The 114038-nt window shown below is 71.4% G+C and carries 101 protein-coding genes and 3 pseudogenes (1 of these 104 running past the window's edge); 46 read left to right on the top strand and 58 right to left on the bottom strand.

The window, feature by feature from the left end; all coding sequences use genetic code 11:
* A protein-coding gene (locus ABZZ79_RS04270; protein WP_356686293.1) for a DUF3152 domain-containing protein crosses the window boundary here: on the bottom strand, positions 1–461 show its 5' end (the start). Its footprint begins 1243 nt before the window's first position; only the first 461 of its 1704 coding nucleotides appear in the window; its start codon is at positions 459–461; the stop codon falls past the left edge of the window.
* Between the two features lie 7 nt (positions 462–468).
* Positions 469–1575 (bottom strand): alpha/beta hydrolase, encoded by a 1107-nt coding sequence (locus ABZZ79_RS04265; RefSeq protein ID WP_356686291.1) that lies wholly within the window; start codon positions 1573–1575, stop codon positions 469–471.
* A 208-nt stretch (positions 1576–1783) separates the two neighbouring features.
* Between ABZZ79_RS04265 and ABZZ79_RS04260 the strand changes: the two genes are divergently transcribed.
* The 4 genes from ABZZ79_RS04260 (at position 1784) to ABZZ79_RS04245 (ending at position 3835) form a co-directional block, all read left to right on the top strand.
* Entirely contained in the window at positions 1784–2008 is a 225-nt protein-coding gene (locus tag ABZZ79_RS04260; RefSeq protein ID WP_356686289.1) for a hypothetical protein, read from the top strand.
* Positions 2009–2203: 195 nt separating this feature from the next.
* Positions 2204–2845: a TetR/AcrR family transcriptional regulator gene (locus ABZZ79_RS04255; protein ID WP_356686287.1), complete on the top strand. Its 642-nt coding sequence runs from the start codon at positions 2204–2206 to the stop codon at positions 2843–2845.
* Positions 2846–3066: 221 nt separating this feature from the next.
* The gene (locus ABZZ79_RS04250; RefSeq protein WP_356686285.1) at positions 3067–3294 is read left to right on the top strand and encodes a DUF3107 domain-containing protein; all 228 of its coding nucleotides are present in this window, start codon (positions 3067–3069) and stop codon (positions 3292–3294) included.
* A 271-nt stretch (positions 3295–3565) separates the two neighbouring features.
* The gene (locus tag ABZZ79_RS04245; protein WP_356686283.1) at positions 3566–3835 is read left to right on the top strand and encodes a hypothetical protein; all 270 of its coding nucleotides are present in this window, start codon (positions 3566–3568) and stop codon (positions 3833–3835) included.
* Between the two features lie 127 nt (positions 3836–3962).
* Here the strand turns inward: ABZZ79_RS04245 and ABZZ79_RS04240 are convergent, their stop codons facing one another.
* On the bottom strand, positions 3963–4718 hold the full coding sequence (locus ABZZ79_RS04240) for a ferritin-like fold-containing protein (protein WP_356686281.1): 756 nt from the start codon (positions 4716–4718) through the stop codon (positions 3963–3965).
* A 532-nt stretch (positions 4719–5250) separates the two neighbouring features.
* On the opposite strand from ABZZ79_RS04240, the gene ABZZ79_RS04235 reads away from it, so the two are divergent.
* A complete protein-coding gene (locus ABZZ79_RS04235; RefSeq protein WP_356686279.1) occupies positions 5251–7833 on the top strand; it encodes a DEAD/DEAH box helicase in 2583 nt (860 codons plus the stop codon).
* Between the two features lie 96 nt (positions 7834–7929).
* Positions 7930–8814, top strand: a complete 885-nt coding sequence (locus ABZZ79_RS04230; protein ID WP_356686277.1) for an alpha/beta hydrolase — start codon at positions 7930–7932, stop codon at positions 8812–8814.
* A 55-nt stretch (positions 8815–8869) separates the two neighbouring features.
* Here ABZZ79_RS04230 and ABZZ79_RS04225 read toward each other — a convergent pair whose 3' ends face one another.
* On the bottom strand, positions 8870–9772 hold the full coding sequence (locus tag ABZZ79_RS04225) for an NYN domain-containing protein (protein WP_356686275.1): 903 nt from the start codon (positions 9770–9772) through the stop codon (positions 8870–8872).
* A gap of 196 nt (positions 9773–9968) precedes the next feature.
* On the opposite strand from ABZZ79_RS04225, the gene ABZZ79_RS04220 reads away from it, so the two are divergent.
* Positions 9969–10121 (top strand): hypothetical protein, encoded by a 153-nt coding sequence (locus ABZZ79_RS04220; RefSeq protein ID WP_020136747.1) that lies wholly within the window; start codon positions 9969–9971, stop codon positions 10119–10121.
* A 78-nt stretch (positions 10122–10199) separates the two neighbouring features.
* Here the strand turns inward: ABZZ79_RS04220 and ABZZ79_RS04215 are convergent, their stop codons facing one another.
* The 4 genes from ABZZ79_RS04215 to ABZZ79_RS04200 form a co-directional block, all read right to left on the bottom strand.
* Positions 10200–10805, bottom strand: a complete 606-nt coding sequence (locus ABZZ79_RS04215) for a MarC family protein (RefSeq protein WP_356686273.1) — start codon at positions 10803–10805, stop codon at positions 10200–10202.
* A gap of 56 nt (positions 10806–10861) precedes the next feature.
* Complete coding sequence (locus ABZZ79_RS04210; protein WP_356686271.1) at positions 10862–11719, bottom strand: PHP domain-containing protein; 858 nt, start codon at positions 11717–11719, stop codon at positions 10862–10864.
* Positions 11720–12084: 365 nt separating this feature from the next.
* Entirely contained in the window at positions 12085–12726 is a 642-nt protein-coding gene (locus ABZZ79_RS04205; protein ID WP_356686269.1) for a DUF6758 family protein, read from the bottom strand.
* A 158-nt stretch (positions 12727–12884) separates the two neighbouring features.
* A complete protein-coding gene (locus ABZZ79_RS04200) occupies positions 12885–13469 on the bottom strand; it encodes a suppressor of fused domain protein (protein ID WP_356686267.1) in 585 nt (194 codons plus the stop codon).
* A gap of 453 nt (positions 13470–13922) precedes the next feature.
* On the opposite strand from ABZZ79_RS04200, the gene ABZZ79_RS04195 reads away from it, so the two are divergent.
* A complete protein-coding gene (locus ABZZ79_RS04195) occupies positions 13923–15038 on the top strand; it encodes a magnesium and cobalt transport protein CorA (protein WP_356686265.1) in 1116 nt (371 codons plus the stop codon).
* Between the two features lie 23 nt (positions 15039–15061).
* Positions 15062–15580, top strand: coding sequence for a hypothetical protein (locus ABZZ79_RS04190; protein WP_356686263.1), 519 nt, complete (start codon positions 15062–15064; stop codon positions 15578–15580).
* 228 nt (positions 15581–15808) lie between these two features.
* Here the strand turns inward: ABZZ79_RS04190 and ABZZ79_RS04185 are convergent, their stop codons facing one another.
* The gene (locus ABZZ79_RS04185; RefSeq protein ID WP_356686261.1) at positions 15809–16576 is read right to left on the bottom strand and encodes a hypothetical protein; all 768 of its coding nucleotides are present in this window, start codon (positions 16574–16576) and stop codon (positions 15809–15811) included.
* Positions 16577–16776: 200 nt separating this feature from the next.
* On the opposite strand from ABZZ79_RS04185, the gene ABZZ79_RS04180 reads away from it, so the two are divergent.
* Entirely contained in the window at positions 16777–17910 is a 1134-nt protein-coding gene (locus tag ABZZ79_RS04180) for an Mrp/NBP35 family ATP-binding protein (RefSeq protein WP_356686259.1), read from the top strand.
* 172 nt (positions 17911–18082) lie between these two features.
* Here ABZZ79_RS04180 and ABZZ79_RS04175 read toward each other — a convergent pair whose 3' ends face one another.
* The 5 genes from ABZZ79_RS04175 to sigE all read right to left on the bottom strand — a co-directional run bounded on the left by ABZZ79_RS04175 (position 18083) and on the right by sigE (position 23344).
* The gene (locus ABZZ79_RS04175; RefSeq protein WP_356686257.1) at positions 18083–18736 is read right to left on the bottom strand and encodes a hypothetical protein; all 654 of its coding nucleotides are present in this window, start codon (positions 18734–18736) and stop codon (positions 18083–18085) included.
* A 186-nt stretch (positions 18737–18922) separates the two neighbouring features.
* On the bottom strand, positions 18923–19366 hold the full coding sequence (locus tag ABZZ79_RS04170; RefSeq protein ID WP_356686255.1) for a sec-independent translocase: 444 nt from the start codon (positions 19364–19366) through the stop codon (positions 18923–18925).
* 184 nt (positions 19367–19550) lie between these two features.
* A complete protein-coding gene (locus ABZZ79_RS04165; protein WP_356686253.1) occupies positions 19551–21545 on the bottom strand; it encodes a trypsin-like peptidase domain-containing protein in 1995 nt (664 codons plus the stop codon).
* 141 nt (positions 21546–21686) lie between these two features.
* Positions 21687–22646 (bottom strand): zf-HC2 domain-containing protein, encoded by a 960-nt coding sequence (locus tag ABZZ79_RS04160; protein ID WP_356686251.1) that lies wholly within the window; start codon positions 22644–22646, stop codon positions 21687–21689.
* Positions 22643–23344, bottom strand: a complete 702-nt coding sequence (gene sigE, locus ABZZ79_RS04155) for an RNA polymerase sigma factor SigE (RefSeq protein ID WP_356686665.1) — start codon at positions 23342–23344, stop codon at positions 22643–22645. Before sigE ends, ABZZ79_RS04160 begins: the two co-directional genes overlap by 4 nt.
* A 180-nt stretch (positions 23345–23524) precedes the next feature.
* Between sigE and ABZZ79_RS04150 the strand changes: the two genes are divergently transcribed.
* Positions 23525–24277, top strand: coding sequence for an O-methyltransferase (locus ABZZ79_RS04150; RefSeq protein WP_356686663.1), 753 nt, complete (start codon positions 23525–23527; stop codon positions 24275–24277).
* A gap of 168 nt (positions 24278–24445) precedes the next feature.
* On the opposite strand, the gene ABZZ79_RS04145 is transcribed toward ABZZ79_RS04150, so the two are convergent.
* Positions 24446–24613, bottom strand: a complete 168-nt coding sequence (locus tag ABZZ79_RS04145; RefSeq protein ID WP_003966491.1) for a DUF3117 domain-containing protein — start codon at positions 24611–24613, stop codon at positions 24446–24448.
* 386 nt (positions 24614–24999) lie between these two features.
* On the opposite strand from ABZZ79_RS04145, the gene ABZZ79_RS04140 reads away from it, so the two are divergent.
* Positions 25000–25803, top strand: coding sequence for an enoyl-CoA hydratase-related protein (locus ABZZ79_RS04140; protein WP_356686249.1), 804 nt, complete (start codon positions 25000–25002; stop codon positions 25801–25803).
* Positions 25804–26298: 495 nt separating this feature from the next.
* Here the strand turns inward: ABZZ79_RS04140 and ABZZ79_RS04135 are convergent, their stop codons facing one another.
* Positions 26299–26886: a DNA-3-methyladenine glycosylase I gene (locus ABZZ79_RS04135; protein WP_356686248.1), complete on the bottom strand. Its 588-nt coding sequence runs from the start codon at positions 26884–26886 to the stop codon at positions 26299–26301.
* Entirely contained in the window at positions 26883–27236 is a 354-nt protein-coding gene (locus ABZZ79_RS04130) for a DivIVA domain-containing protein (RefSeq protein ID WP_356686246.1), read from the bottom strand. The genes ABZZ79_RS04135 and ABZZ79_RS04130 overlap by 4 nt, the downstream gene beginning before the upstream one ends.
* A 117-nt stretch (positions 27237–27353) precedes the next feature.
* Here ABZZ79_RS04130 and folP point away from each other — a divergent pair, with 117 nt between their 5' ends.
* Positions 27354–28214, top strand: coding sequence for a dihydropteroate synthase (folP, locus tag ABZZ79_RS04125; RefSeq protein ID WP_356686244.1), 861 nt, complete (start codon positions 27354–27356; stop codon positions 28212–28214).
* Between the two features lie 6 nt (positions 28215–28220).
* On the opposite strand, the gene ABZZ79_RS04120 is transcribed toward folP, so the two are convergent.
* Together ABZZ79_RS04120 and dapE are read right to left on the bottom strand one after the other, a co-directional pair.
* Positions 28221–28997, bottom strand: coding sequence for a TIGR00730 family Rossman fold protein (locus tag ABZZ79_RS04120; RefSeq protein WP_356686242.1), 777 nt, complete (start codon positions 28995–28997; stop codon positions 28221–28223).
* Between the two features lie 146 nt (positions 28998–29143).
* On the bottom strand, positions 29144–30223 hold the full coding sequence (gene dapE / locus ABZZ79_RS04115) for a succinyl-diaminopimelate desuccinylase (RefSeq protein WP_356686240.1): 1080 nt from the start codon (positions 30221–30223) through the stop codon (positions 29144–29146).
* Between the two features lie 238 nt (positions 30224–30461).
* Here dapE and ABZZ79_RS04110 point away from each other — a divergent pair, with 238 nt between their 5' ends.
* Both ABZZ79_RS04110 and ABZZ79_RS04105 read left to right on the top strand, forming a co-directional pair.
* Positions 30462–31376 (top strand): heavy metal transporter, encoded by a 915-nt coding sequence (locus ABZZ79_RS04110; protein ID WP_356686238.1) that lies wholly within the window; start codon positions 30462–30464, stop codon positions 31374–31376.
* 307 nt (positions 31377–31683) lie between these two features.
* Positions 31684–32133 (top strand): ATP-binding protein, encoded by a 450-nt coding sequence (locus ABZZ79_RS04105; protein ID WP_356686236.1) that lies wholly within the window; start codon positions 31684–31686, stop codon positions 32131–32133.
* Positions 32134–32209: 76 nt separating this feature from the next.
* On the opposite strand, the gene ABZZ79_RS04100 is transcribed toward ABZZ79_RS04105, so the two are convergent.
* The gene (locus ABZZ79_RS04100; RefSeq protein WP_356686234.1) at positions 32210–33307 is read right to left on the bottom strand and encodes a bifunctional succinyldiaminopimelate transaminase/glutamate-prephenate aminotransferase; all 1098 of its coding nucleotides are present in this window, start codon (positions 33305–33307) and stop codon (positions 32210–32212) included.
* Positions 33308–33452: 145 nt separating this feature from the next.
* The gene (gene fdxA / locus ABZZ79_RS04095) at positions 33453–33773 is read right to left on the bottom strand and encodes a ferredoxin (RefSeq protein ID WP_010474859.1); all 321 of its coding nucleotides are present in this window, start codon (positions 33771–33773) and stop codon (positions 33453–33455) included.
* A gap of 140 nt (positions 33774–33913) precedes the next feature.
* Between fdxA and ABZZ79_RS04090 the strand changes: the two genes are divergently transcribed.
* Positions 33914–34975 (top strand): GNAT family N-acetyltransferase, encoded by a 1062-nt coding sequence (locus ABZZ79_RS04090; protein ID WP_356686232.1) that lies wholly within the window; start codon positions 33914–33916, stop codon positions 34973–34975.
* A gap of 79 nt (positions 34976–35054) precedes the next feature.
* The gene (locus tag ABZZ79_RS04085) at positions 35055–35906 is read left to right on the top strand and encodes a transglutaminase-like domain-containing protein (protein WP_356686230.1); all 852 of its coding nucleotides are present in this window, start codon (positions 35055–35057) and stop codon (positions 35904–35906) included.
* 406 nt (positions 35907–36312) lie between these two features.
* Here the strand turns inward: ABZZ79_RS04085 and ABZZ79_RS04080 are convergent, their stop codons facing one another.
* The 4 genes from ABZZ79_RS04080 to ABZZ79_RS04065 all read right to left on the bottom strand — a co-directional run bounded on the left by ABZZ79_RS04080 (position 36313) and on the right by ABZZ79_RS04065 (position 40385).
* Positions 36313–38556: a hypothetical protein gene (locus tag ABZZ79_RS04080; RefSeq protein WP_356686228.1), complete on the bottom strand. Its 2244-nt coding sequence runs from the start codon at positions 38554–38556 to the stop codon at positions 36313–36315.
* Between the two features lie 197 nt (positions 38557–38753).
* Positions 38754–39164 carry a DUF6113 family protein gene (locus ABZZ79_RS04075; protein ID WP_356686226.1) on the bottom strand — a complete coding sequence of 137 codons (411 nt, stop codon included), beginning with the start codon at positions 39162–39164 and terminating at the stop codon, positions 38754–38756.
* On the bottom strand, positions 39161–40018 hold the full coding sequence (mshB, locus tag ABZZ79_RS04070; RefSeq protein ID WP_356686224.1) for an N-acetyl-1-D-myo-inositol-2-amino-2-deoxy-alpha-D-glucopyranoside deacetylase: 858 nt from the start codon (positions 40016–40018) through the stop codon (positions 39161–39163). Before mshB ends, ABZZ79_RS04075 begins: the two co-directional genes overlap by 4 nt.
* A gap of 172 nt (positions 40019–40190) precedes the next feature.
* Positions 40191–40385, bottom strand: a complete 195-nt coding sequence (locus tag ABZZ79_RS04065; protein WP_356686222.1) for a hypothetical protein — start codon at positions 40383–40385, stop codon at positions 40191–40193.
* 180 nt (positions 40386–40565) lie between these two features.
* Between ABZZ79_RS04065 and ABZZ79_RS04060 the strand changes: the two genes are divergently transcribed.
* Complete coding sequence (locus tag ABZZ79_RS04060) at positions 40566–42686, top strand: prolyl oligopeptidase family serine peptidase (protein ID WP_356686220.1); 2121 nt, start codon at positions 40566–40568, stop codon at positions 42684–42686.
* A gap of 123 nt (positions 42687–42809) precedes the next feature.
* Here the strand turns inward: ABZZ79_RS04060 and ABZZ79_RS04055 are convergent, their stop codons facing one another.
* The 5 genes from ABZZ79_RS04055 to ABZZ79_RS04035 are packed head-to-tail and all read right to left on the bottom strand — an operon-like array spanning position 42810 to position 48541.
* Positions 42810–44030 (bottom strand): dipeptide ABC transporter ATP-binding protein, encoded by a 1221-nt coding sequence (locus ABZZ79_RS04055; RefSeq protein WP_356686218.1) that lies wholly within the window; start codon positions 44028–44030, stop codon positions 42810–42812.
* Positions 44023–44997 (bottom strand): ABC transporter ATP-binding protein, encoded by a 975-nt coding sequence (locus tag ABZZ79_RS04050; RefSeq protein ID WP_356686216.1) that lies wholly within the window; start codon positions 44995–44997, stop codon positions 44023–44025. Before ABZZ79_RS04050 ends, ABZZ79_RS04055 begins: the two co-directional genes overlap by 8 nt.
* Before the next feature lie 6 nt (positions 44998–45003).
* Positions 45004–45981 (bottom strand): ABC transporter permease, encoded by a 978-nt coding sequence (locus tag ABZZ79_RS04045; protein ID WP_356686214.1) that lies wholly within the window; start codon positions 45979–45981, stop codon positions 45004–45006.
* Complete coding sequence (locus tag ABZZ79_RS04040) at positions 45974–46897, bottom strand: ABC transporter permease (RefSeq protein ID WP_356686212.1); 924 nt, start codon at positions 46895–46897, stop codon at positions 45974–45976. Before ABZZ79_RS04040 ends, ABZZ79_RS04045 begins: the two co-directional genes overlap by 8 nt.
* A gap of 6 nt (positions 46898–46903) precedes the next feature.
* On the bottom strand, positions 46904–48541 hold the full coding sequence (locus ABZZ79_RS04035) for an ABC transporter substrate-binding protein (RefSeq protein WP_356686210.1): 1638 nt from the start codon (positions 48539–48541) through the stop codon (positions 46904–46906).
* A 214-nt stretch (positions 48542–48755) separates the two neighbouring features.
* Here ABZZ79_RS04035 and ABZZ79_RS04030 point away from each other — a divergent pair, with 214 nt between their 5' ends.
* Complete coding sequence (locus ABZZ79_RS04030; RefSeq protein ID WP_356686208.1) at positions 48756–49526, top strand: methyltransferase domain-containing protein; 771 nt, start codon at positions 48756–48758, stop codon at positions 49524–49526.
* Positions 49527–50088: 562 nt separating this feature from the next.
* Here ABZZ79_RS04030 and ABZZ79_RS04025 read toward each other — a convergent pair.
* The 7 genes from ABZZ79_RS04025 to ABZZ79_RS03995 all read right to left on the bottom strand — a co-directional run bounded on the left by ABZZ79_RS04025 (position 50089) and on the right by ABZZ79_RS03995 (position 61065).
* Positions 50089–51207, bottom strand: a complete 1119-nt coding sequence (locus ABZZ79_RS04025) for a dipeptide ABC transporter ATP-binding protein (protein WP_356686206.1) — start codon at positions 51205–51207, stop codon at positions 50089–50091.
* A 14-nt stretch (positions 51208–51221) separates the two neighbouring features.
* Positions 51222–52283, bottom strand: a complete 1062-nt coding sequence (locus ABZZ79_RS04020; RefSeq protein WP_356686204.1) for an ABC transporter ATP-binding protein — start codon at positions 52281–52283, stop codon at positions 51222–51224.
* Positions 52284–52298: 15 nt separating this feature from the next.
* On the bottom strand, positions 52299–53276 hold the full coding sequence (locus tag ABZZ79_RS04015) for an ABC transporter permease (protein WP_356686202.1): 978 nt from the start codon (positions 53274–53276) through the stop codon (positions 52299–52301).
* A gap of 99 nt (positions 53277–53375) precedes the next feature.
* Positions 53376–55166: an ABC transporter substrate-binding protein gene (locus ABZZ79_RS04010; RefSeq protein WP_356686200.1), complete on the bottom strand. Its 1791-nt coding sequence runs from the start codon at positions 55164–55166 to the stop codon at positions 53376–53378.
* 102 nt (positions 55167–55268) lie between these two features.
* Positions 55269–56315, bottom strand: coding sequence for an ABC transporter permease (locus ABZZ79_RS04005; protein ID WP_356686198.1), 1047 nt, complete (start codon positions 56313–56315; stop codon positions 55269–55271).
* Between the two features lie 455 nt (positions 56316–56770).
* Positions 56771–58678: a translational GTPase TypA gene (gene typA / locus ABZZ79_RS04000; RefSeq protein WP_356686196.1), complete on the bottom strand. Its 1908-nt coding sequence runs from the start codon at positions 58676–58678 to the stop codon at positions 56771–56773.
* Positions 58679–58839: 161 nt separating this feature from the next.
* Positions 58840–61065, bottom strand: coding sequence for an ABC transporter substrate-binding protein (locus tag ABZZ79_RS03995; RefSeq protein ID WP_356686194.1), 2226 nt, complete (start codon positions 61063–61065; stop codon positions 58840–58842).
* A gap of 306 nt (positions 61066–61371) precedes the next feature.
* Here ABZZ79_RS03995 and ABZZ79_RS03990 point away from each other — a divergent pair, with 306 nt between their 5' ends.
* From ABZZ79_RS03990 to ABZZ79_RS03975, 4 genes are read left to right on the top strand one after another with little or no spacing between them, the layout of a single operon-like run.
* Positions 61372–61677 (top strand): hypothetical protein, encoded by a 306-nt coding sequence (locus ABZZ79_RS03990; RefSeq protein ID WP_356686193.1) that lies wholly within the window; start codon positions 61372–61374, stop codon positions 61675–61677.
* Positions 61678–61734: 57 nt separating this feature from the next.
* Positions 61735–62556 (top strand): hypothetical protein, encoded by an 822-nt coding sequence (locus ABZZ79_RS03985; protein ID WP_356686191.1) that lies wholly within the window; start codon positions 61735–61737, stop codon positions 62554–62556.
* A gap of 20 nt (positions 62557–62576) precedes the next feature.
* Entirely contained in the window at positions 62577–64532 is a 1956-nt protein-coding gene (locus tag ABZZ79_RS03980) for a fumarate reductase/succinate dehydrogenase flavoprotein subunit (RefSeq protein ID WP_356686189.1), read from the top strand.
* Positions 64529–65305 carry a succinate dehydrogenase/fumarate reductase iron-sulfur subunit gene (locus ABZZ79_RS03975; RefSeq protein ID WP_356686187.1) on the top strand — a complete coding sequence of 259 codons (777 nt, stop codon included), beginning with the start codon at positions 64529–64531 and terminating at the stop codon, positions 65303–65305. The genes ABZZ79_RS03980 and ABZZ79_RS03975 overlap by 4 nt, the downstream gene beginning before the upstream one ends.
* A 237-nt stretch (positions 65306–65542) precedes the next feature.
* Here the strand turns inward: ABZZ79_RS03975 and ABZZ79_RS03970 are convergent, their stop codons facing one another.
* Positions 65543–66730: a glycoside hydrolase family 18 protein gene (locus tag ABZZ79_RS03970; RefSeq protein WP_356686185.1), complete on the bottom strand. Its 1188-nt coding sequence runs from the start codon at positions 66728–66730 to the stop codon at positions 65543–65545.
* A 90-nt stretch (positions 66731–66820) separates the two neighbouring features.
* Here ABZZ79_RS03970 and ABZZ79_RS03965 point away from each other — a divergent pair, with 90 nt between their 5' ends.
* The gene (locus ABZZ79_RS03965) at positions 66821–68446 is read left to right on the top strand and encodes a hypothetical protein (RefSeq protein WP_356686183.1); all 1626 of its coding nucleotides are present in this window, start codon (positions 66821–66823) and stop codon (positions 68444–68446) included.
* Between the two features lies 1 nt (position 68447).
* Here ABZZ79_RS03965 and ABZZ79_RS03960 read toward each other — a convergent pair whose 3' ends face one another.
* From ABZZ79_RS03960 to ABZZ79_RS03925, 8 genes are all read right to left on the bottom strand, one after another.
* A complete protein-coding gene (locus ABZZ79_RS03960; RefSeq protein WP_356686181.1) occupies positions 68448–71054 on the bottom strand; it encodes a SpoIIE family protein phosphatase in 2607 nt (868 codons plus the stop codon).
* Between the two features lie 318 nt (positions 71055–71372).
* Positions 71373–71801, bottom strand: a complete 429-nt coding sequence (locus ABZZ79_RS03955; protein WP_356686179.1) for an ATP-binding protein — start codon at positions 71799–71801, stop codon at positions 71373–71375.
* A gap of 173 nt (positions 71802–71974) precedes the next feature.
* On the bottom strand, positions 71975–72376 hold the full coding sequence (locus ABZZ79_RS03950; RefSeq protein WP_356686177.1) for a (deoxy)nucleoside triphosphate pyrophosphohydrolase: 402 nt from the start codon (positions 72374–72376) through the stop codon (positions 71975–71977).
* Positions 72377–72430: 54 nt separating this feature from the next.
* Positions 72431–72625, bottom strand: coding sequence for an SPOR domain-containing protein (locus tag ABZZ79_RS03945; protein WP_356686173.1), 195 nt, complete (start codon positions 72623–72625; stop codon positions 72431–72433).
* Between the two features lie 335 nt (positions 72626–72960).
* Complete coding sequence (locus ABZZ79_RS03940; protein ID WP_356686171.1) at positions 72961–73713, bottom strand: GntR family transcriptional regulator; 753 nt, start codon at positions 73711–73713, stop codon at positions 72961–72963.
* A 190-nt stretch (positions 73714–73903) separates the two neighbouring features.
* Positions 73904–75088: a DUF4190 domain-containing protein gene (locus tag ABZZ79_RS03935; RefSeq protein ID WP_356686169.1), complete on the bottom strand. Its 1185-nt coding sequence runs from the start codon at positions 75086–75088 to the stop codon at positions 73904–73906.
* Between the two features lie 744 nt (positions 75089–75832).
* On the bottom strand, positions 75833–77431 hold the full coding sequence (locus ABZZ79_RS03930; RefSeq protein ID WP_356686167.1) for a S8 family serine peptidase: 1599 nt from the start codon (positions 77429–77431) through the stop codon (positions 75833–75835).
* 264 nt (positions 77432–77695) lie between these two features.
* Positions 77696–78526 carry an SDR family NAD(P)-dependent oxidoreductase gene (locus tag ABZZ79_RS03925; protein ID WP_356686165.1) on the bottom strand — a complete coding sequence of 277 codons (831 nt, stop codon included), beginning with the start codon at positions 78524–78526 and terminating at the stop codon, positions 77696–77698.
* Positions 78527–78625: 99 nt separating this feature from the next.
* Between ABZZ79_RS03925 and ABZZ79_RS03920 the strand changes: the two genes are divergently transcribed.
* Positions 78626–79531 (top strand): LysR family transcriptional regulator, encoded by a 906-nt coding sequence (locus tag ABZZ79_RS03920; protein WP_356686163.1) that lies wholly within the window; start codon positions 78626–78628, stop codon positions 79529–79531.
* An 88-nt stretch (positions 79532–79619) separates the two neighbouring features.
* Here ABZZ79_RS03920 and ABZZ79_RS03915 read toward each other — a convergent pair whose 3' ends face one another.
* Together ABZZ79_RS03915 and ABZZ79_RS03910 are read right to left on the bottom strand one after the other, a co-directional pair.
* A complete protein-coding gene (locus ABZZ79_RS03915) occupies positions 79620–82115 on the bottom strand; it encodes a DUF4132 domain-containing protein (RefSeq protein ID WP_356686161.1) in 2496 nt (831 codons plus the stop codon).
* Between the two features lie 65 nt (positions 82116–82180).
* Positions 82181–83620, bottom strand: coding sequence for an ATP-binding protein (locus ABZZ79_RS03910; protein ID WP_356686159.1), 1440 nt, complete (start codon positions 83618–83620; stop codon positions 82181–82183).
* Positions 83621–84013: 393 nt separating this feature from the next.
* Here ABZZ79_RS03910 and ABZZ79_RS03905 point away from each other — a divergent pair, with 393 nt between their 5' ends.
* A complete protein-coding gene (locus tag ABZZ79_RS03905) occupies positions 84014–84289 on the top strand; it encodes a hypothetical protein (protein WP_356686157.1) in 276 nt (91 codons plus the stop codon).
* Positions 84286–84693, top strand: coding sequence for a PIN domain-containing protein (locus tag ABZZ79_RS03900; RefSeq protein WP_121787123.1), 408 nt, complete (start codon positions 84286–84288; stop codon positions 84691–84693). The genes ABZZ79_RS03905 and ABZZ79_RS03900 overlap by 4 nt, the downstream gene beginning before the upstream one ends.
* 13 nt (positions 84694–84706) lie before the next feature.
* Here ABZZ79_RS03900 and ABZZ79_RS03895 read toward each other — a convergent pair whose 3' ends face one another.
* On the bottom strand, positions 84707–84859 hold the full coding sequence (locus ABZZ79_RS03895; protein WP_356686688.1) for a hypothetical protein: 153 nt from the start codon (positions 84857–84859) through the stop codon (positions 84707–84709).
* Positions 84860–85208: 349 nt separating this feature from the next.
* Between ABZZ79_RS03895 and ABZZ79_RS03890 the strand changes: the two genes are divergently transcribed.
* Positions 85209–85742: an ImmA/IrrE family metallo-endopeptidase gene (locus ABZZ79_RS03890; RefSeq protein ID WP_356686661.1), complete on the top strand. Its 534-nt coding sequence runs from the start codon at positions 85209–85211 to the stop codon at positions 85740–85742.
* 27 nt (positions 85743–85769) lie between these two features.
* Here the strand turns inward: ABZZ79_RS03890 and ABZZ79_RS03885 are convergent, their stop codons facing one another.
* Positions 85770–86297 (bottom strand): NUDIX domain-containing protein, encoded by a 528-nt coding sequence (locus ABZZ79_RS03885; protein WP_356686155.1) that lies wholly within the window; start codon positions 86295–86297, stop codon positions 85770–85772.
* Position 86298: 1 nt separating this feature from the next.
* Positions 86299–87654, bottom strand: coding sequence for a tetratricopeptide repeat protein (locus ABZZ79_RS03880; protein ID WP_356686153.1), 1356 nt, complete (start codon positions 87652–87654; stop codon positions 86299–86301).
* Between the two features lie 252 nt (positions 87655–87906).
* On the opposite strand from ABZZ79_RS03880, the pseudogene ABZZ79_RS03875 reads away from it, so the two are divergent.
* The 5 genes and pseudogenes from ABZZ79_RS03875 to ABZZ79_RS03855 all read left to right on the top strand — a co-directional run.
* Positions 87907–88242, top strand: a pseudogene (locus ABZZ79_RS03875) (hypothetical protein); the annotation flags it as partial.
* Between the two features lie 76 nt (positions 88243–88318).
* A complete protein-coding gene (locus tag ABZZ79_RS03870; protein WP_356686152.1) occupies positions 88319–89230 on the top strand; it encodes an aminoglycoside phosphotransferase family protein in 912 nt (303 codons plus the stop codon).
* Between the two features lies 1 nt (position 89231).
* A complete protein-coding gene (locus tag ABZZ79_RS03865) occupies positions 89232–89924 on the top strand; it encodes a class I SAM-dependent methyltransferase (protein WP_356686151.1) in 693 nt (230 codons plus the stop codon).
* 35 nt (positions 89925–89959) lie between these two features.
* A complete protein-coding gene (locus ABZZ79_RS03860; protein WP_356686149.1) occupies positions 89960–90511 on the top strand; it encodes an HAD domain-containing protein in 552 nt (183 codons plus the stop codon).
* Positions 90512–90518: 7 nt separating this feature from the next.
* A complete protein-coding gene (locus tag ABZZ79_RS03855) occupies positions 90519–90641 on the top strand; it encodes a hypothetical protein (RefSeq protein ID WP_356686147.1) in 123 nt (40 codons plus the stop codon).
* A gap of 108 nt (positions 90642–90749) precedes the next feature.
* On the opposite strand, the gene ychF is transcribed toward ABZZ79_RS03855, so the two are convergent.
* Positions 90750–91838, bottom strand: coding sequence for a redox-regulated ATPase YchF (gene ychF, locus ABZZ79_RS03850; RefSeq protein WP_356686145.1), 1089 nt, complete (start codon positions 91836–91838; stop codon positions 90750–90752).
* Between the two features lie 470 nt (positions 91839–92308).
* On the opposite strand from ychF, the gene ABZZ79_RS03845 reads away from it, so the two are divergent.
* Entirely contained in the window at positions 92309–92779 is a 471-nt protein-coding gene (locus ABZZ79_RS03845) for a DUF6542 domain-containing protein (protein ID WP_356686144.1), read from the top strand.
* A gap of 47 nt (positions 92780–92826) precedes the next feature.
* Here the strand turns inward: ABZZ79_RS03845 and ppgK are convergent, their stop codons facing one another.
* Together ppgK and ABZZ79_RS03835 are read right to left on the bottom strand one after the other, a co-directional pair.
* Complete coding sequence (gene ppgK, locus ABZZ79_RS03840; RefSeq protein ID WP_356686142.1) at positions 92827–93579, bottom strand: polyphosphate--glucose phosphotransferase; 753 nt, start codon at positions 93577–93579, stop codon at positions 92827–92829.
* A gap of 29 nt (positions 93580–93608) precedes the next feature.
* Positions 93609–94646 carry a 4-hydroxy-3-methylbut-2-enyl diphosphate reductase gene (locus ABZZ79_RS03835; RefSeq protein ID WP_356686140.1) on the bottom strand — a complete coding sequence of 346 codons (1038 nt, stop codon included), beginning with the start codon at positions 94644–94646 and terminating at the stop codon, positions 93609–93611.
* A 262-nt stretch (positions 94647–94908) separates the two neighbouring features.
* Between ABZZ79_RS03835 and xseA the strand changes: the two genes are divergently transcribed.
* Entirely contained in the window at positions 94909–96129 is a 1221-nt protein-coding gene (gene xseA, locus ABZZ79_RS03830; RefSeq protein WP_356686138.1) for an exodeoxyribonuclease VII large subunit, read from the top strand.
* Between the two features lie 250 nt (positions 96130–96379).
* Positions 96380–96619 carry an exodeoxyribonuclease VII small subunit gene (locus tag ABZZ79_RS03825; protein WP_356686136.1) on the top strand — a complete coding sequence of 80 codons (240 nt, stop codon included), beginning with the start codon at positions 96380–96382 and terminating at the stop codon, positions 96617–96619.
* Between the two features lie 173 nt (positions 96620–96792).
* On the opposite strand, the gene ABZZ79_RS03820 is transcribed toward ABZZ79_RS03825, so the two are convergent.
* Positions 96793–97317 carry a DUF4245 domain-containing protein gene (locus tag ABZZ79_RS03820; RefSeq protein WP_356686134.1) on the bottom strand — a complete coding sequence of 175 codons (525 nt, stop codon included), beginning with the start codon at positions 97315–97317 and terminating at the stop codon, positions 96793–96795.
* A 127-nt stretch (positions 97318–97444) separates the two neighbouring features.
* Between ABZZ79_RS03820 and glpX the strand changes: the two genes are divergently transcribed.
* Entirely contained in the window at positions 97445–98479 is a 1035-nt protein-coding gene (gene glpX, locus ABZZ79_RS03815; RefSeq protein ID WP_356686132.1) for a class II fructose-bisphosphatase, read from the top strand.
* 343 nt (positions 98480–98822) lie between these two features.
* Here glpX and ABZZ79_RS03810 read toward each other — a convergent pair whose 3' ends face one another.
* A complete protein-coding gene (locus ABZZ79_RS03810; RefSeq protein ID WP_356686130.1) occupies positions 98823–99200 on the bottom strand; it encodes a WhiB family transcriptional regulator in 378 nt (125 codons plus the stop codon).
* Between the two features lie 114 nt (positions 99201–99314).
* A complete protein-coding gene (locus ABZZ79_RS03805; protein ID WP_356686128.1) occupies positions 99315–100025 on the bottom strand; it encodes a DUF1707 domain-containing protein in 711 nt (236 codons plus the stop codon).
* A gap of 145 nt (positions 100026–100170) precedes the next feature.
* On the opposite strand from ABZZ79_RS03805, the gene ABZZ79_RS03800 reads away from it, so the two are divergent.
* From ABZZ79_RS03800 to ABZZ79_RS03785, 4 genes and pseudogenes are all read left to right on the top strand, one after another.
* Entirely contained in the window at positions 100171–101835 is a 1665-nt protein-coding gene (locus tag ABZZ79_RS03800; RefSeq protein ID WP_356686126.1) for a fumarate hydratase, read from the top strand.
* A 454-nt stretch (positions 101836–102289) separates the two neighbouring features.
* On the top strand, positions 102290–103687 hold the full coding sequence (locus tag ABZZ79_RS03795) for a class II fumarate hydratase (protein ID WP_356686124.1): 1398 nt from the start codon (positions 102290–102292) through the stop codon (positions 103685–103687).
* Between the two features lie 82 nt (positions 103688–103769).
* Positions 103770–104462 (top strand): DUF402 domain-containing protein, encoded by a 693-nt coding sequence (locus tag ABZZ79_RS03790; RefSeq protein WP_356686122.1) that lies wholly within the window; start codon positions 103770–103772, stop codon positions 104460–104462.
* A 275-nt stretch (positions 104463–104737) separates the two neighbouring features.
* Positions 104738–106818 (top strand): annotated as a pseudogene (locus ABZZ79_RS03785) (SpoIIE family protein phosphatase).
* A 336-nt stretch (positions 106819–107154) separates the two neighbouring features.
* Here the strand turns inward: ABZZ79_RS03785 and ABZZ79_RS03780 are convergent.
* Positions 107155–109452, bottom strand: a complete 2298-nt coding sequence (locus ABZZ79_RS03780; protein WP_356686120.1) for a transglycosylase domain-containing protein — start codon at positions 109450–109452, stop codon at positions 107155–107157.
* A 266-nt stretch (positions 109453–109718) separates the two neighbouring features.
* Here ABZZ79_RS03780 and ABZZ79_RS03775 point away from each other — a divergent pair.
* The 5 genes and pseudogenes from ABZZ79_RS03775 to ABZZ79_RS03755 form a co-directional block, all read left to right on the top strand.
* Positions 109719–109838, top strand: a pseudogene (locus ABZZ79_RS03775) (SPFH domain-containing protein); the annotation flags it as partial.
* A complete protein-coding gene (locus ABZZ79_RS03770) occupies positions 109835–109993 on the top strand; it encodes a hypothetical protein (protein WP_356686686.1) in 159 nt (52 codons plus the stop codon). The pseudogene ABZZ79_RS03775 and the gene ABZZ79_RS03770, both read left to right, overlap by 4 nt.
* A gap of 105 nt (positions 109994–110098) precedes the next feature.
* Entirely contained in the window at positions 110099–110623 is a 525-nt protein-coding gene (locus ABZZ79_RS03765) for a PadR family transcriptional regulator (RefSeq protein ID WP_356686118.1), read from the top strand.
* Entirely contained in the window at positions 110620–111309 is a 690-nt protein-coding gene (locus tag ABZZ79_RS03760) for an ABC transporter ATP-binding protein (protein WP_356686116.1), read from the top strand. The genes ABZZ79_RS03765 and ABZZ79_RS03760 overlap by 4 nt, the downstream gene beginning before the upstream one ends.
* Positions 111306–113672, top strand: a complete 2367-nt coding sequence (locus ABZZ79_RS03755; RefSeq protein WP_356686114.1) for an FtsX-like permease family protein — start codon at positions 111306–111308, stop codon at positions 113670–113672. Before ABZZ79_RS03760 ends, ABZZ79_RS03755 begins: the two co-directional genes overlap by 4 nt.
* Positions 113673–114038: the final 366 nt, after the last annotated feature.

The raw sequence follows: 114038 nt of genomic DNA, 5'->3' as shown, positions 1-114038 counted from the left end.
GCAGGCGTGCCATCCGGGAAGCGGGGAACCCCGTGGGCGGGAGTGCCGTCAGGCAAACGAGGTACGCCACGTGCAGGCGTGCCGTCAGGCAAACGAGGTACCCCGTGCGCGGGAGTGCCATCAGGAGCACGCGGCATCCCACGCGCAGGCGTGCCATCGGCGAACCGCGGCACTCCATGCGCAGGCGTCCCGTCGAAGCGAGGCGCCCCCTGCACAGGCCCCTGCCCCCCGAAGCCGGGCGGGCGCCCGGCCGACTGCCAGGCCCGGACCTGCTCGGGCGACGGCACCCCGGGAACGCGCGGGTCGCCCGAAGGCAGCCGTGGATCGCCCGCAGCACGCGGTCCTTCGGCAGGCCGCGCCTCTTGAGGCGCGCCCGGGCCCTCAGCGGAGCGCGAGCCCCCCAGGATCCGCCGAGCCCCGTCGCCCTTCGGCGCGGGTCCCCGGCGGCTGTGGCGTCCCACCCGCGCCTCAGCTCCTCTTGTTCTCGGTCGTACTCGCCGTGTCCCGTGCACCGGACGCACCCGTGGACCCGGACGAGCCCGGAAGTCCGGACGCACCCGTTGTACCGGACGAGCCCGCGGTATGGGGCGCACCCTTGGTACCGGCCGTGTGCCCGGCACCCCCGCAGGCGTCCGCCACCAGTTCGCGGAAGGCGGTGGCCACCGCCTCGGGGTACTCCATCATCGCCACATGTCCGGCGTCCGGAAGCGTCAGCAGACGCGAGTCGCGAAAGGAGCGGGCCGCCTTCTGGGCCATGCGGTAGCCGACGAGCTGGTCGCGGCCGCCGTAGACAAGCAGGGTCGGGGCGAGGACGCGTTCCGCCTGGCGCCACAGTCCGTGCTGGCCACCGAGGGTGTACGCGTCGACGATCCCGCGCGCGGAGCGCGCCATCGCGTCCCAGAAGTAGGGCAGCCGGAGCCGCCGTTCCATCTCCTCGACCGCGTGCCGGAGCCCGTCCGGAGTCACCCGTCCGGGGTCCCCGTAACAGAGCCCGAGTACTCCGCGGACCCGCTGTTCCGCCGTCCAGTCCTTGGTGATGCGGGTGAACAGGGCCGCCACTCCGGGCAGCGCCAGCAGTGCGGTCGGCACGGCGCTGCGCTGGACGCGGAGCTCGGGCAGCGCGGGCGAGACCAGAGTGAGGGTGCGTACGAGGTCGGGCCGTACGGCGGCGACGCGGGTGGAGACCGCGCCGCCGAGGGAGTTGCCGAAGAGATGTACGGGTCCGCGTCCGCACGCGTCGAGATAGCGGATGACCGCGCGCGCGTGTCCGGTGACCGAGTAGTCGCCGTCGTCAGGCGGCGGGGAGTCGCCGAAGCCCGGCAGATCGAGCGCCTCGCAGTCGACGACGTCGTCCAACAATTCCATCAGAGCCGACCAGTTCTGCGAGGAACCGCCGAGGCCGTGGACGTACAGCGCGGGTTCGAGCCCCTCGCGCGCGGGCGGCCGCGACCGGACCGTCAGCGTGATGCCCGGAAATCCGACCGACCTGAGCTGCTCGCCTTCCGCGACTCGGACCGGCGTCGTCTTCGGGAGCACGCTGGCGGTCGGCACGGAAGGCAGCTCGGTCGAAGACATGCGGCAATGTTACGAGACGATCACGCACTGACTCATGTGTTCGCCTGTGTCGGCCGTCACAACACCCGCACGCACGCGGTGACGCCCCGAACGCGCATCGCATAGCGTCCGGATCGCAGGTCTCCTAGGCTCATACAGAGGGCACCCGCGTGTGACCCCTGGCTTTCCCCGGGGCCGATCGCAGGCGTGCGCAGGAAGGGAGCCCATCATGACCGTCGATCCCACCGACCCCGACACGTTCGAGGTGGAGGAGACACGGGAGAGCGAGGAGGCCGACGTCGAGGCGCCCGAGGCCGACGCGGCCGAGCAGCAGGCCGACGTCGCTCCGGAGCACGACGACCCGATGACCGGCGAAGACCGGGACCGGGCCAACGAGGCCGACCTCATCGAACAGGCCAGGGTCGTCTCGCTCGACGAGGACGACTATCGCTGACGGTCGACTGACATGGAGCCGTGACCAGGAAAGAGGCGACATTCTGCCCCCTCCGTACCGATTCGAAACCGTCTGCACGGCTTTCGCCGCCGTCCGGTCCGTGAAATTCTGCGCTCGCACCGCGCACACCACGGTTACCCAAAAGTACGATGGCGGCGCGGCGCTCACCGCATGTGGACGAAATTGGGAGGCGGCGTGACAGCCATCGAGCAGACAGAGGCGGCACGCCCGAGGGGCACGCGCCTGCCGCGCCGTGCCCGACGGAACCAGCTGCTGGGCGCCGCCCAGGAAGTCTTCGTGGCACAGGGCTACCACGCCGCCGCGATGGACGATATCGCCGAGCGTGCCGGAGTCAGCAAGCCGGTGCTCTACCAGCACTTCCCGGGCAAGCTCGACCTCTATCTCGCACTGCTGGACCAGCACTGCGAGTCCCTGATCCAGGCCGTGCACGGCGCGCTGGCGTCGACGACCGACAACAAGCAGCGCGTACGGGCGACCATGGACGCCTACTTCGCCTACGTCGAGGACGACGGCGGCGCCTTCCGTCTGGTCTTCGAGTCGGACCTGACGAACGAGCCCGCGGTGCGCGAGCGCGTCGACAAGGTCACCAACGACTGCGCCGAGGCGATCTGCGACGTCATCGCGGAGGACACCGGGCTGTCGCGGGACGAGTCCATGCTGCTCGCCTCCGGCCTCGGCGGCCTCGCCCAGGTGGTCGCCCGTTCCTGGCTGCACAGCGACCGCAGCGTCCCGCGCGACGAGGCGGTCCAGCTGCTGACCTCGCTGGCCTGGCGCGGCATCGCCGGCTTCCCGCTGCACGGCATCGACCAGCACTGACAGCCGTACGGCTCCGGCCGAGGCATTCACGCCGTACCGGAGAAGCCGTACCGGTGAGCCGCACACACAGGACGCGGACAACAGCCGCCGGGATCTGTTCCCGGCGGCTGTTCGCTCCTGGCGTGGCCGGGCGGTCCGTGTCCGTCCCCTCACCGGGCTAATGTGTGCTGGGTACGGCGCGGATGGCCGCGCACTCACTGACCGTTCGGAGGGACATAGCCGTGGAGGTCAAGATCGGCGTGCAGCACGCGCCGCGCGAGATCGTTCTGGAGAGCGGTCAGACGGCCGAGGAGGTCGAGGCCATCGTGGCCGACGCGCTGTCCGGAAAGTCGCAGCTGCTGAGCCTCGTGGACGAGCACGGCCGCAAGGTTCTGGTCCCGGCCGACCGCCTCGCCTACGTCGAGCTCGGCGAGGCGGCCCCGCGCAAGGTGGGCTTCGGCGCGCTGTAAGAACACACGCCGCAAGGCGTAGGACGCCACGAGGGGCCTGGTGACTTCGGTCGCAGGGCCCCTCGTTCGCAGGTTTCCGCACGGCCCCGCAGGTTTCCGCCCACGGTCCCCGCAGGTTTCGCACGGCCCGCCCGGCGCTTCCCGATCGGCCTGTCTCCACCCTTGCCGGACGGCTCACATACGCCGCACAGGGGAGGATTGGATTCCGCAGGTCACGGGTAAGACGGACGACGACCGCAAGCACCGTGCCGGCCGCTGGGAGGGACTCTTCATGATCTTGGAAGCGCTCGGTTCCGCACTGCTCGGTCTCGCACTGGCGTGGACCGCGGCGAACCGCCTGTCCCACCGTCTCCCGGCCCGTCCCCTGGTCTACTCGACCGGCGTGGCCGGCGCCCTCTTCGGTGACTTCATCACCCACACCGCGCTGGACGCGGCCGCGGTCCCCCTGAGCCTGCTGGGCGCCCTGATCGTCTCGACGGCCTCGCTGTCCCTGCTGCTGCGCCCGAACGGAAGACTCCGCCGACGATCAGTGACGGTGTGAGGGACCGGGCGACAGAAGCGGTGTGACGGACCGAGGGGCAGAAAGCGACAGAGGCGGTGTGAGGCACTGAGCGGCAGAAAGGGGCGCGGCAAACCGCGCCCCTCGCCGTGACGCACCGGTGGGGTCGTCAGGCGGCCAGCCCCAGCGCGGCCATCCGCTTGGTGTGGGCCTCGGTGATCCGCGAGAACATCCGGCCGACCTCCGCGAGGTCGAACCCGTCGGCCACGCCGCCCACGAGCATCGTCGACAGGGCGTCCCGATCGGCGACCACCCGCTGCGACTGCGACAGCGCCTCGCCCATCAGCCGCCGCGCCCACAGGGCGAGCCGCCCGCCCACGCGGGGGTCGGCCTCGATGGCTGCGCGCACCCGTTCCACGGCGAAGCCCGCGTGCCCCGTGTCGTCGAGCACGGCCAGCACCAGCGAGCGCGTGTCCGAGTCGAGCCGGGCGGCGACCTCCCGGTAGAAGTCACTGGCGATCGAGTCGCCGACGTAGGCCTTGACCAGGCCCTCCAGCCAGTCCGACGGGGCCGTCTGCTTGTGGAAGCCGTCCAGTGCGGCGACGAACGGCTGCATGGCGTCCGTCGGCTCCTCGCCGATCTCCGTCAGCCGGTCCCGCAGCCGCTGGAAATGGCCGAACTCCGCCGAGGCCATCTTCGCCAGCTCCGCCTTGTCCGCCAGCGTCGGCGCCAGCTTGGCGTCCTCCGCCAGCCGCTCGAACGCCGCGAGCTCGCCGTACGCGAGCGCGCCGAGCAGGTCCACGACCGCGGCGCGGTACTGCGGTTCGGCGGAGGCCTGCGCCCAGTCCTGGGCGGCGACACCGGTGGGCGCGGCGGCGGTTTCGGGGGCGTTCTCAGGCTTGTCAGAGCTCGTCATGAAGCGCACAATAGCCCGCTCTCCGCACGAGGGAAGTCCCTGGTCAGTCACAGTGGCCAGGACACCGCACCGGACCCTGTCCGCAAGTGTGACGACGACAACGTGACCGAATCGGCCATCGCGTGTGCGCCAATCCGGGGTATGGTGGTAATGCGCCTGCTGGTACGAAGGCACGTCCGAACGCATGGGACGCGCCGTATCCCGACAGGCCGCACGCATGAGGATGCCCGGTCGGTGGCCCGATCGGCTCCGACCCGACAGCCCTCCCTGACCGTACGGCACTGTGCGTACGACGATCGGAGGGGGACACCCTCAGCGGTACGAGCGCTAGAGCGTCGGAATTTGTCCCGTGCCCCACGGCCAGCCCGTGAGGCGGCCGACGTCCCCGGCACGGTCAGACACGACTGCCGCGCTCGCCTCGCACCGCGCACACAGAAGAGGCAGCACCCTGACTACGACGTTCCGAGAGCTCGGGATCCTCCCCGAGACCGCCGAGGCCCTGGAAGCCGTCGGCATCGTCACCCCCTTCCCCATCCAGGAGATGACACTCCCCGTCGCCCTCTCCGGCACGGACATCATCGGCCAGGCCAAGACCGGCACCGGCAAGACGCTGGGCTTCGGCCTTCCGCTCCTGGATCGCGTCACCGTCCCCGCCGATGTCGAGGCCGGGCGCGCCCGCCCCGAGGACCTGACCGACGCTCCGCAGGCGCTCGTCGTCGTCCCCACCCGCGAGCTGTGCCAGCAGGTCACCAACGACCTGCTGACCGCGGGCAAGGTGCGCAATGTGCGCGTCACCGCGATCTACGGCGGCCGGGCCTACGAGCCCCAGGTCGAGGCCCTGAAGAAGGGCGTCGACGTCGTCGTCGGCACCCCGGGCCGACTGCTCGACCTCGCGGGCCAGAAGAAGCTGGACCTGAGCAGTGTGAAGTCCCTCGTCCTCGACGAGGCCGACGAGATGCTCGACCTGGGCTTCCTGCCCGACGTCGAGAAGATCATCGCCATGCTCCCGGCCAAGCGCCAGACCATGCTGTTCTCGGCCACCATGCCGGGCGCGGTCATCGGACTGGCCCGTCGCTACATGTCGCAGCCCACGCACATCCGCGCCTCCGACCCCGGCGACGAGGGCATCACGCAGGCGAACATCAAGCAGTTCGTGTACCGCGCACACTCCCTCGACAAGCCGGAGATGGTCGCCCGCATACTGCAGGCCGATGGCCGCGCCCTGGCGATGATCTTCTGCCGGACCAAGCGCACCGCCGCCGACATCGCCGAGCAGCTCCAGCGCCGCGGCTTCGCCTCCGGCGCGGTCCACGGCGACCTCGGCCAGGGCGCCCGTGAGCAGGCGCTGCGCGCCTTCCGCAACGGCAAGGTCGACGTCCTCGTCTGCACCGACGTCGCGGCACGCGGCATCGACGTCGAGAACGTCACCCACGTCATCAACTACCAGTCCCCCGAGGACGAGAAGACCTACCTGCACCGCATCGGCCGCACCGGCCGCGCGGGCGCCTCGGGTACGGCGATCACGTTCATCGACTGGGACGACATCCCGCGCTGGCAGCTGATCAACAAGGCGCTGGAGCTGAACTTCAACGACCCGTTGGAGACGTACTCCTCCTCGCCGCACCTCTTCGAGGACCTCGGCATCCCGGCGGGCACCAAGGGTGTTCTGCCGCGCTCGGAGCGCACGCGCGCCGGGCTGGAGGCGGAGGAGCTGGAGGACCTGGGCGAGCCCGGCGGTCGCGGTCCGCGCGGTCGTGGTGCCCGGGGCGGCCGGGACGAGTCCCGCTCCGCCGACCAGGAGCGTTCGGCCCGTACGCCGCGCCGCCGCCGCCGTACCCGCGGCGGGATGGAGGGCGAGGCCGCTGCCGCCACACCCGTCGCCGAGACGTCCGAGTCCGCCGCCGAGGGCGTGACCGCGCGTACCCCGCGCCGTCGTCGCCGCACCCGTGGCGGTGCCGCCGCGCCGTCGGTGACCGCAGCCGCTGCAGCGCCGGTCGAGGCCGAGTCCGCCGTGGCCGCCGTGGAGGGTCCGGCTGTGCTGGACGCCCCCGAGGCCGAGGCCGGCAAGCCGCGCCGCCGCCGTACGCGCCGGTCGGCCGAGGCCGCGTCGGTGGCTCCTGAGGTCGAGGCCGCCGCGGTGACCGCTGTCGTGGAGGCCCAGGCCGTCGCGACGCCGGTCGAGGCGACCGAGCCGGAGGCGCCCGTCGCCAGGCCGCGCCGGACCCGCAAGACCGCTGCCGCTGCCCCCGCCGAGACGGCGGTGGACACGGCCGAGGGGACCGAGGCCAAGCCGCGCCGCCGCACCCGTAAGACCGCGGAGCCGGAGGCGCCCGTCGCCGAGATCCCGGCCCAGGCCACGCAGGAGCCGGAGGCGCCCGTCGCCAGGCCGCGCCGCACCCGCAAGACCGCCGCGGCCGCACCCGCCGAGACGGCGGTGGACACGGCGGAGGCCGCGGAGGCCAAGCCGCACCGCACCCGTAAGACGGCCGCCGCCACGGCCACCGACGCGGACACGGCCGAGGCCAAGCCGAAGCGCACCCGCAAGACCACCGCCACGGCCGCCGCGACCGAAGCCGTCGACACAGCCGAGGGCGTGGAGACCAAGCCGCGCCGGACTCGCAAGACCGCCGCCGCCAAGCCGGTCACGGAGACGGCGGTGGACACGGTGGTGGTGGACACGGCGGAGGCCGCGGAGGCCAAGCCGCGCCGCACCCGCAAGACCGCGGCCGCCACGGCCGTGGACACCGCCGAGGCCACCGAGGCGCAGCCCCGCCGCACCCGCAAGGCGGCCGCCACGGCCACCGACGCGGACACCGCCGAGGCCAAGCCGAAGCGCACCCGCAAGACCACCGCCACGGCCGCCGCGACCGAAGCCGTCGACACGGCCGAGGGCGTGGAGGCCAAGCCGAGGGCCCGCCGTACCCGCAAGACCGCGGAGCCGGAGGCGCCCCTCGCCGAGATCCCGGCCCAGGCCACGCAGGAGCCGGAGGCGCCCGCCGCCAAGCCGCGCCGCACCCGCAAGACGGCTGTCGCCAAGCCGGTCGCGGAGACGGCGACGGAGACGGCCGAGACCGCTCCGGGGGCGCGCCGCACCCGCAAGGCGGCCGAGCCCGCCGAGGGCTGATCACCAGCCCGGCCGAACGCCCTACGGGCCGGTTCCCGCACTCGCGGGAACCGGCCCGTCGGTGTCTGCGCCGACGACGCCGACTACCCTCACCCCGTGAGCAAGCCCCCGACCCTGACCCCTCCCCCCGGCGCCCGCTCCTACCACCTCGCCACGGCCCGCGGCGACTTCGCGGTGGTCGACCACGACGTGGCCCCCGGCGTCGCCCCGAAGGGCGTCGCACTGCTGCTGCCCGGGTTCACGGGGAGCAAGGAGGACTTCCACCTGCTGCACGAGCCGCTCGCGGCCCGCGGCTACCGCACGGTCGCGGTGGACGGCCGGGGGCAGTTCGAGTCCGGGGGCCCCGACGACGAGTCGGCGTACGCCCAGCGGGAGCTGGCCCTGGATGTGCTCGCCCAGGCCGCGGCCCTGGACGGCCGCGGTCACCTGCATCTGCTCGGGCACTCCCTCGGCGGTCAGATCGCCCGCGCGGCCGTGCTGCTCGACCACTCCCCCTTCGCCTCGCTCACCCTCATGGCCTCGGGTCCGGCGCGGATCTCCCCGTCGCAGCAGGAGCGCGTGCGGCTGCTGCACGACGCGCTCGCGGTGATGACGATGGCCGAGGTGTGGGAGGCGATCCTGGCGATGGGCGCGCCGGAGGACGTCGGAGGACCGGCCCGCGGAGTCGGTGACACGGACCATCTGCGCCGCCGCTGGCTCGGCCACCGGCCCGCTCAACTCCTCGCCACAGGGAGGCAGTTGTGCGTAGAGCCGGACCGAGTCGCCGAACTCACCGCTGTCCCGCTGCCGTTCCACGTCCTGTCCGGCGACGTCGACGACACCTGGCCGGTGCCGCTGCTGGACGAGATGGCCGTACGGCTCGCCGCGCGCCGCACGGTCGTGGCGGACGCCGAGCACTCCCCCAACGTGGAACGGCCCCTTCCGACGGCGGAGGCCCTCGCCGCGTTCTGGGACGACGGACGGGAATTCGCGGGACGCTGACCCGCGGGGCGCTGATTCGCGGAGGTTGGTTCGCAGGGCGCTGATTCGCGGGGCGCTAGTAAAGCGTCCGCAGGTGGTCCCAGAAGCCGTCGCGCAGCGCGCGTCGCAGGTCGGCCTGGCCGCGCAGGGAGTACTGGAGCACGCCCTCCGCCTCCACCAACAGGTCCTGGTCGACCGAGCCGGGCAGATACGGGTGTCCGGGCAGCAGCTCGATCAGTGCTTCCCGGCCGCGCTCGGCCAGCCATTTCGCGGCGATCTGGGCGCCGACGAAGCGCACGTCCTCCCGGCCGGGCCGGCCGGCGGGCGCGGCGCCGGGGTCGTATACCGGGGAGGTGCGGCGGCTGACGTACGGCTTGAAGAACTCGAGGTCGAGCGTGCGCTGACTGTCGACCTCCCACAACAGCGGCTCGGCCTGGTTGCGGCCCTCCGGCGCCTCGATGCCCCACAGGTGCACCCGGGCCCCGTAGCCCTGGGCCGCCTCGACGGCGGAGACCAGGTCCTCGTCGCCGCCGAGGAGGGCCGCGTCGCTGATGGCGCGGTGCCGGGCGAGGGACTCCAGGTCGGTCCTGATGAGGGAGTCGACGCCCTTCTGCTGGTTGTTGGCGTTGAGGTTGCCCAGGCGGACCTTGACGTCGGGCAGTTCCGCGATGGACTGCTGCTCGGCGGTGTGGATGCGCCGCCGGGCGCCGTCGTACCAGTAGACCCGCAGCAGCCTGCTGTCCGCGAAGGCGGTCCGGGCGCGGTCGATGAGCGCCTCGATCAGTCCCTCGGCGTCCAGGTCGAAGGCCCGCCGGTCCTCCGTTCCGGCGATCAGCCGTCCCGCGGCCGCGTAGAGGTATCCCGCGTCGACGAAGATCGCGTGGGTCGAGGGGGTCTTCGCCACCTCGACCAGCATGCGCTGGAGGAGCTCGTTGGTGCGTTCGATGCGGGCTGCGAGGGCGGCGAGGTCGTCGTTCATCGCCTCCATTGTCCCGGCCGTCACGCAGCGAACACAACCGGCGCCGCTCGGTTCCGCGCAGACCCCTTACTCGATAGTATTTAGTCGTTCGAAAAATTTCTTTAGCGTAGGGAATGTTTGTAACACGCATGCCGTTGACTGCCTACGTACGCAAGTAATTCTCCGCAGGAGGATGACCAGACGAAGGGAGAAGCCAGTGCGCTTCGAAATCATGCGACTCGACGATGTCGACGGCACGCCCGTGGACAGCACCGTCGTGGACGCCGCCTCCGTCAACCGGATCGTTCAGCAGGCCGCCGCCATCGGACAGCGCCTGTGGATCCGCCCGGCCGACACCACGGCCTCGTAACAGCGGATCACGACCACAAGCTCCGGAGCCCCGTACGGCGATCAGGCCGTACGGGGCTCCGTTCGTGAGCGGGGCGGGTCAGCTGCCCCGGATGACCTGCGTGACCCCGTTGATGATCTGCTGCACGGCGATGGCGGAGAGCATCATGCCCGCGAGCCGGGTGACGAGCACGACGCCGCCGTCCTTGATCACACGGATGATCAGCAGCGAGTAGCGCATCACCACCCACAGCACGACGTGGATGGCGACGATCGCCGTCCACACCGACACCTGCGTGGCCACGCTGTCGGCCTTCTGCACGGCCAGGATCACGGACACGATCGCGCCCGGCCCGGCCAGCAGCGGCATGCCCAGCGGCACGAGCGCGACATTGACGTCCTTGGTCGCCTGCGGCTCGTCGGTCTTGCCGGTGAGCAGGTCGAGGGCGATCAGCAGGAGCAGCAGCCCGCCCGCGATCATCAGGGCGGGGACGGAGACATGCAGATAGTTCAGGATCTGGTGGCCGAGGAGCCCGAAGACGGCGATCACTCCGCCGGCGACACAGACGGCCTGGAAGGCCATCCGCTTCTGCACCTTCGCCGGGCGGCCGGAGGTCAGCGCGAGGAAGATCGGGGTGATCCCGGGGGGATCCATGATGACGAACAGGGTCAAAAAGAGAGAGCCGAAGACAGCGACGTCGAACATGGGTGAAGACAGACCTTGGTGAAGTGAAAGGACGGGCGGGAGCGTGAGGCCGGACCTCAGACTCCGCCGGCGCCCGGAACCGGGAACGCGCCCGTGGCGCGCCGGGTGATCTCCCCGTAGACCTCGGGGTCGGTGGTGAACTCGCCGAGCGCGACCGTCTTGCGGCTGCCGTGGTAGTCGCTGGAGCCGGTGACCAGCAGACCCAGGTCGGCGGCCAGCCCGCGCAGCCTGGCGCGGGTGTCCGGGTCGTGGTCCATGTGGTCGACCTCGATCCCGTCGAGCCCGGCCTCGGCCATCGCCGCGATCGCGGACTCGGGGACCGTGCGTCCGCGCTTGACGGCCGCCGGGTGCGCGAACACCGCGACTCCACCGGCCGCCTTGACCAACCGGATCGCTTCGAACGGGTCGGTCTCGTGCTTCTCCACGTACGCCCGCCCGCCGTCGGCCAGCCACTGCTGGGTGAAGGCGTCGCTCACGGTGGGTACGACGCCCTGCTCGACCAGCGCGGTGGCGATGTGCGGCCGGCCGACCGAACCGTCACCGGCGATCCGCGCGACCTGCTCCCAGGTCACCGGCACGCCCAGCTCGTTCAGCCTGGCGATCACGGCCTTCGCCCGCGGCACCCGGTCGTCCCTGACCAGCTCCCGCTCGGCGAGCAGCGTCGGCTCCTCGGCGTCGAACAGGTAGGCCAGCATGTGCATGCTCACGCCGTCGAGACGGCAGGACAGCTCGGCCCCGGTCACCAGCGTGAGCCCCGCGGGCAGTGCGGCGAGTGCCTCGGCGTGGCCGCGGGTGGTGTCGTGGTCGGTCAGCCCGATGACGTCCAGCCCTGCGGCACCGGCACGCCGTACCAGCTCGGCGGGGGTGTCCGTACCGTCGGACGCGGTGGAGTGGGTGTGCAGGTCGACACGCACGACACGAACTCCAAGCGGTCACGGACGAAAAGGGGCCACCCAAGGATAACCGCCCCCGGGAGTACCCATGTCACACCCACACAGCCCGAGCGACCTTTACACCCACACCCCCAGGGTTCGCGAGACCCCACACGACAGACACACACGACAGGGCCGCGAGGACCAGCGCGAAACAACCCGCACCCACCCAACGATGCAAGCGACCCTCACCCCCAAGGGGCGCGGGGAACTGCGCAACAACCCACAAACAACCCCCACCCACCCACCGGCGAAAGCACCCCCCACCCAGGGGCGCGGGGAACTGCGCAAACAAACCACGAACGACCCGCACCCACCCACCGGTGCAAGCGCCCCCCACCCAGGCCCTACGGCTCAAGCAAGCGCGGCGACAACGCTCCGCACGGCACCAGCTCCAGCTCCGCCCCCGCCTCCCGCAGATCCGCCAGCACCATCTCCTCGTACATCAGCAGCCCGGACTGCTCGGGCCACACCACGGCCCAGACCCACATCCCGAGCGCCTCACCGGCGAAGACGGCCCGGTCCTCGGGCGTCCCGGCGACATGCCACAGCGGCGTCGGCCGCCCCGCGGCGAGCACCTTCGCCTGCGGCGGCTTCTCCACGTTCAGATAAGGGCCGGGATCGGGCCCGTCGATGCCGGCGTAGCGCGCGCCGAGCCCCACGCCGAGTTCCTCGGCGACCAGGATCAGCTCGCCCATCCCGCCGAGCGGACCGGGCCCGGAACAGGCCACCGCCGTCGCACGACCGCCGCTGCGGTCGTCACCCGCACTGGCCACGCCCGTGAACAGCCAGCCGACCGGCAGCGGCCACGGCATCCACACGGGCACCTTCGTGCGGTGCACCACCACACCGAGACCCTCGACGCTCGGCGGAATCACGGGCTGCACCGGATGCACCGTGCCGTGGACGTCGCACTGCCAGGAATCGGCGAAGAGACCGGGAGCCCTGACCCGGCCACCGCACTTCGGGCAACTGGGTTCGCCCCTCATAGGGCCCCACGGTCCTACCAGGACACCGTCCCGTCAAGGACGATCACCCGTCCGGGGCCGACGATCACCTGGACTCGGTGGGTGGGGGTCCACCAACCGGCCCAACGCACTCGGACGCCGTCGACGGGCCCGACGCACCCGGACACCGGTGAGATGGCTCACCCCAGCGGCACGGAGGGACGCGCCGGATCGCGCAGGTCGGTGCCGTGGTCGAGCCAGCGCTCCTGGAGGGCCTGCGCTCCGTGCACCCGCTTCCAGGCGGCCTCGTTCGGCGTCATCGGCAGCAGGGGCAGGAAGCGGACCGGGTCCAGCGGCTCGTCCAGCTCCAGGTCCTCCACCAGACCGCCCGGCTCGGCGACCAGGACGGAGGTGAAGGGCGCGCCGGGCCACAGCGGCTCGCCCACGTCCAGTGAGGCGCCGGGCGCCACGATCAGGCCCTCGACCTGCGGGGAAGCGCCCAGCACGGCGAGCGGGCGGAGCACCTTGTCGGTGTCTGCGCGGCCCGCGCGCACGGTCAGGATCAGCTCGGCGCGCGGCCCCTTGACGGGGTCGGCGACCATCGCCGTGGGATCGGCCATGGGCTGCGCGGACATCCCCAGGGTGGCGTAACGGACGATGCCGTCCCCCTGGAAGCGGAGTACCTCGATGCGGTCGGTGCCGAGGAAGGTGACCGCCGCACGGGCGTCCGGTTCGCCCAGCGCCATGCGCAACCTGGCCTCGACCAGAGGAAGAACATCAACCATGCGGCGAGCATAGAACTCGTCAGTACAAGGCAAAGCGGCGCCTTGACACTTCAGTCGGCTGATACTCTTGGCCGGTCGGGCAGCACGCAGAAGCGTCGCGGATCGAGTCCCGACGCCGATGGACCTCCCTTACGAGGGACCGACCGGAGGAGGTGGGGCTGCGATGGACCGAAGTCGACCGTGCAGTACCACCCGCTCTTCCGGCCGCTGAAGTAGCTGTCTTCTCCCGGCTCTAGCCTTTCCGGTGCCGCTCCCGCGCGTCCTCACGGAAGAGCACTTCGTTCGTTCCGCCTGATCTGTCTGATCTGACCGGCAGCGAAGCCAGCCACCGCGACGGTGCGGTGCTCCCCGCTTTGTGGACGTGCCAAACATCTCCACGCCAGGACGTCCTCATTCCGGGCAGTTCCACCCGTCGTTGGCCGCCTTGCGCTGTCCGTAGCGAAGGAGCCCGCCATGTCGATGATCCGCGACCTGCGTTCCGTTGTGCGTCCCGCCCGCCCGTCCCTGCGCAAGGACACCACCGGCTACGACACGACGCGCGATCCCGGCACCCCCTCGGCCGTCGTCGACTGCGCCGTGTACCGCGACGGCGCCCGCGTGGAGTTCGGCAAGCCGCTGAGCCCGCACGAGGCGATGCGTCAGGTCCGCCGCGACGGCGGGTTCGTCTGGATCGGCCTGCACGAGCCCACCGAGGCCGAATTCGCCGGTATCGCGAGTGAGTTCGGGCTGCACCCGCTGGCCGTCGAGGACGCCGTGCAGGCCCACCAGCGGCCCAAGCTGGAGCGCTACGACGACTCGCTGTTCACCGTCTTCAAGACCATCCACTACGTCGAGCACGACGAGCTGACGGCCACCAGCGAGATCGTCGAGGCCGGCGAGGTCATGTGCTTCACCGGCCGGGACTTCTTCATCACCGTCCGGCACGGCGGCCAGGGTTCGCTGCGCGCGCTGCGCCACCGCCTGCAGGACGAGCCGGAGTTGCTCGCCAAGGGCCCCTCGGCGGTGCTGCACGCCATCGCCGACCATGTCGTGGACGGCTACATCGCGGTCGCCGACGCGGTCCAGGACGACATCGACGAGGTCGAGACCGAGGTGTTCTCGCCGGGCCGCAAGGGCAGCCCGCGCGGCACCGACGCCGGGCGGATCTACCAACTCAAGCGTGAGGTGCTGGAGTTCAAGCGGGCCGTGTCCCCGCTGCTGCGGCCCATGCAGCTGCTCAGCGAGCGGCCCATGCGGCTGATCGACCCGGACATCCAGAAGTACTTCCGGGACGTCGCCGACCACCTCGCCCGGGTGCAGGAGCAGGTCATGGGCTTCGACGAGCTCCTGAACTCCATCCTCCAGGCCAACCTGGCGCAGGCGTCCGTCGCGCAGAACGAGGACATGCGCAAGATCACGTCCTGGGCGGCGATCATCGCGGTACCGACGATGGTGTGTGGCGTATACGGGATGAACTTCGAGCACATGCCGGAACTGCGCTGGAAGTTCGGCTACCCGATGGTGCTCGGCATCACCGCGGTGATCTGTATCGGCATCCACCGCACGCTGAAGCGCAACGGCTGGCTCTGACGGCGCCCCGATAGGCTGGGCGCATGACAAGCGAGCTGCTCGACCGGGCCCTCGTCGAGGAAGCGACGAAGAAGTCCGGGCTCATCTGGGTGCGGGGCGCCGACGCCCCGGCCGCCCGCGCGCTCTGGCACGTGTGGCACGAGGGCGCGGCCTGCCTGGTCGGCGACGGCCCCGGGGAGCAGCCGCTGCCGGGGCTGACCGACGGGGGCGCCGCCGAGGTCACCGTGCGCAGCAAGGACAAGGGCGGACGGCTCATCGCCTGGTCCGCCCGGACCGTGGAGCTCGCGCCCGGCTCCGAGGCATGGGAGGCCGTGGTCGCCGAGCTGAAGGGCAAGCGGCTGAACGCCCCCGACGGCGAGGCCATGACCGAGCGCTGGGCGCGTGAGTGCCGGGTGCTGAGGCTGGAGCCCACAGGGGCCACCACACCCCCGCCGGACGGCTCCCTCGCCGAGGTCCCGCTGCCGACCCCGGCGACGACCCGTCAGCCCATCCCGGCGGGCCTTCCCCGGCTGCTGTTCAAGGGCCGCAAGCGGCGGGGCTGAGGCCACCGCCGCCGCAGGGGCAGCGGGCCGCCAAGAGCTTTGGGCGCCCGCTGGACAGGCCGCACGCCACCAGAGGCTCCGGGCCCCGACCGGACAGGCCGCGCGCCGCCGAGGGGCGCCTCCGGGCCCCGGGCCGGTGCCTCCGGGCCACGGGCCCCGACGGGACAGCCCGCACGCCGCCAAAGGCTCCGGCCCCCGACGGGACAGACCGGACGCGCCGCCGGGAGGTCAGGACGTGGGCAACTGCTGCCCGTAGTCCACGGTCTCGCCCTTCGGGGGCTGCTTCAGCGCGAAGTCCTTGCCCCAGTCCGAGAAGCTCAGCGTGCCGGCGCCACCGGCGCGCACCAGACGCAGCGGATACGGCTTGCCCTCCAGGGAGACGTCCAGGGTGCCGCCGGAGCCCTTGTCGCCGGTGATGCGGATGGTGCGCACACCGCTCTGCTCGTGGTGGCCGTCGGTGGCCAGCGCGCCGTGCAGGGTGAGCAGGCTCTCCAACAGGACGTCCTTGTCGGTGAACCCGCTGAACCGCTTGTACGAGGGGTCGCCCTGCGGCACCTTCACATACTTGCCGCCCAGCTTGCCGGCCGCGGCCGAGTCGTCGTCGCCCTTCTCGTGCTCGCCCTTGCCGTCCTCGTGGTTCCAGAACCCGGCGTCCGCCTTGAGGAACAGCTCGTCCCCGATCCGCAGGAGCTCGAAGGCCGCCCCCTGCGCGGTCAGCGAGCCGCTGCCGCCGTCCTCCTTCAGGCGCATGTCCAGCTGGTACGTGCGACCGCCCGCGACGACCGTCCCCGACAGCCGTACCGCGTCCACGGAACCGGCCGCCGCCCGGGTCTCCGACTGGATCTTGGCCGGGGGCAGCTTGCCCACCCCGTTGGTGCCCGCGTCCGGGTCCTCGCTGCCGCACCCGGTCAGCCCCGTGCCGGTCACGGCCAGGGCGCACACCGCGGCGATCTGCGCGATCCTGCGGCGGATACGGCCCGGGGGAATCGCAGTCACAGGTGCGGTGCCTTTCGACGTGTCTACAGCGGCCTACCGCAGAGTACCGGGAGGAGATGTTCCGCTCGGAGTCAGTCCCGGGCAGCGCCCGCCGCCCCGGCGTCTCACGTATTCCCGCGGTGCCCATTCACCCGGAGTGATGTAAACGACCGTGTACGGCCCTTCACGCGGCATGGCTACCGCGCCGTACCATCGTCCTTATGGTTACGGAAGACGCGGTGCGCGAGTCACTGGCGACAGTCAACGACCCCGAGATCAACCGGCCCATCACGGAACTCGGGATGGTCAAGTCGGTGGAGATCGGCGCCGATGGAGCGGTCGCGGTCACCGTGTACCTGACGGTCTCCGGCTGCCCGATGCGCGACACGATCACGCAGCGCGTCACCGACGCCGTCTCCGGGGTCGAGGGCGTCACCGGTGTCGATGTCACGCTCGACGTGATGAGCGACGAGCAGCGCAAGGAGCTGGCGACCGCGCTGCGCGGCGGCCAGACCGAGCGCGAGGTCCCCTTCGCCAAGCCCGGATCGCTGACCCGCGTGTACGCGGTCGCCTCCGGCAAGGGCGGCGTCGGCAAGTCCTCGGTGACGGTGAACCTGGCCGCCGCGATGGCCGCCGACGGCCTCAAGGTGGGTGTCGTCGACGCCGACATCTACGGCCACTCCGTGCCGCGCATGCTGGGCGCCGACGGCCGTCCCACCCAGGTCGAGAACATGATCATGCCGCCGTCGGCGAACGGCGTGAAGGTCATCTCGATCGGCATGTTCACCCCGGGCAACGCCCCGGTCGTCTGGCGCGGCCCGATGCTCCACCGCGCCCTCCAGCAGTTCCTGGCGGACGTGTACTGGGGCGACCTGGACGTCCTGCTCCTGGACCTCCCGCCGGGCACCGGCGACATCGCGATCTCCGTGGCCCAGCTGGTGCCGAACGCCGAGATCCTCGTCGTGACGACCCCGCAGCAGGCCGCTGCCGAGGTCGCCGAGCGCGCGGGCTCCATCGCCGTCCAGACCCACCAGAAGATCGTCGGCGTGGTCGAGAACATGTCCGGCCTGCCCTGCCCGCACTGCGATGAGATGGTCGACGTCTTCGGCACGGGCGGCGGCCAGGTCGTCGCCGACGGCCTGACCCGTACGACGGGCACGACCGTGCCGGTCCTCGGCTCCATCCCCATCGACGTCCGCCTCCGCGAGGGCGGCGACGAGGGCAAGCCGGTCGTCCTCACCGACCCGGACTCGCCCGCGGGCTCCGCGCTGCGCGCCATCGCCGGCAAGCTGGGCGGCCGCCAGCGAGGCCTGTCGGGCCTGTCCCTCGGCATCACCCCGAAGAACAAGTTCTGATCTTCTTACCCGGTACGAGGGCGCTGGAGACAGCGCCCTGATGCCCTGAGGGGCGCGGGGAACCGCGCGACAAGCCACGACGCGCCCGCGGCCGTCGGCAGTGCTCAGGGCCCGCCCGCAGTGCTCAGGCCGTACGACGAAGGGGCGCCAGGATCATCCTGGCGCCCCTCAGTCACGCGTAGGCGGAAATGTCCTTGATCATGGCGAACCCGAGCCCGTACGCGCTCATGCCCCTGCCGTACGCCCCCACGTGCACGCCCTCCTGCGTCGACCCGGCCAGCACCCAGCCGAACTCGGACTCGCGGTAGTGGAACGGCGTCGGCACCCCGTCCACCGGCAGCGACAGCGTGGACCACTCGGACCCGGCCAGATCGTCGGCCAGCGCCCACGCGGTCTCCGTCTGCTGCTCCAGCCAGTCGTCCCGCAGCGAGTGGTCCATCTGGCCGGGCCAGGTGAAGGACAGCAGCCCCACCCCGGCCAGCCACGCCGCCGAGGACACCGACGTGGCCTCCAGCAGCCCCGTACCGTCCGCGCTGTGCCGGGACGGACTCGCCGCGACGGTCACCACGACCGCGAACTTCTCCCGGTCCTCTGAGTCGGCCCGCACCGAGGGCTCCTCACCGTGCCCGATCGACCCGTGCTCGACGGCGCCGTCCGCCGCCGTCCCGACCTGCATCAGCCAGCGCGGCCCGGTGAACGCCTCGTCGAGGCCGTACCAGGGGAAGGGCGCGCGCAGGTAGCCGTCGACCGTGCGCCGCGCGGAGGGAACCTGCTGTCCGCCCTCCGCGGCCGGCGCCTGCGCGACCGCCTGACTCGTCGTCTCCATGTGCCCGCCGCCTCCTCGCTCTCGTCGGATCGGGCGGGCCCGCCCCCCTTCGGGCGTACGCGTCCGGTCCGCACAACAACTCGGCAGCATATCGACACCATCGGGAGTGGCTGGGAAAGCGCAGGATGCGCGGCCTGTTCCCACCGTGCGGAGCTGCCTCGCGGCGCCGCTACGGACCCCCGAGGCTCAGGTGGCGTCGGCGTCGAAGGGCGGGCGGTCGTCGCGGTCGGTGCCGGAGTTCTTGGACATGTCGACGCGGCCACCGGAGGGGCCGGACGTACCTGAGGGGCCGGAGGAGGTCTCGCCGTCACGGCTGTGCACGGCGTCCGTGACGTCGGCCATCTCCTTCTTGAAGTCGAAGCCGTTACGGATCTCCTTCAGCCCCAGGTCGTCGTTGTCCAACTGCTTGCGGATGAACGTCTTGGGGTTGAGGTCCTCGAACTCGAAGTCCTTGAACTCCGGGCCGAGCTCGTCGCGAATGTCCCGCTTGGCGCTGTCGGAGAACTCGCGGATCTTGCGGATCGTGCGCGTGATGTCCTGGATGACCTTCGGGAGCTTGTCCGGACCGAAGACGAGCACGGCAAGCACGACGAGCGTCACCAGCTCTAGCGGTCCTATGTCATTGAACACCTGAAGCTCCTTGCGATGTCCCGGGCCGGGTCCACGGTACCCGTCGATACTGTCCGACCGGTACCGTCCCGTGACCTCTGAGAGCGTGTAAACGACCGGTTTTCCAGATGTTTGCCGTGCGTGACGGGGTTTCGTGCCCGACCTGTGAGATTTGCAGCAGTCTTCTGTGCGATACGGCGGCGGGTCAGCCGTCGTCCGAGGAACCGAGTACGAGGGTGATCGCGCGTTCCTCGCCGTCGCGCTCGACCGTGAGTTCGAGGCGGTCGCCGGGGCGGTGGGCGCGGGTCTTGACGATCAGCTCCTCACCGGAGTGGACGCGCTGTCCGTCGACCTCGGTGATGACGTCACCGGCCTCGATGCCGGCCCGGGCGCCGGGGCCGCCGACCGTCACCGGGGCGCGTCCGTCGCTCGTCTTCGTGCCGACCCGGGCTCCGTCGCCCGTGTAGTCCATGTCGAGGGTGACGCCGATGACCGGGTGGGTGGCCCTGCCGGTGTTGATCAGTTCCTCGGCGACGCGTTTGCCCTGGTTGACGGGGATCGCGAAGCCGAGGCCGATCGAACCGGCCTGGCCCTCGCCGGAGTCGGAGCCGCTGTCGGCGGAGCGGATCGCGGAGTTGATGCCGATGACCCGGCCGCGGGAGTCGAGCAGGGGTCCGCCGGAGTTGCCGGGGTTGATGGGCGCGTCGGTCTGCAGGGCGTCGACGTAGGAGATGTCGCTGCCGTCGCCCTTCTCGCCGCCCGCGGTGATGGGGCGCTGCTTGGCGCTGATGATGCCGGAGGTGACGGTGCCGGCCAGGTCGAAAGGAGCGCCGATGGCGACGACCGGATCACCGACCTGGACGTTGTCGGAGTTGCCGAGGGGGGCGGGCTGCAGTCCGCGGACGCCGCTGACCTTGACGACGGCGAGGTCGTAGCCGGAGTCGCCGCCGACGACCTCGGCCTCGGCGGTGTCACCGCTGTGGAAGGTCACGGTGATCCTGCCGCTCTTGCCCGCGGGCTCGACGACGTGGTTGTTGGTCAGGATGTGGCCGCGGTCGTCCAGCACGAAGCCGGTGCCGGTGCCCGACTGCTCGCTGCCGCGCACATGCAGCGTCACCACGCTGGGCAGGGTCCGCGCGGCGATCCCGGCGACGCTGTCCGGGTCCCGCCCGGCGGGTTCCTCTCCGGCCTGCGGAAGCTCCACGGCGCCGACCCCGCCGTTGCGTTCCAGGTACGTCCCCACGACGCCGCCGCCGATGCCGGAGACCAGCGCCAGCAGCAGGGCGCCGAGCACCAGCGTCTTGCGGCCCCGTCGCTTTCGCTGCGCCGCGGTCGCCATCGCCTCCCCGGTCTGCTGCAGGGGCGCGGCGGCCCAGGGGTCATAGCGCCGCCAGGGGTCGCCGGCGGTCGCGGTGGGCGGGGGCGTGAGTGGGCCGCCGAGTGGCCCGGCCATGGGGGCGCCAGCCAGGGGAGCCCCGGCCACGGGGGTCCCGGGCGCGGGGGCGTGCAGCGTGGTGCAGGGTCCGCCAGGGGCGCCGGGCGCGGGTATCTCGCCGCCGTGACTCACCGGCGGCGCGGGTATCGCCGTGCCGTGCGGCGGGGTCGTGGCCGGGTGCTGCACCGGCGGCGCGGGCGCCCAGGGGCCGGGTTCGCCGTAGGGCGGGGTGCTGTACGGGTCGGGGTCGTGCAGGGGCCTGACGCGCTCGGCGGCCTGCGGGGGCGGCGCCGGGGCGTCCTGGGCGCCTGCCGCGGACACCATGGCGTCCTCGGTGGGCGCCGGGTCCTTCGCGGGCACCTCGTGCGTGCCGGCCGCCGAGGCCCTCACGCCGTCCTCGGCGGGCACGGCGTCCGCCACGGGCGCCGAACCCTCTTCGGCGCGGCGCAGCTCGAAGTCGCCGTCGTGAGAAGGCAGGGCGTTGTCCCCGGTCACCGCGCGCACGCCGCTGTCGCCGGTCACGACGTCATCGGCGGAACCCCGCTCGGCCGCGCCCGAAGCCCCGGCATCCGAAGCCCCGGCATCCGAAGCCCCGGCATCCGAGGCCCCGGCCGCGGAGGCCGCAGCATATTCGGCGGCGGAGGCACCGGTGGTTCCGGCACCGGCCGCCGTATCCGGCTGCTCAGGGCGCTCCAGTTCGTAGTCGCCGTCCGACAGGGCGGTCGGCCGGGCCGAAGGGTCCTGCGTGGGCTTGCCCTCGTTCATGCTCTCCCCACAGCTGGCCGCGGCACCATGAACGCAGGCGCCGGCCGCGGGCTCGTCGATCTCCGCCGCCGCGCCCGGTCGCCTGCCGCGGGCACGGCTCCTGGATTCAACCAGGTTCGCGCGTCGACGCGCAGGGGACGGTCAGCGGTCCTGGGCCGTGGACTCGTCGGGGACCGGCGTCTTGAACAGGCCGGGCACCTCACCGCCGTGGGCCGTGGACCAACTGCTCAGACCGAGCAACGGGGTCGACGCGAAGGGACGTATGAGCGGGGACATGACGGCCGCGCCCGCCACCACGGGCGTGGTGATGGGGTGCTGCGCGGTCGACTCGTGGGCGGCGGTCATGCCCGGCAGCAGCGGCGCGGACACATCCGTCGCGGCGACCGCGGCATCCCCGACGGACTGACGACCGCCCTGCTCCTGGGCGAGCAGCGCACCGCCCGCGCGGCGGCGCTGGTTCTCGGGGGTGGTGGTGGCACCCGTGCCGCCGGAACGGGCCGGGGTGACATTGGAGCCGTTGCCCGAGCCGCCACGGGCCTCGGCGGTGTCGGCGGGCATGCCCGTGGTCACCCCGCCGAGCGCGATCGCGGCGAGGGACACCGCGCCGGCGGCCGCGAGCCCGAAGCGGCGACCGCGGGAGGAGCGGTCGGCGTCGGGGCGCCCGACGTCATGGATGCGGAAGCCACGTCCGGCGGCCGGGCCGGACGGCAGGACGGCGGCGTGCGAGTCCGCGGGGACGAAGTCGAACTCGAAGCGCTCGCCGCGCCTCACTCCGAACACCCCGGCGGGCCTGCCGCCGAGTCCGGCGAATCCTCCCCCGGGCGACAGCGGACCGCCGCCGGAGTCACCTCCTGCGGGCAGCCCTTGGAGGCGGGCCAGGAAACTCTCGGACAGGGGCGGCGGGGCGGCCTCCGCGAACACGTTCTTCAGCCGACGCTGGGCGTCGACCTCGGCCTTGCACTTCGGACAGGTCGCCAGATGCGACAGCACGCGCTCACGCGTGTCATGACCGAGCTCACCGTCGACCAAGGCGGCGAGTCGGTCTCCCAGATGCTGCTCTGCGAGTTGTTCCTCCGCAGGTTTCGGCCAAGATCCGCTCACGCTGTCGCGCCCCCTCCCCCCAGAGCGGGGATACGGGCGGCGAAGGAGCGGCGCTCGGCACGCGCCTCCGGCGACCGGTGGGCGAGAGCCTTGCGCAGCTGGGACCGGCCGCGGTGGATACGGGAGCGCACGGTGCCGAGCTTGACACCCAGGGTCGCGGCGATCTCCTCGTAGGACAGCCCCTCGATGTCGCACAGGACGACGGCGGCGCGGAACTCGGGCGCCAGGGTGTCCAGGGCCTGCTGGACGTCGGCGTCGAAGTGCGCGTCGTTGAAGACCTGCTGGGGGGACGGCTCACGGCTGGCCAGCCGCTCGGCCGCGTCCTCGCCCAGGGTGTCGAAGCGGATGCGCTGCTTGCGGCGGACCATGTCCAGGAAGAGGTTCGTGGTGATGCGGTGCAGCCAGCCCTCGAACGTGCCCGGCGAGTAGGTCGACAGGGAACGGAAGACGCGGACGAAGACCTCTTGTGTCAGGTCCTCGGCGTCGTGCTGGTTGCCCGTGAGGCGGTAGGCGAGCCGGTAGACGCGGCCGCTGTGCGTGCTGACGATCTCCTCCCACGTGGGCGGAGTCCACGCCTGCCCGTCCGCGTCGGTGGAGAAGGTCGCGGTGCGGTCGAGGCCAGCGGCGTGGCTGTGGTCAGCAGCGGTGTCGGTCACGGATTTCGGCCTACCCGCCGATCCGAGAAAGCGCCGCAGCACTCCTCCCCGATCCACAGGCGCAGCCGCACCTCCCCTGTCAGCTCTGGTGGTGTCCAGCGGAGCCCCTACCATAGCCACCTCGTCCGTTAGCTCCGGATAAGCGGTTTTACGAGAAATTGATCTGTGCTGGTACGGCTCATGCGGCTGCGTCAGCACTTGCTCGTCACCCCGCCCGTCATCGTGATCCAACCGTGTCCCCCCGTGTGCGTTCACACCCTTCTAAACGCCTGGTCCCATCTGCGGGTTCCCGTCCCCAACGGATACAGTCACGCCGAGGCAACCAGGGGACAGGAGAGGGTCATCACCGGCAACCGGCAGACGAGCTGGGCGTTCGCCGACGCCTATGTCGCCGAGGACGAAGCACTGCGCTGGGCCCGGGAGCGGGCCCGGGAGGCGGGGCTGCGCTCGGTGACGCCCGGCACGGGCGCCGCGCTGGGGTTGCTGGCCGCTTCCGTGGACGCCAAGGCGGTCGCGGAGATCGGCACCGGTACCGGAGTCTCCGGAATCCACCTGCTGCACGGCATGCGCCCCGACGGCGTTCTGACCACGGTCGATCCCGAACCCGAGCACCAGCAGTTCGCCCGCGAGGCCTTCCGCGCCTCCGGCTTCGCCAGCAACCGGGCCCGGTTCATCCCCGGCCGCGCGCTCGACGTCCTCCCCCGCCTCGCCGACGCCGGCTACGACCTCGTCTTCTGCGACGGTGACCGCCAGGAGGTCCTGGAGTACCTCGCTGAATCGTTGCGTCTGCTGCGTCCCGGCGGCCTGGTGGTCTTCGAGGGCGTCTTCGCCAACGGCCGCACGGTCGACTCCGGGCCGCAGCCCACCGAGGTGGTCCGGCTGCGGGAGCTGCTGAGGGCCGTGCGGGAGAGCCAGGAGCTGGTGACCTCGCTGCTGCCGGTCGGCGACGGACTGCTGTGCGCGGTCAAGAGGTGAACCCGGCCGGGTGCGGCTCGCCCGCTCCGAACCCGCCCCGGTGCGCCTCGCCCGGCCGCTGACCGGGCAAGCCGTCCTTCCTCCCAGCGGGCGCCCCGGCCCGGAAATACGGGCGCCCCGGCACCTGGTGCGGTGCCGGGGCGGCCGAAAGGTACGGTCGCTTGCGCGTCAGCCCACAACCTTCTTGAGGGCATCGCCGAGCGCGTCGGCCTCATCAGGGGTCAGCTCGACGACAAGCCGACCGCCGCCTTCGAGCGGAACGCGCATGACGATGCCCCGCCCCTCCTTGGTCACCTCGAGCGGGCCGTCGCCCGTCCGCGGCTTCATGGCCGCCATGCTCGTTCCCCTTCCTGAAACCAGCTCATCGTCAAAGCCGACGGCCCGCTGAAGGGGCACGCCCCTAGGGAGGGCACGCGCGGTCCTTTCGCAGGACACGCGACACCGGCATCGAACACATTGCTTCCAAGCCATTATCCCGCATCTCACGACCCGATGACCAACATCAGTCGGCATCGCTTGGGCAACGCGCGCGAGCAAAACCACCCAATTCGGCGATGTGGCTGCGATACTGCGCCGCCGCACGGCCACGGGGCGGCCGGGAAGCGTCTCTTTTTCTTTGACGCAGGTCACACCTCCGTCGATGGTCGGGTCCGCCATGCTGTCCTTCGGACACAAAGGCGTACCGGCCGGTACGCCTTGCCGCGACACCGGAGGGGTGCCCCATGGCCGACACCGTGCTCTACGAGGTGAGCGACGGGCTGGCGACGATCACGCTGAACCGCCCCGAGGCGATGAACGCGCTGAACGTGGCGACGAAGGTCGCGCTGCGGGACGCGGCGCAGGAAGCCGCCGCCGACACCGCCGTTCGGGCGATCCTGCTGACCGCCGCGGGGGAGCGGGCCTTCTGTGTGGGCCAGGACCTCAAGGAGCACATCGGGCTGCTCGTCGCCGACCGGGAGGCGGGCGGGGGGCAGACGATGAGCACGGTGCGGGAGCACTACAACCCGATCGCGCGGGCGCTGATGGAGGCGCCCAAGCCGGTGGTCGCCGCGGTGAACGGGGTGGCCGCCGGGGCCGGGTTCGGGTTCGCCCTGGCCGCGGACTACCGGGTGGTCGCCGACACCGCCTCCTTCAACACGTCCTTCGCGGGTGTCGCCCTCACCGCGGACTCCGGGATCTCCTGGACGCTGCCGCGCGTGATCGGGCCCGGCCGGGCCACCGACCTGCTGCTCTTCCCACGCAACATCTCGGCGCAGGAGGCTCTGGAGCTGGGGATCGCGAATCGGGTCGTCTCCGCGGGGGCGCTCCGCGCGGAGGCGGAGGCGGTGGCGCGGGGGTTGGCCGAGGGGCCGACGGTGGCGTACGCCGCGCTGAAGGAGTCCGTGGCGTACGGGCTCACCCACTCCTTCTCCGAGACGCTGGAGAAGGAGGACGAGCTGCAGGGGCGGGCCGGGGCGTCCGAGGATCACGCCATCGCCGTGCAGGCGTTCGTGAACAAGGAGAAGCCGAAGTATCTGGGGCGGTAGGGGTTCGGCTGCTTCCGTGCGGCTTGGGAGTGCGGGGCGTTGTTGCCTTCGCCGCCCGGGCGGCGGAGCGGCGTCTCGGCGCAGCCCTGCGGGCCTTTGGGGGCCTTCGCGGCGCTTCCGGGTGCGGGTGCGTCGTGGGGTTCGCGCAGTTCCCCGCGCCCCTCTCCGGGGACTCCGCGCCGCTGTCCGGGTGCAGGTGCGTCCTGGGGTTCGCGCAGTTCCCCGCGCCCCTCTCCGGGGGCTCCGCGCCGCTGTCCGGGTGCGGGTGCGTCCTGGGGTTCGCGCAGTTCCCCGCGCCCCTCTCCGGGGGCTCCGCGCCGCTGTCCGGGTGCGGGTGCGTCGTGGGGTTCGCGCAGTTCCTCGCGCCCCTCTCCGGGGCTTCCCGCCGCTGTCCGGGTGCGGGTGTGGGTGCGTTGTGGGTTTGCGCAGTTCCTCGCGCCCCTTTGGGGACTCCGTGCTCGTGGGGTGGGAGGCGTTTCGGTGTGCCCTTGCCGCTCAGTCGGCGTTTCTGCTCACGCAGGTGTCCAAGTGGTCGTCGACCAGGCCGCACGCCTGCATCAGGGCGTACGCCGTCGTGGGGCCCACGAAGCGGAGGCCCTGCTTCTTTAGGGCCTTGGACAGGGCCGTCGACTCCGGGGTGACCGCCGGGACGTCGGAGAGGGTTCTGGGGGCCGGGCGGGTGGTGGGGTCCGGGGCGTGGGACCAGATCAGGGTGTCCAGGTCGCCCGGGGCCCAGTCCGCGAGGACCTTGGCGTTGGCCATCGTCGCGTCGATCTTGGCGCGGTTGCGGATGATGCCGGGGTCGGCCAGGAGTCGCTCACGGTCGGCGTCGGTGAAGGCGGCGACCTCGGCGATCTCGAAGCCCGCGAACGCGGACCGGAAGCCGGGGCGGCGGCGCAGGATCGTGATCCAGGACAGGCCCGACTGGAAGGCCTCCAGGCTGAGGCGTTCGAAGAGGGCGTCGTCGCCGTGGACGGGGCGGCCCCACTCCTCGTCGTGGTAGCCGACGTAGTCCTCGGTGGACAGGGCCCAGGGGCAGCGCAGGGCGCCGTCCGGGCCCGGGATGGCCGTGCCGTCGCTCACCGCTGGTCCTCCGGTCCGGGCTTGTCCATCCGCACCGGACCGGCCGCGCGGGCGCCGGCCAGGGCGGACTCAAGGTCTGCGATGCGGGAGTCACGCTCGGCGAGCTCGACACCGAGGCGGTTGAGTGCGTCGTCGACGTCGGACATCCGGTAGCCGCGGGCGGCCAGCGGGAAGCGCAGCGCGTCCACGTCGGCGCGCCGCACCGGGCGGTCGGACGGCAACGGGTCCCGCAGGCGCTCGGGCGGCGCCTCGGGCAGGGGTCCGCTGCCCTCGCCGCCGCCGACCACGGCGAGGGTGACCGCCGCGACGACGATGGCGAGCGCGAGAACCAGGAACAAGAACATAACCATCGCTGACGTCCCCAGGATCGGCGCCGAATGTGTCAGGGTCCGATCGTGCCATGCGACGCTGACAGTTAGGGTCGCAGACGGCCGAAGACCAGCGCGAACGAGGAGAGGTCACAGGGGATGCTCAGGCTGGGCAGGCGGGAGTTCGACCCGCGCGAGCCGGTGATCATGGCGATCGTGAACCGGACCCCGGACTCCTTCTACGACCAGGGGGCCACCTTCCGGGACGAGCCCGCCCTCGCGCGCGTGGAGCAGGCCGTGGCCGACGGAGCCGCGATCATCGACATCGGCGGTGTCAAGGCGGGCCCCGGCGAGGAGGTGTCGGCCGAGGAGGAGGCGCGGCGCACGGTCGGCTTCGTCGCCGAGGTGCGGCGGCGCTTCCCGGACGTGGTGATCAGTGTCGACACCTGGCGGCACGAGGTCGGCGAGGCCGTGTGCGAGGCGGGCGCGGACCTGCTCAACGACGCCTGGGGCGGGGTCGACCCCAAGCTCGCGGAGGTCGCCGCGCGCCACCGGGTGGGGCTGGTGTGCACGCACGCGGGCGGCGCGCAGCCGCGGACCCGCCCGCACCGGGTGACGTACGACGACGTCATGGCGGACATCCTGCGCGTGACGGTGGGGCTCGCCGAGCGGGCGGTGGCCCTAGGGGTGCCGCGCGAGTCCGTGCTGATCGACCCCGGGCACGACTTCGGCAAGAACACCCGGCACAGCCTGGAGGCCACCCGGCGGCTGCCGGAGATGGTGGAGACCGGGTGGCCCGTGCTGGTGTCGCTGTCGAACAAGGACTTCGTCGGCGAGTCCCTGGACCGTCCGGTCAAGGAGCGGGTGCTGGGCACCCTCGCGACGACCGCGGTGTCCGCGTGGCTGGGCGCGCAGGTGTACCGGGTGCACGAGGTGGCCGAGACCCGTCAGGTGCTGGACATGGTCGCGGCCATAGCGGGCCACCGGCAGCCGGCGGTGGCCCGCAGAGGCCTGGCCTGACGTCCGTCAGGCCGGAGGGAGCTGGTCCCGTCCGGCTTCCTTGGACACCAGCGCGACGGCCTCGTCCACGTCGTCCGTGACGTGGAACAGCAGCAGGTCCTTCCCGGCGGCCTTGCCCTCGGCGATCACCGTGTCCTTCAGCCAGTCGACCAGGCCGCCCCAGTACGCGCTGCCGAACAGCACGATCGGGAAGCGGGTGACCTTCTGGGTCTGGACGAGGGTGAGGGCCTCGAAGAGTTCGTCGAGGGTGCCGAGGCCGCCGGGCAGGACCACGAAGCCTTGGGCATACTTCACGAACATCATTTTCCGGACGAAGAAGTACCGGAAGTTCAGGCCGATGTCGACGTACGGGTTCAGCCCCTGCTCGAAGGGCAGCTCGATGCCCAGGCCGACGGAGATGCCGTCGGCCTCGCAGGCCCCCTTGTTCGCGGCCTCCATCGCGCCCGGACCGCCGCCGGTGATGACCGCCCAGCCGGCCTCGACCAGGCCGCGGCCGAGGCGGACCCCGGCCTCGTACTCCGGGGAGTCCGGGCGGGTGCGGGCCGAGCCGAACACGCTGATCGCGGGCGGGAGCTCGGCGAGCGTGCCGAAGCCCTCGATGAACTCCGACTGGATGCGCAGGACCCGCCAGGGGTCGGTGTGCACCCAGTCCGAGGGTCCGCCCGCGTCCAGCAGCCGCTGGTCGGTGGTGCTGGCCGTGACCTGGCCGCGCCGCCGGAGGACCGGGCCCAGGCGCTGTTCCTCCGGGGGCTGCTTCTTCCCCTCGGGGTTTCCGGTAGCCATGTGCGCTCCCTCCGCTCGGGTCTTTCCGTCTCAGCGTAGATCTACGCGGGTTACGCGCGGGGGACGTCAGCATGTCTGCCATGCAGCCGGCGGTTCCGAGTCGGGCAGCCGGCGCGTCCGGCCGCCCTTCGATCACCGGGACGCGGTCAGGCCGTGAGCCAGTTCCGCAGGCGCTCCTCGCCCGCGAGGATCTTCGCCGTCTCGACGCGTTCGTCGCGCTTGTGGGCCAGGTGCGGATTGCCCGGACCGTAGTTCACGGCCGGGACGCCGAGGGCGCTGAAGCGGGACACGTCCGTCCAGCCGTACTTGGGCTGCGGGGTGCCGCCCACGGCCTTGATGAACTCGACGGCGGCCGGGTGGGACAGGCCGGGCAGGGCGGCGCCGCTGTGGTCGTCGACGACGAACTCCTCGACACCGCAGTCCGCGAACACCTCCCGCACGTGCGCGACGGCCTCCTCGGGCGTGCGGTCGGGCGCGTAGCGGAAGTTGACGGCGACCACGCACTCGTCGGGGATGACGTTGCCGGCCACGCCGCCCTCGATGCGCACGGCGTTCAGGCCCTCGCGGTACTCCAGGCCGTCGATGACAGGGTGGCGCGGCTCGTAGGCGGCGAGGCGGGCCAGGATCGGGGCGGCGGCGTGGATGGCGTTGGAGCCCATCCAGCTGCGCGCGGAGTGGGCACGCTCGCCCTTGGTCCTCAGCAGCACCCGCAGCGTGCCCTGACAGCCGCCCTCGACCTCGCCGTCGGACGGCTCCAGCAGCACCGCGAAGTCGCCGGCCAGCCAGTCCGGGTGCCTGTCGGCGACATGCTTGAGGCCGTTGAGGTCGGCGGCGACCTCCTCGTTGTCGTAGAAGACGAACGTCAGGTCGCGGTTGGGCTCCGGGACGGTGGCCGCGATGCGCAGCTGGACCGCGACGCCCGCCTTCATGTCGCAGGTGCCGCAGCCCCACAGCACGCCGTTCTCGTCCAGGCGCGAGGGGACGTTGTCCGCGATGGGGACGGTGTCGATGTGCCCGGCAAGGATCACGCGCTCGGACCGGCCGAGGTTCGTGCGGGCGACGACGTTGTTGCCGTAGCGGTCGACCCTGAGGTGCGGCAGGGAGCGCAGGGCGCTCTCGACGGCGTCCGCGAGGGGCTTCTCGGTGCCGCTCTCGGAGGGGAAGTCCACGAGCTGCGCGGTCAGCAGGGCGGCGTCCAGAGTGAGGTCAAGCGGGGTATCGGCCATGGCCTCGACCCTAACCCTCCACGGCCCCCCACACCCCTGCCCGAGCCTCGGTCCCGTCCCCCGCACACTCCGGCCCGAGCGCCCTGTCCCGTCCCCCACGCACCCGTGCCCGAGCGCCCTGTCCCGTCCCCCGCACACCTCTGCCCGAACCCGCCCGCCCGTCCTCCGCACACCCGTTCCGGGTGTTTTGTCCAACCGGCACGCCGCAGGTCGGACAGGCTCCGCTACCTTGTACGGCGTGTCCGAGCAGTTCCCCACCACCCCGAGGCGTCGCAGCCGTTCCGGCGCGGCGCTGCTCGTGCTGCTCGCGCTCGCGGGCTATCTCGTCGTGCAGTACGTCAGCGGCGGCGCCGGTGCGCCGGACTGCCGGGTCGTCGCGGCCGACGGGGACGGCACCGCGTACGAGTTCACGCCGGAGCAGGCGGTGAACGCGGCGACGATCACGGCCGTGGGCGTGAACCGGGGGCTGCCGGAGCGGGCGGTGACGATCGCGCTGGCCACCGCCCTGCAGGAGTCGGCGCTGCGCAACATCGAGCACGGCGACCGCGACTCGCTGGGCCTGTTCCAGCAGCGGCCCTCGCAGGGCTGGGGCACACCGCGGCAGATCATGGACCCGGCGTACGCGGCGGGCGTGTTCTACGAGCACCTGGAGAAGGTGCCCGACTACGAGAAGCTGCGGCTCACCGACGCCGCTCAGCGGGTGCAGCGCAGCGGCTATCCGCTGGCGTACGCCAAGCACGAGCGGGACGCCACGCTGCTCGCGGCCGCGTTGACCGGGCGCGCGGCGGCCACGCTGACCTGCGAGGGCCGTGCGGTGGGCGATGGCGGCGGCACGGGCCCGGACGCGGTGCGCTCGGCGCTGGTGCGGGACTTCGGGCGCGACGCGATGGCCCAGGCGGGCGCGGAGGTCGGCGCGACCGGCGCGACCGGCGCCGCCGGTGCGGCCAGGACCAGCGGGCGGACGGTGACCGTGCCGGTGGAGGGCCGCGAGCACGGCTGGCAGGTCGCGCACTGGGCGGTGGCCAACGCCTCGGCCCTGCGCGTCGAACGGGTGTCGTACGGCGGCCGGGAGTGGACCGCGGGCACCACCGACAGCGAATGGCGTCCGTCGGCGGCCGCGTCGGACGCCGTACGAATCGTCACCGTGCACTAGTACGACACCTCACCCGCAGGGGTCATGCGGTGCGCCGGGGCCGGAGATGTGCGCAGGTTTTCGCGACGTCACTCCCGCGAACGCCGAAACCCTTGGAGAGCAAGGGCCGTAAGGATTCCGCAAACCTGAGCCACAGACTCCCTTTGCCCGTTTTTATCCACAGCAGATAATGCGACGCACTACCAACTCTTTACGTTATCCCGCCGCAACCTCGGCGGACTTCGAGCGGTAGTCACGGTGTCCGCGCCCCGTCAACAGCCTGGCGCGGCCGGACACATTCCACGTTCTCTCCCGTCGAAGGAGCATCATGACCCTCCCCCTCTCCCGCCGGATCGCCCGTGCCGCGCTGCTCGTCGCTGCGGGGGCGGCGGCCGGGGTCGGTGCGGCCGGCTCCGCGAGCGCGGCCCCCGAACTGCCCCAGACCCCGAACCTGACCGGCCTCGCCACCCCTGACACGGCGAGCCTCGGCACCACCGCCGACGGGGCGGCCCGCAACGTCACCGGCCTCGCGGGCGCGACCGGCGGCCAGACCGTCGAGAAGTCCGTCCCGGCCGTGGGCAAGACCGGCGGCAAGGCCGCGAAGACGGCCACTCCCGCCGTGCAGAAGACCGCCGGGGAGGCGGCCGGCACCACCGGTGACCTCGTCGGTGACGCGGCCGGCGGCGCCACCAAGGGCGGACTGCCCACCGACTCCCTCACCCCGGGCGGCGGCCTGCCCACCGGCTCCCTGCCGGTCAGCAGCCTGCCGCTGGGCTGAGCCCGGACCGGCAGACGGCGGCGGGGCCCGGGGAACGACTCCCCGGGCCCCGCCGCCGTGTGCCAGGTATGGCCCGTCAGGCGGTCAGCCGCTTCACGGCCGCGGCCACCCGCTCGTCCGACGCCGTCATCGCCACGCGCACGAACCGCTCGCCGGCCGTGCCGTAGAAGTCGCCGGGGGCGACCAGGATGCCGCGCTCGGCGAGGTGGGCGACGGTGTCCCAGCAGGACTCGTCACGGGTCGCCCACAGGTAGAGGCTGGCCTCGCTGTGCTCGATCCGGAAACCGTGCGCGAGCAGGGCCTCCCGCAGGGCCGCGCGACGGGCGGCGTAGCGCTCGCGCTGCTCCGCCACATGCGTGTCGTCGCCGAGCGCGGCCACCACGGCCGCCTGGGTCGGCGCGGACGTCATCATGCCGCCGTGCTTGCGGATCTCCAGCAGCGGGCCGAGCACCGCCGGGTCACCGGCCAGGAACGCGGCCCGGTAGCCCGCCAGGTTGGAGCGCTTGGACAGCGAGTGCACCGAGACGAGGCCGTCGTACGAGCCGCCGTTGACGTCCGGGTGCAGCACCGAGACCGGGTCGGCCTCCCAGCCCAGCTCCAGGTAGCACTCGTCGGAGAAGACCAGCACGCCGTGCTCGCGGGCCCACGCGACGATCCGGGTCAGCTCCTCCTTGGAGAGCACCTGGCCGGTCGGGTTGGACGGCGAGTTGAGCCAGAGCAGCTTCAGCCCGGCCGGGTCCAGCTCGGTCGGGTCGTCGTAGACCTCGTACTCCGCGCGCGCCAGCCGGGCGCCGACCTCGTACGTCGGGTAGGCGAGGCGCGGATACGCGACCCTGTCGCCGGGGCCGAGGCCGAGCTGGGTCGGCAGCCAGGCCACCAGCTCCTTGGAGCCGACGATCGGCAGCACATGGCGGTGCGTGACGTCACGGGCGCCCAGCCGGCGCGTCACCCAGCCGGTGAGCGCGTCCCGCAGCTCGGGCGTGCCCCAGACCGTCGGATAGCCCGGGGAGTCGGCCGCGCCGATCAGCGCCTTCTGGATCAGCTCGGGGACCGGGTCGACCGGGGTGCCGACCGACAGGTCGACGATGCCGTCCGGGTGCGCGGCGGCCGTCTTCTTGTACGGCTCCAGCTTGTCCCAGGGAAACGTGGGAAGTCGGTCGGAGGGAGCGGACACGAGTGCTTGGCTCACTTTCTGGTACGCCGGGGACGCCTGCTGCGACGGGGACGCCCGGCACGGCAAACGCCTCGGTCCCGTACGGCGATCAGGACGGTGATCAGGACGTACGGGACCGAGGCCACGCCGGTGCGACGGGCCGCCGTCAGCCGTTCTGCGGCGGGAGCGCGGCGATGAAGGGGTGGTCGCGCTCGATCAGACCCAGCTTGCTGGCGCCGCCCGGGGAGCCCAGCTCGTCGAAGAACTCGACGTTCGCCTTGTAGTAGTCCTTCCACTCCTCCGGAGTGTCGTCCTCGTAGAAGATCGCCTCGACCGGGCAGACCGGCTCACAGGCACCACAGTCGACGCATTCGTCCGGGTGGATGTACAAGGACCGCTGGCCCTCGTAGATGCAGTCGACCGGGCACTCCTCGATGCACGCCTTGTCCTTCACGTCGACACAAGGCTGCGCGATGACGTAGGTCACGCTGTCGTTCCTCCTCGATAGGGCGCTGGCGGGCCTCCTCAGGCTCCGCCGCCTGGCGCGCGGGAGCGCGGCGTCGTCGATGCCCGCCCCTAGTATCTCCGTTCTTGGGCACGATCCGAACAGGAGGGGTGAACCGACCTGTGGAATTCTCTGCGGCAGGCCGCCTTGAGGTCCGCGTCACCGCTGCTGACGTGGGTAAACGCGTCTCGGTACGGCGGTTGAGGGACACCGACGACTCGGCAGGGAAATTCACCGACACGGTGGGTGTTCTCACATCATGGGACGACGGTGTGCTGGTGATCACAAAGCGGGACGGCGAACGCGTCCGGATCAAGGCATCCTCCCTGGTCGCGGGCAAGGTCGTGCCCGCCCGCCGGCCGACCACCGCCCCTGGAGGAGGCGCCGCGCGCCATGTGCCGACTGCCCCCGCCCGCCACAGGGGCCCCGCCGCCTCCTACGAAGAGCTCGCCCGGGTGTCCTCGCGGGCCTGGCGGCCGGTGGAGAGCGAGCGGCTCGGCGCGTGGGAGCTGCGCGCCGCCGCCGGATTCACCCGGCGCGCCAACTCGGTGCTGCCGCTCGGCGACCCGGGCCTGCCGCTGGACGACGCCCTGACGGCCGTACGGCGCTGGTACGGCGACCGCGGCCTGCCCGCCTATGTACAGACCGCCACCGGAGCCGAGGGCACCCAGGAGCTGCTGAGCGCGGAGCTGGCGGAGCGCGGCTGGGTGAACGAGGTGAGCGCCGAACTGTGGATCGGGCCCCTGGCGCCGGTCGCCGACGTGGGCGAGCCCGGCGGTGTGTCGCTGGCGCGGACCGCCGACGAGGCCTGGCTCACGCGCTACCAGCGCAAGGGGCTGGGCGAGGTGGCACTGCGGGTGCTGGGCGGCGGACCCTCCGTGTGGTTCGCGTCCGTGCCGGGCGAGGGCGGCGTCCCCGCCGCGATCGGGCGGCTGGTGGTGGACGGTCGCTGGGCCGGGTTCGCCGCCGTCGAGGTCGACCCCGCGCGGCGGCGCGAGGGCCTGGGCACGGCCGTGATGGCCGCGCTGGCCCGCCAGGCACTCGACGAGGGCGCCTTTGCCGCGTGGCTCCAGGTCGAGACCGACAACGCCCCGGCCCGCGCCCTGTACGCCGGCATGGGCTTCGCCGCGCACCACACCTACCACCACTACCGCGCGCCCGGAACATCCGGCGCGGGCCGGTAGAGCCTGTCCGACGCCGCGCACCGAGCGGGAATTCCCCGGACAGGCCCTATCGATCACTCTGAGAGGGCACCAGCCACATATGCGTCCCCCCACTCCGCCGACCCCCGAGCGATCCGCCGAGCTGCGCCGCCGCTTCACCGAGGAGGCCCGCTCCGAGCGGCCCGACCTGACGCTGCTGTGCCTGCTGGTCGCCGCGCAGGCGGACCGGACGCTGGACGAGGCGGGCATGGACGCGGTGCAGGTCGAGCTGGACGAGCTCGCCGGGCGGCTGCCGTACCGGCCTGGGTCGCCGCACGCGTGGGCGGTGGCCGTGCGGGAGCTGCTCGGCGAGCGGCTCGGGTTCCACGGGACGCCCGCGGACTACCAGCGGCTGGAGTCGTCCCTGCTGCACGAGGTCCTGCGGCGGCGCAGGGGGCTGCCGATCCTGCTGTCCGTGGTGTGGATCGAGGTGGCGCGGCGGGCCGGGGCGCCGGTGTACGGGGTCGCGCTGCCGGGGCACTTCGTGGTCGGCTTCGGCCCCACGGGGTCGCAGGTGCTCGCGGATCCGTTCGACGGGGGGCGGGTACTGACGGGGCCCGACGCTGAGCTGCTGGTCGTGGGGGCGACGGGGGCTCCGCTGGAGCCGTCCATGCTCGTGCCCAGCACGCCGCTGGAGGTGGTCTCCCGCATCCTCAACAACATCCGGGTCTGGGCCGCCGCCCGGCCGGAGCGGTCCGATGTGGCGTTGTGGGCCGTGGAGTTGGCCCTGCTGCTGCCCTCGCATCCCGCGCGGTTGCGGTACGAACGGGGGCAGGTCTTGGTGAAACGGGGCGAATTCGTGGCCGGGGCCGAGGAGATGGAGACCTATGCGGAGTTGGTCGCCGTGGTGGACGAGTCCCTGGCCGAGCGGGTGCGCGGTGAGGCGCTGTCGGCCCGGGCCCTGCTGAACTGACGGTTTCGCCTGCTTGGTGATTCTGTGTGTGCGGGTCGTGGGTGGTTCGCGGGTGCCTGCGGGTCGCGGGTGGCTGCGGGTCGTGGGCGCCTGCGGGTCGCGGGTGGTTCTCGCGCAGTTCCCCGCGCCCCCCGGGACGGCACCCGCCGATCCCTTGCCTGCGGGTCGTGGGTGGCTCTCGCGTGCGTGCGGGTCGTGCGTGGCTCTCGCGCAGTTCCCCGCGCCCCCCGCGGCGGCACCCGCCGATCCTTTGCCTGCGGGTCGCGGGTGGCTCTCGCGTGCCTGCGGGTCGTGGGTGCTTGCGGGTCGTGGGTGGTTCTCGCGCAGTTCCCCGCGCCCCCCGGGGCGGCGGAAGGGGGCAGCGGCTGTGTTGCCGGTGCCCCCTCCTGTGCCTCTTCGGCCTGGGTCAGCTCGGGTTCGTCTCGATGATTCCCGTGCGTTCCGCCCCGGTCTTGCCCCGCAGGGCCGGCCGCAGGGCGTTCACGACATCCTGCGGGAGGACGTCGCGCTTGCCGGTGGCCGTTTCGATCTGGACGCCCTCGAAAGTGCTGCCGTAGGCCGCCTGGAGTGCCTCAAGGTCGTACGTGTCGACGAGCTTGCCGTCGACGGCCTTCACTCCGAGGATCTTCGGCAGCGAGACGGGGCCGAAGTCGATCCTGTGCGCGTCGTCGACCTTGATGGTGACGAGGGCGGAGAGGGCGGGCTCCGCGAACTCCTTCATCATGCGGTCGACCTCGGCGTCGCTGATGCTCGGCTGCCGCGTGGTGGTGGGGACCTTCACGGGCGTGGCCGCGCCGGTCTCGACCTGGGTGCGGAAGGCGTCCTCGACGGCCTGGCCGGCCTGGTCGACGGCGATGCCCTGGCCGGGCTTGCCGTAGACGGCGACGGCCTTGCCCGAGGCGAAGCTGATCGTGCCCTCGGTCACCGCGCCGGAGCCGCCGGAGGCCGCCTCCAGGGCGGAGTGCAGCTTCTCCTCGTCGACCGGCATGACCGGCTCGACCACGCGCTCGTTGCCGAACAGCGAGCCGATCACCGAGATCGGGTTGTAGTCACTGGTCGCGGCCTCGCGAACGGTGGCCTGGGTGTCGAACTGCAGCCCCGCCTGGTCCGGCTTCAGCGCGACCGTGCCCGTGCCGACCGAGAGCTTGAGCGGGTTGCCGACCCGCTCGCCGAAGGCCCCTTCGAGCTTCTGGACGGCCTCGTCGCGGGTGCCGCCGCCGATGTCCACGCCGAGCACGGTGGTGCCCTTGGGCACGTCGGAGTGGTTCATCAGCAGTCCGGCGCCGTAGGCCACGCCCGCGACGGCGATCAGGCAGCCGGCGAGCAGCACCAGCTTGTTTCGGCCCTTCTTCTTCGGCCGGGCCGGCGACGCGGCGGGCGCGCTGCGCACCGGTTCGGGCAGCTTCGGCGGGGTGTGCGCCAGGGGCGCGTCGGTGGCCGGACCGGCGAAGTTCTGCGCGGCCGGGGGCACGACGGGGATACCGCTGGTGACGGTGTGGCCGGAGACGTTGTCGACCGGGCCGGCGAAGCCGCCGGGCGGTTCGGGGGCCGGCTTCTGCGGGGTGAGGATCGCGGTGTCGTCGCTGAGGCCGCCGCCGGGGCCGTGGCCGGGGTAGGCCGCGCCGGGGACGGGGGCGCCGGGCGGAGCCGCCTGGACCGGCCGCGGGGCGCCCGGGGCGCCGTGGACCGGCGGGACGACCGGGCCGTCGCCGGTCACCGGGCCGCTGGTGGGACCCGCGGGGCCCTGGGGGTCGCCCGGACCGCCACGGCCGTCGGGGCCGTTGAAGCCGCTCGCGCCACCGGGACCGGCGGGACCCTGCGGACCGCCGGGTGCGTCGGGGCCGCCGTAGCCGGGGCGGGCGCCCTGGGCGTTCTGCGGGGCGTGCCCGTGCTCGGGGGCCTGGGCGTTCTGCGCGTTCTCCGAGAAGTACGGCAGGTCGTCGCGGCGCGGCTCCTCGGCGCCGGGGCGGGCGGCGCCGGCCGCCAGTGCCTCGGTGACGTCGAAGGAGCCCGTCCCGCCGCCGTGACCGGGGGCCACCGGGCCGCCGGTCGCGCCGGGCAGGCCGGCGCCGTTGGTGCCGCCGGGGCGGGAGCCGGTCGGCATGCTCACCGAGCCGACCACACCGCCGGGACGGCCCGCGGCGGGGCGCTGGCCACCGGCGACGCGGCGCGGGGGCAGCGGCGGTGCCGCAGCGGGCGCGGCCGAAGCGGCGGGCGCGGGGGTGCCGTTGGCGGGGGTGGCGCCCTGACCCGGCTTGCCCGCACCGGACTTGCGCGGCGCGAACCAGTCGCTGGTCTTCTCCTCCGCGTCCGGCCCGGGCTCGGTGGGAGCCTCGGCGGCAGCGGGGGCGGGGGCGGTACGGGCCGGCTTCGCGGGAGCCTCGGGCTCCCCGGCGGCGGCGCCGCTCTCGGTCTCGCCGACGGGCTTGCGCACCACGACCGGCGGGATGGGCCGGGATCCGGGGATGTTGATCCGGATACGGGTGGTCAGCGTGGTCTCGGTCTTACGTTCCTCCGGCGCGGGCGAACGGCCCGCGTCCGCGCCTGCGCCGGCGACCACGGGGGTGCCGTACGGCGGCGTACCCGAGGGGTATGCGGCTCCGCCGCGCCCGCTGGGCCCAGAGGACGGACTGTCAGTTTCACGACTCAAGGCAGGTTCTCCCGGTTGGCTCCGCCGCCCGTTGCGACCTCACTCTGCTTGGGGGCTTCCCCCCGCCCGAGCCAAGTCGAGCGCCGGGGGACGTTCGGCGGCGCGCACCACCATACTGGCCGCTTGTGACGCTTATCCCGCGACCGCAGGGAAACCCACACGGGACTGACACGCACACGCGACGGCGAAGCGGTACGTCACTTCCCAAGTCGGGCAGCGGAGCCGCCCGGTTGCCGCCCCTGGGCAAGCGTGGCGCAGATCACAGCCACGGCCATGCCGCCGAGGAGGAAGAGGTAGGAGCCGCCGCCGGCGGCGAACATGAAGTCCCCTTCCGGGCGGCTGGTGGTGAGCAGGATGACGGCGATCATCCACCCGGCGCCGCTCGCCAAGGCACCGCCGCGGCCTCCGGTGGCCCGGGACGCGCCGAGGAACAGTCCGGCCGCGCCCGCGAGCGCGAGCAGCAGCCCGCCGGGGAACCAGCCGCCCTGCACCAGTGCCCCGGCCACGCCGACGACGGCGCCCAGCGCGAAGAGCAGTACATGGACGGCGATCCGAGCGACGGAGGGCATGCGCAGCGGCTGCGCGAGTGTGGAGGGACGGTCGTTCACGGTGCCTCCCCGATCCCGGCGAACAGGTCCTGGTCGTCGCCCTCGGCCCGCTCGCCGCGCACCAACTCGTAGTACTCGTCGGCGAACAGCGGCTGGGCGAGCTCGTTGGACAGCACGAAGTAGGGCTCGGCGACCTCGATCTGGGTCGCGTGCGCGCGCATCGCGGCGGCCTTGGCGGCGACCTGGCCGGAGCCGTCGAAGCGGGTGGTCACCCGCTGGTCGTCGACCACGCCCGGTACGTCCGTGACGGCGGCGCTCTTCTCCCAGGGGAGTCCGGGCAGATCCTCCTGGAGGCGGGCGAATGCCGCGTCGGCGATGCCGCGCGGCACCCGGTTCCAGTACACGCGCCGCACGGGCAGGCCCTCGGCCGCGGCCAGTTCGACCGCCCGCATGGCGACGCGGTGAGCCTGGATGTGGTCGGGGTGGCCGTAGCCGCCGTCGGGGTCGTAGGTGACGAGGACCTGTGGCCGCACCTCGCGGACGACATCGAGCAGATGCCCGGCGGCCTCGTCCACGTCGGCCCGCCAGAAGGCGGCGGGGTGCTCGTTGTCGGGCAGCCCCATCATCCCGGAGTCGCGGTAGCGCCCGGCCCCGCCGAGCTGGCGGAAGTCGGTGACACCGAGCGCCGCCATGGCGGCCCGGAGCTCCTGAAGCCGGTACTCCCCGAGAGCGTCTCCGCTCAGATGCCGCAGGTCCGCCGGAATGACCTCACCCAGCTCGCCCAGGGTGCAGGTCACCAGAGTCACCCGCACACCCCGGGCGGCATACGCGGCCATGGTCGCGCCGTTGTTGATCGACTCGTCGTCCGGGTGCGCGTGCACCAGCAGCAGACGACGCTCGGGCAGTTCCGTCATGGGGCCACCCTACGAGGCGGGCGACGCCACCGGATCGCCCGCCGCCCGGCTGACGCCCTCACCCGGCGCCTTCAGAAGGCGCCTCCTGAGGCTCGCCCCGTCCCACCCCGCACTCGCCCGGGAGCCCTCAAGCCGCGCGACTCATGCGCCGGGCAGGTGCGGAGCAGGCGCGTCAGAAGTTGATGCTCCCGATCATCCCGGCGATGTTGGTCGTCAGCTCGCTGATCGTGGGGGCGATCGTCGAGGAGGCCAGGTAGAAGCCCAGGAGCATGCAGATGACTGCGTGCCCGGCCTTCAGTCCCGACTTCTTGATCAGGATGAAGACGATGATCGCCAGCAGCACCACCGCCGAAATCGAGAGTGCCACGGCGGTTCACCTCCAGTCAGAAGCAGGTCGACAGAGCGGGCCAACGCATAAATCCATACAGGAGCCGGCGGGTTCATACCCACACAGCGTTAGTGATCATAGCTATGAGTACGTGCGCATCGCTGGGCGCACAGGTGCGCAAGGGAGCGCATGGCCAATCATCGCCAATAGGGTCGGGGCATGACGACCGAGCCTGCTGACTCCTTCCCCCGACGGCACGCCCGCACCCAGCGGTTCACGCTCGGCGCGCCGCGTTCCTTCACCGTGGCGCCCGACGGTTCCCGTGTCGCGTTCCTGCGGTCGGCCTCCGGCACCGACCGGGCCAACTCCCTGTGGGTGCTGGACCTGGCGGACGGCCGGGAACACCTCGCCGCCGACCCCCGCGCCCTGCTGGGCGGCGGCGAGGAGCGCCTGTCGCCCGAGGAGCGGGCGCGGCGCGAGCGCAGCCGGGAGGGCGGCGCCGGGATCGTCGGCTACGCCACCGACAGGGCGCTGGAGTTGGCGGCCTTCACCCTGTCGGGCCGGCTCTTCGCGGCCGAGCTGCGGGCGGGCACGACGCGCGAACTGCCCGTCGCCGGGCCGGTGATCGACCCTCGACCCGCCCCCGACGGGCGTCTGGTGGCCTATGTCGCGGGCGGTGACCTGCGGGTCGTGGGCGCGGAGGGGGCCGAGGACCGGGCGCTGGCCTCCGCCGAGGCGGACGGCGTGTCGTACGGGCTCGCCGAGTTCATCGCGGCGGAGGAAATGGGGCGTTCGCGCGGTTTCTGGTGGTCTCCGGAATCGGACCGGCTGCTGGTCGCGCGGGTGGACGACACGCCGGTGCGGCGGTGGTGGATCTCCGATCCGGCCCAGCCGGAACGTGACCCACAACACGTGCCCTACCCGGCGGCCGGGACCGCCAACGCGGAGGTGCGGCTGTTCGTGTTCGGCCTCGACGGGGCCCGCACCGAGGTCGTCTGGGACCGGGCCCGGTACCCGTATCTCGCGCATGTGCACTGGTCAGATGCCGGTGCGCCCTTGCTCCTGGTACAGGCCAGGGATCAGCGCAGCGAGCTGTATCTGGCCGTGGACCCGGACACCGGCGCGACCCGGATGGTGCACGCCGACGAGGACTCGATTTGGCTTGATCTTTTCGCCGGGGTGCCCTGCTGGTCGCCCTCCGGGCAGCTCGTGCGGATCGCCGACGAGGGCGGCGCGCGGGTGCTGGCGGTCGGCGAACGTCCCCTTACCGGGGCGCAGTTGCATGTGCGGGCGGTTCTCGACGTGGGGGACGACGACGTGCTGGTCTCGGCCTCGGCCGGGGAGGACGCGACGAGCCCCGAGATCGGCGAGGTCCATGTCTACCGGGTCAACGAGCTCGGTGTGGAGCGTGTTTCCGAGGAGCCCGGCGTGCACTCGGCCGTGCGTGCCGCGGGCGTGACCGTGCTGGTGTCGGCGACGCCGGACCGGCCGGGCTCCCAGGTGCGGGTGCTGCGGGACGGGAAGCAGTGCGCGACGGTCACCTCGTACGCGGAAGATCCTGGTCTGTCCCCGCGCATGCTGTTCACCCAGGGGGGCGCACGGCGCATCCCGTGCGCCCTGCTTATGCCTACGGACTACGACGGGGTCACTCCCCTGCCGGTCCTGCTCGACCCCTACGGCGGTCCGCACGGGCCCCGGGTGGTCGCCGCGCACAACGCGCATCTGACCTCCCAGTGGTTCGCCGATCAGGGCTTCGCGGTGCTCGTCGCCGACGGACGGGGGACGCCCGGGCGCTCGCCCGCCTGGGAGAAGGGCATCCACCACGCCTTCACGGCCTCCCTGGACGACCAGGTCGAGGCGCTGCACGACCTCGCCCGCTCCCACCCGCTGGATTTGTCCCGGGTGGCCATCCGCGGCTGGTCGTACGGCGGCTGGCTCGCGGCGCTGGCCGTGCTGCGGCGCCCCGACGTCTTCCACGCGGGCATCGCCGGGGCCCCGGTGACGGACTGGCGGCTCTACGACACCCACTACACCGAGCGCTACCTCGGCGACCCCGCCGCCGAACCCGCGGTCTACGCCGCCAACTCGCTCATCACCGACGAGGGCCTGTCCGCCCCGGCCGAGCCGCACCGGCCGCTGATGATCGTGCACGGGATCGCCGACGACAACGTGGTCGTCGCCCACGCCCTGCGGCTGTCCTCGGCCCTGCTCTCGGCCGGCCGCCCGCACGAGGTGCTGCCCCTGTCCGGGGTGACCCACATGACCCCGCAGGAACAGGTCGCCGAGAACCTCCTGCTGCTCCAGGTCGACTTCCTCAGGCGCTCCCTCGGCCTCGCCTGACACGCCGACGGGCCGGGATGACATGGCGCACCCCGGCCCGTTTTTACGGCACCCGCACGGCCGTACGCTGTTCAGCCTCGCGCGTCCGTATATCGGAATCGGGTCAGACGAGTTGCCTGCGTGTTACTCCGGCTCGCCCGGTTCCCGGGGCGGCTCGGCCCGTCCGCCTTCCGGCTCCACCGGCGGCGGCGCCCACCCGCTCCCCGGCTCCCCCGGCGGCGCCACCTGCCCCTTCTCCGGCTCCGCCCACCCGCTCCCCGGCTCCCCCGGCGGCGCCACCTGCCCCTTCTCCGGCTCCGCCCGCCCGCTGTCCGGCTCCTCCGGTGGCACCACCTGCTTCTCCTCCGCGAACAGACAGGCCGAGTCGTGGGCGGCCGGGCCGCCGGGGGCGGTCAGGTGGGGCGGGATCGCCAGGAGGGGGACCTCCTCGGCGCAGCGGGGCTGGGCCTTGAAACAGCGGGTGCGGAAGCGGCAGCCCGAGGGGATGTGGGTGGGCGACGGGACGTCTCCCACGAGGATGATGCGCTCCCGGTGCTCGCGGGCCTCCGGGTCGGGGACCGGGACCGCGGAGAGCAGGGCCTGGGTGTAGGGATGGGTGGGGTGCTCGTAGATCTCGGCGTCCCGGCCGATCTCGACGATGCGGCCCAGGTACATCACCCCGACCCGGTCGGAGATGTGGCGGACGATCGAGAGGTCGTGCGCGATGAAGACGTAGCTGAGCTCGAACTCCGCCTGGAGACGGTCCAGAAGGTTGATGACCTGGGCCTGGACGGAGACGTCGAGCGCGGAGACCGGCTCGTCGGCGACGATCACCTCGGGGCGCAGGGCCAGCCCGCGCGCGATGCCGATGCGCTGGCGCTGGCCGCCGGAGAACTGGTGGGGGTAGCGGTTGATGTACTCGGGGTTGAGGCCGACCACGTCCAGCAGGTCCTGGACCCGCTTGCGCCGGTCGCCCTTGGGAGCCACCTCGGGGTGGATCTCGTACGGCTCCCCGATGATGTCGCCCACCGTCATACGGGGGTTGAGCGAGGTGTACGGGTCCTGGAAGACCATCTGGATGTTGCGCCGGACCGCCTTGAGGGCCTTGCCGGACAGCCTGGAGATGTTCTCGCCCTTGTAGCGGATCTCGCCCGCGGTCGGCTCCTCCAGGTGGACCAGCATCTTGGCGACCGTGGACTTGCCGCAGCCCGACTCCCCCACGATGCCCAGGGTCTCGCCCTTGTACAGGGTGAAGTCGACCCCGTCGACGGCCTTGACCGAGCCGATCTGCTTCTTGAACAGGATGCCCCGGGTGAGCGGGTAGTGCTTGACGAGCCCGCTCACCTCGATGATCGGCTCAGCCATTGAGGCACTCCCTCCAGAAGTGGCAGGCGCTCTCCCGTTCCTCGTTCACCTCGTACAGCGGCGGCACGTCCGTGCGGCACACGTCCTGGGCCATCGGGCAGCGCGGGTGGAAGGCGCAACCGGGCGGGATGTGCAGCAGGCTGGGCGGCAGGCCCTTGATGGCGTACAGCGCCTGGCCCTTCTGGTCCAGGCGCGGGATGGATTCGAGCAGGCCCTTGGTGTAGGGGTGGGCGGGGGCCTTGTAGATGTCGTGGACGGGCGCCTGTTCGACGATCCGGCCCGCGTACATCACCGCGATGCGGTCGGCCACGTCCGCGACGACTCCGAGGTCGTGGGTGATCAGGATGAGCCCCATGTTGAGCTCCCGCTGGAGCTCGGCGAGCAGCTCCATCACCTGGGCCTGCACGGTGACGTCCAGCGCGGTGGTGGGCTCGTCGGCGATGATCAGGGCCGGTTCCAGGGCCAGCGCCATCGCGATCATGATGCGCTGGCGCATACCGCCGGAGAACTGGTGGGGGTACTGGCGCACCCGCTCCTTGGCGCCCGGGATGCGCACCCGGTCCATCAGCTCCACGGCCTTGGCGCGGGCGTCCTTCTTCGACATGCCCCGGTGCACCGTGAACATCTCGCCGAGCTGGTCCCCCACGGAGAGCACGGGGTTCAGCGAGGACAGCGCGTCCTGGAAGATCATCGCCATCTCCGCGCCGCGGATCCTTCGCCGCTCCTCCTCCTTCAGCTTGAGCAGGCTCTTGCCCTGGAAGAGGATCTCGCCGCCGCTGATCCTGCCCGGCGGCATGTCGAGGATGCCCATGATGGCCTGGGCGGTGACGGACTTGCCGGATCCGGACTCGCCGAGCACGGCGAGGGTCTCCCCGGCGTCGACGGAGTAGGTGACACCGTTGACGGCCTTGGCGATGCCCTCGCGGGTCTTGAACTCCACGTGCAGATCCCGGACTTCGAGCAGCATGCGGCGTCACCTCAGCTTCGGGTCGAGGGCGTCGCGCACCGCGTCGCCGAGCATGATGAAGGCCAGGACGGTGAGGGCGAGCGCGCCGGAGGGCCACAGCAGCGCGTGCGGGGCGTTGCGCACGTAGGGCGAGGCGGCGGAGATGTCGATGCCCCAGGACACACTCGGCGGCTTCAGACCGACACCGAGGTAGGACAGGGTCGCCTCCAGCGAGATGTAGGTGCCCAGCGCGATGGTCGCCACGACGATGACCGGCGCGACCGCGTTGGGTGTGATGTGCCGCAGCAGCATGCGCGAGCTGGAGGCGCCGAGGGCACGGGCGGCCTGGACGTAGTCGTTCTGTTTGGCGGTGATCACGGAGCCGCGGGCGATGCGGGAGATCTGCGGCCAGCCGAGCAGCACCATGAAGCCGATGACCGGCCAGATGGTGTTGCTGGTGACCACCGACAGCAGGACCAGACCGCCGAGGACGACCGGGATGGCGAAGAAGATGTCGGTGACCCGGGACAGGATCGAGTCCCAGCCGCCACCGAAGAAGCCGGCGAGACCGCCGAGCACCGAGCCGAGGATCGCGACCCCGAGCGAGGCGCAGACGCCGACCGAGACGGACGTACGGGCGCCGTAGACGGTACGGGTGTACACGTCGCAGCCCTGGCCGTCGAAGCCGAAGGGGTGACCGGGCTGGGAGCCCTGCTGCGCCTTGGCGAGGTCGCACTGCAGGGGGCTCATCCAGGTGATGGCGCCCGGCCACAGGGAGATGAAGACCAGGAAGACGATGACCAGGCCGGCGATGATGAAGACGGGGTTGCGGCGCAGGTCGTGCCAGGCGTCGGACCACAGACTGCGCGGCTTGCCGGCGGGGCCGGTGCCCTGCGGGCCGCCGGGAATCTTCTCCAAGGTCTCGGCCTCTTCCGCGGCGAGATCCATTCCGCCTCCCGCTCCCGCGCCGGAGATGGCCCGGCCGCCGTCGTAGGGCTCAGGCATATCGGATCCTCGGGTCGAGTACGGCGTACAGGAGGTCGACCAGCAGGTTGGCGATCAGGAAGACCAGGACGAGGATGGTCACGAAGCCGACGACGGTCTGCGTGTTGTGCCGGACGATGCCCTGGTAGAGCTGGTAACCGACGCCGTGGATGTTGAAGATCCGCTCGGTGACGATCGCGCCGCCCATCAGGGCGCCGATGTCGGCGCCGATGAAGGTGACGACCGGGATCAGGGAGTTGCGCAGCAGGTGCCGGGAGATGACCCGGCGTCGGGGCAGGCCCTTGGCGACGGCGGTGCGGACGTAGTCGGAGCGCCGGTTCTCCGCGATGGAGGTGCGGGTGAGCCGGGTGACGTACGCCAGCGAGACGGAGGCCAGCACGAGGCCGGGCACGATGAGTTCGTCGAACGGGGCGTCCGAGGAGACGGACGGGCTGATCCAGCCCCACTCGACGCCGAGCAGCAGCTGGAGCAGCAGGCCGGTGACGAAGGTGGGGATCGAAATGACGACGAGGGTGCCGACGAGGACCAGGGTGTCCTCGGGCCGTCCCCGGCGCAGTCCGGTCAGCACGCCGAGGGAGATGCCGATGACGATCTCGAAGAGGATGGCGACGATCGTCAGCCGGATGGTCACCGGGAAGGCCGTCGCCATCAGCTCGGTGACCTCCTGGCCGTTGAAGGCCGTGCCGAAGTCGCCGGTGAAGATGTTGCCCAGGTACGTCAGGTATTGCTGCCACAGGGGCTTGTCGAGACCGAACTCCTTCTCCAGCTGTGCCGCGGTGGCGGGATCGCACTGCCGCTCACCGCACAGGCCCGCGATGGGGTCGCCCATCACGTTCACCATCACGAAGATCAGCAGCGTGGCCCCGATGAACACCGGGATCATCTGGAGCAGTCGCCGCAGGACGTAGCGCCCCATGACGGGTCAGCTCACCTTGATCTCGTCGTAGACGGGAACGGAGAACGGGTTGAGTTTGACGTTCGACAGCCGCTCCGAGAAACCGGCCGAGCCGTTCTGGTACCACAGCGGGATGGCGGCCATGTTGTCGCGGACGACCCCCTCCGCCTGCTGGAAGATCTGGATGGCCTTGCCCTGGTCGGTCTCGGCGTTGGCCTGGTTCACCAGGCTGTCGAATTCCTTGTTGCTCCACTTGCCGTCGTTGGAGGAGGCGTTGGTGTAGTAGAGCGGCTGGAGGAAGTTCTGGATCAGCGGGTAGTCCATCTGCCAGCCGGCCCGGAACGGTCCGCTCATCTTCTGGTCGGTGATCTGGGTGCGGAAGTCGGCGAATGTGCCGACCGGGTTGCCCACGCACGCTTCGGTGTTGCCGAGGGCGTTGTTGATGGAGTTGCAGACCGCGTCCACCCACTGCTTGTGGGAGCCGGTGTCGGCGTTGTAGGTGATCTTCACCTGGCCGCCGGGCAGACCGCCGCCCTCCTGGATGAGCTTCTTCGCCTCGTCGGGGTTGTACTTGCAGGCGTCCCCGCACAGGCCGTCCTGGAAGCCGCCGTCCGTGCCGAGGACGGGCGAGGTCCAGTCGGTGGCGGGGGTACGGGTGTTCTGGAAGATCGTCTTGGTGATCTGGTCGCGGTTGATCGCCATGGACAGTCCGGTGCGGACCTTCTGCGAGCCCGAGGTGTTCCACTCGGGGTCGTAGAACGGGAAGGCCAGGGTCTGGATGATGCCGGCCGGGGTGTTGAGGTAGCGGTCGCCCAGGTCGTTCTGGACGTTCGCCAGCTGGCTGGCGGGCACGTCGTCGACCAGGTCCAGGTTGCCCGCGAGCAGGTCGGTGTAGGCGGTGTTGTTGTCCGTGTAGACCTTCAGGTCCACCCCGCCGTTCTCCGCCTTGTCGTCGCCCGGGTACGCGTCCCACTTGCGCAGGGACATCTGCGAGCCCTTCTGGTACGAGTCGATGGTGTACGGCCCGTTGCCGACGGGCTTGCTCAGCCAGCCCGCGTGATCGTCGAAGAACGCCTGCGGCAGCGGGGCGAAGGCCGGGTAGCCGAGGGTGTCGGGGAAGGTGGAGAACTTCTGGGTGAGCTTGACGGTGAAGGTCTGCCCGTTCACCACCTTCAGGCCGGACAGGGTGTCGGCGCTCTGCTTGCTGCCGTCCTCGGGGTGGACCTTGTCGTAGCCCTCGATGTACCCGAAGAAGTAGGCGTTCCTCTGGTTGTTCTTCAGGCTGGCGCCGTAGTTCCAGGCGTCGACGAAGGACTGGGCGGTGACCTTCTCGCCGTTGGAGAAGGTCCAGCCGCTCTTGACGGTGATGGTGAAGGTCTGCGAGTCGGACGTGTCGATCTTCTCCGCCAGCATGTCCTCGGCGGCGCCCGTCTCCGGGTTGTACCGCTTCAGGCTGCGGAAGATCATGTCGAGGACCTTGCCGCCCTGCACCTCGTTGGTGTTGGCCGGCTCCAGCGGGTTCTGCGGGTCACCCCAGGAGGCGCTGAGCACCGCGCCGGTGTCGCCGCTGCCCCCGCCGCCGTCCCCGCCTCCCCCGCAGGCCGTTGCCGCCAGGACCATCGCCGCCGCGCTCGCGGCCCATTTGGCGTGCGTGGCTCCGCGCATGGAGTGCCTCCTCATGAATGCGCTGTGTGCGCTGTGCCGCCAGCACCGAAGCACTGACCCGTCATCGGCCAATATCGGACGAATCAGTATATAGCGCACACGCACGGAGCCCTTTGGGCGACGCCCCTCCCCCTGATGCCATACACGCGTCATTCACCGGCCATAAACCCGGGATTTCTGTACTGAACGACGGGACAGCAGGCAGACTGCCCGGATGGTTGATCGTTCCTTCGCCGATCTGGAGCTCGCACGGCTGTACGACGCCCTGAATCCGTGGGGGCCCAGCGACGACTTCTATCTGGGCCTGGTGATGTCCGCGCCGGCCGTGCTGGACATCGGCTGCGGGACCGGGAGGCTGCTGCGCGGGGCCCGCGCGGCCGGGCACACCGGCCGGCTGACCGGGCTCGACCCGGCGGCGGCGATGCTGGTGCAGGCCCGGACGGCCGCGCCGGACGTGGAGTGGGTGCTCGGCGACTTCGAGTCGAGCCGGTGGTCGGCGGAGTTCGGCCTGGCCGTGATGACCGGGCACGCCTTCCAGGAACTGCTCGGGGACGAGGACGTGCGGCGGCTGCTGGCGGGTGTGCGGCAGGCGCTGGCGCCCCGGGGCCGCTTCGTCTTCGAGACCCGCAACCCGGCCGCGCGGGCGTGGCAGGAGTGGACGCCGGACCGGGTCCATGAGATCGCCGACCCGGACGGCGGGGAGATCGAGGTCCGGCACGAGGTCGTCGGGCCGGTCCGCGGGGACCGGGTGACCTTCACCGAGACCTTCGCGGGTGCCCGGTTTGAGCGGGCCCGCGTCAGCCGAAGCACGCTGCGGTTCCTGACCGCGAGTGCGGTGGACGCGCTGCTGGGTGACGCGGGGTTTCGTGTCGTGGCCCGGTACGGCGACTGGGGGCGGGGGGCCTACGACCCTGGCGTCAGCCGGGAGATCGTCACCGTGGCGGTGGCCGAGGTCGACGTCGAGGCCGACGTCGGGGTCGGGTGAGCGGGTCGTGGTGCCGTGTGATGCCGTGGGGCGGCTGCGGGTGGCGTCGTGGCCGGGGGCGCAGTTCCCCGCAGCCCTGAACGTCGTCGGGCGACCGCGGCCACCGTCGTGGCCCGGGGGCGCAGTTCCCCGCGCCCCTAAAAGCCCTCGCGCGATCGCGGCCACCGTAGTGGCCCGGGTGCGCAGTTCCCCGCGCCCCTGAACGCCGTCCCGCGACCGCGGCCGCCGTCGTGGCCGGGGGCGCAGTTCCCCGCGCCCCCAAAGCCCTCGCGCGATCGCCGCCACCGTCGTGGCCCGGGTGCGCAGTTCCCCGCGCCCCTGAACGCCGTCCCGCGACCGCGGCCGCCGTCGTGGCCGGGGGCGCAGTTCCCCGCGCCCCTAAAAAGCCCTCGCCGCGTGGCCCGGGTGCGCAGATCCCCGCGCCCCCAAAAGCCCTCGCGGCGTGGCCCGGCGCGTAGTTCCCGTGCCCCTGGAAGCCCTCGTTGCGGGGCTGAGAGCCGTCGGGCGACTGCGCCACCAGCTTGGCTGGTCGCGTAGTCGCCCCTGTGGACGGCGTGGCTGGTTACTCGCTCTCGGAGTCCTGCTCCAGCGCCTTCAGTGCCGGGTCCAGGACGATGTCCTCGCCCTGCGACGCCGTGTTCGGGTCCTCCGGGAAGTGGCAGGCCGTGAGGTGGCCGGCGCGGTTGCCGGAGAGCTGGACCAGCGGGGGCTCCTCCGTGGCGCACTTGTCCTGCGCCTTCCAGCAGCGGGTGCGGAAGCGGCAGCCGGACGGCGGGTGGATCGGCGAGGGCACGTCACCGGAGAGGCGGATGCGCTCGCGGTGCTCGGCGTCGTCCGACACGTCCACCTCGGGCACCGCCGACAGCAGGGCGTGGGTGTACGGGTGACGCGGCTGGTTGTAGATGGAGTCCCGGTCGCCGACCTCGACCACCTTGCCGAGGTACATCACCGCGACGCGGTGCGAGAAGTGCCGCACGATCGCCAGGTCGTGGGCGATGAAGACGAACGCGATACCGAGCTCGTCCTGCACCTTCTTCAGCAGGTTGACGACCTGCGCCTGGATCGACACGTCGAGCGCGGAGACCGGCTCGTCGGCGACGATCAGCCTCGGGTTCAGGGCGAGCGCGCGGGCGACGCCGATGCGCTGGCGCTGACCGCCGGAGAACTCGTGCGGGAAGCGGTTGTAGTGCTCGGGGTTGAGACCGACCAGCTCCAGCAGCTCGCGGACCTTGTTCTCGCGGCCGCCCGCGGGGTTGATCCCGTTGACCTCCATCGGCGACTTGATGATCGTGCCGACGGTTTGCCGCGGGTTCAGCGAGGAGTACGGGTCCTGGAAGATCATCTGGATCTCGGACCGCACCGGCGCGATCTGCCGACGCGAGGCGCGGGTGATGTCCTGCCCGGCGTAGGTGATCTGTCCGGCCGTCGGCTCCAGCAGACGGGTGATCAGCCGGCCCGTGGTCGACTTGCCGCAGCCGGACTCGCCGACCAGGCCGAGGCTCTCGCCGACGCCGACGCTGAGGTCGACCCCGTCGACGGCCTGGACCGCGCCGACCTTCCGCTTGATCGGGAAGCCACCGTAGATCGGGAAGTGCTTCGTGAGGCCCTTGACCTCAAGGAGCGGCTCCGGGGCGGTGTCGACCGGGCCCTGCTGTGCGGGGAGTGTGAGGTTCTCGCTCATGATCTCGTATCTCCCTAGCGCAGCCGGGGCTTGATCTCGTCGATGAAGATGGCCTGCTTCTGCTCGGCCGTCAGGTGGCACGCGGCGGCACGGCCGTCGGCCAGCGGCGGCCGGGACTCGGTGCACAGGCTGCCCGCGACCTTGTCCGTGAAGGAGCAGCGCGGGTTGAAGCGGCAGCCCGACGGCGGGTTGAGCAGGGACGGCGGGGTGCCCGGGATCGGCGTCAGCTCCGCGTGGATGTCGCCGTCGAGACGCGGCATCGAGCTGAGCAGGCCCCAGGTGTAGGGGTGCTGTGGCGTGCCGAGCACCTCCTTGACGCTGCCACGCTCCACGGCGCGGCCGGCGTACATCACGAGCAGGTCGTCGGCCATGTTGGCGATGACGCCCAGGTCGTGGGTGATGAAGACGATCGCGGAGCCGAACTCCTGCTGGAGGTCCTTGAGCAGGTCCAGGATCTGGGCCTGCACGGTCACGTCGAGCGCGGTGGTCGGCTCGTCGGCGATCAGCAGGTCGGGGTCGCACATCAGGGCCATGGCGATCATGGCGCGCTGGCGCATACCGCCGGAGAACTGGTGCGGGTAGTCGTCGAAGCGCACCTTGGGCTGCGGGATGCCGACCTTCTCCAGCATCTGGATGGCGCGGTCCTTGGCCTCCTTCTTGGAGGCGCCCATGTGCTTCATGTACGGCTCGGACAGCTGGCGGCCGACCGTGTAGTACGGCGACAGCGCGGTCAGCGGGTCCTGGAAGATCATCGCCATCTTGTTGCCGCGGAGCTTCTCCAGCTCCTTGTCGCTGGCGGTGACGAGCTCCTGGCCGTCGAGGACGATCTCGCCGTCGACGGTGCTGGTGCGGGGGTTGTGCAGGCCGAGGATCGTCAGGTTGGTGACGGACTTGCCGGAGCCGGACTCGCCGACGATGCCCAGGGTCTTACCGCGCTCGACGTCGAAGGACAGGCCGTCGACCGCCTTGACGATGCCGTCCTCGGTGGAGAACTGCACCCGCAGGTCACGGACCGAGAGGAAGCTCTCGGGCCCGGTCGGGGCCGGTGCGTCCTCGGTCTTGGTCAGTGTGGTCACGGTGGTTGGTTCTTCCTAGGAGAGCCGGACGCGCGGGTCGATCCAGGCGTACGCGATGTCGGTGAGGATGTTCAGGAGCAGGATGAAGAAGGCTCCGACGAGCATCACGCCCATGGTGAGCGGGAGGTCCTTGTTGGTCGCGCCGTCCACCGCGAGGCGTCCGATGCCCTGCAGGGAGAACGTCAGCTCGGTGACCACGCCGCCGCCGAGCAGGGCGCTGATGTCGATGCCGAGCACGGTGACGATCGGGATGAGCGAGCCGCGCCAGGCGTAGCGGTAGAAGACGTACTTGCTCGACATGCCCTTGGCGCGGGCGGTGCGCACGTGCTCCTCGGCGAGCTGCTCGATGAGGGAGGCACGCGCCATACGCGTGTACTGCGCGGTGAAGATGGTGGCCATCACGATCATGGGGATCCACAGGCCGGCCAGCCAGCCGATGGGGTCTTCCGTGAACGGCACGTACTTGGGGAACTCCGCCCAGCCGGTGCTGTACACGAAGATCAGCATCACGATCGGGCCGAGGAAGTAGATCTGGAACGAGCTGAGCACCATGGAGGTGCCGGTGGCGATCTTGTCCAGCGCCGATCCACGCTTGTACGCGGAGATCATGCCCGCGCCGATACCGATGGTCAGGAAGACCACGATCGAGCCGGCGGTCAGCGACAGAGTCAGCGGGAAGCGGTCCATGATCGTGTCCCAGACCATGTCGCCCGAGTAGAACGACTGGCCGAGGCAGGGCGCGTCGCAGTGACCGGTGGGGAAGTCACGGCCCGTCACGATGCCGGACATGAAGTCCCAGAACTGCTGCGCGATGGGCAGGTTGAGGCCGAGGGCCTCGCGGATGTCCTCGAGTCTCGCCGGGGAGCAGTCCTTGCCACAGGCCAATGAGGCGTAGTCGGACGGCGCGGCGACGAAGAGGAAGAAGGTGGCGGCACCGATGAGAAACAGGGTGACGGCGGCACCGACGAAGCGCCTGATGATGAACTGAAGCATGGCGGGGTGGCTGCTCTCTGCGACAGACGGTGGACGGATTCACGGATCCGCGGGAGTGCGCTCCGCCTGGTGCGCACTCCCGCGATCAGCCGTAGAGAGTTACGACTTCAGGAACAGTCGGGTGACGTCGATGTAGCTCGACTCGGTGCTGTAGCGGGCACCGCCGACGTTCGAACCGAACAGCTGGAACTGCTTGGTGTACCAGAGCGGAGCGGCCGGGTTGACCTTCTCCATGATGTAGTGGTGCGCCTCTTCCCAGGTCTTGGCGGCCTCGGTGGGCTCCTGGGTCAGGGCCTTGTTGATCAGCTCCTGGACCTTCGGGTCCTTGATGTGCGAGTAGTTCGAGGAACCGTCGGCGACCTGGTCACCGTCGTAGATCGGGGTGACGACCGTACCGGCGGACGGCCAGTCCTGGCCCCAGCCCGAGATGTAGATGTCGTACGGGTTGTCGAGCTTGCCGATCTGCTCGTAGTAGCTCGCCGCGTCGACCTCCTTGGCGACGACGTCGATGCCGACCTTCTTCAGGGCGTCCTCGACGGCGATCTTGCGCTTCTGGCCGGCCTCGGAGTTGGAGTAGGCGAAGACGAGCTTCTTCTCGGCGGCCGGGACGGTCTTGAGGAGCTCCTGGGCCTTGGCGATGTTGCCCTGCGGCGTCTTCAGACGGCCGAACGGGTCGTAGGTGGCCTGGTAGCCCGGCAGAGTCGGGGCGAACAGGTTCGGAGCCACGTCGCCACCGTAGGCGCCGCCCTCACCGGCGATCAGCGACTTGGAGTTCATCGCGTAGGCGACCGCGTCGCGGACGACCTTGTTCTTCACGCGGTCGAGGTTGAACGTCAGCTGCATGACGTAGGGCTGGTAGCCCTTGATCGTGCGCTTGTTGACCGCGGGGTCGGAGATGACGTCCTGGATCTGGGTGGAGTCGACCGAGCCGGTGAACTGGATGGCGCTCTTGGCGTCGCCCTGGTCGGAGATCAGACGCTTGGTCTGGGTCGACTCGGTGACACCGAACTGGAAGTCCCAGCCGTCCACGTACTGGTGGCGGACGGAGTCGGTCTTCGGGTCCCAGTTCTCGTTCTTGACGAGCTTGAGGGCCTTGCCGACCTTGTACTCGGCGATCTTGTACGGGCCGGTCGCGACCGGGGCCTTGTCGTACCGCTCCTTGGTGTCGGCCTTCTCCGGGACGACGGCGTAGCCCGGCATGGCCAGCGTCTGCGGCAGGTCGGGGCGCGCCTTGTCGAAGTGGAAGACGACCGTCTTCTCGTCCGGGGTCTCCAGGACGGTGTCCGGCAGGTGCTTCTTGCCGAAGCCGCCGTCCGGCAGCGCCGTGCGGTACTCGGCACCGCTCAGCCAGTTCTGGAGGTAGGTCGGGCCGTCGAAGATGAACTTGGCGTAGGTGCGCTCGACCGTGTGACGGATGTCGGCCGAGGTGATCGCGTTGCCGTTCTGGTCCTTGACGCCGTCCTTCAGCGTGTAGGTCCAGGTCTTGCCGCCGTCGGAGGACTTGCCCGCGTCGGTGGCGAGGTCACCGACGACCGAGACGTTGCCCTTGCCGTCCTCGGAGAAGTTCGTCAGCCCGCGGAAGAGCAGGTTGCCGACCTGGCCGGCGTCGGAGACGTAGATCTGGCCCGGGTCGAGGTGGGACAGGCCCGCCTCCTGGTAGGCCGTGATCGTGCCGCCGGGCTTGGCACCGGGGACTTCCTCGGCCGGACCGGTGGAGGCCGCGGCGTCCGCGTAGACGACCGCCTTGGACTGGGTCGCCGCCTCCTTCTGGTCCTTCTTGGAGTCCTTGTTGGAGCTCGTGCCCTTGTTCTCCGAGCAGCCGGTGAGCGCGAGGGAGCCGGCCGCGATGGCGACGACTATGGCACGCGCTCTGCGCGAGGTGAGCTTCATAGCGGTGAATGCACCTACCTGTCGGTTGTTATCCATGAGTACTGCCTGACGCGGCTGGTAGGCCGACGCGGGGGCGGCAGCCACCCCCCACCAAAGGACGCTTTACCGCCCGGACTTGGGGTCGAAGGCATCCCGGACCGAGTCTCCGAGGAGGTTGAAGGCCAGGATGAAGATCACCAGCGCGATGCCCGGGAAGAACATGAACGCCGGGTCCTGCTCGGCGTGCTTGGCGCCGGCCGCGAACAGCCGTCCCCAGTCCGGGGTCGGCTCGACGAAGCCGACGCCCGCGAAGGACAGGAACGCGATGGTGAGGATCGTGCTGGGCAGCTGGTACGTGAACTGCACCAGGATCGGGGAGACGATGTTCGGCAGGATCTCCTTGCGGACGATCCGCCCGGGGGAGGCTCCCGCGACCTTGGCCGCCTCCACGAACTCGCGCTCGCGCAGGGACAGTACGGTCGACCGGACGAGTCGGGCCATGCCCATCCAGCCCAGCACCCACAGCACGACCAGGATCGCCAGCGCCCGGAAGTAGGTGGGCGTCTCCTCCTGCGGGTCCACGAAGAACGCGGTCACCACGGGCATGAAGGCGATGAAGAACAGCTGCGAGGGGAAGGACAGGAAGAAGTCCGTGATCCGGCCGAGCCAGTAGTCGACCCTGCCGCCGAAGTAACCGCCGACGAGGCCGATGATGACGCCGGTGACCATGAGCAGCACGGTCACACCGAGGGCCATGAACAGCGAGGTACGCATGCCGTACATCAGCATCGCGAACAGGTCACGGCCGTACTGGGGCTCGACGCCGAACCAGTGGGAGCCGGAGACACCGCCGAAGTAGCCGAGCGGCAGACCGAATTCGTCCAGCACCGGCTCGTCCGCGTACGTCGGGTCCTGGCCGTACAGCGTGTACGGGTCGGCGCCGCTGAGCTTGACCAGCAGCGGCGCGGCGAGCGCGGCGACGAAGAAGAAAATCACTATGGCCGCGCAGACCACGCCTGTACGGTCACGCTTGAAGCGCTGCCACATCAACTGGCCGGGGGAACGACCCTCAAGCTTCTGCTCACCCTTGGCGACTGCGGAGGTCGCCTCGAGCTCAGGGTCCAAGGCGACCGCGGACCCGGAGCCCTCGGCCTTCGTCGGACTGGTCATGTGTGTTCTTCCCCCGGGGGGTTGGAGAGTCGAGCGCAGCACAGATACCGGCAGGTTCTGTGGTTTGGGGGAACTTTCGCCAAGTGCATCAACGCGCGTCAAGGGCGGAAGACATAGGGATCTCCCTAAGAGTAAATTTTTGAGCAAAAATTGCGAAGATTGACACCTGGTTGCGCTTGACAGGTGAGATCACGGTCGGACATTTCGGACATAAAGGTAGGGATTTTTGTTTACATGTCCGAAACTTGATCGTCGGATCACCGATATCCGAACAGGCCGCGACGAGGTTCCGACGATGGCTTGAACACGCCCCTTGAAACATCCCGCGCGTTGCCTCCCTGTCCGCCCTGTCGGCGCCTCCCCCGTCTCTGCCCCGATCTGCCCGCAGACATGCCGAGGACCCGGCTCCCCCTCATGGGGAAACCGGGTCCAGGGCTACGGCCTCTGAGGTGGCGTCAGCCGTGCTTGGCGCGGCTGGCGGCGCGGGCGCGCTCGCGGGCGTCCAGGTTCACCTTGCGGATGCGAACGGCCTCCGGGGTGACCTCGACGCACTCGTCGTCGCGGCAGAACTCCAGGGACTGCTCCAGCGACAGCTTGCGCGGCGGGACGATCGCCTCGAACGAGTCGGCCGACGACGACCGCATGTTCGTGAGCTTCTTCTCCTTGGTGATGTTCACGTCCATGTCGTCGGAGCGCGAGTTCTCACCGACGATCATGCCCTCGTACACCTCGGTGCCCGGGTCCGTGAAGAGCACACCGCGCTCCTGGAGGTTCGTCATCGCGAAGGCGGTGACGGCACCGGCGCGGTCGGCGACCAGGGAGCCGTTGTTGCGGGTCTGGAGGGTGCCGAACCAGGGCTCGAAGCCCTCGTGGATGGAGTGGCCGATACCGGTGCCGCGGGTCTGGGTGAGGAACTCCGTCCGGAATCCGATCAGACCGCGGGAGGGCACGACGAACTCCATGCGGACCCAGCCGGAGCCGTGGTTGGACATGTTGTCCATCCGGCCCTTGCGGACGCCCATGAGCTGCGTGACGGCGCCCATGTGCTCCTCGGGCACGTCGATCGTCATGCGCTCGACGGGCTCGTACGTCTTGCCGTCGACCTCCTTGGTGACGACCTGCGGCTTGCCGATGGTCAGCTCGAAGCCCTCGCGGCGCATCTGCTCGACCAGGATGGCGAGCGCCAGCTCACCACGGCCCTGCACCTCCCAGGCGTCCGGGCGCTCGGTGTCCAGGACACGGAGGCTGACGTTACCGATCAGCTCGCGGTCCAGGCGGTCCTTGACCTGGCGGGCGGTGACCTTGCGGTCCTTGACGGCCGACTTGGCGTCGGCGCCCTTGCCGGTGCCGCCGCGGCCCACCAGCGGGGAGGTGTTCGTGCCGATGACCATGGAGATGGCCGGCTCGTCGACCGTGATCAGCGGCAGCGGGATCGGGTTCTCGGTGTCGGCGAGGGTCTCGCCGATCATGATGTCCGGGATGCCGGCGACGGCACAGATGTCACCGGGGCCGGCCACCTCCGCCGGCTTCCGGGTGAGCGCCTCGGTCATCATCAGCTCGGTGATCCGGACGTTGCTGATCGAACCGTCACGCTTGATCCACGCGACGGTCTGACCCTTCCGCAGCTCGCCCTGCTCGACACGGAGCAGCGCGATACGGCCGAGGAAGTTGTCGGCGTCCAGGTTCGTGACGTGCGCCTGGAGCGGGGCGGCCTCGTCGAAGGTCGGGGCCGGGATGTGCTCCAGGATCGTCGAGAAGAACGGCTCCAGGTTGCTGGAGTCCGCGGGAACCGTGCCGTTCTCCGGCTTGGTCAGCGAGGCGATGCCGTCACGGCCGCAGGCGTAGACGATCGGGAACTCGATCTGCTCCTCGTCCGCGTCCAGGTCCAGGAACAGGTCGTAGGTCTCGTTGACGACCTCGTCGATCCGGGAGTCCGGGCGGTCCGTCTTGTTGATGCACAGGATGACGGGCAGACGCTGCTGGAGCGCCTTGCGCAGCACGAAGCGGGTCTGCGGCAGCGGGCCCTCGGAGGCGTCGACGAGCAGGACGACACCGTCGACCATCGACAGACCGCGCTCGACCTCGCCGCCGAAGTCGGCGTGGCCGGGGGTGTCGATGATGTTGATGGTGATCGGCTCCCCCCCGTCCTTGGGGTGGTACTTGACCGCCGTGTTCTTGGCGAGGATCGTGATGCCCTTCTCACGCTCCAGGTCGTTCGAGTCCATCATGCGGTCGTCGACCGAGTCGAGCTGGTGGGCGGCGAAGGCACCGGCCTGCTTCAGCATGCCGTCGACGATGGTCGTCTTGCCGTGGTCGACGTGGGCGACGATGGCGACGTTACGGATGTCGTGGCGCGTGGCCATAGTGCGGCTTACTCCCGGAGTGTGAGGAAGGCCTGCGCGTACATCCTTGGTACGCGGACCCTGCCGGGCTTGACATGCCACGGCCTCACCCCATGTTACGTGGCCCTGCGGGAGGCGGCCTCCGCAGGGCCACGTGGCCCGGTCACCGGGGGCGGACGGCCTCAGTCGCCGGAAGGGCTCGCGGAGGAGTGCGCGCCCTTCCTCAGGTAGCCCATGTCCTCGTAGACGGGCGTCTGGAACCCGAATGCGCCCGCGTTGGCCACGGTCCTGCGCACGGCCACCAGTTGGGGCCGCTGGTACAGCGGGATCGATCCGGCGGCCGCCCAGATCCTGGAGTCGGCCTTGCGGATCAGGCCCCGCATCTCGCCCTCGTCGAGGGTCGTCATGGCCTGGTCGAACAGCTGGTCCACCTGGTCGGTGCCGACCCGCGTGTAGTTCTGCTCCACGTTCAGGGAGCCGTCCGCCGCGGGCACGGGCTTGGCGTAGATGGGCCGCGCGTCGGTGGCCGGGAACGCGGAGGCGGGCCACGAGTACAGCGCGAGGTCGTACTCCCCGGAGGCCACGTGGTCCTTGAAGTAGCTCTCGTCGGAGACCTTCGTCACCTCCGTGCGGATGCCCACCCGGTCCAGCATCCGCCGGATGCGCTCGGCGACCGTCCGCAGCGACTGCGACCCCGTCCCGGAGGGCACCACGAACTTCAGGGTCAGCGCCTTGCCGTCCTTGGCCAGGGGCCCGTTCTTCGCCCCGGCGGGCGCGGCCGTGCCCTTGGGCGCGTACGCCCCCGGCGCCCCGCCCCGCTTCAGCCGGGCGCCGTCGAACTGCTTGTCCTTGAGCTGACCGTCGGCGTAGTGCCGCTCGTCGCCCTCGCGCTCGGCCTCGCGGTAGGCCTCGCGGTAGGCCTTGTTGTCCTCGCCGCCGACGATGTACATGCCTTCGTCGCCGCCCTCGGACTTGTCGTCCTCGGACTCCTCGCCGCCGTCGCTCCCGCTCTCGGCCTTCTCGCTCTCCGACTCCTCGTCCCCGGCCCTGTCGCCCTTGGCCTTCTCGCTCTCGGACTCGTCGTCGCCGGCCTCGTCACCCTTGGCCTTCCTGCCCTCGGCCTCCTCGTCACCGGCCTGCTCGCCCTTGGAGCCCGCGGCCTTCTCGCCCTTCTCCGGCTTCTCGACCGGCCCGCCGCGCTCCCAGCCGGCGTCCGCGAGCAGTGCCTGGGCCTCCTCGGTGTCCTGGCCGCCGAGGGCCCCGCTGTTGTCGGCGTAGGCGGCCTGGCCGGACAGGGCCAGATGGCTGCCGACCGGCACGGCGGGCAGTCCGAGCGGCTTGAGCACGACCCGGGCCAGCTCCTTGCGGTCCAGGGCGCGGGCCACCGCGCGGCGCACGCGCTCGTCGGCGAGCGGGCCGCCGGAGCCGTTGAGGGCGAGCTGGGTGAAGGCGGGCTCCAGGGACCTGCGGACCTCGAAGCCGCGCAGTGCCCTGGCGGCGGTACGGCCGGTGGGCGGGCCCGCGGCGCCCTTGGCGGATCCGCCGACGCGGGCGGCGGCCTCCGGGTCGATCTCGGCGACGTCCACCTTCCCGGCGGCCAGCGCGGAGGCCCGGTCGGCGCGCGGCACGGCCGTCAGGACGAGCTTGTCGAGCTTGGCGGGCGAGCCCCACCAGCGCGGGTTGCGGGTCAGGGTGACCTCGTCGCCCTTGCGGTCGACCTTCTTCACGGCGAAGGGTCCGGCGCTGACCTTCAGCTTGCGCCGGGCGCCGTCGTTGAAGGAGTCCGGGGTGCCCATGACCTCCTTCGGGTACAGCGGCGAGAACAGCGACCGCCAGTCGGCGTAGGGCCGGGCGAAGGTGACCTTGACCTCCAGGTCGTTGGCACCGCGCTCGATCCGCTCGATGCGGTCGTAGCCGGCGTTGCGGGCCGTCCAGTAGGCGCTGTCCTTGCCGGACAGGGCGCGCCACTGGGCGGCGAAGTCGGCGGCGCCGATCTCTCGGCCGTCGCTCCAGACGGCCTGCTGGTTGAGCTTGTACAGCACGACCTGGCGGGGCTCGGTGTCGACGACCTTGGCGGACTCCAGGAAGTCCGCGTTGCGCCGGGGGCGTCCGCTCGCGTCGAGCCGGTACATCGAGGGCAGGACGGCCTGCGCGACGCGGGTGGTGGCGGCGTCGGCGTCGGACTGAAAGGTGTTGAGGGTCTCGGGGACGGCGTCCACGGCCCAGCGCAGGGTGCCGCCGTCGTCGATCTGTGCCCGGCCGGCCCGGCCGATGTCGGCTCCGGCCAGCGGCTTGCCGGCCTTGTCGGGCGCACCGCACCCGGCCAGAAGGGTCACCGCGAGCGCGCCCGCGGAGAGGAAGGCGACCGAGCGCATGACCGCGCGTGGGCCGACGCCGTCGTGGGACATCGTGTTACCTCCGGAAGCCGCGGGGGTTATGATCACTTTTGGCGGTATTTGGAGCTGATCAGATGTATGGGAATTTCCGGAGCCACTGAAGAGGAAAGCTCTGGTGGACTGCGGGCGACACGGCGGCAACGCGCGGGAAGCCCACTCGTGCGGCGCAACGCTCCCGGGAGCGCACCCACATGCCTCGGCCAATCGGTGCACATCCCTTCCCACGGGCGGTGTGACGCGCAACACTCGCTGGCGCACGCACGTCGCCATCGAGGGCCGGGCCTCCGGCCGCACAGCCGATGGAAAAGAGGTCTCGTCATGTCCGTGCACGACGAAATGACGTCGGTCCAGCGCTGCCTGGACGATCTGACCCGGTCGGTGGGCCGCCTGGAGCAGCAGCTCGGCAGCGGCGGCCTGGACATGCGCCGGGTCCGCGCCGATGCCGATCATCTGCGCGAGAGCGTCGCCCTCCTGCGCGAGGCGACCGCCACCCAGGCGACCGCCACGCAGAGCACCCAGCGCAAACCGGAACTGCTCACGATCCCCGACACCCCGTACGACGGCAGCCTGTGGGTCGACACCGACGACGAGGGACTCGGCGCCCGCGACCGGCACGCGCCCTGACCCCACCGCCGACCCACCCGCTCCCCGAGCCCACCGCCGAACCGAGGGAGTCACGCATTGGCCACCGATACGGAGCCCCCACAGCACAGCGGCGGCGTCCGGTCCGCGACGCGCGCCGCTGTCGCGGCCGGACACCTGCGGACCGACCGGTGGTGGCTGGCGCCCGCCGCCACCGCCGCCGGGCTGCTCGCCTTCGTCGTCTACTCCACCTGGCGCGCCTTCGCGAACGCCGACTACTACGCGGCGCCGTACGTCTCGCCGTTCTACTCCCCGTGCCTGGCGGAGAACTGCGTACCGATGAAGGGCGGCCCCAACTGGGAGATCTTCGGGAGCTGGTGGGGGCTGTCCCCCGCGATCCTCATCCTGGTCTTCCCCCTGGGCTTCCGGCTGACCTGCTACTACTACCGCAAGGCCTACTACCGGGGGTTCTGGGCGTCCCCGCCGGCCTGCGCGGTCGCCGAGCCGCACGCCAGGTACACCGGTGAGACCCGCTTCCCGCTGATCCTGCAGAACGCCCACCGCTACTTCTTCTACGCGGCGCTGCCCGTCGCCGGGATCCTCACCTACGACACCGCCCTCGCCTTCCGCGACGAGCACTACGAGTGGGGCCACATGGGCCTCGGCACGCTCGTCTTCCTGGTCAACATCACGCTGATCTGGGCCTACACGGTGTCCTGCCATTCCTGCCGGCACATCGTCGGCGGCAAGCTCAGACACTTCTCCAGGCACCCCGTGCGCTACCGCATGTGGCAGTGGGTCGGCCGGCTCAACGACCATCACATGCTGCTGGCCTGGGCCTCCCTGGTGAGCGTGGCGCTCGCCGACTTCTACGTGTATCTCGTCGCGTCCGGTGTCTTCGAGGATCCGGCCATCTTCTAGCAGGAAACAGGTGCCTTCTGATGCCCGTGGTGGACCGCCAGCAGTGGGACGTCGTCGTGGTCGGTGCGGGCGGCGCCGGGCTGCGGGCCGCGATCGAGGCCCGCGAGCGCGGCGCCCGTACGGCCGTGATCTGCAAGTCCCTGTTCGGCAAGGCGCACACGGTGATGGCCGAGGGCGGCATCGCGGCGGCCATGGCCAACGCCAACGAGCACGACAACTGGCAGGTCCACTTCCGCGACACCCTGCGCGGCGGCAAGTTCCTCAACCAGTGGCGGATGGCCGAACTGCACGCCCAGGAGGCCCCGGACCGGGTGTGGGAACTGGAGACCTGGGGCGCGCTGTTCGACCGCACGAAGGACGGCAGGATCTCCCAGCGCAACTTCGGCGGCCACGAGTACCCGCGCCTCGCGCACGTCGGCGACCGCACCGGCCTGGAGCTGATCCGCACGCTCCAGCAGAAGATCGTCGCGCTCCAGCAGGAGGACCACCGCGAGACCGGCGACTACGAGTCACGGCTGAAGGTGTTCCAGGAGTGCACGGTCACCCGGGTGCTCAAGACCGGGCCCGGCGGCGGCTCCGCCGAGGGCAGCCGGGTCAGCGGGGTGTTCGCCTACGAGCGGGAGTCCGGCCGCTTCTTCGTGCTGGAGGCACCGGCGGTGGTGATCTCCACCGGAGGCATCGGCAAGTCCTTCAAGGTGACGTCCAACTCCTGGGAGTACACCGGCGACGGGCACGCGCTCGCCCTGCTCGCCGGGGCACCGCTGCTGAACATGGAGTTCGTGCAGTTCCACCCGACCGGGATGGTCTGGCCGCCCTCGGTGAAGGGCATCCTCGTCACCGAGTCGGTGCGCGGCGACGGCGGGGTGCTGCGCAACTCCGACGGCAAGCGGTTCATGTTCGACTACATCCCCGACGTGTTCAAGGAGAAGTACGCGCAGAGCGAGGAGGAGGCCGACCGCTGGTACGAGGACCCGGAGCACAACCGGCGGCCTCCTGAGCTGCTCCCCCGCGACGAGGTGGCCCGCGCGATCAACTCCGAGGTCAAGGAGGGCCGCGGCTCCCCGCACGGCGGGGTGTTCCTGGACGTGTCCACGCGGATGCCGGCCGAGGTGATCAGGCGCCGACTGCCGTCGATGTACCACCAGTTCAAGGAACTGGCGGACGTGGACATCACCGCCGAGGCGATGGAGGTCGGGCCCACCTGCCACTACGTGATGGGCGGGGTCGCGGTCGACTCCGAGACGGCGGCGGCCCGCGGTGTGCCGGGGCTGTTCGCGGCCGGCGAGGTGGCCGGCGGCATGCACGGCTCCAACCGCCTGGGCGGCAACTCCCTGTCCGATCTGCTGGTGTTCGGGCGCCGGGCGGGTCTGCACGCCGCCGATTACGCGGCGGGGCTGCCGGGCGCGCGGCCCGAGGTGGACGCCGGGCAGGTGGACGCGGCCGCGGCGGAGGCGCTGCGGCCCTTCTCCGCGCAGGCCGTGGAACCGGACGGACCTCCGGAGAACCCGTACACCCTGCACCAGGAGCTCCAGCAGGCGATGAACGACCTGGTGGGCATCATCCGCCGCGAGGCGGAGATGCGGCAGGCCCTGCGGAAACTGGCCGAGCTGCGGGTACGGGCGCGGCGGGCCGGGGTGGAGGGCCACCGCCAGTTCAATCCGGGCTGGCACCTCGCCCTGGACCTCAGGAACATGCTGCTGGTCAGCGAGTGCGTGGCACGGGCCGCGCTGGAGCGCACCGAGTCGCGCGGCGGGCACACCCGCGAGGACCATCCCGCGATGGACCGCGGGTGGCGCCCGGTCAATCTGCTGTGCCGGCTGGCCGAGCCCGCGGGCGGACCGGCCGCCGCGGACCCGGAGCGCGGCCAGATCGACCTCGTGCGGGAGACCACCGAACCCATCCGCCCGGACCTGCTCGCCCTGTTCGAGAAGGAGGAGCTGGTCAAGTACCTCGCCGAAGAGGAGCTGTACGAGTGAGCGGCTACCAGGCCCGGTTCAAGGTGTGGCGGGGCGACCAGGACGGCGGGGATCTCACGGACTTCACGGTCGAGGTCCATGACGGCGAGGTGGTGCTGGACATCATCCACCGCATCCAGGCCACCCAGGCGCCCGATCTCGCGGTGCGCTGGAACTGCAAGGCGGGCAAGTGCGGTTCGTGCTCGGCGGAGATCAACGGCCGTCCGCGGCTGCTGTGCATGACCCGTATGTCGGTCTTCGACCGCGCCGAGACGATCACGGTGACCCCGCTGCGGGCCTTCCCGGTGCTGCGCGACCTCGTCACGGACGTCGGCTTCAACTACGCCAAGGCGCGCGAGATCCCGGCCTTCGTGCCGCCCGACGGCCTCGGGCCGGGCGAGTACCGGATGATGCAGGAGGACGTGGACCGCTCGCAGGAGTTCCGCAAGTGCATCGAGTGCTTCCTGTGCCAGGACACCTGCCATGTGGTCCGTGACCACGAGGAGAACAAGGCGGCCTTCGCGGGCCCCCGCTTCCTGATGCGCGTGGCGGAGCTGGACATGCACCCGTTGGACTCGGCCGCCGCGAGCGGCCTCGACCGCCAGGTCAGCGCCCAGGACGAACACGGCCTCGGCTACTGCAACATCACCAAGTGCTGCACGGAGGTCTGCCCCGAGGACATCCACATCACCGACAACGCCCTGATCCCGCTCAAGGAGCGGGCGGTGGACCGCAAGTACGACCCGCTGGTGTGGCTGGGCTCGAAGATCAGAAGGCGCCGGGAGGAAGGCTAGTGCCCCGGCAGGCAGCGTTTGCCCGTCAAGGAGCGGCGTCCGGCGCGTGCTCCCGGTGTGCCGGGTGCAGGCCCTCGTACTGGATGTACTTGGGTCTGTGCCCGGTGCGGCGAGAGGGCGTGCCGGGCGTCGCGACGGGGCGAACGTTGCCTGTCGGGGCACTAGAGCGGCCGCACGCGCCGTCGGCTCCCACCGGGAAGACGTGCGTACGGCGAAGTGCCGCGGGAGCGGTCCGGGTCAGCGCACCCAGTCCTCCCGGTACGCCGTCCAGTCGCCCTCCTCGGCGGCGAAGTCGACGTAGAGGGCGACACCGAAGCGTTCGCGGTCGCGGTCCGTGCGGGTCAGGCCGAGCCGGGTGCCGCGCACCGCCGCGGTCACCGTCTCGGCGGACTCGTGGTGGCCGAGGTCGCTCTCGTGGAAGAAGGGCAGGCCCATCAGCAGGTCCGTGGCGGGCGGGGTGACCTCCAGGGCGAGCGAGGTCTGCTGGGCGACATAGCCGCCGTACAGGCTCTCCAGGGGCATCGCCGTGTCGTACGACATCACGGCGATCTGGTCGACCCGGCGGGCCACCTGGCCGAAGAACTCCTGCGACCACCACTTGGGATGCCCGGTGAGCGTGCCCGCCGCCGAGTGCAGCGCGGGCAGCGGGTCGATCTGGTGGGCGGCGACGGAGAGCGGGACGCCCTCGGCGCGGGTGACCGCGCGCAGCGCGTCGAGCAGGGTGAGGTAGTCCTGGTCGCCCGAGTGCAGGGGTTCCAGGTCGAAGTGGGCTCCGTCGAAACCGGCGGCGAGCACCTGCCGCGTGGACCGTACGACGGCGGCCCTGGTCGCGGCGCTCTCCAGCCGCAGCCCGACCGGCCCCTCACTGGCCAGCTTGTCCCCCAGCCAGGCCTGCACCCGCACCCCGGGCAGTTCCCGGTGGACGGCCGCGGTCAGCCAGCGCGCGCGGGGGTGGGCCGAGGCGGGGAGCGTGCCGTCGTGCTCCAGCGGGCCGGCGTGGACGTAGAGGTCGCGGATTCCGGTACCCGCCAGCCGCCGGGCCAGCGCCCGCACGTCCGCGTCCTTCTTGCGCCCGTCGACCCAGGCGTGCCCCAGCCAGACGGCGTCACGGTTCCTGGTGCGGGTGCCCGGGGCCGGGTCGCCGGTGTAGTTAAGCCAGAGGGCGGCGGCCGCGGCGAGGGGCGGGAGGAGCAGGGCGAGCAGCAGTGCCAGGGCGATCCGGCGGAGCCGCCTTGAGCGGGTGGGCGCCGGGGCGGAGGGGGCGGGGCCGGTGGTGTCCGGGCCGGGATCGACGGGGGCGGTGGTGTGGGGGCCGGTGGGGTCGGGCTCGGAGTCGGGGTCGACGGGGCCGGGGCCGGCGGGATCGGGGCCGCCGGGATCGGGGCCGTCCGTGTGGTTCTCCGCCGGGTCCGTGCCTGTCTCCATGCCTGGGTGTCCCCTCCCTGTGCTTCTGTGCCCCGTCGGCTCGGCGCACCCCGGTAGCGGGGCCTCAATCCCGGCCATACGCTCCGAAATGTGACGTCATCCATGACCCCGGGCCGGCCCAGGCGAGCGAAGGGCCATATATCCGTGCGCGTGGCCCACACCGTGCTGGGCGGGGCCGCCGGATTGGTGTGGCTCGTGCTGCCGATGATGACGACGGGCACCGAGGCGGCGGTTCCGGCCGTCGGGTCGGGATCCGTCGCCGTGGCCCAGGAGCCCCGGGAGAACGAGACCTCGACGGCCGACCTGGTGCTTCCGCTGATCGCCGTCGGCGCGGCGAGCGCACTCGCGGCGTACGCGTACGTCAGGCGGACCAGGCGCAGGCGCACCCCCGCCACGCCCGGCCGGGGCCCGGCCGGGCCCACCGCCGCTCCGCCGGGCTCAGACGCGGAGGAGCGGTGCACACGGTCGCTGGTGACGGCGGACGACTGCGTACGGACGAGCCGGGAGGAACTGGGCTTCGCGCGGGGCCGCCTGGAGGGGGCTCGGGAGGCTGAGGGGGCGCGGCCCGGGGCGGCTTCGGCGGATGGGGAGGGGGTCGAGCCGTTCGCGCGGGCGGTGCGGGAGGCCGAGGCCGAGCTGGCGGCAGCGTTCCGGATGCGGCAGCGGTACGACGACGGCGTACCCGGGGAACCCGCGGCGCGGCGGCAGGCGCTCTCCGGGATCGTCGGGCGGTGCGTGGAGGCCGGGCGGCGACTTGACGCGCGGGCGGACGCGTTCGACGCGCTGCGGGACCTGGAGGGCGAAGGGCTGGGCCCCGCGCTGGAGTTCGCCGAGACCAGGTTCCGCGAGCTGGCGGGCCGTACGGGGGCGGCTGAGTCCACCCTCGTCGATCTGGCCGTACGGTTCCCGCCGAGCGCCCACGCCCCGGTCACCGGATACGCCGAACAGGCCAAGGACCGGCTGGTGTTCGCCACCACCCGCCTCAACCAGGCCCGGCAGTCGGCCGACCTGGGAGCCCCCGGCCGCGCCGCCGCGCATCTGCGCGCCGCCGAGACGGCGATCGCCCAGGCCGGTGTCTTCCTGGACGCCGTCCATCGGCTCGCCGAGCGGCTGGCCGAGGCGCAGGCCCTGCTGCCGGACGGGCTCGCGGGAGCGGAGGCGGCGGGGGCGGACGGCGGGGCCGCAGTTGCCGGTGGTCTGCCCGCCGGGGAGCTGCGGGCGAGTGTCACCCGGCTGGACCGCGTGCTGAAGGGCGTACGGGATCAGCAGGCCGCCGGACCGTACGACCCGGTGGACGCGCTGCGCCGGATCGTACGGGCGGCGGAGCCCTTGGCGGCCGGTCGGGACGGGGCGCTGGACCGGGCCGCGCTGCTGCTGGCGCGCGGGGCGGTCGCGGACGCGGAGGCGTTCGTGGCGACGCACCGGGGCGCGGTGGGGGCGGAGGCCCGCACCCGGCTCGCGGAGGCCCGGCGACTGCTCGGCGCGCAGCCGCCCGGCTGGGTCTCGGCCGACGAACTCGCCCGGCGGGCACGGGACCTGGCCGAGCAGGACGTGCTGCTGCACGGCAACCCGGCGGGTGAGTCGGACGTGCCCGGCAGCGGGTCCGCGGGCGCGCTGCTCGGCGGCATCCTGCTGCCGGACCCCCCGGACACCCCGGCGGCCTTCGGCGGCCCGGACAGCCGGGGGCGCCGCGCGCCGGGCATCCCCCCGGGGTGACTCAGAACAGGCTCAGCAGGGCCTCCGCCGGGTCCACCGGGCCGTTCTCGCCGTCGGGGAGCGGGAGTTCGAACCAGACCGTCTTGCCGCGGGGCGTGCGGCGGGAGCCCCAGGCCGCGCTGAGCAGGCCGACGAGCTGGAGGCCGCGGCCGCCCTCGTCGGTGTCGCGGGCGCGCCTGCGGCGGGGCTGGACCAGGCCGGAGTCCCAGACCTCGCAGACCAGGGTCCGGTCCAGCAGCAGCCGCAGTCTGATGTCGCCCTCGCCGTACCGGAGCGCGTTGGTGACCAGCTCGCTGACCAGCAGTTCGGTGGTGTCGACCAGCGGCTCCAGGTCCCAGGAGAGCAGCTGCCCGCGGGCGTACTCCCGGGCGCGGCCCACGCTGCGGGGTTCGCGCGGCAGCGTCCAGTCGCCGACGGACTCGGCGGGCAGGCCCTGCACCCGGGCCATCAGCAGGGCGATGTCGTCCTCGCCGTGATGGGTGTCGAGGGTGTTGAGGACGTGGTCGCAGACGTCCTCCAGGGGGCGGGACGGGTCGGTCAGCGCTCCGACGAACGCCTGGAGCCCCTCGTCCAGGGGGTGGTCGCGGGACTCGACCAGGCCGTCGGTGTAGAGCGCGAGCAGGGCGCCCTCGGGGAGTTCGACCTCGACCTCCTCGAAGGGCTCTCCGCCGACGCCGAGGGGCATGCCCGGCGGCACGTCCAGCATCAGCGCGGCCTCACCTGGTTCCACCAGCACGGGCGGCAGATGGCCGGCGTTGGCGAACGTACAGCGCCGGGTCACCGAGTCGTACACGGCGTACACGCAGGTCGCCAGGTACACCTCGGACAGGTCCGCCTCGCGGGGGCGGCGGGCCGCCCTGGTGGCCTGCTGCACACCGCCCGGCGCGCCGAGGCCGCGGGCGATCTCGTCCAACTGGGAGAGGACTTCCGCCGGTTCCAGGTCCAGCAGGGCCAGCGTGCGCACCGCGGTACGCAGTTCGCCCATCGCGACGGCGGCGCGCAGTCCGCGTCCCATCACGTCGCCGACGACCAGGGCCGTGCGGTGGCCGGGCAGTTCGATGACGTCGAACCAGTCGCCGCCGACCTCGCTTGGGCGTCCCGTGGAGGCGTTGCCGGGCAGATAGCGGCAGGCGATGTCCAGGCCGGAGGCGATGGGGTCGCCGGGCGGGAGCAGGGACCGTTGCAGTATCAGCGCCCGCTCGTGCTCGCGCCGGTACAGGCGGGCGTTGTCGATACAGACCGCCGCGCGGGCCGCGAGCTCCACCGCGAGGTCGCGGTCCCGGTCGCCGAACGGCTCGCTGCCCTTCGTACGGGAGAACTGCACGAGTCCCACGACGGTGTCGTGGGCGACCATCGGGACGGCCAGCGTGGACTGCACGAGGCCGCCCTCCTCGGGCGGGACGGAGCGCGGACGGGCGGTGCGCAGGGCCTGTGCGCCGTGCGAGTTGAACGGGTAGTGGTGGACCGCGCCGACGGGTACGGACGTGGTGGCGCCCGCGAGGGGGACGTCGGCGACGGCGCTGGCGAAGGCGACCCGGCGCAGTTCGGCGCTGCCGTCGGCGAGGCCGGGCGGGGTCTCGTCGCCGGCCAGCAGGCCCTGGTAGAGGTCGACGGTGGCGAGGTCGCAGAAGCCGGGGACGACGACGTCCAGCAGTTCGCGCGCGGTGGTCTCCAGGTCGAGGGAGTTGCCGATGCGCGCTCCGGCCTCGTTCAGCAGGGCGAGGTTGCGCCGCGCGGCGGCGGCCTCGCGGGCGGCGGCGCGGCGGGCGGTGATGTCGGTGCCGAGCCAGGCGATGCCGATCGGGCGGCCGCTGCCGCTGTGCACGCGATAGAGGTTGATGGACCAGTGCCGGCGTTCGTCGGAGCCGGGCACATAGCCGGTGACGTGCATGTCGGTGATGGAGTCGCCGGTCTCCAGGACGCGCCGCAGGGTCGCCGAGACCCGTTCGGCCTCGGCGCGCGGCAGATAGTCGCAGACGCCCTTGCCGCGGTGGTCGTCGGGTGTGCCGCCGAAGGTGGAGGCGAAGCGCTGGTTGGCGCGGCGGACCTTGAACTCCCTGTCGATCAGCAGGAATCCGAACGGAGATTGGCCGAAAATAGCCTGCGAAGCGGCTAGATCGGTCTCGATGGTGCGCAACACCCGTACGTCGACGACGATGCAGACCGCGGCCTTGGCGCCGTCCTCGGTGCGGGTCGGCATCACATAGACCTCGGCGAGCGCGTCGCCACCGAGGGTGCCGTCGGCGTCCGGAGTCCGGAACGGGATCACCCCGGTCCACTCCCGGCCGTCCAGGATCTCGGCCATCTTGCGCTGGCCGCGCTCGCGCCGGTCGGGGTGGACGAAGGTCGCGATCGGGTCCATGCCGACGGCCTGTTCGGCCGCGATGCCGAAGACCTGTTCGGCGCGCAGGCTCCACTGGTCGACCAGTCCGTCGGGGCCGATGGAGAAGGAGGCGACCTTGATGTAGTCGTACATCGAGCCGGGCGGGCTGCTCTGCCACATCGGATCAGCGGCCGGCGCCCCGGCACCGAGGATGCCCCCGGACCCGGGCCTCGCTCCGCCCGACGGGTCCTCGGACTCCGCGCCCTTCGCTGGTATCTCGCTCACGCGAACCGTCCCCTCCAGCTCACCGCGTCCGGCACCGGTCACCGGCGGCGGCTGCCCGCAGTATCCAGTACAACGGGGCCGCACAACACGGTGTTCACGATCACAGCACGGTCCGAGTGTTTTCGGTGCCTGCTGCGAGAACACTTCCAGACTTCTAACCAGCGCACACGCCGTCGAACCACACCGGGCGCGACCTCTCGGCAGCCGGTTGGTGACGCTCGACGGGAGTGCTCCGGCTGTACACCCGTGCCACCCCCGTGGGGCCGTGTCCGGGTGACCGGTCCGGGCCGTCCTGGGAGCTCGGCCCGGCGGGGCAGTTCAGCCCGGTACGGCGAGCTCGAACCACACCGTCTTGCCCGTTCCCCCGGGGCGCGTACCCCAGCGGCGCGAGCTCGACGCCACCAACTGAAGACCGCGTCCGCTCTCGTCCTCGGGACGGGCGGCGCGCTCGCGGGGCGGGTCGGGCAGCGGGTCGGAGACCTCGACCAGAAGGGTCCGGGGCAGTCCGGCGGGGCGCACCAAGCGGACCCCTATCGGGCCCGTGGCGTGCCGCAGGGCGTTGGTCACCAGCTCGCTGACCAGCAGGGCGGCGATGTCGCCGACGCTGTCGAGGTCCCAGATGTGGAGTTGCCGGCGAACGTGGGCGCGGGCGGTGCGCACGGCTCCGGGGTCCGCCGGGAAAGTCCACTCGGCGCGGTCGCCTTCGGTGTCGATCAAGCCGATCACTTCCCAGGCCAGCGAGCCCACCCATGTCCGATTTCATGGGGTTAATGGGCACATACCCGGTATCGGAGGGACGCTACCGTCCAGGGCAGCGCACTGTGGCACGAACGGCGCACACAGCGTCAGCCCCTGCCGCCCGTACGCGCCTCACGCGCCCCGCTTCGAGGGGTGCCGGGTACCCGCGCGGCGGCCTCCCGTTACGACGCGAGCTCTTTGGCCGCCTCTCGCACGGCGGGCACGTCCTGGTCCAGCCAGTCGACGTCCCACAGCTCGTCGGGGCCGAGCCAGCGCAACTCGTCATGGTCCTGGAGCGGCTTGGGCTCGCCGGAGCCGGGCCGCAGCCGGGCCGTCCACACCTGGAGCACGTACGGCGGCCGCAGCGGCCACTCCCCCGGCACACGCGCCAGCACATCCGTGTCGACGCCGAGTTCCTCGCGCAACTCCCGTACCAGCGCGGCCTCGGGCGTCTCCCCCGGCTCCACCTTGCCGCCCGGCAGCTCCCAGCGCCCGGCCAGCTCGGGGGGCGCGCTGCGACGCGCCGCGAGCAGCCGCCCGCCGTCGACGAGCGCGGCGCCGACGACCACGGTGTGTTCCTTCATGTCCCGGAGCCTACGGGAGCGCGCCCACCGGCCGGACCGGCCGCCCGGCCCAGGTCAGTTGCGTACGCCGCTGCCGTTCTGGCTGATGCGCTCGACCAGGTAGAGCTGCTTGTGGCCGCGGGCGTCGAGGCTGTCGGCGATCTTCTGCGCCTCGGCACGGGTGGCGTACCGGCCCACGCGGTAGCGATTGCCGTTGTCGTCCTGGCGTATGACGAGCCAGGGAAGGGGGATGGTGCCGCCGTCGTTCATCGCACCCCTCCACATCCCGCCCGCGGTACGCACCGCGCCTCTCCCGCTGAGGAAACCCCACTGCGCATATGCCTGAGCCTACGCCCTACCTTCACGGAGCGAATACGCCTTTTCACAAAGAGGTACGCGACAGGTGGGCAACCGGCCAGTAGCCCACGGGCGCACAACGGCGAGCAGGTCGCCCGCGCGCTGCGGCGTACGCCTGGGGTGGCGCACCGCGGACACCTGTGGCGACCTGCGAGGACGGCCGAAACTCAACGGGGCGCGCCACAGCGCTTGTCGAGCGCGCCGGAGGGCGTCTTCCGCACCTGTGTGCTGGGTGTCACCGGTGCGCGCTATTTCACCGGCAGGTGGTACGAAACCCGGTAGCGGTCGGCGGGGATGACGACGTCGGCGGTCTCCACCGGGCGGCCGGACGCGTAGAAGGTGCGCTGCACGACGAGGACGACATGGCCGGGGACACCGCCGAGGGCTTGCAGTTCCTCGGCGAGGCCGGGGCGGGCCCCGACCTCCTCGGTGACGTTGTCCACGATCACGTCGATGGCCCGCATGCGCTCGACCACGCCCATGCCGCCCAGCGGGCCCTCCTCGGGGAGCATCACGGGGGTCCGGCCGGTGACGGCCAGGGGTTCCCAGGAGGTCGAGAGCATCATCGGCTCGCCCGCCTCCCGGTAGACGTACCGCGTGCACATCACGCGGTCGCCCGGCTCGATGGCGAGCCGCTCGGCGACGGCCCTGCTCGCCGCGGCCTGCTCACTGCCGGACTCCCAGGTGCCGCGCGCCCCCGCGTCGGCCTGCTCCTGGCGGAACGGGGTGGCCCCGTGCGCCGGGCGGTAGCCGGAGCGGGCGACGCGGCGGGGCACGGGGCGCTCGCGCACATACGTCCCGGAGCCGGAGCGGCCCTCGACCAGGCCCTCCGCCATGAGCACCTTGCGCGCCTCCAGCGCGACCGTGTCCGAGACGCCGTACTCCTCGCGGATCCTCGCCTGGGACGGCAGCCGGGTGTGCGGTGGCAGCGAGCCGTCGACGATCTTCTTGCGGAGATCACCCGCGACACGCAGGTACGCCGGCTGCTCACCGAATGTCACTGGCCGCTCCCATCAGGTTGTACAGACAGCAACAGACTGGCAACCGTGGGTTGAGCCGTGCAAGCAAAGGCCAGAGAATCACTCGATGTGATGACAAGTGCCCCCGAGGGGCTTTACGCAGGCACTTTCTCCCCGCTATAGCCGCGCTCACACCTCCGGGCGCGCGCCGTCGCTCGAGTCCGGCTCAAGCTCACACGTCGAGGCCGCCGCCCTCGCCGCCGCCCCCGCCACCGTCGCCGCCGTCCCCGTCGTCGTAGTCGTACGCCGGAGGAGTCGTCGACAGGTCCAGCGCCTCGCGGGCGTCGATGGTCGCCTCGCCGTCGACGAAGCCGTAGCCGTCGTCGTAGTGGTCGAAGAAGACGTCCGGGTCGGTGCTGTCGGCCGCCTTGCCGAAGTCGTCGGCCGAGGCCTCCAGTTCGGCGGCCAGGGCCTCCATCGGGGCCTTCGCGGCGGCCGGCCAGGCGTGCTTGCGCAGGGCCGCGGCCTGCTCGTCGAGGGCGCCCTCCATCTCGCGCGCCCAGCCGGTGTTCGCCGGGAGGTCCTCGTCGGGGTACTCCTCCGGCTCCTCCAGCGTGACCTCGTCCAGCGCGATGACCGACTTGAGGTAGGCGAGCTGGTGGGCGTCCAGGGTGGTCTCGTCGGTGCGCAGCGAGCCGGTCAGGCTGCCCTCGGCGTCGGTGTTGCCGAGGACGCAGGTGATCTCGCGGTCGCCGAGACGCCAGCTCTCGGGGGTGGGGGTGAGGTAGTAGACGTCGACGTTCTCGGGCAGGGCCCAGATGTCCATGACGTAGTCGCCCTGGAGCTCGTAGCACTTGTCGTCGGCGAGGTCGGTGACACGGGAGTCGCCGGGGTAGGTGCTGCCGGGGACGGTGACCGTGGCGAAGACCTCGCCGTCGTGCTCACCGGAGCAGGGGACTTCGTCGACGTCGTAGGTGAAGCCCTCCAGGGAGCCGGTGGTGGTGTTGAAGCACTTGCCCTTGTCGACCCGCAGGATCATGTCGTCCTTCGCGGCTTCCTTGACGCCCTGCCAGGCGTCGGACGCGGTGCCCGTGGCGAAGAACAGCACCCACAGCACGATGCCGACCGAGGACAGGACGCTGCCCGCGACCGCCATGCCTCGTCCGCGCTGACTCGTCCGCTTGATCTGCCGCAGCGCCACCAGGCCCAGGATCAGGCCGAGGGCGGGCACGAAGCACAGGATGCCCAGCACCAGCGCGGCGATCGCCAGCCCGTTGACCGTCGACCGCTGCGGGCTGTACGGCGGCCAGGGCTGCTGGTACGGCTGCGGACCGTACGGGCCTTGCGGGCCGTACGGGCCGTACGGGCCCGGTGGCGGGTACTGGCCCTGGGGGCCGGGCGGCGGGGGTATGGACACGGTTACCGTGCTCCTGATTCGACGACAGAACAGATGTGCGGCTGGGCGCATGGTACGGCTGCCGTCGCCGGGCGCGGTATGCGGGTGACGAACCGGACAAGTCGGGGCTGAAGTAGCGCGCTGTGTGGGTGGTTGTTTGATGTAGCGCGTTGTGGGGGTGGTTGTTGTGGCGCGTTGTGCGGGTGGGTGGTGTGGCAGCCCGCCGTGTGGGTGGGGGTTGTTGCGGCGTGTTGTGCGGGTGGGTGGTGTGGCAGCCCGCCGTGTGGGTGGGGGTTGTTGCGGCGCGCCGTGTGGGTGGGTGGTGTTGCGGCGCGTTGTGTGGGTGGGGGTTGTTGCGGCGCGCCGTGTGGGTGGGGGCTGTGCAGCGCGCCGTGCGGGTGGGGGCTGTGCAGCGCGCCGTGTGGGTGGGTGGTGCGGGGCCGCGCCGGGGGGTGTCCGTCCTCGGTCCGCCGAACTGGCCTCCTACGGGGGCAGAGGGCGGTTGCCGCCGTCCGCTGCGGGCGGACACCCCCCGACACGTCCCCTCCTCGCCGTACGCGGCTTTCCGCCGCCCCCAGCCGCGGGCATGCGTGCCGCCAAGGGCGGCACGGGTGGGCGCGGCGGCACCTCGTCGCGCCGAGTTGCGCAACGCCCAGGCTTTTGGGTCTGCCCCGCCGAGCGCGACTCCCCGACGCGTGGACGCGGCTCGTCCTCGCGGGAGTGGTCTTCCGCGAGGACGAGTACGGCTGGATCAGCGGTGGAAGGTCAGAACTGGAGTGCCCAGGCGTCGATGCGCCCGGTGTCGAGGTTCGCGTTGTCGGTGACGCGCAGCTTCCACGTGCCGTTGGCCACCTCGGAGGAGGCGTTCACCGAGTACGTGGTGTTGATGTTGTCCGAGCTGCCGCCGGTACCGAACGCCTTGAGGGTGTAGGCGCTGCCGTCGGGAGCGATCAGCTGGACCTGGAGGTCGCCGATGTAGGTGTGGACGATGTTGACCTCGACGGCGAGGGTCGCGGGCGCGTTGCCGCTGACGCCGGAGACGGTGACGGGCGACTCGACGGTGGCGTTGTCGTTGATCGCGTAGTCACCGGTGTTCTCGAAGCGCGGGCCGGGCGGGTTCGGGGTACCGCCGCCGACGTAGAGGAGGCGGTTGGGCGAACCGGTGCCGGGGCTGGTGACCACGTTGGGCGTGGCCGCGTTCACCAGGGCCGTGCTCACCTGCGCCGGCGTCGCGGTCGGGTTGTCGGCGAGGTACAGCGCCGCCGCTCCCGCGACGTGCGGGGTCGCCATCGACGTACCGGAGATGGTGTTGGTGGCGGTGTCGCTGGTGTTCCACGCCGAGGTGATCGACGAGCCCGGCGCGAACAGGTCCAGCACCGTGCCGTAGTTGGAGTAGCTGGCCTTGGCGTCCGTGCTGGTGGTGGCGCCCACCGTGATCGCCTCGGTGACGCGTGCGGGCGAGCGGGTGGAGGCGTTGGTCGTCTCGTTGCCCGCCGCCACGGCGAAGGTGACGCCGGAGGTGATCGCGTTGCGTACGGCGTTGTCGAGCGCGGTGTCGGCGCCGCCGCCCAGGGACATGTTGGCGACGGCCGGCTTGACCGCGTTCTGGGCGACCCAGTCGATGCCCGCGACGACCTGCGCGGTGGTGCCGGAGCCGGAGTTGTTCAGGACGCGGACGCCGACGACACGGGCCTTCTTGGCGACACCGTAGGCGTTGCCCGCGACCGTGCCGGCGACATGGGTGCCGTGGCCGTGGCCGTCCTGGGCGACGTTGTCGTTGTCGATGGCGTCGTAGCCGTTGAAGGCCCGGCCGCCGAAGTCGCCGTGACTGATGCGGACACCGGTGTCGATGATGTACGCGGTGACGCCCTGCCCGGCCGAGTCCGGGTAGGTGTAGGAGTTGTTCAGCGGGAGGCTGCGCTGGTCGATGCGGTCCAGGCCCCAGGACGGCGGGCTGGGCTGGGTCCCGTCGACGTGGAAGGTGCGGTTCTGCACCACGGAGGCGACGGACGGGTCGGCGGCGAGCCGCTTGGCCTCGGCCGAACTGGCCTGGATCGCGAAGCCGTTGAGCGCCTTCTTGTACGTTCGCTCGATCGTGGCCCCGTACTTGGCCGGCACGGCGCGTCCCGCGGTGGTGGTGGAGCGGGCCCGGTCGGCCTTCAGGGTCACGATGTAGCTGTCGGCGACGGCGTTGGCCGCCCCCTCGTACTGGATGCGGCCTTCGGGGGCGGCGGGTGCCGCGCCCGCGGGCAGGGCGGAAACGAGACCCGCGACGAGCGCGGCACCGGCCGCCACACCGATCGCGGCCACCTTTCGCCTCTGGGTCCGTCTGGGGGTTCCGCCTGAGGTACGCATCGCTGCCATCTGAGGGATCCTCCTCAATCGGTGGTGCGCTGCTGGTGGGGATGGTGCGTCGAGCAGACACCGCGGGCACGACAGGGACATGTCAATCCACTGTGGCGCTCCTGTGCGTCAGCCGAAAGATTGAGGGTTCCGCAGGAATTGCACAAGGGCCTGCAAGGACGTAACAGGCTTGCCATGCCATTGACATGACTTGACTTCAGCTTTACGTCAGACCTTCAGGGGTGCGCCCCGCGGGCGCACCCCTGAAGGTCTCGTAGGTCCTGGTCAGGCGTCGAACGCCGTGTCCCTCGCGCGCTTCTCCCATGCCAGGACGTCGGCGCGGACCTGGTCGAGGTGACCGAGAACGGCCGAGACCGCGTCGTCGCCGACCGGCAGGCGCAGCGGGGTCTCGGGGGCCTCCAGAGCGGCCAGCACCAGGGCCGCGAGCTTCGCCGGGTCGCCGGGCTGGGTGCCGTGGCCGCCGGAGACGAACGCCCGCGTCTCGCTCACCTTGCCGTAGGCGCCGCTGTCCTCGCTCGCGCCCGCCCGGCCGCCCTCGAACAGCGAGGTGCGGAACGCGCCCGGCTCGACGATCAGCACCTTGACGCCGAACTCCCGCACCTCGTCCGCGAGCGCCTCGGACATGCCCTCCAGCGCGAACTTCGTACCGCTGTACGCCCCGAAGCCCGCGAAGGACATCTGCCCGCCCATGCTGCTCATCTGCACGATCGCGCCCGAGCGCCGCTCCCTCATGTGCGGCAGCACCGCCCGCACCAGCGCGGCCGGGCCGAAGACATGCAGGTCGAACAGCTCGCGCAGCTCGGAGTCGGTCGTCTCCTCGAAGGCGCCGACGTGCGTCCGGCCGGCGTTGTTCACCAGGACGTCGATCCGGCCGTGCCGGGCGACGACCTCGCGGACGGCCTCCTCTGCGGCCGCGGTGTCGGTGACGTCGAGGGCGAGCGCCACCAACTGGTCGGGGTGCGCGGCCACCAGGTCGTCCAGGCCCCCGGTCCTGCGGGCCGCGCCCACCACGACGTCGCCGGCGGCGAGCGCGGCCTCGGTGACCGCCCGGCCGAAACCGCTGCTCGCGCCTGTCACGAACCACACCTTGCTCATCAGGATCGATCCCCGTTCGTTCGAGTTGGCTCTCTCTCGTGCTCCACCCTCGTCCACGGAACGCCCCACGTCCAAGATCCACCGTGATAACTCATAGGCATGACGCCGGACGTCCATGGACGCGATCTCCGCTACTTCGTCGCGGTCGCCGAGGAACTGCACTTCACCCGCGCCGCCGAACGGATGTACGTCTCCCAGCCCGCGCTCAGCAAACAGATCCGGGCGCTGGAGCGGCAGCTCGGCGTGCGGCTGTTCCGCCGGGACCCCCAGGGCGTGGAACTGACCGCCGTGGGCAGCGCGTTGCTGCCGCACGCCCGGCAGGTGCTCAGGGCCTGGGAGGAGGCCGCCGCCGCGGTCGAGCGGGCACGGGCCGCCGAGCACAGCACGCTGGTCATCGGCATGAGCACCAGCCCCGGCCGCGGCGGACTGCTGCCCGCGATCCGCTCCCGCTTCACCGCCGCCCACCCCGAGGCGGCGCTGCGGCTGCGCCAGGTGACCTGGGACGACCCCACCGCGGGCCTCGCCGACGGCGACACCGACGTCGCCTTCGTCTGGCTGCCGCTGCCCGGACCGGACCGCTACGCCTGGACCGTGGTCGTCGAGGAACCCCGGCTGCTCGCGCTGCCGGACGGTCATCCACTGGCCGCCCGCGCCGAGATCGATTTCGCCGACCTGGCCGACGAGCCGTTCCTCGCCCTGCCGCACAGCGCCGGCCCGCTGCGCGACTTCTGGCTCGGCGCCGACGCCCGAGCCGGCCGGCCGCCGCGGGTGGGTGCCGAGGTGGCCAGCACGGAGGAGACGTACGAGGCCCTTGTCGCGGGCCTCGGCGTCTGCCTCGTCGCGCAGGGCAACGCCCCGCTGATCACCCTCGGCGGCGTCACCACCCGCCCCGTCACCGGCCTGGCTCCCAGCCGGTACGCCCTCGCCTGGCGCCGCGAGGAGGGGAACAGGCCGCTGGTGCGGGCGTACGCGGAGGCCTGTCGGCAGGTGACCGACGGCGGATGACCGGTGGCCGAGGGCGGGTGGCCGACGGCGGATGACCGACGGCCGAGAGCGGGTGGCCGAGGGCGGGTGGAGGGCCCTTTCCGGCCGGTCAGGCGCCGCGTGCGAGCTGCGCGAGGATCGTCTCGTCGGTGATCGCCCTGTCGGCGGCCAGCAGGAAGGCCTTGCTCAGGATCAGCGAGAGGCGGTCGTCCTCGAAGGGCAGGAAGGCCTTGCCCGTGCCGGTCCGGCCGGAGGGGACGATGCACAGATACGAGTCGTCCGGCTCCATCAGGATGTTCGCCGAACCCAGGTGGATGCGGTAGGTGCGCAGGTCCCCGCGGACGACGAGGAAGCGGCCGTGGAGCGTGCAGCGGTCGGCGATTTTCAGCCGGGGCAGGATGCGGGACAGCGCGTCGCGGCGGGACTCGGCGCTGCCGGTCAGCTCGGCGAAACCGGCCCGCTCCCAGTAGGCGCGCCGGGGGCCGCGGTCGGTCCAGTCGGGGTCGGCGGCTATGGAGGTGACCGCGACGAAGAGGTCCACGTCGCGCATGGCCTCGCTGAACACCAGCGGCGGGACCTCGGCCAGCGGCACCTCCTGCCAGCGGCGGCCGCTGCGCCGCTCGAAACGGACCTGGTCGGTCGCCGCGTGGTCCGGCGAGTAGTGGCCGTGGTCGCCCGGCACGGGCTCGTGGTGGAAGCAGGCCCGCCACCGGCCGTCGCCGAACTCCCCGCGCGCCCGGCCGTCGTAGCCGCCGTCGTAGGAGCCGAGGTAGTTGGACTGCCAGCCGCGTTCCTTGAACAGGGCGTACAGCCGCTGGTAGTGAACGATGTGCGCGGCGTACCGGTTGGAGTAGCCGCGGGTCCTCTCCTCGGCGGGCGTGAGCAGGTAGATCTCGCGGAAGGCCTGCTTGAACGGCTGCCGCAGACGGTCGACGACCATCCGTTCCCGCCACCGGCCGATCTCCTCCACCGAGGCCCGGACCGGATGCCACAGCCGCACGCGCGCCGGCTCGCCCGGCGGTACGGCCCCCGGCGCGACGGCGTGCCAGTCGCCCGCCGCGTCGCGGTACTCCAGGATCAGCCCGCGGACGAGCACCCCCGTGACCGGATGGTCGCGGTAGTGCGCGCACCACTCGTCGTACGGCCACTCGCGCCCGGCCGACATCAGCGCCTCCACGCGGGCGCGTTCGCCCGACAGCGTGGAGCGCACCGCCTTGGCCAGGGATCTGAGGTCGGCGAGTTCCTCCGGGTGGCCGTCCTTGAGCGCGGCCGGTGCGGTGCGGGAGGTCCGGCCGTCGGGATGGGTGAAGGTGAGCCGCACGGTCGCCGCGTCCTCGATCGCCAGGCGCACGCGGTGCCCGCCCAGGCCGCGTTCGAGGGAGCCGTCGGCGGCCAGGCCGTGCCGGGGCACGCTGCGCTCGACGAGCTGCTCGGGGGTGATGCCCTGCCGGCCGGCGGCCGTGACCACCGCTGTGTCGAGCTGCTTGCGCAGTGCCCGGTGCTTGATCCGGGACCCGAGCCGCCACAGCTCCTCAAGGGCGGCCGGGTCCTCGACCTCGGCGAGCGCGTTGATCGCAGCGCCCGCGAGTTTGAGGTCCTCCCGCATCCCGGAGCCGGGGCCACCGGCGCGCAGCGCGAGCGCGCCGAGCTGCCGGACGGTGGCGGGGGTCTCGGTGAGCGCGGCCGCCCACACGGCACCGCGCGCCAGATCGGTGTCCCTGTCGTGGGCCAGGTAGTGGTAGTGGTACCCGTCCCCGATCCAGGCGGTCCCCGCCCCGGCCTCCCGGCTGCACAGCGGGTCGCCCTCGGCCAGTGCCTCCAGCATCTCGGCCACGGTCCCGCGCGCGGCCGCCGCGTCCACCGCCTCCACGCAGGTGCGCCGCCAGCGTTGGGTGGGCCGGGGTCCGGCGAGCGCGGCCAGGTGCTGGACGAGGTGGGCCAGTCCCCTGCTCGGCGCGCTCTCGGCCCGCTCCCGCAGGGGTGCGGCCCAGGGGGCGTGGGCGGGGATCAGCCCCGCGGGCACGACCGCCTCGTCGGCCTCCCCGAGCAGGCCGGTCAGGCGCTTGGTGAGCGAGCGGCGTTCGCGCGCGCCGACCTGGCCCTTGGCGAGGTGCGCCTGGGCGTGGCGCAGCCAGGGCGCGACCGCAGCGCGGCCGTCGGCGTCCAGCCGCTCGACGGCCCCGAGCGCCGCGGAGAGTCCTCGGGCGAACCAGTGGTCCATGTCGTACTCGCAGGCGCGCAGCAACAGCACCGCGGCCTCGTCGCCGCTCCAGCCGTCCAGCCGCTTCATCAGACCGTCGATCTCGGCGTCGTAGTCCCAGAATCCGTCGGCGCCGAAACTCGCGGCCAGCATCAGGCACACGGCCGCGGCCCGCCCGTCCTCGTCCAGGGCGGCCGCGAGCCAGCTTCCGATCTCGACTCTGATCCGCCCGAGCGACGCCTCGTGCCCGGCCCGCCCGTGCCAGTCGGCCGGCAGCGCGGCGTGTGCCTCCCGCTCCCGTGCCAGCAGCCCGACCAGCACGCGGCCCCGGCCCAGCGCGGCCACCCGGACGCCGTCCAGCCCGTCGTCCCGGTGGGAGTCGGTCACCAAGTCGTCGAAGAACATGGCGGGATGATGACAGGGGCCACTGACAACGGACCGCCGGCGAAGGGCGCGGGGGCTGCTCCCGGCTATCGGGCCCGCCATGCCCGCACGAGGTCTTCGGGCCCCCAGCACGTGGTGAGGGGCAGATCCTCGGTCGCCCCGCAGCGGGAGACCGCCACCAAGGGGGTGTCCGGTGCGGTGCCGGGGACGGCGAGCATGTCACGTACCAAGGCGTCGTAGTCATGGCGCCCGAAGGGCTGGGTCTCGAGCCACTTGACCGACCCGACGAAGTGCACCTGCCGGGCCACCGGCTCATGGTCTGTGCCGATGAGGTCGATCTCGGGGTTGTTCTGACGGTTCCACCAGCCGCCGACGGCCTCGGTCCCGGGCCACTCGTCATTGGGCACCAGACGCAGCAAGGACTCACGGACCAGCGGCTCGACCGCTCGTCCGCACCAGGTGGCCCACGACCGCTCGATACGTTCCAGCGCCAAGTCACCGCGGCCACGCTCGATGAGCGGGATCGCGCGTGCCAGGAAGGCCAGCCAGAACCGCAGATACGGGTCCGCGATCCGGTAACGCTTGTTCTTGGTGTCCGGCTTGACGGACAGCGGGAGATCAGCGGCCAGGACCTGCTTGTCCTGCAGCACGGCCAGCAGCGGGGATAGCGTGCCCGACGGCAGCGCGCCGGCTCCGCCCGCCCGGGCCGCGATGGTGCTGAAGGTGCGCTCACCGCTGCCGACCGCTTCCAGCACGGCCCGTGCATGCGAAGCCTCGGGGAACTCACCCAGCAGGGACAACTCGCCGGCCACCAGCAAGGGTGAGAGAGGATTGGCGACCGACGCCCGCAGGAAGGCCGTACGGTCCATTCCCGGCCGCCACGACTGCACGATCTCGGGGAATCCACCAGTGATCAACTGGGCGTCGACGGCCGCCGCGGCGTCGAGTCCAGTCATGTCCTGCACGTCGGCGAGGTTCAGGGGACGGACAAGCATTTTCGCCGCGCGGCCGAAGAACGGGCGCCCGTACGACTGCAGCGCCTCCATCACCGATGTATCGCTGCCGACCAGCAGCAGAAGTACGGGCTTGGAGGACAGGTGCCGGTCCCAGACGGTCTGGAGTGCGCCCTCGAATTCCTGATCCTGCTCGACCAGCCAGGGCACCTCGTCGATCACCGCGATGCTGGGAGAGTCGTCGGGCACCGCGAGTGCGAGGGAGCGCAGGGCCTGGTTCCAGTCCTGCGACTGAAGGCCTGCGACCAGTTCCGCCCCCGGCAACAGCGACTGCGCGAGGGTCGCGGCGAAGTCGGCACGTTCCGTCACCGGGTTGCGTCCCCGGGTGGCCTGGAACACCACGTACGGAGCTCCCGAGCGATCGCAGAACTCCTGGACCAGCCGTGACTTCCCGACGCGACGACGGCCCGTCATGATCACAGCCCGCCCTCGCGTGGCGCCGGCACCCTCCGCCACCGCCCGGTACTGCCCTGCCAGCAGTTCGAGATCCCCGGCCCGACCTTGGAACTCCACGACACGGCTCCAAGTAACGTAGATGGATTATTACGTAGATTGAATCTTACTTTGAGTCGCGCAGCGAGTCACACGCGGACGAACCTTCACGCAACGAGCGCCTGAGCAGCACGGGAAACAGCGAGGGGCCCGACCCCGAACGGTCGGACCCCTTTTGACCTGCGCGTTTGCCAGGTCAGCGTCGTGGAGATGGAGCGCTCGCTCGCTACACGTCGAAGCGGAACTCCACCACGAGCCTCTGACCTGCAGGTATGTGGGCGCGTCTCCCAGCACCATCCCAGCGCGGGATTTTCGACAAAGTACAAGAAGATCCAGAACGCCAAGACTACGCACCAAGAGTGCAAGCCGCACAGAACTTCGGAGCTGTAATAATTTCTGTACTACACTACCCTCATGAAGACATCCCGCCCCGGCGGCACGGAGAACATCTCCGTCTCGATGCCCTCGGAACTCCTCGGTGCTCTGCGCACACGCACCGGCAAGCGCGGGGTGTCCGCGTACGTGACGGCGGCGGTCCGGCATCAGCTCGCCATGGACGGCCTGGCCGAGATCGTGGCCGCCTACGAAGCCGAGCACGAGCCGCTGAGCGAAGCCGAAGTCCAGGTCGCGCAGCGCGAATTGTTCGGTGACTCACCGGCGCCCTACGCGTCGAACGACAGCGCCGCATGAAGGAGCCCGCGGCCAGGTCCCTGGTGCTCGACTCCCAGGCGCTGTCGCTGCTGCTGCGCAACGACCGTCAGATGATCACCCGGATCGAGGCCGCTCGGCGCGTGGGCGTGCCCGTCCTCGTGTCGGCCCTCACGGTGGTGGAGGCCGTCTACGGGAAGACGGACACCGCCCGGCTGCGCTGGCTGCTCTCCCGCCTTCAGGTCCAAGACGTCACCCAAGCGGACAGTCTCACCGCGGTGCAATTGCTGAGCGACGCCGGCGGTCTACACGGCCACAAGTACGCCATCGACGCCCTCGTCGCCGCGATGGCGCTCCGCTCCCCGGCACCCGTCCTCGTGCTGACCTCGGACCGCGATGACTGGTCGAAACTGTGCGGCGACCAAGTGCAGATCAAGGACGTCTGACCTCGGCGCTTACTCAGGTTGAATCCACCTGCTGATCGACTGCTGCTTCGTAGAAGGCATCCGCGAGGGCGACGATGATCGCATTGATGGCCGGCCCGTCGGTGAAGAAGTAGTCAGCCATCGTGTTGTGGGCGTCCTGGTTGTCCGCAACCGCCTCTGCTTCCATCCCCCCACGTCAACAAGGTCGAGGACAGCCTGCCCATCCTCGACCGACGCCCCAGGAACGAGCACGTCCGACAGCGCGCCCATCAGATCAAGGTCGAAGAACCCTCTGACGTCATCCCACAGCAGGTCAGCCACTCCCCCATCCTGCCCAGCACCCCTTTCTATGCGTACCGGGTTTCCCAGCCCCTCCCCAGCTGCGTCCCTCGTGCTGCCCGGTCTGGCACGGCACCCCGGAAGCCCCAGCTCAGAGCACGTACAGACCCGCCCCGAGAGTCAGCACCGAGTCAGCACACGGCCAGGAAACAGGCTGATCCAGCCGGAGAAAACAGGAAGGGGCCAGACCCGAAGATCTGGCCCCTGACCTGGGGATTCATGCCCTGACCAGCCACGTTAGCCCGGAGCCCGGAGATCGCATCACGGAAAACCAGGCCAATCGATTTGCCGCAGAGTTCCTGATGCCTGCCGACGAGATGCGAGACCTACTCCCTCCAAAAGCAGACTGGAGAACCCTCGGCGCTTTGAAGGCCGACTGGAATGTGAGTCCACAGGCCCTGCTCTACAGATCGCGGCAACTGGGCGTAATGAGTGATGTGACCTACAGAAATGCAGTCCTTTATCTTTCCTCAAAAGGATGGCGGCGACGCGAGCCGGGCGTTATGCCAGTGACCGAGCAACCTTCTCTTTTTCCGAAAGCCGTGGAAGTTCTGGGGCAGGTTGGAATAGGGGAAGAAGTTCTGGCTGGCGAATCCAGAGTTCCCCTGGATCTATTCCGGGTAGTAACGTCACGATTCCCCATCTGGGAAAGTCCTCAGTCCACGGAACCTAGCCCCGAGGGGCATCTTCCATCCGGAGTTATCTCGCTCTTTCGCTCAGCGAGAAAATAGGTATGCACCGGCGACATCCCGGCCGATTCACCACCCATTCAACGAGACTTCCGACCCATTGTTCAAATACTGACGAAGAGCGCTTGCCGTGGTATCCACAAAGGCATCGGGGATAGCGTTGGCGTCGACCCAGCGGACCTGGGAGTGCTTGCGCGGTTCGCGGTTCTCGGGTTCGCCGGTCCACTCGTGGGCGGCGAAGACGACCGTGAGGAAGCCGTTGGGGGCCTCGACGCCCCAGGCGCCGTGGATGATGTGGGCGACCTTGAGGGACTCGGGCTTCACCGTGAGGCCGGTCTCCTCGTACAGCTCGCGGACGGCCGTCTCAGTGATCGGTTCGCCCGGCTCGCTCTTGCCGACGGGCAGGTCCCACATGCCCTGGGCGAACTTGGCGTTCTCGCTGCGTTGGAGGAGGACCACGCGGTTGGTGGCCTTGTCGTGGACGATGACGGCGGCGACCAGCAGGGTCATCGATTCGAGCGCCGGCTTGAGGGCCTTCGGCTGGTCGTCGGTCTGCTGGGTCACGGTGTTCCCTTCGTTGGGCGGGTTGTTGGGCATGTTAGGCGAGGACCTCGCGGGCCCGGCGGGCGAGATCGACGGCGCCGGGGACGCGGCGGCGCTGGTAGACAGCGAGCGTGGAGCGGATTGAGATGATCGCCTTGCGGGTGCGGTCGGAGGTCATGCCCTCCATGAGGACCAGGGCCTGGGTCCAGGCGGCGACGGCTTCGTCGGCGCGGGCCTGGGCGGCGAGGCTGTCGCCGAGGTCGGCGTGGGTGAGGGCATGGACGCGCTTGTACTTCTGGGGGTCCCAGCGGGTGAGGGCGTCGCGGTGCTGCTGCTCGGTGCCGATGTGGTCGGCGAGGTCGGTCAGGGTGCGGGCGGTGTGGCTGGCCACGGTGCCGGCGGCGGGGCCGCTCACCCGGGAGTAGCTGGGTTGGGGGACGTCGTCCCGGAGGAGGGCGTCCTCGGCGGCGAGCAGGGCGCGGGCAGCCGACGGGTTCTCGCCGGTGGCGGCGTAGGCGCGGGCGTGGGTGATGTGGAGGAGGGCTTCCGTCTGGCCGTCGACGTGGCCGAGTCCGGCCCGGAGGGCGCCTTCGACGAGGTCGACGCAGTGGTGCGGCTGCTTGAGGCTGAGGGCCTGGTGGGCGAGGGCGCGCATCATCCAGGCGGCGTGGCCGTGGGGGTCGGCTTCGCAGGCGAGCTTGTAGCCGACCTGGTAGTAGCGCTGGGCGGCGCCTTCCTGGCCGAGGTCGTGGTGTTTCCACCCTGCGAGGTAAGCGAGTTCGGCGACGGCGCCGAAGGCGGCCCGGCGTAACGCTTCGCTGGGGAAGCGTCCGCGCAGCATGGGGGCGGCGGTATCGGCGAGGTACGCGGTGACGGTGGTCAGACCGTGCCCGCCGCCGAGGCGCTCGTCGGCGGCGCTGAAGGCCGTGGTGATCTGGCGTACGACGTCCACGTCCTCCGCGCCGACCAGGGACGTGCCGGTGCGGGCGCGGAGCATGCGGGCGGTGGCTTCGTGGTCGTAACCCAGTGGCATGGCGACGCCGGCGGTGGTGAAGGCCGCGATGGCGAGGAAGCGGCGGCGTTCGACGTCGGCGCGGCCCAGGTCGGTGACGGCGAGGACGGGGTCGGATTCCGCCGGCTCTTCGTCATCACCGGCCTGGAGGCCGATCTCGGTCTGGGTGATCGTGCGCCCCGCTCGGCGGGACAGTGCCTCGGCCAGGTACTGACCTACCCGGCCCGAAGGAGTGCGGGTGCCGTTCACCCAGTGCGAGATGGCCGACTTGTTGGTCTGGAGGATCTCGCCGTTCTCTGCGGCGATGCGCCGCACGTCTCTGGCGAGGCCCTCGTAGGTGCAGCTGGCCGCGTTGATGACGTCGCGCAGACGGGAATTGGGGTCTCTCTGCGCCGCCACGACCGCCTCCGCCCTGGAGCTGTAAACCGCGTATACCGCTTCAACTGCCTCCCACCGTCCCACCGAGCGTGACCACCGGTTCACTTATCAGCAGCCGCCCGGAACGGCGCGACCGTGATCCAGGCTCCCCCTTGGTCCAGGCGGCACCCCGAAGTTCCGTACGCCCACACCAGGCTCGGGCATTCCTGTGCCCGGACCTGGCTGATCAGAGACGGAGACACGGTGACCACCATCGACACCACGGCCATCACGGTCGAGCTGGACGGGCACATCTCCAACGTCGGCCCGTGCTGGTTCTTCCCCGCCGCCACCTCCGTCGTCTTCGACCTGGACGACGAGATGGGCGGGATGCTCGATGAGGTCTACCACGGCGGCTGGTTCAACGAGCACCGCCGGATCGAGTCCATCAAGGCCCACGCCGCCCTCGGTGGCCGGCTCGTGCACGGCTGCCAGTCCGTGCCGGACCAGTCCGGCGGCGTGGTCGCGCCCTACGGTGCCTCGATGGCGAACTTCCGCGACGACCTCGCGGCCTTCAAGGCGGGCTGGATCGAGCAGGTCTACGCCCACCGCGTGAATCCCGCCGCGTAACCCACCCGATCAGGCTCCGGGGCGGGCCGGTATCTCTCGCCCGTCCCGGACGCCACCATCTCCCCGGAGCCCTCCTGTGACCACGAACCCCAGCGCCGAACTCCTCGACAACCTGCTCACCGCGACCGGCCAGACCACCGCCGTACGGGAGGAGGTGCGCGTATGGTCCATGTCCGGCGTCGAGCGCGTGACCTTCTCCGACGGCTCCACGGCCATCTTCAAGTACGCCAAGAAGCCGTTCGACAGCGAAGACCAGGCCCTCCGCCTGGCCCACACCCTCGGCGTCCCCGTCCCCCAGGTCCACGCCTCCGCCGTCCTGGACGGCTGGCTCGGCATGCTCATGGAGGACCTCGGACCGTCTGTCCGCGAGGCCGACGACCTCGACGGCGTCGCCGCGGCCGTGGTCCTGCACGGCACCCGTACGGCTCCGCCCTTGCCCGTCCTCGGCCAGGAGCGCCTGCGCGCACTTCCGGCCCGGGCGCTGGAACACCTCGAACGGCTGCGCAAGGCCGACCGGTGGCAGGACGCCGACGACGTCGAGGACGCGCTCGACCAGATCGCCCAGGCCGCCGAGGCCCGCTCGGCCGGAGCGACACTGGCACCGTTCGGCTGGGTGCACTCCGAGTTCCACCCCACCAGCCTCCACATCGGCGAGCGCGGCTGGCGGCTGCTCGACTTCGCCCGCGCCTTCACCGGCCCCGGCCTGCTCGACCTCGCCAGCTGGCACGGAACCATCGAGCCCCCGCAGCGCGTACGCCTGCGCGTCTTCCTGGAGCAGTACGTCACCGCCGGCGGCACCCCCGACGCCCTCGCCCCGCGAGGCGGGCTCGCCGCCGAAGACTGGGCCCTGGGCTGGCACCGCATGTGGGCCGTCGAGTGGTTCATGGAGCAGTCCGTCCGCTGGATCGACGACCCGGCCACCGACCCCGCCTACATCAAGGCTGTCCGCCGCCACCTCACCGACGTCCTCCACCTCCTGGAGATCTGACGTGCTCGCCCAAGCTTCCCCATGGCACGCACACCCCCTCCAGCGCACCGCAGCCGGGCTCGCCGAACCCCTGTCCGTGCCTGCGCGGATGGAGTGGACCACGAGACCCGGCCAAGGGCCCAGCGCCGAGATCCTCGGCCCCGACCTGCGCGGCAAGCGACTCCTGGAACTCGGCTGCGGCCCCGGCCACAACGCCGCCCACCTCGCCACCCGCCACGGCGCTCACGTCACCGGCGTCGACTTGGTCGGCCTCCAGGTCCGCCGCGCCCGCTCCCACTACGGACGGCTGAACAACCTCACCTTCGTCGCCGGGCACGCCCTGCACTACCTGCAAGCCTCCGACGAGCAGTTCGACGCGATCTACTCCGTCTTCGGCGCCATAGGGCTCGTCGCCCCCGAGCTCCTGCTCCCGGCCATCGCCCAACGCCTCACGCCCGGCCGGGTGCTCGCCTTCTCCGTTCCCCACCCGCAGCGCGGCGGCCACAGCCCCTCCCGCGACGACCAGCCCCGCCGCGACTTCGTCACCCTCCCCGACCGCTCACGGCTCCCCATTGCCCGCTGGGAGTTCGACACCGAGCGCTGGGAGAGGCACCTCAGCGAGGCCGGCTTGTGGCTCACCTCGGCCCACGAGTTCCACGACCCCCGCATGGGCCGCCGGCCCACCGCCCTGCTGATCCGCACTCGCAAGCTCTGACCAGCCATACGCCCCGGCTTCTCCCGGAGGAACCGATGCCTCCGCCCTACCTGCTCCTCGACATCGACGGCGTCCTCGTACCCTTCCCCGACGCGGACGGCTCGACCCCGGCCACCCACGCCCGCCACGACGTCGTCGCCACCGGCCGGAGCGCCGACAACCCGGTCACCGTCTGGCTCGACCCCGCCCACGGCCCCATGCTCATGGAAGTGATCCGTACCGGCCTGGTCACCCCCGTCTGGTGCACCAGTTGGCGGCAGGACGCCACCACCTTGATCGGACCGCTCCTCGGCCTCCCGCCTCTGCCGCACGTCGACCTCCCCCGCCCGCAGATCACCACCAGCCACCCCAACGGCTACCTGTGGAAACGCGACCACGTCGATGCCTGGCTGGCGGACGCCCCCGCCGTCTGGATCGACGACGACTTCACCAGCCTCGACCACGCGTGGGCTGCGGAGCGCACCGCCCGGGGAACACCGACCCTCATCGTTCAGCCCGACCCATACCGCGGGCTGCGGCCCGAGCACCTGTCGAGCTCACGACATGGGTCTCGCGGTTACCCGCAGCCCGCGCCGTCTGACGACTGATGCGGCCATGACGCTGAACATCTACACCCACCTGTGGCCCGACTCCGAGGAGCGGACCCGGGCCGCCGTCGACAAGGCGTACGCGCACCAGTCTGCCGATGCCCAGCCGCAGGTCGACGAAGCGGCGTAACCGCTCCCCCACGTGCCGGACTCATCCGGCACGCGGGGGACTCTGCGCGGACAGCAAAGGCCGCCCAACCCGCTCCGCCGCAGGTCAGACGGCCTTTCGCCGAACGTATTAGACGTTGAAGCGGAACTCCACGACATCCCCGTCCTGCATGACGTAGTCCTTGCCCTCCATGCGGGCCTTGCCCTTGGCGCGGGCCTCGGCGACGGAGCCGGTCTCCACCAGGTCGCCGAAGGAGATGACCTCGGCCTTGATGAAGCCCTTCTGGAAGTCGGTGTGGATGACACCGGCGGCCTCGGGGGCGGTGGCGCCCCGCTTGATGGTCCAGGCGCGGGACTCCTTGGGACCGGCCGTGAGGTAGGTCTGCAGGCCCAGGGTGTTGAAGCCGACGCGGGCGAGGGTGGCCAGGCCCGGCTCCTCGGCGCCCACCGACTCCAGCAGTTCCATGGCGTCCGCCTCGTCCAGCTCGGCGAGGTCGGCCTCCAGCTTGGCGTTGAGGAAGATCGCCTCGGCGGGGGCGACCAGGGCGCGCTGCTCGTCCTTGAAGGAGTCGTCGGTCAGCTCGTCCTCGTCGACGTTGAAGACGTAGAGGAAGGGCTTGGTCGTCAGCAGGTGCAGGTCGTGCAGCAGCTCGGCGCGCTCCGTGCCCTGGAGGATGCCCTGGGAGAAGAGGGTGTCGCCCTTCTCCAGGATCTCCTTGGCCTCCTCAACGGCCTTGACCTTCGGGGCCACGTCCTTCTTGATCCGCGACTCCTTCTGGAGGCGGGGCAGGACCTTCTCGATGGTCTGGAGGTCCGCGAGGATCAGCTCGGTGTTGATGGTCTCGATGTCGTCCTTCGGCGAGACCTTGCCGTCGACGTGGACGACGTTCTCGTCCTTGAAGGCGCGGATGACCTGGCAGATCGCGTCGGACTCACGGATGTTCGCCAGGAACTTGTTGCCCAGGCCCTCGCCTTCGGAGGCGCCGCGCACGATGCCCGCGATGTCGACGAAGTCGACCGTGGCCGGCAGGACGCGCTCGGAGCGGAAGATCTCGGCCAGCTTCGCCAAGCGGGGGTCGGGGACGCCCACCACACCGACGTTCGGCTCGATCGTGGCGAACGGGTAGTTGGCCGCCAGCACGTCGTTCTTGGTCAGGGCGTTGAACAGGGTCGACTTGCCGACATTCGGCAGACCGACGATTCCGATCGTGAGCGACACGTTGCGTCTTCCCGTACGTGAGAGGGGCCAGGGGGCGCCTTCGGGGCCATACGGCCTTCGGGCCGGGGCCAGAGGAGAGCCTGGCCGATCCACCAGTTTACGGGGTGCGGGCCCGGCCCCCGGCGATCCGTCGAACGCTTGGCCAAGCTCGTCCCCCGGCGTGTCTGAGGGGCCGTTCGACACATAAACCGACCTAAGTTGGTCCAGTGGAGCAATACAGGACTCGCCCAGACCGGTCCGGACCGCGCCGCGGCAAGCCTCCGCTGCCGCCCCAGGCCGGCTCCGGCGATCCGGGCGCCCGCCCGGCCCGGCCCGCCGCCGCCCCGTCGACGCCGCGCCAGGGCCGCCCGGCGGATGCCGGTCCGCGCCCCGCTCAGAACGGCGCCCGTCCGCCCCGTCAGGCGCAGGGCGAGGGCCGCCTCCGGGACGGCTCCCGCCCGTCCCGCGGCGGTTCACGCCCCGCGTCCGCCGTGGCCCCGCGAAACCGGCCCGCCCGCACCCGGCGGCCCACCGGCCCGGCCCCCGCGCGCCTGCGGCAGTTGCCGAACCCCCGGCTGACCGGGCTCGGCGGCGGGCTGTTCTGCTCCGCCGTGATGCTCGTGCTCGCCTTCCTGGACGCGCTGCTGTTCGGCTCGTCCCTGACGGTGTACGGCGTGCTGTTCCTGCCGGTGTGCGCCCTGACGGCGGCCTGGGTACGGCGGGGGAACCTGGTGACCGGTCCCGTCGTCGTGCCGATCGCGTTCACCGTCGGCCTGCTGCCGATCACGGGGGGCGAGGGCGTCGGGGCGCGCCTGATGAACCTGTTCACCGCCCTCGCCACCGAGGCCGGATGGCTCTACGGGGGCACCCTCGTCGCCGGTGTCATCGTCATCACGCGTCGGCTCCGCCCCGTCCAGCGGCGCCGCGCCACCGCGAAGGCGCGCCCGTCGACGGGCGGGTAGCCCCCGGCCGGTCGACGGGCTCGTGGCCCACGCCGCTCGCCGCGGGCCTACGCCTCGCCCGCCTCCACCGCTCTCATCGCCGCTCCGACGATGCCCGCGTTGTTCTGGAGCTGCGCCGGGACGATCTCCGCCTTGATGCCGTGGATCAGATGGAGGAACTTCTCGGACTTGCGGCTGACGCCGCCGCCGATGATGAAGAGCTCCGGGGAGAAGAGCATCTCGACATGGGCGAGGTACTTCGAGACGCGGCGGGCCCAGTGCTCCCAGGTGAGGTCGTGGTCCTCCTTGGCCTTGCTGGAGGCGCGCTTCTCCGCGTCGTGGCCGCCCAGTTCGAGATGGCCCAGCTCGGAGTTGGGGACGAGGACGCCGTCGATGAACAGCGCGCTGCCGATGCCGGTGCCGAAGGTGACGAGGATGACCGTGCCCTTGCGGTCGCGGCCCGCGCCGAAGTGCATCTCGGCGACGCCCGCCGCGTCCGCGTCGTTGACGACGGTGACCGGGAGGCCGCCCAGGCGCTCGCCCAGCAGGGCGCGCGCGTCGGTGTCGATCCAGCCCTTGTCGACATTGGCCGCGGTGCGAATCGTGGAGCCGTTCGTCACGACACCCGGGAACGTGACCCCGAGCGGGCCCGTCCAGCCGTAGTGCTCGACGACCTCCTTCACGCCGTCGGCCACCGCGTCCGGGGTCGACGGTTGCGGGGTGAGCACCTTGAACCGCTCCTGGGCGAGGTCGCCCCTGTCCAGGTCCACAGGGGCACCCTTGATGCCGGAACCGCCGATGTCCACACCGAAGATCTGCATGGCTCCACGTTACGACGGACGACTGACGGTCACGCCCCCGTTGCGTCCGCCCCGGCGAGGTCCGCACCGCTCCCGCCCCGCTGGGCGACCAGGGCGGCCGCCTCCGCGCGCAGGTCGCGGCGCAGTTCCTTGGGCAGGGAGAAGGTGATGGACTCCTCGGCGGCCTTCACCAGCTCGACGTCCGCGTAGCCGCGTCCGGCGAGCCATTCCAGGACCTCCTCGACGAGCACCTCCGGCACGGACGCGCCCGAGGTGACGCCGACCGTGGAGACGCCATCCAGCCAGGTCTCGTCGATCTCGTGGGCGAAGTCGACCAGGTAGGCCTGCCGGGAGCCCGCGAGCTTGGCGACCTCGACCAGGCGCTTGGAGTTCGAGGAGTTGCGCGAGCCCACGACGATCACCAGTTCGGCCTCGGCCCCCATCTGCTTCACGGCGAGCTGGCGGTTCTGCGTGGCGTAGCAGATGTCGTCGCTCGGCGGGGAGATCAGCTGCGGGAACTTGTCCTTCAGCGCGTCGACCGTCTCCATGGTCTCGTCGACCGAGAGGGTGGTCTGGGAGAGCCAGACGACCTTGGACGGGTCGCGGACCTCGACCTTGGCCACGTCTCCCGGCCCGTCGACGAGCTGGATGTGGTCGGGGGCCTCGCCGGAGGTGCCGATGACCTCCTCGTGGCCCTCGTGCCCGATCAGGAGGATGTCGTAGTCCTCACCCGCGAAGCGGACGGCTTCCTTGTGGACCTTGGTGACCAGCGGGCAGGTGGCGTCGATGGTGGCGAGGCTGCCGCGCTCGGCCTCGTCGTGGACGACGGGGGCGACGCCGTGCGCGGAGAACATCACGATATTGCCCGGCGGCACCTCCTCCGTCTGCTCGACGAAGATCGCACCCTTCTTCTCCAGGGTCTGCACGACGTACTTGTTGTGGACGATCTCGTGCCGGACGTACACCGGAGCCCCGTACTGTTCCAGGGCTTTCTCGACGGCGATCACGGCGCGGTCCACACCCGCGCAGTAGCCACGGGGGGCGGCGAGCAGGACACGGCGGCCAGACGAAGCAGTCATGCGTCCCATCGTAAGGCCGCGTCGGGGGGCCGGAAGATCGCCCGCCCGGTCGGCGGGCCGGGAAACGGGCGGGCCGGGGGGCGCGTGGCACGGCGGGGGCCCGCGGCACGGCGGGGGCCCGCGGCACGGCGGGGGCGCGTGGAGGCCGGTCGGCGCCCCCGGCACCACCCCGCGCCCCCGGCGCCACCCCGCGCCCTCAGGCCCGCGGCCGGTCGGCGGGCCCGGCCTCGCTCGCGGCCGGATTGTCGGTGGGGGCCGATACGCTCGCGGCATGGCTGTGAACACGAGTCCCGAGTCCGCGCTGCCCGTCGGTGAGGTGTCGAGGCTCATCGGGGGGTGGATCGACCGGCTGGGAGCCGTGTGGGTCGAGGGGCAGATCACGCAGTTGTCCCGGCGGCCCGGCGCGGGGGTCGTGTTCCTGACCCTGCGCGACCCGTCGTACGACATCTCGGTGAGCGTCACCTGCTACCGACAGGTGTTCGACACCGTCGCGGACGTGGTCGGCGAGGGCGCCCGGGTGGTCGTCCTGGCCAAGCCCGAGTGGTACGCCCCGCGGGGCCAGCTCTCCCTGCGGGCCTCCGAGATACGGCCCGTGGGGGTCGGCGAGCTGCTGGCGCGGCTGGAGCAGCTGAAGAAGTCGCTCGCGGGCGAGGGGCTGTTCGCGCCGGAGCGCAAGAAGCCGCTGCCGTTCCTGCCGCAGCTGATCGGCCTCGTCTGCGGGCGGGCCTCGGCCGCCGAGCGGGACGTGCTGGAGAACGCCCGGCACCGCTGGCCCGCCGTCCGTTTCGAGGTGCGCAACGTCCCGGTCCAGGGCGTGCACGCGGTGCCGCAGGTCGTGCAGGCGGTCAAGGAGCTGGACGCGCTCGACGAGGTCGACGTGATCATCGTCGCGCGCGGCGGCGGCAGCGTGGAGGACCTGCTGCCGTTCTCCGACGAACAGCTGGTGCGGGCGGTCGCCGAGTGCCGTACGCCGGTGGTGTCCGCGATCGGCCACGAGCCGGACAATCCGCTGCTGGACCACGTCGCCGACCTGCGCGCCTCCACGCCCACCGACGCGGCGAAGAAGGTCGTGCCGGACGTCGGCGAGGAGCTGGAGCGGGTGCGGCAGCTGCGGGACCGGGCACGGCGCTGTGTGGATGCCTACCTCGGGCGCGAGGAGCGCGGGCTCGCCCACGCGCTGGCCCGGCCCTCGATAGAGGACCCGTACCGCATGGTCGACGAGCGGGCCCAGCAGGTGGCGTCGCTGGTGGAGCGGTCCCGGCGCTGCCTGGGGCACCTGCTCGACCGTGCCGACTCGGAGCTGACGCACACCCATGCGCGCGTGGTGGCCCTCTCCCCCGCGGCGACGCTCAAGCGCGGCTATGCCGTGCTCCAGCGGGCCGACGGCCACGCGGTCCGCGATCCGGGCGAGGTCACGGCCGGTGAGGCGCTGCGCGCACGGGTGGCCGAGGGCGAGTTCTCCGTACGAGTCGAGGGAATCGAAGAGGTCTGATGGCTGCGCGAGGTGCCAGGACGCGGCGATGTCCAGGGGCTGTCGTCACCTTCGCCTCGTCGCCCGAAGGGCGGCCGCGCGGAGTCCGGTGCGTGCTCCCGGCGTACCGGGCAGAAGTCCGCGTACCGGACGTACTCGGGCTTTCGCCCGGTGCGGCCGATGCGGGCACCTCCCACGCCCTCACAGCGGGGGAGCATGCCGGGCGTCGCGCGGCGGACGGGAATGAGACGACAGGACCTAGGGTGGGCGGATGACCGGCAAGGTGGATGAGGCGCTCGGGTACGAGCAGGCGCGGGACGAGCTGATCGAGGTCGTACGGCGGCTGGAGGCGGGCGGTACGACGCTGGAGGAGTCCCTGGCGCTGTGGGAGCGCGGCGAGGAACTGTCGAAGGTGTGCCGGCGCTGGCTGGAGGGCGCGCGGGCGCGGCTGGACGCTGCGCTGGCGGCCGAGGACGCGGCGGACGTGGACGCCGCGGGGGACGACGAGTAGGTCCCGAGCGAGTCTCGAGTAAGTCCCGAGTAGGTCCCTCTCCCGCGAGCCCCCTCCCGTGCCTGAGAGCGACGCGAACGCGTAGATGAGCGCGCGGGTGGACGCGTAGGCGAGCAACACGGGTGAAAAAGGCCCCCCGGCATGGGGGCCTTCTCGTGTCCGTCTGCGCGGGCTCAGGCCAGCTTCAGCGCCTGGGCCATCTCCTTCAGGCGGTCGAAGGAGGCCGTGCCGGTCACCAGTGTCGTGGCGCCGTCCTCGCCCCGCAGGACCAGCGCGTCGTAGCGGCCGCCGGTGTACCGCGTCCAGGTGCGGCCGTCGATCTGCTCGGTGGTCGCGGTCTCCTTGGCGCCCTGGCTGGTCTCGTCGATGAACACGACGGGCCGTGCGGTGGACTGCTCGACCGCCACGTACTCGCCGTCGGGGGCCTGGAAGCCCAGGTGCCAGGCGTCGGACTGGTCGCCCCGGAAGCGCACGGAGGTGGCCTTCCAGGAGTTCGGCAGCCCCTCGGGGGCCGCCACCGCGTACGCGGCCGCGCGGCGTGCCGTCAGCAGTTCCACCCGGTAGTCGACGCGCCGGACGTCGGGTTCACGGTCGTCGTGCGGGATGAACATGTAGACGAACAACGCCGCCAGGACGATGAGGCCCAGGGAAAGGATCATGTCCCGAGCCGACTTCTGCTTGCCGTAGGTGCCTGCCACGCCCCTATGGTCGCAGGTGACCCTGGCGCTCATCCGTGGGGCCCCGTGCTCAGTTTGTCGTCCTGACGATAGAGTCTTGGACCAGAACCCTCATCCGGCCGTCGTCGTATCAGAAAGGTGCGCTCCGATGACCGAGCATCATCAATTGCCGTCCGAGCTGGACGTCCCCTCCGAAGCCCCCGATCGCAACCTCGCCATGGAGCTCGTCCGGGTGACCGAGGCCGCCGCGATGGCCGCCGGCCGCTGGGTGGGACGCGGCGACAAGAACGGCGCCGACGGTGCCGCGGTGCGCGCCATGCGCACCCTCGTCTCGACCGTGTCGATGAACGGCGTGGTCGTCATCGGCGAGGGCGAGAAGGACGAGGCGCCGATGCTCTACAACGGCGAGCGCGTCGGCGACGGCACGGGCCCCGAGGTCGACATCGCCGTCGACCCGATCGACGGGACCACGCTGACCGCCAAGGGCATGCCGAACGCCATCGCCGTCCTCGCGGCGACCGAGCGGGGGGCGATGTTCGACCCGTCCGCCGTGTTCTACATGGACAAGCTGGTCACCGGCCCCGAGGCCGCCGACTTCGTCGACATCAACGCGCCCGTGTCGGTCAACATCCGCCGGGTCGCCAAGGCCAAGCGGTCCGCGCCGGAGAACGTGACCGTCGTCATCCTCGACCGGCCCCGCCACGAGGGGATGATCAAGGAGATCCGGGAGACCGGTGCGCGGATCAAGCTGATCTCCGACGGCGACGTGGCCGGCTCGATCCTGGCACTGCGCGAGGGCACGGGCGTGGACCTGCTGCTCGGCATCGGCGGCACGCCGGAGGGCATCATCTCCGCCTGTGCGGTGAAGTGTCTGGGCGGCACGATCCAGGGCAAGCTGTGGCCCAAGGACGACGAGGAGCGGCAGCGGGCGATCGACGCCGGGCACGACCTCGACCGTGTGCTGACCACGGAGGACCTGGTGACCGGGGAGAACGTGTTCTTCGTGGCCACCGGCATCACCGACGGCGAGCTGCTGCGCGGCGTCCGCTACCGGTCGGAGACGGCCACGACCGACTCGATCGTGATGCGGTCGAAGTCCGGGACGGTCCGGCGGATCGACTCCGAGCACCGGCTGAGCAAGCTGCGGGCCTACAGCGCGATCGACTTCGACCGGGCCAAGTGACGTTCTCCGGCCGGAGGGTGCGGTAGGGCCGTCCCGTCGTGCGCGGGTGCGGGTCGTGGGCGGTGTTCGCGCAGTTCCCCGCGCCCCTCAGGCACGTCGGCCCGGCCCGTGTCTCGCGGGTCGTGCGGGTCGTGGGCGGTGTGTTCGCGCAGTTCCCCGCGCCCCTTCAGGCACGTCGGCCCAGGCCATGTCGCGCGGGTCGTGGGCGGTGTGCTCAGTTCCCCGCGCCGCTTCAGGGCGTTGGGCCGCCCACGTCGGGCGGCGGACGCGTCCAAGGTCCAGAACAAGGGGCGCGCCCCCTGTGCGGAGGGGGCGCCCCTTCCCGCTGTGTCCGCCGCGCCTGTCAGCCCGCCTGAGCTATGCGGGCCGCCCCCCTGGAGGCCTTCTTGAGCTCCATCTCGCGGCGGCGGCGCCGGGCCAGGGCGACCCGGCGCTCGGCGGCCGTGAGGCCGCCCCAGACGCCGTAGGGCTCGGGCTGGAGCAGGGCGTGCTCGCGACACTCGACCATGACCGGGCAGCGGGCGCACACGCGCTTGGCCGCCTCTTCGCGCGACAGCCTGGCGGCGGTGGGCTCCTTGGACGGGGCGAAGAACAGGCCGGCCTCGTCGCGCCGACACACCGCCTCGGTGTGCCAGGGTGCGTCTTGGTCCCTGTCCCGCGCTGGCACCCGCCGGTCCGGAACGGCAGCTACCTGTCGGGACGAATGCGGCCTTTGCAGCACGGTCTACTCCTGACGACGGCTTCGCGAGCGAGAGACGATGCAGCAAGGTCTACCCGCTGTACGCGTGCCTATGCAGGCGGTTGGCAACCGCCGGAGTGGACCGCTTCACATCCGTCAATGACCGAGATGCCTGCGCAAACTCTTCTCGACCTTGTGCTGGACGCGATCGATGATGTCCGCGACGACCTTTCCGCGGCGGGGCCGCGCCTCCACACTGCCGAACACGGCCCAGCCGTCCACGAACACCACCGGCGCCTCGGGGTCGGTCGCGTCCAGCGGGGCCACCTCGAAGTTGCCGAGGACACCACCGCCGGTGCCGCGCAGCGAGACGTTCTCCGGGACGCGGACCTCGACGCTGCCGAAGACCGACCAAGCCTTGATCACGACCTGCTGGTACTCGAACAGGGCCTCGCTCAGATCGATCTCGACGCTGCCGAAGATCGCGTAGGCGTGGATACGGCGGCCCGCGCGCCAGCGGCCCTTGCGCACGGCGCTCGCGAACACCGCGACCACGTTCTCGTCCGGGTCGATGGGGATCGCGCCGGCCGTCGGACGGTACGGCGCGGTGTACGGGGCCGTGTAGGGGGCTGCGTACGGGGCGGCCTGGCGCGGGGCGTGGGCCGCGGGCAGGTCGCGTATGAAGACCTCCAGCTCGCCGACCGTCCGGGCGGTCAGGGCGCCCTCGACGCGCTCGGCGTGCTCGTCGGCGGTCAGCCGGCCTTCGGCCAGGGCCTCGCGCAGGATGTCGGCGATCCGGTCGCGGTCGGCGTCGGAGGCGCGCAGCTCGGCTGCGGGTGTGGGGGCGGTCTGCTTCTGAAGGTCCACGACAGCAGCGTACCCAAACACGATAGATCGCGACACCCCAGACTGAGCCTTACCTCACAAGCTCACTGTCAGCGGCAGGTTCTACGCTGGTGAGGCTCGTCAGCGTCGGCGGGCGGCCGTCCGTCAGAGTGAGGAATGGGCTGAGATGCCTGAGTTCGCGTACACCGATCTGCTCCCCCTGGGAGAGGACACCACCCCGTACCGACTGGTGACGTCCGAGGGTGTCTCCACGTTCGAGGCCGACGGGCGGACGTTCCTCAAGGTGGAGCCCGAGGCGCTGCGCAAGCTGGCCGAGGAGGCCATCCACGACATCCAGCACTATCTGCGCCCGGCCCACCTCGCCCAGCTCCGCCGGATCATCGACGACCCGGAGGCGTCCAGCAACGACAAGTTCGTCGCCCTGGACCTGCTGAAGAACGCCAACATCGCGGCCGCGGGCGTGCTGCCGATGTGCCAGGACACCGGCACCGCCATCGTCATGGGCAAGCGCGGCCAGAACGTGCTCACCGAGGGCGGCGACGAGGAGGCCCTGTCGCGGGGCATCTACGACGCCTACACCCGGCTGAACCTGCGCTACTCGCAGATGGCTCCGCTCACCATGTGGGAGGAGAAGAACACCGGCTCCAACCTCCCGGCGCAGATCGAGCTGTACGCCACCGACGGCGGTGCCTACAAGTTCCTCTTCATGGCCAAGGGCGGCGGCTCCGCCAACAAGTCGTTCCTGTACCAGGAGACGAAGGCCGTCCTGAACGAGGCCTCCATGATGAAGTTCCTGGAGGAGAAGATCCGTTCGCTCGGTACGGCCGCCTGCCCGCCGTACCACCTGGCGATCGTGGTCGGCGGCACGTCCGCCGAGTACGCCCTGAAGACCGCCAAGTACGCCTCCGCGCACTACCTCGACGAGGTGCCCGCCGAGGGTTCCGAGCTGGGCCACGGCTTCCGGGACAAGGAGCTGGAGGAGAAGGTCTTCGAGCTCACGCAGAAGATCGGCATCGGCGCGCAGTTCGGCGGCAAGTACTTCTGCCACGACGTGCGGGTGGTCCGTCTGCCGCGGCACGGCGCGTCCTGCCCGGTGGCCATCGCGGTGTCCTGCTCCGCCGACCGTCAGGCCGTCGCGAAGATCACCGCCGAGGGTGTGTTCCTGGAGCAGCTGGAGACCGACCCGGCGCGGCTCCTGCCGGACACGACGGACGAGCACCTGGAGGAGGGTGACGTCGTCCGTATCGACCTCAACCAGCCCATGGACGACATCCTCGCCGAGCTGACCAAGTACCCGGTCAAGACGCGGTTGTCGCTCACCGGGCCGCTCGTCGTGGCGCGGGACATCGCGCACGCGAAGATCAAGGAGCGGCTGGACGCGGGCGAGGAGATGCCGCAGTACCTCAAGGACCACCCGGTGTACTACGCCGGGCCCGCGAAGACGCCCGAGGGGTACGCGTCCGGGTCGTTCGGTCCTACGACGGCCGGGCGCATGGACTCCTACGTGGAGCAGTTCCAGGCCGCCGGTGGGTCCAGGGTGATGCTTGCCAAGGGGAACCGGAGCAAGCAGGTCACCGAGGCGTGTGGGGCGCACGGGGGGTTCTACCTCGGGTCGATCGGTGGGCCCGCGGCTCGGCTCGCGCAGGACTGCATCAAGAAGGTCGAGGTCGTCGAGTACGAGGAGCTCGGCATGGAGGCGGTGTGGAAGATCGAGGTCGAGGACTTCCCCGCGTTCATCGTCGTGGACGACAAGGGGAACGACTTCTTCCAGGATCCGGCGCCTGCGCCGACGTTCACGTCGATTCCCGTGCGGGGGCCTGGGCTGGGCTGACGTCGGGGGGTGGCGGGGTTTTTTCTCGCCCCCGCCACCCCTACCCGTCCCGTCCTCAGGGGGCTCCGCCCCCTGCCCCCGGACCTTTGCCCACCCACCACCCGGAACGGTCGGTCAGGAGGGACGGTAAGGAGGCCCGGGTCACGAAGCCCCCCGCCGGGCCGGAACAGTCGGCCAGGAGCCCGGCTCGAAAGGCCCCTGCCGGGCCCGAAGCGGGCGGTCAGGGGTGCCGGGGCTCGAAGCCGTCCGCGGGACGACGCGGGCGGTCAGGAGGCCCGGCTCGAAGGGCCCCTGCCGGGACGACGCGGGCGGGCGGCAGGCTCGGGGCGGGGCCGCCGTGCGGCCCGATGGGGGCAGGGGACTGCTCGAAACGGTCCCTTCTGTGGGCGTAGATCCATTCGTGGGGGAACACCTGTCACGTCCTGGGTGCTGTGACTGGTGGAGGTGATCGGCGGTGGCCGACGAGGAGCAGGGTTATCGGGTCGAGCACGACTCGATGGGTGAGGTGCGGGTGCCCGCGGGCGCGAAGTGGCGGGCGCAGACGCAGCGGGCGGTCGAGAACTTCCCGGTGTCCGGTCAGCGGATCGAGCGGGCCCACATCGAGGCTCTCGCGCGGATCAAGGGCGCCGCGGCCAAGGTCAACGCGCGGCTGGGCGTGCTCGACGAGGACATCGCGAAAGCCGTCCAGGAGGCGGCGGCGGAGGTCGCCGAGGGACGCTGGGACGAGCACTTCCCGGTGGACGTCTTCCAGACGGGCTCGGGGACGTCGTCCAACATGAACACCAACGAGGTCGTCGCGACGCTGGCGAGCGAGCGGCTGGGCCGGCCGGTGCATCCCAACGACCACGTCAATGCCTCGCAGTCGTCCAACGACGTCTTCCCCTCCTCGATCCACATCGCCGCCACCGCCGCCGTCACCCGCGATCTGATCCCCTCGCTCGACCACCTCGCCGCCGCCCTCGGCCGCAAGGCCGAGGAGTTCGCCGACGTCGTGAAGTCCGGCCGTACGCATCTGATGGACGCCACGCCGGTGACGCTGGGCCAGGAGTTCGGCGGGTACGCCGCCCAGGTGCGGTACGGCGTCGAGCGGCTGCGGGCCTCCCTGCCCCGGCTCGCCGAACTGCCGCTGGGCGGTACGGCCGTCGGCACCGGGATCAACACCCCGCCCGGCTTCTCCGCGGCTGTCATCGAGGAGGTCGCCCGGACCACGGGGCTGCCGCTGACCGAGGCGCGCGACCACTTCGAGGCGCAGGGCGCGCGTGACGCGATCGTCGAGACCAGCGGGCAGCTGCGGACCATCGCGGTGGGGCTGACGAAGATCGCCAACGATCTGCGGTGGATGGCCTCCGGACCGCGCACCGGGCTCGCCGAGATCGCCCTGCCCGACCTCCAGCCCGGCTCCTCGATCATGCCCGGCAAGGTCAACCCGGTGATCCCGGAGGCCGTGCTGATGGTCGCCGCGCAGGTCACCGGCAACGACGCCACCGTCGCCACGGCCGGTGCCGCCGGGAACTTCGAGCTCAACGTGATGCTCCCGGTCATCGCCAAGAACGTCCTGGAGTCGATCCGGCTGCTCGCCAACGTCTCGCGGCTGCTGGCCGACCGGACCGTCGACGGCATCACCGCGAACCGCGAACGGGCCCGGGAGTACGCCGAGTCCTCGCCGTCCGTGGTCACACCCCTGAACAAGTACATCGGATACGAGGAGGCGGCCAAGGTCGCCAAACGGGCGCTCGCCGAACGCACGACGATCCGTGCGGTCGTACTGGAGGGCGGCTACATCGAGCGCGGGGACCTCACGCTCGAACAGCTCGACGAGGCGCTGGACGTGCTGCGTATGACCCGTCCCTGACGGTCGGCACGCGGAGGTAACCGACGTGTGAACCGTGACGACTGCCGCAGCGTCGTACCCGTGTGCCACCTAATATCTGTTCATGGCAGACGGTGGAGCGATGAGACGCGAGACGGCGGACGGTCCCACGGCCCCCTGGGCACCCGGGAGTCAGATCCTGTGGCGCTACCGGGAGAACGGCGGCGAACGCTTCCACATCGCGCGCCCCGTCACCGTCGTGCGCGACGACGCCGACCTGCTCGCCGTGTGGCTCGCCCCCGGCACCGAGTGCGTGAAGCCGGTGCTCGCCGACGGCACCCCCGTCCACCTGGAGCCGCTCGCGTCGCGCTACACCAAGCCGCGCACGGTGCAGCGCGACCGCTGGTTCGGCACGGGCGTGCTGAAGCTGGCCCGGCCCGGACTGCCGTGGTCGGTGTGGCTGTTCTGGGAGCCGGGCTGGCAGTTCAAGAACTGGTACGTCAATCTTGAGGAACCGCTGGCCCGTTGGGAGGGCGGTGTGGACTCCGAGGACCACTTCCTGGACATCTCCGTGAACCCGGACCGCAGTTGGCACTGGCGGGACGAGGACGAGTTCGCACAGGCCCAGCGGGACGGGCTGGTGGACGCCGGACTGGCCGAACGGGTGCGGGCGGCGGGCCGGTCCGCGGTGGAGGCGATCGAGGCCTGGGGGTCGCCGTTCACGGACGGCTGGCAGGACTGGCGCCCGAACGCGTCCTGGGCGGTACCGTCTCTGCCGGACGACTGGGACCGTACGCCCGCGCACGTGTCCTCATGAGACCCTTGATGCGCCCCCGGGCACTAAACGTAGGATCGTCGTCCGCAAGGGCGCATGGAGGCAACTCCCGGAGCGCACAGCTAGTCTGACCGGATGTCACCGAGGGGCGGCAGTGTGAGCGAGGGGAACGGCAACACCCGTGCGGGCCTCGGTCGGTCCGTCGGCGACACAGGAGAAGTCCCTGACCACGCGGGAACTCCGTTCCTGGGGCACGTATTCCGGGTATCGGGATTTCTGCGGGACAAACTGCACGCGCGGCGCGCAGCCCCGGACGGATGGATTGCATACGCGTGACGGAGAATCCCACCTCCTATGAACGCCCGCAGGCCCGGGCGTCGACCCCGCGGATGCGCGCGGGGCGCTCCTGCATACCCAGACACCGGGCCAGGCACCGGCCCGGACGCCCGGTTCGGCCTTACCGGCGCAGGCACGGGCGGGCGAGACCCCGCAGGGCACCTCGGTGACCCCGGGCGGCTCCACCGACCCCGAGCACTCCCAGCCGGCCGCGACGGAGACCGACACGCACCGTCCGCGGCCCACGCCCGAGGCGATCCCGGCCCAGCCCGGCCAGGACGGCACCTCGCACGGCGGCCCGGGCGGGCAGGAGCGGCGCAGCGGCCAGAGCGTGCCCGGCAGCCGTCCGACGCCCATGCGGCGGGACGGGGACCGGCTGCGTTTCGTGGGCGCGGCGACCCGGCGGATCGCCCGGGGCATCGACCTGGACGAGATCGTGATGGGGCTGTGCCGGGCGACCGTGCCGACCTTCGCGGACGCGATCCTGGTCTATCTGCGTGACCCGCTGCCGGTCGGCGACGAGCGGCCCACCGGCCCGGTGGTGCTGCGGCTGCGGCGTACCGACCGGATACCGGAGGAGCGGGACACCGACGGCGGTTTCCTCGCCGCGCAGGCGCCGGAGCCCGTGGAACTGTCCACGGTTGCCTCCGAGTTGTGCGAGGTGCGGCCGGGTGGCGCGCTGGCCGAGGTGCTGCGCGGGGTGCGGCCGGTGTTCGCCGACGCGCCCGCGGCGCGGGCGGCGCTGCCCGAACTCCTCGGTGACGCGGCCGAGTCGATCGTGCCCGGCGGCCGCCGGGCGATCCTCGCCCCGTTGCGCGGCCGGCGGCGGGTGATCGGAGCGGCCGTGTTCCTGCGCCGGCCCGAGCGGATCCCGTTCGAGGCCGACGATCTGCTGGTGGCGGCGCAGCTCGCCACGCACAGCGCGCTCGGCATCGACAAGGCGGTGCTGTACGGCCGTGAGGCCTACATCGCCGACGAGTTGCAGCGCACGATGCTGCCGGAGCATCTGCCCCGGCCGACGGGTGTGCGGCTGGCCTCCCGCTATCTGCCGGCGGCCGAGACGGCGCGGGTGGGCGGCGACTGGTACGACGCGATCCCGCTGCCGGGCTCGCGGGTGGCGCTGGTGGTCGGTGACGTCATGGGGCATTCCATGACGTCCGCGGCGATCATGGGCCAGTTGCGGACCACGGCCCAGACCCTCGCGGGGCTGGACCTGCCGCCGCAGGAGGTGCTGCACCATCTCGACGAGCAGGCGCAGCGGCTGGGCACGGACCGGATGGCGACCTGTCTGTACGCCGTCTACGACCCGGTCACGCACCGGATCACCATCGCCAACGCCGGGCATCCGCCGCCGGTCCTGCTGCATCTGGGCGGGCGTGCCGAGGTGCTGCGGGTGCCGCCGGGCGCGCCGATCGGTGTGGGCGGGGTCGACTTCGAGGCGGTCGAGCTGGACGCGCCGGCGGGGGCGACGCTGCTGCTGTACACGGACGGGCTGGTGGAGTCCCGGCTGCGGGACGTGTGGACCGGGATAGAGCAGTTGCGGGAGCGGCTGGCCGCGACCGCGCAGCTGACCGGGCCGGACCATCCGCCTCCGCTGGAGGCGCTGTGCGACGAGGTGCTCGACATGCTCGGGCCCGGGGACCGGGACGACGACATCGCGCTGCTCGCGGCGCGGTTCGACGGGATCGCGCCCAGTGATGTGGCGTCCTGGCTGCTGGAGCCGGAGGACGCGGCGCCGGGGCGGGCTCGGCGGCTGGCGCGCAGCGCGCTGGCCCGCTGGGAGCTCGACGAACTCAGCGACTCCGTGGAGCTGCTGGTCAGTGAGGTGGTGACCAACGCGGTCCGGTACGCCTCCCGGCCGGTCACGCTGCGGTTGCTGCGGACGGATGTGCTGCGGTGCGAGGTGGCGGACGATGTGCCGCAGTTGCCGCGGCTGCGGCAGGCTCGGGCTACGGATGAGGGGGGCCGGGGGCTGTATCTGGTCAACAGGCTGGCCCGGCGGTGGGGGGCGACGCGGTTGAGCACGGGGAAGGTCGTGTGGTTCGAGCTGAACCGGGGGTGATGGCGCCTGCCGGGAGGGGTGGCGCCGTCGTCGTGCGGCTGCGGGTAGCCCGTGGCCGTTCGCGCAGTTCCCCGCGCCCCTAAGGGCCCTCGCGGCGCACGGGCGCACAAGTACAGCCCCGCGCCCCTAGGGGCGTCGTCGTTCGCGCCCTCGCGGCGGAGCCGCGCACGAGTACGGTCCCGCGGGCCCTAAGGGCGTCGTCGTTCGCGTCCTCGCGGCGCAGGGGCACAGGGGCACAGGGGCACAGGGGCGCACAAGTACAGCCCCGCGGCCCAAGAAGTGGCGGAAGGGGCCCGGCACTCGGAACTCGGAAGTGTCGGGCCCCTTTTTGTGGCCTTACTGCTGTGGGCCCGGGCCCCCCGGGTCCAGCGGGGCCTCGGTGGTCTCTTCCACCGGGGGTGTCGTCGTCGGGGTCGACGTCGGGGGCTGGGTGGTCGGGGGCTGGGTCGTGGGTGTCTGGGTCGGGGGCTGGGTGGTCGGGGCCCGGGTCGTCGGCGCCTGGGTCGTCGGTTCCTCCGAGGGGGACTGCGACGGGGACTGCGAGGGCGACTCGGACTGGGTCGGGGTCCAGGTGGGTTCGACGGCGGCGCCCTGGTCGGTGTCGAGATCGAAGTCGGTGACCTCGGTCATGACGCCGAAGGTGTAGGCGGCCCAGATCTGGGCGGGGAAGCCACCGCCGTTGATCCGGTCCTCCCCGGCGGCCTCGTACATCGGGACCTGCGGGTGGGGGGCCTTGTCGTCCTCGCCGAACAGGCCGACGGAGGTGACCAGGTTCGGGGTGAAGCCGGTGAACCAGGCCGACTTGTTGTTGTCGGAGGTGCCCGTCTTGCCGGCGACCTGCTGGCCGTCGCGCATCGGGTTCTCGCGCACCGAGCGGCGGGCCGTACCGTCGTCGACCACGCCGGTGAGGACAGAGGTGACGCCGTCGGCGGCGTTGCGGCTGATGACCTGGTCGCCGATCGGGTCGGGGATCTGGACCGTGCGGCCCTGCTTCTCCGCCGACTTGAGGATCGTCGGGGTGACCTGCTTGCCGTGGTTGGCGAGGGTGGCGTAGATGCCGGCCATCTCCAGCGGGCTCGCGCCCATGGAGCCGAGGGTCTGGGCGGGCACGGCCTGCATGTCCTCGGTGTCCATGCCGAGCTTCTCGGCCGTGTCCATCACCGTCTGCATGCCGACGTCGATGCCCATCTGGGCGAACACCGAGTTCACGGACTTGTTCATGGCGGTCTGTACGGAGATGTCGCCGTAGTCGACGTCGTCCTCGTTCGGCGGGGCGAAGCCGACGGCGGTGCCGTTGTCCTCGGCCGGGCGGCGGCTGTCGCCGTCGTAGACCGTGCTCGCGGTGATCGGGTCGCCGTCCTGGGTCTCGGCGCCCTCCTCGAAGGCGGCGGCCAGGATGACCGGCTTGAAGGTGGAGGCGGGCTGGTAGTCGCGGCGGGTGGCGTTGCTCAGGTAGTGCTTGAAGTAGTCGCGGCCGCCGTAGAGGGCGACGACCTTTCCGGTCCTGGGGTCGACGGAGACCGCGCCGGCCTGGACGTCGGCGTCGACGTCACGCTCCTTGGGGTCCAGCTTGCTGGTCAGCTCGCTCTTGACGGCCTTCTCCAGCGCGGCCTGCTTCTTGGGGTCGATGTTCAGGGTGATGGTCCAGCCCTGCCCCTCGACCTGGGCCGCGGCCTCGGAGCGGGTGATGCCCTCCTCGGCCATCAGCCGGTCCTCCAGCTGCCGGTTGGCGAGCGCGACCAGATAGCCCTTCTGACCCTCCATGCCGGGAGCGCCCTTGGGCTCCTCGGGCACCGGGAACTCCATCGAGGCGCGCTCGGCGGAGTCCAGCCACTCCTCCTCGACCATGTTGTCCAGGACGTAGTTCCAGCGGTTCTTCACCAGGGTCTTGCTGGTGTCCGAGGCGACCGCCCAGTCGTACTGGCTGGGCGCCTGGAGCAGTGCGGCGAGATAGGCGCCCTGCTCGACGCTGAGGTCCTCGGCGTCGACGCGGTAGTAGGCCTGGGCGGCGGCCTGGATGCCGTAGGCGCCGCGGCCGTAGTAGCTGGTGTTGATGTAGCCCGCGAGGATGTCGTCCTTGGACAGCTGGCGGTCGACCTTGAGCGAGATCACCACTTCCTTGAGCTTGCGGGTGACCGTCTGCTCCTGGCTCAGGTAGTAGTTCTTGACGTACTGCTGAGTGATCGTCGAGCCGCCCTGCTTGCCGCGGCCCATCACCGTGTTGAGCAGACCGCGGGCGGTGCCCTTCAGATCGACACCGGAGTCCTGGTAGAAGGACTTGTTCTCGGCGGCGACGAACGTCTTCTGGACGGGCTCGGGGACCTTGGCGAGGTCCACGATCTCGCGGTTGATCTCGCCGTCCCGGGCCAGCATCGAGCCGTCGCTGAGCTTGTAGACGTTGCTCTGGCGCTGGGCGGCCGGGTTGCCCTTGGGCACGTCCACGACCAGGTACAGCACGATGAAGGAGCCGATGCCGAGCAGGCACAGGCCCAGGAACGTGCCGAGGATCTTCTTCCAGGTGAAGAACCGGCGTATGCCGCCCGGGCGGTTCGCCGCGCGCGACGAGCGGCGGCGCCCCGGCGCCGCGCGGCGGCCACCGCGCTGTCGCGCTCGTCTCTCTTCCGCTCGTCCCATCAGTCCGTCTGCTCCGCTTCGCTCTCGGGTGTCACACACGTATCTCGGCTCAGGTCAGCTCAGCAAACTAACACCGGTGTATGTGACCAAGTCCGTTCGATCCGGGACTTTCCGGACGTGACAATCAGCACCCGCTCAATGGGAACCGACGTACGAAAGCGGTTCAGGGTTGCCGCGACAGGGAAAAGTGTTATCAGTTGGATAGATCCATGCTATGCGCGGCGACGCCCGCCGCGCACCACACCCACGCGATTCGGGCAGTGGGGGAAGGGCATCTGGAGCCGGACCCGGAACGGAAGGCGGCGATGGTGTCGAACCCGATGATGCCGCTGTTCGGGGACCGCGCGGCCCGGCCCGTGCTCGACACCGGGGCTCTGCGCCAGTGAGCGCGACCGAGGGTTCGAGCCCCCGGCGCCGGCCGCGGCAGCGCAAGCAGGTTCTGCTGCGGCTGGACCCGTCCGTGTACGACGCGCTGGCCCGGTGGGCCTCCGACGAACTGCGCTCCGCCAACGCGCAGATCGAGTTCCTCGGCCCCCAGTAGCGGAACCGTGACAAACGGCCCCCACCTGGGCCGACCCACTACGGGCGGTCCGCTGTGCACGGCGCGTATACACGCGGCGTATACACGGTGTGTAGAGTGCCTTTCATGTCCATCGGTCACACCCTCCTAGGACTCCTGGAGTCCGGCCCGCGCCACGGCTACGACCTCAAGCGGGCGTTCGACGAGAAGTTCGGTCACGACCGGCCGCTGCACTACGGCCAGGTCTACTCGACGATGTCCCGGCTGCTGAAGAACGGACTCGTCGAGGTCGACGGCATCGAGGCCGGCGACGGCCCCGAGCGCAAGCGGTACGCGATCACCGACGCCGGCATCACGGATGTGGCGCAGTGGCTCGCGACCCCCGAGAAGCCGGAGCCGTATCTCCAGTCGACCCTCTACACCAAGGTCGTCCTCGCGCTGCTCACCCACCGCGACGCCGCCGACATCCTCGACACCCAGCGCGCCGAGCATCTGCGGATGATGCGCGTGCTGACCGAGCGCAAGCGCGGGGGCGACCTGGCGGACCAGCTGATCTGCGACCACGCGCTGTTCCACCTGGAGGCCGATCTGCGCTGGCTGGAGCTGACCGCCGCGCGGCTCGGCAAGCTCGCCGAGGCGGTGACGTCATGACCGCCCCCGCCGGTTCGCTGCTCACGGCCCAGGATCTGCGCAAGGCCTACGGCCCGACGACCGCCCTGGACGGCGCCGAGTTCTCCATCCACCCGGGCGAGGTCGTCGCCGTGATGGGCCCCTCCGGGTCCGGCAAGTCGACACTGCTGCACTGCCTCGCCGGGATCGTCACACCCGACGCCGGGTCGATCGTCTACGACGGCCGCGAGATGGCGACCATGAGCGACACCGAGCGCAGCCGCCTGCGCCGCTCGGAGTTCGGCTTCGTCTTCCAGTTCGGTCAGCTCGTGCCCGAGCTGACCTGCGTCGAGAACGTGGCTCTGCCGCTGCGCCTGAACGGCGTGTCCCGCAAGGAGGCCCACCGCGCCGCCCGCACCTGGATGCAGCGCCTGGAGGTCGACGACCTGGCCGGCAAACGGCCCGGCGAGGTCTCCGGCGGCCAGGGCCAACGCGTCGCCGTGGCACGGTCGCTGATCACCGGCCCGCGCGTGCTGTTCGCCGACGAGCCGACCGGCGCGCTCGACTCCCTCAACGGTGAGCGCGTGATGGAGCTGCTGACGGACGCGGCCCGGTCCACCGACGCCGCCGTCGTCCTGGTCACCCACGAGGCCCGGGTCGCCGCCTACTCCGACCGCGAGATCGTCGTACGCGACGGCAGGTCGCGGGACATGGAGCGGATCGTATGAACTCGCGGAGGGAGTACCACCCGCGCGAGCGAAGCCGAGCGCGGGGGAGGGCCAGGGATCTGGCCCTGGGGGTCAGGTTCGCCTTCACCGGCGGGCGGGAGGGGTGGATACGCACCCTGCTGACGGCCGTGGGCGTCGGACTCGGCGTGGCGGTGCTGCTGCTCACCACATCCGTCCCGAACGCCCTGACGGCACGGGACGAACGGGGCAACGCCCGCTCGGACTTCGCCTTCGGGCAGGCCGAGGAGCCGAAGAAGGCCGACGACACCCTGCTGGTCTGGCGGGTCGAGACGTCCTTCCGCGAACAGTCGGTCCGCGGGCGGGTGCTGGAGCCGGAGGGGCCGCGCGCACCACTGCCGCCGGGGCTGGAGAAGTTCCCGGGTGTGGACGAGCTGGTCGTGTCCCCCGCGCTGAAGCGGCTGCTGGAGTCCGACGAGGGTGAGCTGCTGCGCGAGCGGATGCCGCAGCGGATCACCGGCACGATCGGCCAGGCCGGTCTGGTCGGCTCGACCGAACTCACCTACTACCAGGGCGGCAAGGGGCTCGCCGAGCGGCTGGACCTCGGGGCGTCGCGCATCGACCACTTCGGTGACGAGCTCCAGACCACGGAGCGCATGGACCCGGTCCTGCTTCTGCTGATCCTGGTCGTCGTGGTGGTGCTGCTGATGCCGGTCGGCGTCTTCATCGCCACGGCCGTGCGGTTCGGCGGCGAACGCCGCGACCGGCGCCTCGCGGCGCTGCGGCTGGTCGGCTCCGACAGCGCGATGACCCGGCGGACGGCCGGTGGCGAGGCGCTGGCCGGGGCCGTGCTCGGACTGGGCTTCGGCGCCGTGTTCTTCCTGCTCGGCCGGCAATGGGCCGAATCGTGGGAGCTGTTCGGGGTCAGCGTCTTCCCCGAATATCTGACCCCCTCGCCGGTGCTCGCCCTGCTGGTCGTCGTCGCCGTACCGGCGGCCGCCGTGCTGGTCACCCAGTTCGCGCTGCGCGGTGTGCTGATCGAGCCGCTCGGGGTGGTGCGCACCGCCAGGCCCGCGCGGCGGCGGCTGTGGTGGCGGCTGCTGCTGCCGCTGGCCGGACTGGCGATGCTGTACCCGATGGTCGGCCAGGGCCGTGAGGGCGGCGAGTTCAACCAGTACCTCGTCACCGGCGGTGTGCTGTTCCTGCTGATCGGGGTGACCGCGCTGCTGCCCTGGGTGGTCGAGGCGGTCGTCGCCCGGCTCGGGGCGGGCGCGGTGTCCTGGCAACTCGCCGTGCGGCGGCTCCAGCTGAGCAGCGGCACCGCGGCCCGGATGGTGAACGGCATCGCGGTGGCGGTCGCCGGGGCGATCGCCCTCCAGATGCTCTTCGCGGGTGTCGAGAGCGACTACACCGAGAGCACCGGCAAGGACCTGACCCGGGCGCAGATGCAGATGGCCGTGCCCGAGGGGCTCTCCGTCGAGGCCGCCCGGGCCCGGTTCGAGACGACCGAGGGCGTGCGGCAGGTGTACGGCTTCACCGAGGGGTACGTCGAGGAGCAGGGCGGCGACGGCGACCGGCTCACCCCGGTGACCGTCGGCGACTGCGCGTCCCTGCGCGAGGTGGCTTCGCTGCCCTCCTGCCGTGACGGCGACACCTTCGTCGCGCGGGGCGGCGACTACGACTCCGACACGGCCGTCCTCCTTTGGAAGGGGAAGTCGCTCCGCTTCGGGAACGACGAGGAGGGCGCGACGCCGGTCGTCTGGCGCGTACCGCAGGACATCAAGGAGGCCCGTGCGATCGCGGAGGACCCCACCGGCGTGCGACGCGGCGGACTGCTGCTGACACCTGGCGCCGCCCTGCCCCGTGAGGCCCTGGACACGCTGTCCGGCCAGCTCTATCTGCGCCTGGACGAGTCCGTGCCCGACGCCCGCGACCATGTGCGCAACACCGCCGTCCGGATCGATCCGTACACCACGCCGATGACCTGGGTGGACCTTGAGGAGAACAACCGCTTCGCCGCCATCCGCACCGGGCTGTTCGTGGGCGCCTCGTGTGTGCTCGCGCTGATCGGTGTGAGTCTGCTGGTCTCGCAGCTGGAGCAGTTGCGCGAGCGGCGCAAGCTGCTTTCGGCGCTGGTCGCCTTCGGCACGCGTCGGCGCACCCTCGGGCTGTCGGTGCTGTGGCAGACCGCCCTGCCGGTCGCTCTGGGCCTCGCCCTGGCCTCGGCGGTGGGGTTGATGCTGGGCGCGGTGCTGCTGCGGATGACCGCCACGCCGGTCCGCGTCGACTGGGTGAGTGTCCTGTCTATGACGGGCATCGGTGCGGCGGTGGTCGCGGGGGTGACGCTGCTCAGCATGCCGCCGCTGCTTCGGTTGATGCGGCCGGAGGGGCTGCGCACGGAGTAGCCCGTGGGGGCGGGGGCCGGGGGGCCGGGTCCCCCCGGTGGGCGGGTGCGGGCACGCCGTGCCCGATCGCGCAGTTCCCCGCGCCCCCAAAAGCACCGTGCCGCCGGTGGGCGGGTGCGGGCACGTCGCGGCCGATCGCGCAGTTCCCCGCGCCCCCGAGAAGGGCGGCGCGGGCCGCCGAGGGGCGCGGGGAACTGCGCGACCAGCCACCGAACACCGCAAGCCACACACGCTCCCCCGCCACCCAAGAAAGGCGGCGCAGGCCGCCAAGGGGCGCGGGGAACTGCGCGACCAGCCACCGAACACCGCAAGCCACACACGCTCCCCCGCCACCCAAGAAAGGCGGCGCAGGCCGCCGAGGGGCGC

Source organism: Streptomyces sp. NPDC006458 (assembly GCF_040612135.1).
Lineage (GTDB): Bacteria > Actinomycetota > Actinomycetes > Streptomycetales > Streptomycetaceae > Streptomyces.
This window is presented reverse-complemented; position numbering and strand designations above follow the sequence as displayed.

Coding starts and splice junctions, on each gene's coding strand:
- ABZZ79_RS04030 (WP_356686208.1), top strand. CDS start 48,756: ATGGTTGATCGTTCCTTCGCCGATCTGGAGCTCGCACGGCTGTACGAC.
- ABZZ79_RS03800 (WP_356686126.1), top strand. CDS start 100,171: ATGCCTGAGTTCGCGTACACCGATCTGCTCCCCCTGGGAGAGGACACC.
- ABZZ79_RS04165 (WP_356686253.1), bottom strand. CDS start 21,545: ATGAACGAGGGCAAGCCCACGCAGGACCCTTCGGCCCGGCCGACCGCC.
- ABZZ79_RS04040 (WP_356686212.1), bottom strand. CDS start 46,897: ATGGGGCGCTACGTCCTGCGGCGACTGCTCCAGATGATCCCGGTGTTC.
- ABZZ79_RS03835 (WP_356686140.1), bottom strand. CDS start 94,646: ATGGGACGCATGACTGCTTCGTCTGGCCGCCGTGTCCTGCTCGCCGCC.
- ABZZ79_RS04055 (WP_356686218.1), bottom strand. CDS start 44,030: ATGGCTGAGCCGATCATCGAGGTGAGCGGGCTCGTCAAGCACTACCCG.
- ABZZ79_RS03760 (WP_356686116.1), top strand. CDS start 110,620: ATGACCGCCCCCGCCGGTTCGCTGCTCACGGCCCAGGATCTGCGCAAG.
- ABZZ79_RS03925 (WP_356686165.1), bottom strand. CDS start 78,526: ATGAGCAAGGTGTGGTTCGTGACAGGCGCGAGCAGCGGTTTCGGCCGG.
- ABZZ79_RS04015 (WP_356686202.1), bottom strand. CDS start 53,276: ATGCTTCAGTTCATCATCAGGCGCTTCGTCGGTGCCGCCGTCACCCTG.
- ABZZ79_RS04060 (WP_356686220.1), top strand. CDS start 40,566: ATGACGACCGAGCCTGCTGACTCCTTCCCCCGACGGCACGCCCGCACC.
- ABZZ79_RS03905 (WP_356686157.1), top strand. CDS start 84,014: ATGAAGACATCCCGCCCCGGCGGCACGGAGAACATCTCCGTCTCGATG.
- ABZZ79_RS04005 (WP_356686198.1), bottom strand. CDS start 56,315: ATGACCAGTCCGACGAAGGCCGAGGGCTCCGGGTCCGCGGTCGCCTTG.
- ABZZ79_RS04035 (WP_356686210.1), bottom strand. CDS start 48,541: ATGCGCGGAGCCACGCACGCCAAATGGGCCGCGAGCGCGGCGGCGATG.
- ABZZ79_RS03755 (WP_356686114.1), top strand. CDS start 111,306: ATGAACTCGCGGAGGGAGTACCACCCGCGCGAGCGAAGCCGAGCGCGG.
- ABZZ79_RS04045 (WP_356686214.1), bottom strand. CDS start 45,981: ATGCCTGAGCCCTACGACGGCGGCCGGGCCATCTCCGGCGCGGGAGCG.
- ABZZ79_RS04260 (WP_356686289.1), top strand. CDS start 1,784: ATGACCGTCGATCCCACCGACCCCGACACGTTCGAGGTGGAGGAGACA.
- glpX (WP_356686132.1), top strand. CDS start 97,445: ATGACCGAGCATCATCAATTGCCGTCCGAGCTGGACGTCCCCTCCGAA.
- ABZZ79_RS04105 (WP_356686236.1), top strand. CDS start 31,684: ATGACCCTCCCCCTCTCCCGCCGGATCGCCCGTGCCGCGCTGCTCGTC.
- ABZZ79_RS04120 (WP_356686242.1), bottom strand. CDS start 28,997: ATGGCTACCGGAAACCCCGAGGGGAAGAAGCAGCCCCCGGAGGAACAG.
- ABZZ79_RS04200 (WP_356686267.1), bottom strand. CDS start 13,469: ATGGTTGATGTTCTTCCTCTGGTCGAGGCCAGGTTGCGCATGGCGCTG.
- typA (WP_356686196.1), bottom strand. CDS start 58,678: ATGGCCACGCGCCACGACATCCGTAACGTCGCCATCGTCGCCCACGTC.
- ABZZ79_RS04140 (WP_356686249.1), top strand. CDS start 25,000: ATGGCCGACACCGTGCTCTACGAGGTGAGCGACGGGCTGGCGACGATC.
- ABZZ79_RS03915 (WP_356686161.1), bottom strand. CDS start 82,115: ATGTTCTTCGACGACTTGGTGACCGACTCCCACCGGGACGACGGGCTG.
- ABZZ79_RS04235 (WP_356686279.1), top strand. CDS start 5,251: ATGACACTCCCCGTCGCCCTCTCCGGCACGGACATCATCGGCCAGGCC.
- ABZZ79_RS03780 (WP_356686120.1), bottom strand. CDS start 109,452: ATGGGACGAGCGGAAGAGAGACGAGCGCGACAGCGCGGTGGCCGCCGC.
- ABZZ79_RS03970 (WP_356686185.1), bottom strand. CDS start 66,730: ATGGAGACAGGCACGGACCCGGCGGAGAACCACACGGACGGCCCCGAT.
- ABZZ79_RS04025 (WP_356686206.1), bottom strand. CDS start 51,207: ATGAGCGAGAACCTCACACTCCCCGCACAGCAGGGCCCGGTCGACACC.
- ppgK (WP_356686142.1), bottom strand. CDS start 93,579: ATGCAGATCTTCGGTGTGGACATCGGCGGTTCCGGCATCAAGGGTGCC.
- ABZZ79_RS03945 (WP_356686173.1), bottom strand. CDS start 72,625: ATGAACGACGGCGGCACCATCCCCCTTCCCTGGCTCGTCATACGCCAG.
- ABZZ79_RS03950 (WP_356686177.1), bottom strand. CDS start 72,376: ATGAAGGAACACACCGTGGTCGTCGGCGCCGCGCTCGTCGACGGCGGG.
- ABZZ79_RS04175 (WP_356686257.1), bottom strand. CDS start 18,736: ATGGAGACGACGAGTCAGGCGGTCGCGCAGGCGCCGGCCGCGGAGGGC.
- ABZZ79_RS03900 (WP_121787123.1), top strand. CDS start 84,286: ATGAAGGAGCCCGCGGCCAGGTCCCTGGTGCTCGACTCCCAGGCGCTG.
- ABZZ79_RS04205 (WP_356686269.1), bottom strand. CDS start 12,726: ATGAGGGGCGAACCCAGTTGCCCGAAGTGCGGTGGCCGGGTCAGGGCT.
- ABZZ79_RS04215 (WP_356686273.1), bottom strand. CDS start 10,805: ATGTTCGACGTCGCTGTCTTCGGCTCTCTCTTTTTGACCCTGTTCGTC.
- ABZZ79_RS03765 (WP_356686118.1), top strand. CDS start 110,099: ATGTCCATCGGTCACACCCTCCTAGGACTCCTGGAGTCCGGCCCGCGC.
- ABZZ79_RS04190 (WP_356686263.1), top strand. CDS start 15,062: ATGACAAGCGAGCTGCTCGACCGGGCCCTCGTCGAGGAAGCGACGAAG.
- ABZZ79_RS03930 (WP_356686167.1), bottom strand. CDS start 77,431: ATGGCAGCGATGCGTACCTCAGGCGGAACCCCCAGACGGACCCAGAGG.
- ABZZ79_RS04050 (WP_356686216.1), bottom strand. CDS start 44,997: ATGCTGCTCGAAGTCCGGGATCTGCACGTGGAGTTCAAGACCCGCGAG.
- ABZZ79_RS03860 (WP_356686149.1), top strand. CDS start 89,960: ATGCCTCCGCCCTACCTGCTCCTCGACATCGACGGCGTCCTCGTACCC.
- ABZZ79_RS04130 (WP_356686246.1), bottom strand. CDS start 27,236: ATGGTTATGTTCTTGTTCCTGGTTCTCGCGCTCGCCATCGTCGTCGCG.
- ABZZ79_RS04225 (WP_356686275.1), bottom strand. CDS start 9,772: ATGAACGACGACCTCGCCGCCCTCGCAGCCCGCATCGAACGCACCAAC.
- xseA (WP_356686138.1), top strand. CDS start 94,909: ATGGCTGTGAACACGAGTCCCGAGTCCGCGCTGCCCGTCGGTGAGGTG.
- folP (WP_356686244.1), top strand. CDS start 27,354: ATGCTCAGGCTGGGCAGGCGGGAGTTCGACCCGCGCGAGCCGGTGATC.
- ABZZ79_RS03895 (WP_356686688.1), bottom strand. CDS start 84,859: ATGGAAGCAGAGGCGGTTGCGGACAACCAGGACGCCCACAACACGATG.
- ABZZ79_RS04265 (WP_356686291.1), bottom strand. CDS start 1,575: ATGTCTTCGACCGAGCTGCCTTCCGTGCCGACCGCCAGCGTGCTCCCG.
- ABZZ79_RS04145 (WP_003966491.1), bottom strand. CDS start 24,613: ATGGCGGCCATGAAGCCGCGGACGGGCGACGGCCCGCTCGAGGTGACC.
- mshB (WP_356686224.1), bottom strand. CDS start 40,018: ATGACGGAACTGCCCGAGCGTCGTCTGCTGCTGGTGCACGCGCACCCG.
- ABZZ79_RS03885 (WP_356686155.1), bottom strand. CDS start 86,297: ATGCCCAACAACCCGCCCAACGAAGGGAACACCGTGACCCAGCAGACC.
- ABZZ79_RS04180 (WP_356686259.1), top strand. CDS start 16,777: ATGGTTACGGAAGACGCGGTGCGCGAGTCACTGGCGACAGTCAACGAC.
- ABZZ79_RS03995 (WP_356686194.1), bottom strand. CDS start 61,065: ATGTCCCACGACGGCGTCGGCCCACGCGCGGTCATGCGCTCGGTCGCC.
- ABZZ79_RS03980 (WP_356686189.1), top strand. CDS start 62,577: ATGCCCGTGGTGGACCGCCAGCAGTGGGACGTCGTCGTGGTCGGTGCG.
- ABZZ79_RS03990 (WP_356686193.1), top strand. CDS start 61,372: ATGTCCGTGCACGACGAAATGACGTCGGTCCAGCGCTGCCTGGACGAT.
- ABZZ79_RS04010 (WP_356686200.1), bottom strand. CDS start 55,166: ATGAAGCTCACCTCGCGCAGAGCGCGTGCCATAGTCGTCGCCATCGCG.
- ABZZ79_RS04085 (WP_356686230.1), top strand. CDS start 35,055: ATGCGTCCCCCCACTCCGCCGACCCCCGAGCGATCCGCCGAGCTGCGC.
- ABZZ79_RS03790 (WP_356686122.1), top strand. CDS start 103,770: ATGGCAGACGGTGGAGCGATGAGACGCGAGACGGCGGACGGTCCCACG.
- dapE (WP_356686240.1), bottom strand. CDS start 30,223: ATGGCCGATACCCCGCTTGACCTCACTCTGGACGCCGCCCTGCTGACC.
- ABZZ79_RS03855 (WP_356686147.1), top strand. CDS start 90,519: ATGACGCTGAACATCTACACCCACCTGTGGCCCGACTCCGAGGAGCGG.
- ABZZ79_RS04245 (WP_356686283.1), top strand. CDS start 3,566: ATGATCTTGGAAGCGCTCGGTTCCGCACTGCTCGGTCTCGCACTGGCG.
- ABZZ79_RS03920 (WP_356686163.1), top strand. CDS start 78,626: ATGACGCCGGACGTCCATGGACGCGATCTCCGCTACTTCGTCGCGGTC.
- ABZZ79_RS04195 (WP_356686265.1), top strand. CDS start 13,923: ATGTCGATGATCCGCGACCTGCGTTCCGTTGTGCGTCCCGCCCGCCCG.
- ABZZ79_RS03825 (WP_356686136.1), top strand. CDS start 96,380: ATGACCGGCAAGGTGGATGAGGCGCTCGGGTACGAGCAGGCGCGGGAC.